Origin of the sequence: uncultured Merdimmobilis sp. (assembly GCF_902471145.1) — a bacterium.
Lineage (GTDB): Bacteria > Bacillota > Clostridia > Oscillospirales > Ruminococcaceae > Merdimmobilis > Merdimmobilis hominis.
Window position 1 is genome coordinate 1 of the sequence record NZ_CABRJC010000002.1, and the last position, 113,934, is coordinate 113,934.

Annotated in this window: 110 protein-coding genes, 1 other RNA gene, 1 pseudogene and 1 other annotated feature (1 of these 113 only partly in view); of the genes and pseudogenes, 63 read left to right on the top strand and 49 right to left on the bottom strand. The window is 57.5% G+C overall.

Features of this window, described 5'->3' with window-relative positions; translation table 11 throughout:
• Positions 1 to 282 (bottom strand): annotated as a pseudogene (locus RDQ42_RS01380) (hypothetical protein); the annotation flags it as partial.
• 96 nt (positions 283 to 378) lie between these two features.
• Complete coding sequence (locus RDQ42_RS01385) at positions 379 to 2,787, bottom strand: glycogen/starch/alpha-glucan phosphorylase (protein ID WP_308588146.1); 2,409 nt, start codon at positions 2,785 to 2,787, stop codon at positions 379 to 381.
• A 313-nt stretch (positions 2,788 to 3,100) separates the two neighbouring features.
• On the opposite strand from RDQ42_RS01385, the gene RDQ42_RS01390 reads away from it, so the two are divergent.
• The 14 genes from RDQ42_RS01390 to aspS all read left to right on the top strand — a co-directional run bounded on the left by RDQ42_RS01390 (position 3,101) and on the right by aspS (position 17,683).
• On the top strand, positions 3,101 to 3,442 hold the full coding sequence (locus RDQ42_RS01390) for a cell division protein ZapA (protein ID WP_162273112.1): 342 nt from the start codon (positions 3,101 to 3,103) through the stop codon (positions 3,440 to 3,442).
• Between the two features lie 31 nt (positions 3,443 to 3,473).
• Positions 3,474 to 5,543, top strand: a complete 2,070-nt coding sequence (locus tag RDQ42_RS01395; protein WP_231358657.1) for a U32 family peptidase — start codon at positions 3,474 to 3,476, stop codon at positions 5,541 to 5,543.
• An 11-nt stretch (positions 5,544 to 5,554) separates the two neighbouring features.
• Positions 5,555 to 5,998, top strand: a complete 444-nt coding sequence (dut, locus tag RDQ42_RS01400) for a dUTP diphosphatase (protein WP_054332442.1) — start codon at positions 5,555 to 5,557, stop codon at positions 5,996 to 5,998.
• A gap of 19 nt (positions 5,999 to 6,017) precedes the next feature.
• Positions 6,018 to 6,287, top strand: a complete 270-nt coding sequence (locus RDQ42_RS01405; protein WP_071427458.1) for a DUF4321 domain-containing protein — start codon at positions 6,018 to 6,020, stop codon at positions 6,285 to 6,287.
• A gap of 14 nt (positions 6,288 to 6,301) precedes the next feature.
• Positions 6,302 to 6,859 carry a nucleoside triphosphate pyrophosphatase gene (locus RDQ42_RS01410; protein WP_231358659.1) on the top strand — a complete coding sequence of 186 codons (558 nt, stop codon included), beginning with the start codon at positions 6,302 to 6,304 and terminating at the stop codon, positions 6,857 to 6,859.
• Positions 6,860 to 6,993: 134 nt separating this feature from the next.
• Positions 6,994 to 8,046, top strand: coding sequence for a rod shape-determining protein (locus RDQ42_RS01415; protein WP_071427457.1), 1,053 nt, complete (start codon positions 6,994 to 6,996; stop codon positions 8,044 to 8,046).
• A 99-nt stretch (positions 8,047 to 8,145) separates the two neighbouring features.
• A complete protein-coding gene (mreC, locus tag RDQ42_RS01420) occupies positions 8,146 to 8,997 on the top strand; it encodes a rod shape-determining protein MreC (protein ID WP_071427456.1) in 852 nt (283 codons plus the stop codon).
• A 73-nt stretch (positions 8,998 to 9,070) separates the two neighbouring features.
• Entirely contained in the window at positions 9,071 to 9,595 is a 525-nt protein-coding gene (locus RDQ42_RS01425) for a rod shape-determining protein MreD (RefSeq protein WP_162273111.1), read from the top strand.
• Positions 9,596 to 9,610: 15 nt separating this feature from the next.
• Positions 9,611 to 11,629 (top strand): penicillin-binding transpeptidase domain-containing protein, encoded by a 2,019-nt coding sequence (locus tag RDQ42_RS01430; RefSeq protein WP_054332447.1) that lies wholly within the window; start codon positions 9,611 to 9,613, stop codon positions 11,627 to 11,629.
• A gap of 34 nt (positions 11,630 to 11,663) precedes the next feature.
• Positions 11,664 to 12,629, top strand: a complete 966-nt coding sequence (locus RDQ42_RS01435) for a CAP domain-containing protein (RefSeq protein ID WP_308588149.1) — start codon at positions 11,664 to 11,666, stop codon at positions 12,627 to 12,629.
• A 302-nt stretch (positions 12,630 to 12,931) separates the two neighbouring features.
• Positions 12,932 to 13,666 carry a P-loop NTPase gene (locus tag RDQ42_RS01440; protein WP_071428423.1) on the top strand — a complete coding sequence of 245 codons (735 nt, stop codon included), beginning with the start codon at positions 12,932 to 12,934 and terminating at the stop codon, positions 13,664 to 13,666.
• A 76-nt stretch (positions 13,667 to 13,742) separates the two neighbouring features.
• On the top strand, positions 13,743 to 14,147 hold the full coding sequence (locus RDQ42_RS01445; RefSeq protein WP_071427453.1) for a methylglyoxal synthase: 405 nt from the start codon (positions 13,743 to 13,745) through the stop codon (positions 14,145 to 14,147).
• A 19-nt stretch (positions 14,148 to 14,166) separates the two neighbouring features.
• Positions 14,167 to 14,393, top strand: a binding site (T-box leader).
• Between the two features lie 131 nt (positions 14,394 to 14,524).
• A complete protein-coding gene (hisS, locus tag RDQ42_RS01450; RefSeq protein WP_054332450.1) occupies positions 14,525 to 15,859 on the top strand; it encodes a histidine--tRNA ligase in 1,335 nt (444 codons plus the stop codon).
• A 30-nt stretch (positions 15,860 to 15,889) separates the two neighbouring features.
• The gene (gene aspS, locus RDQ42_RS01455) at positions 15,890 to 17,683 is read left to right on the top strand and encodes an aspartate--tRNA ligase (protein ID WP_308588151.1); all 1,794 of its coding nucleotides are present in this window, start codon (positions 15,890 to 15,892) and stop codon (positions 17,681 to 17,683) included.
• A gap of 72 nt (positions 17,684 to 17,755) precedes the next feature.
• Here the strand turns inward: aspS and RDQ42_RS01460 are convergent, their stop codons facing one another.
• The 3 genes from RDQ42_RS01460 to RDQ42_RS01470 form a co-directional block, all read right to left on the bottom strand.
• Positions 17,756 to 18,406, bottom strand: coding sequence for an SdpI family protein (locus RDQ42_RS01460; RefSeq protein WP_231358662.1), 651 nt, complete (start codon positions 18,404 to 18,406; stop codon positions 17,756 to 17,758).
• On the bottom strand, positions 18,390 to 18,674 hold the full coding sequence (locus tag RDQ42_RS01465) for an autorepressor SdpR family transcription factor (protein ID WP_071427451.1): 285 nt from the start codon (positions 18,672 to 18,674) through the stop codon (positions 18,390 to 18,392). Before RDQ42_RS01465 ends, RDQ42_RS01460 begins: the two co-directional genes overlap by 17 nt.
• A gap of 139 nt (positions 18,675 to 18,813) precedes the next feature.
• On the bottom strand, positions 18,814 to 19,656 hold the full coding sequence (locus RDQ42_RS01470) for a DegV family protein (protein WP_054332542.1): 843 nt from the start codon (positions 19,654 to 19,656) through the stop codon (positions 18,814 to 18,816).
• Between the two features lie 265 nt (positions 19,657 to 19,921).
• Here RDQ42_RS01470 and RDQ42_RS01475 point away from each other — a divergent pair, with 265 nt between their 5' ends.
• The 3 genes from RDQ42_RS01475 (at position 19,922) to RDQ42_RS01485 (ending at position 21,992) form a co-directional block, all read left to right on the top strand.
• Positions 19,922 to 20,434: a DUF1836 domain-containing protein gene (locus tag RDQ42_RS01475; protein WP_054332541.1), complete on the top strand. Its 513-nt coding sequence runs from the start codon at positions 19,922 to 19,924 to the stop codon at positions 20,432 to 20,434.
• 141 nt (positions 20,435 to 20,575) lie between these two features.
• The gene (gene rbr / locus RDQ42_RS01480) at positions 20,576 to 21,115 is read left to right on the top strand and encodes a rubrerythrin (RefSeq protein WP_054332540.1); all 540 of its coding nucleotides are present in this window, start codon (positions 20,576 to 20,578) and stop codon (positions 21,113 to 21,115) included.
• Between the two features lie 151 nt (positions 21,116 to 21,266).
• Positions 21,267 to 21,992 (top strand): L-2-amino-thiazoline-4-carboxylic acid hydrolase, encoded by a 726-nt coding sequence (locus tag RDQ42_RS01485; protein ID WP_054332539.1) that lies wholly within the window; start codon positions 21,267 to 21,269, stop codon positions 21,990 to 21,992.
• A gap of 50 nt (positions 21,993 to 22,042) precedes the next feature.
• Here the strand turns inward: RDQ42_RS01485 and RDQ42_RS01490 are convergent, their stop codons facing one another.
• Positions 22,043 to 22,561: a DUF4358 domain-containing protein gene (locus tag RDQ42_RS01490; RefSeq protein ID WP_231358663.1), complete on the bottom strand. Its 519-nt coding sequence runs from the start codon at positions 22,559 to 22,561 to the stop codon at positions 22,043 to 22,045.
• A 52-nt stretch (positions 22,562 to 22,613) separates the two neighbouring features.
• Positions 22,614 to 23,168, bottom strand: coding sequence for an NUDIX domain-containing protein (locus tag RDQ42_RS01495; protein WP_054332537.1), 555 nt, complete (start codon positions 23,166 to 23,168; stop codon positions 22,614 to 22,616).
• 221 nt (positions 23,169 to 23,389) lie between these two features.
• Between RDQ42_RS01495 and RDQ42_RS01500 the strand changes: the two genes are divergently transcribed.
• Positions 23,390 to 24,265 carry a M14 family metallocarboxypeptidase gene (locus RDQ42_RS01500; protein ID WP_195254487.1) on the top strand — a complete coding sequence of 292 codons (876 nt, stop codon included), beginning with the start codon at positions 23,390 to 23,392 and terminating at the stop codon, positions 24,263 to 24,265.
• Between the two features lie 88 nt (positions 24,266 to 24,353).
• Here RDQ42_RS01500 and ruvX read toward each other — a convergent pair whose 3' ends face one another.
• The 4 genes from ruvX to RDQ42_RS01520 all read right to left on the bottom strand — a co-directional run bounded on the left by ruvX (position 24,354) and on the right by RDQ42_RS01520 (position 27,163).
• Complete coding sequence (gene ruvX / locus RDQ42_RS01505) at positions 24,354 to 24,782, bottom strand: Holliday junction resolvase RuvX (protein WP_054332534.1); 429 nt, start codon at positions 24,780 to 24,782, stop codon at positions 24,354 to 24,356.
• A gap of 10 nt (positions 24,783 to 24,792) precedes the next feature.
• A complete protein-coding gene (locus tag RDQ42_RS01510; RefSeq protein WP_231358664.1) occupies positions 24,793 to 25,416 on the bottom strand; it encodes a histidine phosphatase family protein in 624 nt (207 codons plus the stop codon).
• Positions 25,410 to 26,321, bottom strand: coding sequence for a dihydroorotate dehydrogenase (locus RDQ42_RS01515; protein ID WP_054332532.1), 912 nt, complete (start codon positions 26,319 to 26,321; stop codon positions 25,410 to 25,412). Before RDQ42_RS01515 ends, RDQ42_RS01510 begins: the two co-directional genes overlap by 7 nt.
• Before the next feature lie 65 nt (positions 26,322 to 26,386).
• Complete coding sequence (locus RDQ42_RS01520) at positions 26,387 to 27,163, bottom strand: dihydroorotate dehydrogenase electron transfer subunit (RefSeq protein ID WP_308588154.1); 777 nt, start codon at positions 27,161 to 27,163, stop codon at positions 26,387 to 26,389.
• Between the two features lie 243 nt (positions 27,164 to 27,406).
• Here RDQ42_RS01520 and RDQ42_RS01525 point away from each other — a divergent pair, with 243 nt between their 5' ends.
• Positions 27,407 to 27,931, top strand: a complete 525-nt coding sequence (locus RDQ42_RS01525) for a QueT transporter family protein (RefSeq protein ID WP_071427448.1) — start codon at positions 27,407 to 27,409, stop codon at positions 27,929 to 27,931.
• A gap of 96 nt (positions 27,932 to 28,027) precedes the next feature.
• Here RDQ42_RS01525 and RDQ42_RS01530 read toward each other — a convergent pair whose 3' ends face one another.
• The 5 genes from RDQ42_RS01530 to RDQ42_RS01550 form a co-directional block, all read right to left on the bottom strand.
• Positions 28,028 to 29,365 (bottom strand): NCS2 family permease, encoded by a 1,338-nt coding sequence (locus tag RDQ42_RS01530; RefSeq protein WP_369949184.1) that lies wholly within the window; start codon positions 29,363 to 29,365, stop codon positions 28,028 to 28,030.
• Between the two features lie 279 nt (positions 29,366 to 29,644).
• The gene (gene ymfI, locus RDQ42_RS01535) at positions 29,645 to 30,379 is read right to left on the bottom strand and encodes an elongation factor P 5-aminopentanone reductase (RefSeq protein WP_071427446.1); all 735 of its coding nucleotides are present in this window, start codon (positions 30,377 to 30,379) and stop codon (positions 29,645 to 29,647) included.
• A gap of 24 nt (positions 30,380 to 30,403) precedes the next feature.
• Positions 30,404 to 31,375, bottom strand: a complete 972-nt coding sequence (dusB, locus tag RDQ42_RS01540; protein WP_231358666.1) for a tRNA dihydrouridine synthase DusB — start codon at positions 31,373 to 31,375, stop codon at positions 30,404 to 30,406.
• Positions 31,376 to 31,718: 343 nt separating this feature from the next.
• The gene (locus RDQ42_RS01545; RefSeq protein ID WP_231358667.1) at positions 31,719 to 32,558 is read right to left on the bottom strand and encodes a YjjW family glycine radical enzyme activase; all 840 of its coding nucleotides are present in this window, start codon (positions 32,556 to 32,558) and stop codon (positions 31,719 to 31,721) included.
• Positions 32,555 to 34,069, bottom strand: a complete 1,515-nt coding sequence (locus tag RDQ42_RS01550) for a YjjI family glycine radical enzyme (RefSeq protein ID WP_231358668.1) — start codon at positions 34,067 to 34,069, stop codon at positions 32,555 to 32,557. Before RDQ42_RS01550 ends, RDQ42_RS01545 begins: the two co-directional genes overlap by 4 nt.
• A gap of 466 nt (positions 34,070 to 34,535) precedes the next feature.
• Between RDQ42_RS01550 and RDQ42_RS01555 the strand changes: the two genes are divergently transcribed.
• The 8 genes from RDQ42_RS01555 (at position 34,536) to RDQ42_RS01590 (ending at position 41,600) form a co-directional block, all read left to right on the top strand.
• Complete coding sequence (locus RDQ42_RS01555) at positions 34,536 to 35,246, top strand: Crp/Fnr family transcriptional regulator (protein WP_054332055.1); 711 nt, start codon at positions 34,536 to 34,538, stop codon at positions 35,244 to 35,246.
• 22 nt (positions 35,247 to 35,268) lie between these two features.
• Positions 35,269 to 36,096 (top strand): ABC transporter permease, encoded by an 828-nt coding sequence (locus tag RDQ42_RS01560; protein ID WP_071427444.1) that lies wholly within the window; start codon positions 35,269 to 35,271, stop codon positions 36,094 to 36,096.
• A 15-nt stretch (positions 36,097 to 36,111) separates the two neighbouring features.
• Positions 36,112 to 36,888 carry an ABC transporter permease gene (locus RDQ42_RS01565; RefSeq protein WP_071427443.1) on the top strand — a complete coding sequence of 259 codons (777 nt, stop codon included), beginning with the start codon at positions 36,112 to 36,114 and terminating at the stop codon, positions 36,886 to 36,888.
• Between the two features lie 24 nt (positions 36,889 to 36,912).
• Entirely contained in the window at positions 36,913 to 37,326 is a 414-nt protein-coding gene (locus RDQ42_RS01570; RefSeq protein WP_054332054.1) for an EamA family transporter, read from the top strand.
• Positions 37,327 to 37,403: 77 nt separating this feature from the next.
• A complete protein-coding gene (locus tag RDQ42_RS01575) occupies positions 37,404 to 38,444 on the top strand; it encodes an ABC transporter ATP-binding protein (RefSeq protein ID WP_231358669.1) in 1,041 nt (346 codons plus the stop codon).
• Positions 38,445 to 38,582: 138 nt separating this feature from the next.
• Positions 38,583 to 39,662: an ABC transporter substrate-binding protein gene (locus tag RDQ42_RS01580; RefSeq protein WP_054332053.1), complete on the top strand. Its 1,080-nt coding sequence runs from the start codon at positions 38,583 to 38,585 to the stop codon at positions 39,660 to 39,662.
• Positions 39,663 to 39,743: 81 nt separating this feature from the next.
• Positions 39,744 to 40,238 (top strand): pyridoxamine 5'-phosphate oxidase family protein, encoded by a 495-nt coding sequence (locus RDQ42_RS01585; RefSeq protein ID WP_231358670.1) that lies wholly within the window; start codon positions 39,744 to 39,746, stop codon positions 40,236 to 40,238.
• Positions 40,239 to 40,265: 27 nt separating this feature from the next.
• Positions 40,266 to 41,600, top strand: coding sequence for an amidohydrolase (locus RDQ42_RS01590; protein WP_054332051.1), 1,335 nt, complete (start codon positions 40,266 to 40,268; stop codon positions 41,598 to 41,600).
• A gap of 71 nt (positions 41,601 to 41,671) precedes the next feature.
• Here RDQ42_RS01590 and RDQ42_RS01595 read toward each other — a convergent pair whose 3' ends face one another.
• Positions 41,672 to 42,832 carry a M20 family metallopeptidase gene (locus tag RDQ42_RS01595; RefSeq protein WP_071427441.1) on the bottom strand — a complete coding sequence of 387 codons (1,161 nt, stop codon included), beginning with the start codon at positions 42,830 to 42,832 and terminating at the stop codon, positions 41,672 to 41,674.
• 534 nt (positions 42,833 to 43,366) lie between these two features.
• Here RDQ42_RS01595 and polA point away from each other — a divergent pair.
• From polA to RDQ42_RS01625, 6 genes are read left to right on the top strand one after another with little or no spacing between them, the layout of a single operon-like run.
• Positions 43,367 to 45,970, top strand: a complete 2,604-nt coding sequence (gene polA, locus RDQ42_RS01600) for a DNA polymerase I (RefSeq protein ID WP_071427440.1) — start codon at positions 43,367 to 43,369, stop codon at positions 45,968 to 45,970.
• Positions 45,971 to 46,026: 56 nt separating this feature from the next.
• Positions 46,027 to 46,446 carry a PPC domain-containing DNA-binding protein gene (locus RDQ42_RS01605; protein WP_231358672.1) on the top strand — a complete coding sequence of 140 codons (420 nt, stop codon included), beginning with the start codon at positions 46,027 to 46,029 and terminating at the stop codon, positions 46,444 to 46,446.
• Positions 46,446 to 46,895 carry a ribosomal protein S18-alanine N-acetyltransferase gene (gene rimI / locus RDQ42_RS01610; protein ID WP_231358673.1) on the top strand — a complete coding sequence of 150 codons (450 nt, stop codon included), beginning with the start codon at positions 46,446 to 46,448 and terminating at the stop codon, positions 46,893 to 46,895. Before RDQ42_RS01605 ends, rimI begins: the two co-directional genes overlap by 1 nt.
• A gap of 19 nt (positions 46,896 to 46,914) precedes the next feature.
• Entirely contained in the window at positions 46,915 to 47,931 is a 1,017-nt protein-coding gene (gene tsaD, locus RDQ42_RS01615; protein ID WP_054332046.1) for a tRNA (adenosine(37)-N6)-threonylcarbamoyltransferase complex transferase subunit TsaD, read from the top strand.
• A gap of 16 nt (positions 47,932 to 47,947) precedes the next feature.
• A complete protein-coding gene (locus RDQ42_RS01620) occupies positions 47,948 to 48,079 on the top strand; it encodes a hypothetical protein (RefSeq protein WP_267888275.1) in 132 nt (43 codons plus the stop codon).
• 31 nt (positions 48,080 to 48,110) lie between these two features.
• Positions 48,111 to 49,232 (top strand): M20/M25/M40 family metallo-hydrolase, encoded by a 1,122-nt coding sequence (locus tag RDQ42_RS01625; RefSeq protein ID WP_308588160.1) that lies wholly within the window; start codon positions 48,111 to 48,113, stop codon positions 49,230 to 49,232.
• A gap of 42 nt (positions 49,233 to 49,274) precedes the next feature.
• On the opposite strand, the gene RDQ42_RS01630 is transcribed toward RDQ42_RS01625, so the two are convergent.
• Complete coding sequence (locus tag RDQ42_RS01630) at positions 49,275 to 49,799, bottom strand: methylated-DNA--[protein]-cysteine S-methyltransferase (protein WP_054332044.1); 525 nt, start codon at positions 49,797 to 49,799, stop codon at positions 49,275 to 49,277.
• Between the two features lie 562 nt (positions 49,800 to 50,361).
• On the opposite strand from RDQ42_RS01630, the gene RDQ42_RS01635 reads away from it, so the two are divergent.
• A complete protein-coding gene (locus RDQ42_RS01635) occupies positions 50,362 to 51,525 on the top strand; it encodes a class B sortase (RefSeq protein ID WP_231358674.1) in 1,164 nt (387 codons plus the stop codon).
• A 597-nt stretch (positions 51,526 to 52,122) separates the two neighbouring features.
• Here the strand turns inward: RDQ42_RS01635 and RDQ42_RS01640 are convergent.
• The 7 genes from RDQ42_RS01640 to RDQ42_RS01670 all read right to left on the bottom strand — a co-directional run bounded on the left by RDQ42_RS01640 (position 52,123) and on the right by RDQ42_RS01670 (position 55,940).
• Positions 52,123 to 52,890 carry a M23 family metallopeptidase gene (locus RDQ42_RS01640; RefSeq protein WP_054332041.1) on the bottom strand — a complete coding sequence of 256 codons (768 nt, stop codon included), beginning with the start codon at positions 52,888 to 52,890 and terminating at the stop codon, positions 52,123 to 52,125.
• A gap of 186 nt (positions 52,891 to 53,076) precedes the next feature.
• Positions 53,077 to 53,454, bottom strand: a complete 378-nt coding sequence (locus RDQ42_RS01645; RefSeq protein WP_071427437.1) for a sulfite exporter TauE/SafE family protein — start codon at positions 53,452 to 53,454, stop codon at positions 53,077 to 53,079.
• On the bottom strand, positions 53,451 to 53,801 hold the full coding sequence (locus tag RDQ42_RS01650; RefSeq protein WP_231358675.1) for a sulfite exporter TauE/SafE family protein: 351 nt from the start codon (positions 53,799 to 53,801) through the stop codon (positions 53,451 to 53,453). The genes RDQ42_RS01645 and RDQ42_RS01650 overlap by 4 nt, the downstream gene beginning before the upstream one ends.
• 191 nt (positions 53,802 to 53,992) lie before the next feature.
• Positions 53,993 to 54,583 (bottom strand): hypothetical protein, encoded by a 591-nt coding sequence (locus RDQ42_RS01655; RefSeq protein WP_054332039.1) that lies wholly within the window; start codon positions 54,581 to 54,583, stop codon positions 53,993 to 53,995.
• Positions 54,584 to 54,677: 94 nt separating this feature from the next.
• Positions 54,678 to 55,406: a ThiF family adenylyltransferase gene (locus RDQ42_RS01660; protein ID WP_071427436.1), complete on the bottom strand. Its 729-nt coding sequence runs from the start codon at positions 55,404 to 55,406 to the stop codon at positions 54,678 to 54,680.
• Positions 55,407 to 55,440: 34 nt separating this feature from the next.
• Positions 55,441 to 55,631: non-coding RNA, 6S RNA (gene ssrS / locus RDQ42_RS01665), on the bottom strand.
• Positions 55,632 to 55,643: 12 nt separating this feature from the next.
• Entirely contained in the window at positions 55,644 to 55,940 is a 297-nt protein-coding gene (locus RDQ42_RS01670) for a DUF1292 domain-containing protein (protein WP_054332038.1), read from the bottom strand.
• Positions 55,941 to 56,750: 810 nt separating this feature from the next.
• Here RDQ42_RS01670 and RDQ42_RS01675 point away from each other — a divergent pair.
• The 5 genes from RDQ42_RS01675 to RDQ42_RS01695 all read left to right on the top strand — a co-directional run bounded on the left by RDQ42_RS01675 (position 56,751) and on the right by RDQ42_RS01695 (position 60,616).
• Entirely contained in the window at positions 56,751 to 56,936 is a 186-nt protein-coding gene (locus tag RDQ42_RS01675; protein WP_054332037.1) for a hypothetical protein, read from the top strand.
• Positions 56,933 to 57,658, top strand: coding sequence for a peptidylprolyl isomerase (locus RDQ42_RS01680; RefSeq protein WP_054332036.1), 726 nt, complete (start codon positions 56,933 to 56,935; stop codon positions 57,656 to 57,658). The genes RDQ42_RS01675 and RDQ42_RS01680 overlap by 4 nt, the downstream gene beginning before the upstream one ends.
• Before the next feature lie 76 nt (positions 57,659 to 57,734).
• Positions 57,735 to 58,322: a peptidylprolyl isomerase gene (locus RDQ42_RS01685; RefSeq protein WP_054332035.1), complete on the top strand. Its 588-nt coding sequence runs from the start codon at positions 57,735 to 57,737 to the stop codon at positions 58,320 to 58,322.
• A gap of 130 nt (positions 58,323 to 58,452) precedes the next feature.
• Entirely contained in the window at positions 58,453 to 59,331 is an 879-nt protein-coding gene (locus RDQ42_RS01690) for an LCP family protein (protein WP_054332034.1), read from the top strand.
• A gap of 196 nt (positions 59,332 to 59,527) precedes the next feature.
• Positions 59,528 to 60,616 (top strand): Xaa-Pro peptidase family protein, encoded by a 1,089-nt coding sequence (locus RDQ42_RS01695; RefSeq protein ID WP_071427432.1) that lies wholly within the window; start codon positions 59,528 to 59,530, stop codon positions 60,614 to 60,616.
• 79 nt (positions 60,617 to 60,695) lie between these two features.
• Here the strand turns inward: RDQ42_RS01695 and upp are convergent, their stop codons facing one another.
• The 5 genes from upp to RDQ42_RS01720 all read right to left on the bottom strand — a co-directional run bounded on the left by upp (position 60,696) and on the right by RDQ42_RS01720 (position 64,671).
• Positions 60,696 to 61,328: a uracil phosphoribosyltransferase gene (upp, locus tag RDQ42_RS01700; RefSeq protein WP_071427431.1), complete on the bottom strand. Its 633-nt coding sequence runs from the start codon at positions 61,326 to 61,328 to the stop codon at positions 60,696 to 60,698.
• Positions 61,329 to 61,370: 42 nt separating this feature from the next.
• Positions 61,371 to 61,811, bottom strand: a complete 441-nt coding sequence (gene rpiB, locus RDQ42_RS01705; RefSeq protein WP_054332065.1) for a ribose 5-phosphate isomerase B — start codon at positions 61,809 to 61,811, stop codon at positions 61,371 to 61,373.
• Between the two features lie 5 nt (positions 61,812 to 61,816).
• A complete protein-coding gene (tsaB, locus tag RDQ42_RS01710; protein ID WP_071427430.1) occupies positions 61,817 to 62,518 on the bottom strand; it encodes a tRNA (adenosine(37)-N6)-threonylcarbamoyltransferase complex dimerization subunit type 1 TsaB in 702 nt (233 codons plus the stop codon).
• Positions 62,499 to 62,942 (bottom strand): tRNA (adenosine(37)-N6)-threonylcarbamoyltransferase complex ATPase subunit type 1 TsaE, encoded by a 444-nt coding sequence (gene tsaE, locus RDQ42_RS01715; protein ID WP_231358677.1) that lies wholly within the window; start codon positions 62,940 to 62,942, stop codon positions 62,499 to 62,501. The genes tsaB and tsaE overlap by 20 nt, the downstream gene beginning before the upstream one ends.
• A gap of 61 nt (positions 62,943 to 63,003) precedes the next feature.
• On the bottom strand, positions 63,004 to 64,671 hold the full coding sequence (locus tag RDQ42_RS01720; protein WP_308588164.1) for a formate--tetrahydrofolate ligase: 1,668 nt from the start codon (positions 64,669 to 64,671) through the stop codon (positions 63,004 to 63,006).
• Positions 64,672 to 64,941: 270 nt separating this feature from the next.
• Between RDQ42_RS01720 and RDQ42_RS01725 the strand changes: the two genes are divergently transcribed.
• The 6 genes from RDQ42_RS01725 (at position 64,942) to RDQ42_RS01750 (ending at position 74,285) form a co-directional block, all read left to right on the top strand.
• Complete coding sequence (locus tag RDQ42_RS01725; RefSeq protein ID WP_071427429.1) at positions 64,942 to 66,072, top strand: FtsW/RodA/SpoVE family cell cycle protein; 1,131 nt, start codon at positions 64,942 to 64,944, stop codon at positions 66,070 to 66,072.
• Positions 66,073 to 66,336: 264 nt separating this feature from the next.
• On the top strand, positions 66,337 to 67,719 hold the full coding sequence (glmU, locus tag RDQ42_RS01730; protein WP_231358679.1) for a bifunctional UDP-N-acetylglucosamine diphosphorylase/glucosamine-1-phosphate N-acetyltransferase GlmU: 1,383 nt from the start codon (positions 66,337 to 66,339) through the stop codon (positions 67,717 to 67,719).
• 52 nt (positions 67,720 to 67,771) lie between these two features.
• Positions 67,772 to 68,734, top strand: coding sequence for a ribose-phosphate pyrophosphokinase (locus tag RDQ42_RS01735; protein ID WP_054332027.1), 963 nt, complete (start codon positions 67,772 to 67,774; stop codon positions 68,732 to 68,734).
• A gap of 170 nt (positions 68,735 to 68,904) precedes the next feature.
• Positions 68,905 to 69,522 (top strand): aminoacyl-tRNA hydrolase, encoded by a 618-nt coding sequence (gene pth, locus RDQ42_RS01740; RefSeq protein ID WP_231358680.1) that lies wholly within the window; start codon positions 68,905 to 68,907, stop codon positions 69,520 to 69,522.
• A gap of 33 nt (positions 69,523 to 69,555) precedes the next feature.
• Positions 69,556 to 73,044 carry a transcription-repair coupling factor gene (mfd, locus tag RDQ42_RS01745; RefSeq protein ID WP_195254490.1) on the top strand — a complete coding sequence of 1,163 codons (3,489 nt, stop codon included), beginning with the start codon at positions 69,556 to 69,558 and terminating at the stop codon, positions 73,042 to 73,044.
• Between the two features lie 212 nt (positions 73,045 to 73,256).
• Positions 73,257 to 74,285 (top strand): hypothetical protein, encoded by a 1,029-nt coding sequence (locus RDQ42_RS01750; protein WP_071427427.1) that lies wholly within the window; start codon positions 73,257 to 73,259, stop codon positions 74,283 to 74,285.
• A gap of 132 nt (positions 74,286 to 74,417) precedes the next feature.
• Here the strand turns inward: RDQ42_RS01750 and RDQ42_RS01755 are convergent, their stop codons facing one another.
• Positions 74,418 to 75,554 carry a sensor histidine kinase KdpD gene (locus tag RDQ42_RS01755; protein WP_054332025.1) on the bottom strand — a complete coding sequence of 379 codons (1,137 nt, stop codon included), beginning with the start codon at positions 75,552 to 75,554 and terminating at the stop codon, positions 74,418 to 74,420.
• A gap of 543 nt (positions 75,555 to 76,097) precedes the next feature.
• Between RDQ42_RS01755 and gap the strand changes: the two genes are divergently transcribed.
• Positions 76,098 to 77,117, top strand: a complete 1,020-nt coding sequence (gene gap, locus RDQ42_RS01760) for a type I glyceraldehyde-3-phosphate dehydrogenase (RefSeq protein ID WP_054332024.1) — start codon at positions 76,098 to 76,100, stop codon at positions 77,115 to 77,117.
• Between the two features lie 144 nt (positions 77,118 to 77,261).
• Here the strand turns inward: gap and RDQ42_RS01765 are convergent, their stop codons facing one another.
• Positions 77,262 to 78,179, bottom strand: coding sequence for a SufD family Fe-S cluster assembly protein (locus RDQ42_RS01765; RefSeq protein ID WP_308588166.1), 918 nt, complete (start codon positions 78,177 to 78,179; stop codon positions 77,262 to 77,264).
• Positions 78,173 to 78,910 carry an ATP-binding cassette domain-containing protein gene (locus RDQ42_RS01770; RefSeq protein ID WP_308588167.1) on the bottom strand — a complete coding sequence of 246 codons (738 nt, stop codon included), beginning with the start codon at positions 78,908 to 78,910 and terminating at the stop codon, positions 78,173 to 78,175. Before RDQ42_RS01770 ends, RDQ42_RS01765 begins: the two co-directional genes overlap by 7 nt.
• A gap of 724 nt (positions 78,911 to 79,634) precedes the next feature.
• Between RDQ42_RS01770 and RDQ42_RS01775 the strand changes: the two genes are divergently transcribed.
• Entirely contained in the window at positions 79,635 to 80,990 is a 1,356-nt protein-coding gene (locus RDQ42_RS01775) for an MATE family efflux transporter (RefSeq protein WP_308588169.1), read from the top strand.
• Positions 80,991 to 81,098: 108 nt separating this feature from the next.
• Here the strand turns inward: RDQ42_RS01775 and RDQ42_RS01780 are convergent, their stop codons facing one another.
• A complete protein-coding gene (locus RDQ42_RS01780) occupies positions 81,099 to 81,797 on the bottom strand; it encodes a GDSL-type esterase/lipase family protein (RefSeq protein ID WP_231358684.1) in 699 nt (232 codons plus the stop codon).
• A 66-nt stretch (positions 81,798 to 81,863) separates the two neighbouring features.
• Positions 81,864 to 83,240: a hypothetical protein gene (locus RDQ42_RS01785; protein WP_231358685.1), complete on the bottom strand. Its 1,377-nt coding sequence runs from the start codon at positions 83,238 to 83,240 to the stop codon at positions 81,864 to 81,866.
• Between the two features lie 448 nt (positions 83,241 to 83,688).
• On the opposite strand from RDQ42_RS01785, the gene RDQ42_RS01790 reads away from it, so the two are divergent.
• Positions 83,689 to 85,146: an MATE family efflux transporter gene (locus RDQ42_RS01790; RefSeq protein WP_231358686.1), complete on the top strand. Its 1,458-nt coding sequence runs from the start codon at positions 83,689 to 83,691 to the stop codon at positions 85,144 to 85,146.
• A 138-nt stretch (positions 85,147 to 85,284) separates the two neighbouring features.
• On the top strand, positions 85,285 to 85,647 hold the full coding sequence (locus tag RDQ42_RS01795) for a VOC family protein (protein ID WP_071427423.1): 363 nt from the start codon (positions 85,285 to 85,287) through the stop codon (positions 85,645 to 85,647).
• A 49-nt stretch (positions 85,648 to 85,696) separates the two neighbouring features.
• Here the strand turns inward: RDQ42_RS01795 and RDQ42_RS01800 are convergent, their stop codons facing one another.
• From RDQ42_RS01800 to RDQ42_RS01820, 5 genes are all read right to left on the bottom strand, one after another.
• Complete coding sequence (locus tag RDQ42_RS01800; protein ID WP_054332017.1) at positions 85,697 to 86,359, bottom strand: hypothetical protein; 663 nt, start codon at positions 86,357 to 86,359, stop codon at positions 85,697 to 85,699.
• A 36-nt stretch (positions 86,360 to 86,395) separates the two neighbouring features.
• Positions 86,396 to 86,899, bottom strand: coding sequence for a hypothetical protein (locus tag RDQ42_RS01805; RefSeq protein ID WP_231358687.1), 504 nt, complete (start codon positions 86,897 to 86,899; stop codon positions 86,396 to 86,398).
• Positions 86,900 to 86,920: 21 nt separating this feature from the next.
• Positions 86,921 to 87,511: a hypothetical protein gene (locus RDQ42_RS01810; RefSeq protein ID WP_054332015.1), complete on the bottom strand. Its 591-nt coding sequence runs from the start codon at positions 87,509 to 87,511 to the stop codon at positions 86,921 to 86,923.
• 155 nt (positions 87,512 to 87,666) lie between these two features.
• Positions 87,667 to 88,182, bottom strand: coding sequence for a hypothetical protein (locus RDQ42_RS01815; protein WP_231358688.1), 516 nt, complete (start codon positions 88,180 to 88,182; stop codon positions 87,667 to 87,669).
• A gap of 58 nt (positions 88,183 to 88,240) precedes the next feature.
• Positions 88,241 to 89,572: a hemolysin family protein gene (locus RDQ42_RS01820; protein WP_231358689.1), complete on the bottom strand. Its 1,332-nt coding sequence runs from the start codon at positions 89,570 to 89,572 to the stop codon at positions 88,241 to 88,243.
• Positions 89,573 to 89,858: 286 nt separating this feature from the next.
• Here RDQ42_RS01820 and nifJ point away from each other — a divergent pair, with 286 nt between their 5' ends.
• The gene (nifJ, locus tag RDQ42_RS01825; RefSeq protein WP_195254496.1) at positions 89,859 to 93,410 is read left to right on the top strand and encodes a pyruvate:ferredoxin (flavodoxin) oxidoreductase; all 3,552 of its coding nucleotides are present in this window, start codon (positions 89,859 to 89,861) and stop codon (positions 93,408 to 93,410) included.
• Positions 93,411 to 93,847: 437 nt separating this feature from the next.
• On the top strand, positions 93,848 to 95,467 hold the full coding sequence (locus tag RDQ42_RS01830; protein ID WP_308588174.1) for a CTP synthase: 1,620 nt from the start codon (positions 93,848 to 93,850) through the stop codon (positions 95,465 to 95,467).
• 136 nt (positions 95,468 to 95,603) lie between these two features.
• On the opposite strand, the gene RDQ42_RS01835 is transcribed toward RDQ42_RS01830, so the two are convergent.
• Entirely contained in the window at positions 95,604 to 96,371 is a 768-nt protein-coding gene (locus RDQ42_RS01835; protein ID WP_054332011.1) for an acyl-CoA dehydratase activase, read from the bottom strand.
• A gap of 10 nt (positions 96,372 to 96,381) precedes the next feature.
• Complete coding sequence (locus RDQ42_RS01840) at positions 96,382 to 97,542, bottom strand: double-cubane-cluster-containing anaerobic reductase (protein ID WP_071428417.1); 1,161 nt, start codon at positions 97,540 to 97,542, stop codon at positions 96,382 to 96,384.
• A gap of 377 nt (positions 97,543 to 97,919) precedes the next feature.
• On the opposite strand from RDQ42_RS01840, the gene glgB reads away from it, so the two are divergent.
• The 5 genes from glgB to RDQ42_RS01865 all read left to right on the top strand — a co-directional run bounded on the left by glgB (position 97,920) and on the right by RDQ42_RS01865 (position 103,918).
• Entirely contained in the window at positions 97,920 to 99,863 is a 1,944-nt protein-coding gene (glgB, locus tag RDQ42_RS01845) for a 1,4-alpha-glucan branching protein GlgB (RefSeq protein WP_308588176.1), read from the top strand.
• 85 nt (positions 99,864 to 99,948) lie between these two features.
• Positions 99,949 to 101,166 carry a glucose-1-phosphate adenylyltransferase gene (locus tag RDQ42_RS01850; RefSeq protein ID WP_308588178.1) on the top strand — a complete coding sequence of 406 codons (1,218 nt, stop codon included), beginning with the start codon at positions 99,949 to 99,951 and terminating at the stop codon, positions 101,164 to 101,166.
• 1 nt (position 101,167) lies between these two features.
• Positions 101,168 to 102,289 (top strand): glucose-1-phosphate adenylyltransferase subunit GlgD, encoded by a 1,122-nt coding sequence (gene glgD / locus RDQ42_RS01855; RefSeq protein WP_054332008.1) that lies wholly within the window; start codon positions 101,168 to 101,170, stop codon positions 102,287 to 102,289.
• 12 nt (positions 102,290 to 102,301) lie between these two features.
• The gene (locus tag RDQ42_RS01860) at positions 102,302 to 103,738 is read left to right on the top strand and encodes a glycogen synthase (protein ID WP_054332007.1); all 1,437 of its coding nucleotides are present in this window, start codon (positions 102,302 to 102,304) and stop codon (positions 103,736 to 103,738) included.
• 21 nt (positions 103,739 to 103,759) lie between these two features.
• Complete coding sequence (locus RDQ42_RS01865; RefSeq protein WP_204211281.1) at positions 103,760 to 103,918, top strand: (2Fe-2S)-binding protein; 159 nt, start codon at positions 103,760 to 103,762, stop codon at positions 103,916 to 103,918.
• Between the two features lie 173 nt (positions 103,919 to 104,091).
• Here RDQ42_RS01865 and RDQ42_RS01870 read toward each other — a convergent pair whose 3' ends face one another.
• From RDQ42_RS01870 to RDQ42_RS01895, 6 genes are all read right to left on the bottom strand, one after another.
• Positions 104,092 to 104,556 (bottom strand): hypothetical protein, encoded by a 465-nt coding sequence (locus RDQ42_RS01870; RefSeq protein WP_231358691.1) that lies wholly within the window; start codon positions 104,554 to 104,556, stop codon positions 104,092 to 104,094.
• 28 nt (positions 104,557 to 104,584) lie between these two features.
• The gene (locus tag RDQ42_RS01875; protein WP_195254499.1) at positions 104,585 to 105,496 is read right to left on the bottom strand and encodes a homocysteine S-methyltransferase family protein; all 912 of its coding nucleotides are present in this window, start codon (positions 105,494 to 105,496) and stop codon (positions 104,585 to 104,587) included.
• 219 nt (positions 105,497 to 105,715) lie between these two features.
• Positions 105,716 to 107,410: an arginine--tRNA ligase gene (argS, locus tag RDQ42_RS01880; protein WP_054332004.1), complete on the bottom strand. Its 1,695-nt coding sequence runs from the start codon at positions 107,408 to 107,410 to the stop codon at positions 105,716 to 105,718.
• Entirely contained in the window at positions 107,411 to 107,842 is a 432-nt protein-coding gene (locus tag RDQ42_RS01885) for a DUF1934 domain-containing protein (RefSeq protein ID WP_054332003.1), read from the bottom strand. It lies immediately after the preceding gene.
• 74 nt (positions 107,843 to 107,916) lie between these two features.
• Positions 107,917 to 108,729, bottom strand: a complete 813-nt coding sequence (gene murI / locus RDQ42_RS01890; protein WP_071427416.1) for a glutamate racemase — start codon at positions 108,727 to 108,729, stop codon at positions 107,917 to 107,919.
• 22 nt (positions 108,730 to 108,751) lie between these two features.
• Positions 108,752 to 109,810 carry a D-alanine--D-alanine ligase family protein gene (locus tag RDQ42_RS01895; RefSeq protein ID WP_308588181.1) on the bottom strand — a complete coding sequence of 353 codons (1,059 nt, stop codon included), beginning with the start codon at positions 109,808 to 109,810 and terminating at the stop codon, positions 108,752 to 108,754.
• Positions 109,811 to 110,154: 344 nt separating this feature from the next.
• Between RDQ42_RS01895 and rpmG the strand changes: the two genes are divergently transcribed.
• The 5 genes from rpmG to rplA all read left to right on the top strand — a co-directional run bounded on the left by rpmG (position 110,155) and on the right by rplA (position 112,474).
• Positions 110,155 to 110,304, top strand: a complete 150-nt coding sequence (gene rpmG, locus RDQ42_RS01900) for a 50S ribosomal protein L33 (protein WP_054332001.1) — start codon at positions 110,155 to 110,157, stop codon at positions 110,302 to 110,304.
• Between the two features lie 23 nt (positions 110,305 to 110,327).
• Positions 110,328 to 110,552 (top strand): preprotein translocase subunit SecE, encoded by a 225-nt coding sequence (secE, locus tag RDQ42_RS01905; RefSeq protein ID WP_054332000.1) that lies wholly within the window; start codon positions 110,328 to 110,330, stop codon positions 110,550 to 110,552.
• Positions 110,553 to 110,616: 64 nt separating this feature from the next.
• Complete coding sequence (gene nusG / locus RDQ42_RS01910; protein WP_054331999.1) at positions 110,617 to 111,138, top strand: transcription termination/antitermination protein NusG; 522 nt, start codon at positions 110,617 to 110,619, stop codon at positions 111,136 to 111,138.
• Positions 111,139 to 111,291: 153 nt separating this feature from the next.
• The gene (gene rplK / locus RDQ42_RS01915) at positions 111,292 to 111,717 is read left to right on the top strand and encodes a 50S ribosomal protein L11 (RefSeq protein ID WP_054331998.1); all 426 of its coding nucleotides are present in this window, start codon (positions 111,292 to 111,294) and stop codon (positions 111,715 to 111,717) included.
• 58 nt (positions 111,718 to 111,775) lie between these two features.
• The gene (gene rplA, locus RDQ42_RS01920) at positions 111,776 to 112,474 is read left to right on the top strand and encodes a 50S ribosomal protein L1 (protein ID WP_054331997.1); all 699 of its coding nucleotides are present in this window, start codon (positions 111,776 to 111,778) and stop codon (positions 112,472 to 112,474) included.
• 191 nt (positions 112,475 to 112,665) lie between these two features.
• On the opposite strand, the gene RDQ42_RS01925 is transcribed toward rplA, so the two are convergent.
• The gene (locus RDQ42_RS01925) at positions 112,666 to 112,908 is read right to left on the bottom strand and encodes an AbrB/MazE/SpoVT family DNA-binding domain-containing protein (protein ID WP_054331996.1); all 243 of its coding nucleotides are present in this window, start codon (positions 112,906 to 112,908) and stop codon (positions 112,666 to 112,668) included.
• Positions 112,909 to 113,186: 278 nt separating this feature from the next.
• On the opposite strand from RDQ42_RS01925, the gene RDQ42_RS01930 reads away from it, so the two are divergent.
• Positions 113,187 to 113,768 (top strand): nucleoside recognition domain-containing protein, encoded by a 582-nt coding sequence (locus RDQ42_RS01930; RefSeq protein WP_054331995.1) that lies wholly within the window; start codon positions 113,187 to 113,189, stop codon positions 113,766 to 113,768.
• Positions 113,765 to 113,934 carry the beginning of a spore maturation protein gene (locus RDQ42_RS01935; RefSeq protein ID WP_231358694.1) on the top strand. Its footprint extends 358 nt past the window's final position, so only the first 170 of its 528 coding nucleotides appear in the window; the start codon lies at positions 113,765 to 113,767; its stop codon lies off the right edge, out of view. Before RDQ42_RS01930 ends, RDQ42_RS01935 begins: the two co-directional genes overlap by 4 nt.

Below are 113,934 nucleotides of genomic sequence, written 5' to 3' on the forward strand. Positions count from 1 at the left end.
GCTCCTGGGGGACAAAACTGCCCTGAGCTCAAACCGGTAAAAGAGGAGGGCGGGCTCCTGGGGGACAAAACTGCCCTGCCAGGCGGGGCGCCCCTCTGAAAGGGCCGGGCTGAAAGGGATGCGCCGGGGGGAATCCCACTGGTCGGCGGGGAATACCAGCAGCTCCGCCCCCAAGGTCCCCGGCGGAGGGAAGAGGGTGAACGACACCGTCTCCCCGGCCTTGACGGCGCCAAACGGGGATTTGCAGCGAAGGTCGCGGCTGTCAAAAATGGGAATCGGCATAGGCGCCCTCCTTTTTTGGCGAGAGATGGAAAGAAAGGGCCGCTGAACAGCGGTCAGCGGCCATAATAAGGCTTTGGCGAATGGGGCTGTGAAAAATCAGCGGAGATCCCAGATGTGTTCGGCGTACTCTCCCACTGCCCGGTCGGCACAGAACACCCCGGATGCGGCGATGTTGGCAAGGCTCATTCTGTTAAAGAGGGGCCGGTTCTCATAAAGCCGTTCCGATTCCCTCCGGGCGGCCCGGTAGGCGTCGAAATCCGCCAGCACCATGTAGGGGTCGTCGTACCGCAGGGAGCGGTAGAGGTCGGGGAAAGTCTCCCCGCCGATGCCATCCCGCAGGGCGTCCAAAGCCCGGCGGACAATGGGGTTCTGCTGGTAGATTTCCTCCGGGTGATAGCCAGCGGCCTTGCGGGCCTCCACCTCCTGGGCGGTCATCCCGAAGATGAGGATGTTGTCCAGGCCCACGGCCTGGGCGATCTCCACATTGGCGCCGTCCAGGGTGCCCAAGGTGACGGCGCCGCCCAGCATCAGCTTCATATTTCCGGTGCCGGAGGCCTCTTTGCCCGCCAGGGAGATCTGCTCGGAGATTTCACAGGCCGGCATTAAAATTTCTGACAGGGTGACATTGTAGTCCTCCAGATAACAAACCCGCATTTTGTCCCGCACCTGGGGGTCGGAATCGATGACCCGGGCGAGGGTGCACAACAGCTTGATGATCTGTTTGGCCAGGTAATACCCCGGCGCGGCTTTCGCCCCGAAGAGGTAGGTGCGGGGGGTGAAGTCCTGGCCTGGGTCGTCCTTGAGGGACTGGTATTGGGCCAGAATTTCCAGGGCGTTCATCTGTTGGCGCTTGTATTCGTGCAGGCGCTTGACCTGCACGTCGAAGATGGAGTCGGGGTTCAGTTCCTCCCCGGTTTTTCGTTTCAGGTATTCGGCCAGACGCAGCTTGTTCTGCCGCTTAATTTCCGCCAGGCGTTCCAGCACCTGGGCGTCGTCCCGGAACCGGCCAAACTCCGCCAAGCGGGAAAAATCCTTTAGGAACCCGCCGCCGATGCAGTCGGTGATCAAATCGGTCAGGAGGGGATTGGCCTGGCCCAACCACCGGCGGGAGGCAATGCCGTTGGTGACGTTGCAGAATTTCTCCGGCTGGATGGCGGCAAAATCCCGGAACAAATCCCGGCGGATGATCTCCGAGTGGAGGCCGGACACCCCGTTGACGCTGTGGCAGGCGGCCACGCAGAGGTTGGCCATCCGCAGCTCATGGTCGCCCAAGATGGCCATCTGGGCCACGGCGGGGGAGTCCAGGTGGTATTGCTCGTAGAGCTCGGCGCACAGCCGGCGGTTGATCTCCAAGATGATCTGGTGGATGCGGGGCAGGAGGGACTGGAACAGGTCGCTGTTCCACCGCTCCAGCGCCTCGGCCAGCACCGTGTGGTTGGTGTAGGCAAAGGTGTTTTTCACCACGTCCCACGCCTGATCCCAGCCATAGCCGCACTCATCCAGCAGGATGCGCATCAGCTCGGGGATGGCCAGGGTGGGGTGGGTGTCGTTGATGTGGATGGCGTTTTTCTCGGCGAAGTTTTCAAGGCTGCCGTAGATGTCCATATGGCGCTTGACAATGTCCCGCACCGAGGCGGCCACCAAAAAGTATTGCTGGCGCAGCCGCAGAAGTTTGCCCTCGGTGTGGCTGTCGTTGGGGTAGAGGATTTTGCTGATGGCCTCCCCCAGGGAGCTTTGGCCAAAGGCGCCGATGTAATCCCCCCGGTTAAAGGACTCCATATCCACCCCGGGGCGCTTGGCCTGCCACAGCCGCAAAAGGCTGACCCCGCCGCTGTGGTAGCCGGAGACATACATGTCGTAGGGGATGGCGGTGACGGTGGTGTAGTCCTTGTGAATCACGTGGTGGTACCCTTCCTCCCAGAACTCTTCGATGCGGCCGCCGAAGCGCACCGCCACCGACTCATCGGGGCGGGGGGTGAGCCACACCTCGCCTCCGGGGAGCCACAGATCGGGCTGTTCGGTCTGCCAGCCGTCGATGATCTTCTGTTGAAAGATGCCGTATTCGTAGAGGATGCAGTAGCCGGTAGCGGGCAGTTCCTGGGTGGCCAGGGCATCCAGGTAACAGGCGGCCAGGCGGCCCAGCCCCCCGTTGCCTAAACCGGCGTCCGGCTCCTGCTCATAGAGGTTTTCCAGGTTGACGCCCATCCCCTCCAGGGCTTGGCGGAAGGGTTCCAGCACCCCCAAGTTGTACAGGGAATTTTTTAAGGAGCGGCCCAGAAGGAATTCCATGCTCAGGTACGAGACCTGCTTTTTCCCCTGGGACCCTGCCTGGGCGGAGAAGCGGCGGTATTTTTCTGCCAAAAGCTGTTTCGCCGCCATGGCCGTAGCTTTGTAGAACTGCTGGTCGCTGGCCCGGTCCGGCTCCACCTGCAAATCCTCTTCCAAATAACGGCGGATGAGCCGGGAAGCGCGGTCGGCGCTCATGTCATAAGCTGAGTTTGCCATATATGTCCTCATTTCTCCATCGCCAGGGCGACGGGTGGAATGGTAACTGCATAGGTATTATTCTCATTATAGTAGTTTTTTCCCTGCCGCGCAAGAAATTCCCCGGCCTGGTGGGCTTTTTTTCGGAAAAAGGGGCCTGGGGCCACCCCGCCCCCTTTTCTCAGGGGGCAAAATAGTTTATAATAGTCGCAGAACGGCGAATTTTCCCTCTCTTTTGGGGGAGAGGGCTTTACGGGACAGAAAACCAGCGGCCCCAGGCTGCGATGGATACAAAGCAAATGCCGCCATGGGCGGCGGAATGGAGGAGTTTGAAATGAACCGGGTACGCATAGAAGTGTATGGGTCAAGGTATGTGATCTCCACCCCGGAGGATGAAAGCTATGTGCGGGGGCTGGCCAAGTCGCTGGATGAGCAGCTGCGCAGCTTGTTGGAAAACAACAGCGGCCTGACCCTTAACGATGCGCTGGTGCTCTGCGCCATCAACTTTGAGGACGCCTACAAAAAGAGCGAGGCCAGCGCCGACCACATGCGGGGCCAGCTCACCGATTATCTGGAGGACGCCGCCCGCGCCCGCATCGAGTTGGAGGAATCCAAGCGGGAGATCGAGCGGCTGACCCGCCAGCTGGAACTGCTGGAAAAAGGGGAACACGAATAAAAACAGCCGAACAGGCGGAATGGAAGAAACGATGAACACAACTGGAACATTAGAGATATTGGCCCCCGCAGGCAGTTACGATTCGCTGGTAGCTGCGGTTCGCTGCGGGGCAAACGCGGTGTATCTGGGCTCAAAGGCCCTTAACGCCCGGCGCAACGCCGCCAACTTTGACGACGAGGAACTGGCCCGGGCGGTTTCCTACTGCCATGAGCGGGGGGTCAAGGTCTACCAGACTCTAAACACCGTCATGTTTGACGAGGAGACTGACGAGGTGGTGGCGGCCATTGAAACCGCTGCCCGCCTGGGGGTGGATGCCCTGTTGGTCCAAGACTTGGGCGTTGCCAAAATGGTGAAAGCCTGCGCCCCAGACCTGCCCATCCACGCCTCCACCCAGATGGCCGTCCACAACCTGGCCGGCGTGCTGGAGGCCCAGGCTTTGGGCTGCCAGCGGGTGGTGTTGGCCCGGGAGCTCTCCAAAGAGGAGATCCGGTACATCAACGAGCACACCGACGTGGAGACGGAGATCTTCGTCCATGGGGCGCTGTGCATGTGCGTCTCCGGCCAGTGCTACTTGAGCTCGATGATCGGGGAGCGCAGCGGAAACCGGGGCCTGTGCGCCCAGCCCTGCCGCCTGCCCTTCCAGGCCAAAGGCGGGGCGGAATACGGCCTCTCCCTCAAAGACCTGACCCTGGCCGACCGGATGGCGGAACTGCGGGACAGCGGGGTCCATGCCCTGAAGATCGAGGGGCGGATGAAGCGCCCCGAATATGTGGCTGCGGCGGTCACCGCGGTGAAAAACGCCGTGGAGGGCCGCCCGGTGGACTTTGATGCCCTGCGGTCGGTCTTTTCCCGCAGCGGGTTCACAACCGGCTATTTTGATGATAAAATCGACAAAACCATGTTTGGCGTCCGCCAGAAGGAGGATGTGGTCTCCGCCCAAGGGGTGCTGGGGGACCTTGCCAAGCTCTACGGCAAAGAGGCTCCCCGGGTGCGGGTGGACTTTGACTTCCAGCTGGAGGCGGGGGAGCCCGCCGCCCTGGCCGCCCGGGATGAGGATGGCAACGCCGCCTTCGCCCAGGGGGATGTGCCCCAAATTGCAGAGAATAAGCCCACCACCCAAGAAAAGGTGGCCCAGAGCCTTGCCAAAACCGGCGGCACCCCCTATTATCTGGGGGAGCTGACCGCCGACATCGGCGAGGGGCTGATCCTGCCGGTGTCCGCCCTCAATGCCATGCGCCGCCAGGTGCTGGAGGAGATCGGCGAGAAGCGCAGCGCCCTCCATCCGGTGCCCTTCCAGGATGTGGTGCCCCGCAACCACCCCAAATTGCTGAATATCAAGATCCCGGCCCTACGGGCCAGAGTGCTGACTGCGGCCCAGCTCTCACCCCTGATGCTGGAGCAGTGTGAGCAGATCGCCATGCCGGTGGACGCCCTGCTGGCCGCGCTGGAGGCAGGGGCTATCCCCTGCCCGGAGAAGATGGCGGTGGAAATCCCCCGGATTCTCTTCGGCCCAGCCGATTCTACCCAAGAAAAACTGGGCAGACTGAAGCAAAAGGGGATCACCAAGGCATGGGCCGGCAACCTGGGGGCAGTCCGACTGGCCCGGGAAGCAGGGCTGGAAATCCACGGTGGGTTCTCCTTAAACCTCAACAATTCCCACGCCCTGAAGGCCGCAGCGGAGCTGGGCCTCAAGGACGCGGAACTCTCCTTTGAAATCAATCTATTCAAGGCCAAAAAATTGGGTGACTACCTGCCCTATGGCATCTTGGCCTACGGCTATTTCCCGTTGATGGCCCTGCGCAACTGCCCCATCAAAGCCGCCATGGGCTGCAAGGCCTGCGGCCGGAAATGGAACACCCTCACCGACCGCAAAGGGGTGGAGTTTATGGTGGACTGCGGCAGCGGCATCAGCGAGCTGTTCAATTCGGTGCCGGTCTACCTGGCCGACCGGAAAGAGGAATTGGAGGGCTTTTCCTTCCTGACCCTCTACTTCACCTGCGAGGACGGCAAAACCTGCGAGAGGATCGTCAGGGAATACGCCTTTGGCGGTCGGCCAGAGGGGGATAAGACCCGGGGCCTCTACTACCGCAACGTGCTGTAAGGGGGTTTTTGATGGAACTGCTTGTGAAAAAGCTGTCCCCCGGGGCCCAGCTGCCCAGCCGGGCCACCGAAGGGAGCGCCGGCTACGACCTGTGCGCCTGCCTCCCCGAGCCCATGACCATCGGGCCGGGGAAGATCGGCCGGGTGCCCACCGGCATCGCCCTGGAGCTGCCTTCTGGGGTGGCGGGCTTTGTCTTTGGCCGCAGCGGCCTGGGGGTAAAAAAAGGAGTGGTCCCTGCCAACGGGGTGGGGGTTATCGACTGGGATTACCGGGGCGAGGTACAGGTGGGCCTTATCAACCACGGGGAGGAGCCCTTTGTGGTGGAAAACGGGGACCGCATCGCCCAGTTGGTTCTGCTGCCGGTTCTGACCCCGGAACTTCGGGAGGCCGAACAGCTCTCCGGCACCGGTCGGGGGTCGGGGGGCTTTGGCTCCACCGGCGTGAAACAACAATAACTTGGATGGTATGGACACAATGAAACTGAAAAAGAACCTGGTGTTTTTATTTTTTATCATCGCGGGCATTATCATCGGCTCGCTGATCGCCAGCTTATCGGAAGGGGTCCCCTTCCTCTCCTGGCTGGCCTATGGGAAGACGGTGGGCATCTCCGCCGCCTCCCCCATGGTGCTGGATCTCTCGGTGGTCCGGGTGGCCTTTGGGCTGGAAATGGGCATCAATGTAGCCCAAATATTCACCATCACCGCAGCGCTGTTCGCCTACAAAGGCGCTATCAAACGGCTGTAGAAAAGGGGAAAGAGATGGAAAAACAAGTGATTTTGGCATCCGGTTCCCCCAGGCGGCAGGAGCTGCTGCGGCTGATTGTGCCGGAGTATGAGGTGATCCCCGCCCTGGGAGAGGAAGTCGTTAAGGAGGGGCTCTCCCCCCAAGAGACCGTCCAGCAACTGGCCCTCCACAAGGCCAAAGAGGTGGCCGCCGCCCATCCCGCCGCCCTGGTCATCGGGGCGGATACCATTGTGGTTGTGGGGGATGAAATTTTGGGCAAGCCGAAAACCCCACAGAGAAGCCGGGCCATGCTGCAAAAATTGCAGGGGCGGGACCATATGGTTTACACCGGCGTGGCCTTGGTGGGGCCGTTGGGTGAGGAGACCTTCGCCATGGGCACCAAAGTCCGCTTCGCCCCCATGGACGAGGGGGAGATGGAGGCGTACATCGCCACCGGCGAACCCTTTGACAAAGCGGGCGCCTATGGCATCCAGGGCTTTGGAAGCGCGTATATTGAAGGGATTGAGGGAGACTATTACAATGTGATGGGCCTTCCGGTCCAGGCGATTTACCAAAAATTGAAAAATAGATGAACAAAGCCTGAAATCCGAAAAAAAACGTTGAGTTATCGGGGCTTTGCGGTTATAATGAATGAGTTAAAGGACTATTTGCCATATGGCTTTCGAATAGAGTTAGAGAGTAGAAGTGGAAAGGGGATTCGCGCCACATGTCGTTTCTAGACCGTATGAATTTGAATTTAGGGTTTTCCAAAGATATCGGTGTCGACCTAGGCACAGCCAATACCTTGATTTTTATGAAGGGAAAAGGCATCATTATGCGGGAGCCCTCGGTTGTGGCGGTGGACACCCGCACCGACACTGTTCGGTATGTGGGCCAGGAGGCCAAGGACGTCATCGGCCGTACCCCCGGCTCCATCGTGGCGGTGCGCCCCTTGAAGGATGGCGTTATCGCAGATTTTGACATCACGGCAAGCATGCTGCAAAGTTTTATCCGCAAGGCTTGCGGCGGCTCCAAATTCGCCCGGCCCCGGGTGATCATCTGCATCCCCTCTGGGGTCACCGCCGTGGAGCGCCGGGCCGTCAAGGAGGCCGCCTTCAAGGCGGGCGCCCGGCAGGTCTCCATCATTGAGGAGCCCATGGCCGCGGCCATCGGCGCCGGCCTGCCCGTGGCAGAGGCCACCGGCAGCATGGTGGTGGACATCGGCGGCGGGACCAGCGAGGTGGCGGTCATCTCCCTGGGCGGCATTGTGGCGGCCAAATCGGTCCGGGTGGGGGGAGACGAGTTCGATTCCTCCATCATCCAGTATGTGAAAAAGAAATACAACCTCCTCATCGGTGAGCGCACCGCAGAGGATATCAAGATCACCATTGGCTCCGCCTATCCCTATGAGGATGAGCAGCCCATGGAAATCAAGGGCCGCAACCTGGTGGACGGCCTTCCCAAGAATATCCAAATCCACCCCGACGAGGTCCGGGAAGCCCTGGTGGAGCCTCTTTCCAATGTGCTGGACGCCATCCGCACCACCTTGGAGCGCACCCCGCCCGAGCTTTCGGCCGACATCATCGACCACGGCATTGTGCTGACCGGCGGCGGCGCCCTCCTCAAGGGCCTGGACCGCTTGATCGCCCAGGAGACCGGCATGTCGGTGTACATCGCCGAAAGCCCCCTGGACTGCGTGGCTGACGGCACTGGCAAGGTGCTGGACGATATTGATAAGCTGCGGGAAGTCCTCACCGACGAGGATGACAAGAACTATTAACGAAAGGCAAAATTCTATTGTTCGGCCGCCCGCTCCTCCGGAGAAACCCCGGGACAGGCGGCCCCTTTTTCGAAAACGCCGCCAAAAGGGGATGACAGCATGGGCGATTTCTTCAAAAGCATCCGCTTTAAAATATTGGTTGCCGTGCTGGCGTTCCTGCTTGCGTTTATGCTCCGCGCCGCCTACACCGGCGGCCTTGCACCGATGACTTCCCAGATCCTGGGGATTCTCACCAACCCGCTGCAAAAGGCCAGCGCGTCGGTGAGCGCCAGTTTCTCCGGCCTGTTTGACCGGATGTTCCGCTCTGGGGAGATCTTAGAGGAGAACGAGCGCCTCAAGGAGGAGAACCGGCGGCTGACCCAGCGCCAGCTGGAATTTGACAAATACAAGCTGGAGAACGAACAGCTAAAGGAATACCTGGATATCAAGGAGAAAAACCCCGATTTTGACTTTGAAACCGCCTTTGTCATCGGGCGGGACCCCAACGACCGGTTCTATGCCTTCACCATCGACAAAGGTTCCCTGGACGGCATCAGCCTCCACGACCCGGTGATCACTGAGGATGGCTTGGTGGGAATGGTAGTGGAGGTGGGGCCGACCTATGCCAAGGTGGCAACCATCCTGGATGTGATGTTGGAGATCAGCTCCTATGACTCCCGCACCAAGGACATCGGCATCACAACTGGCCGCATCGACCTGGCGGAGGAAGGCCTGTGCCAGCTGACCCTCCTCCAGCGGGAGAGCGGGGCCTCGGCGGGGGACATTGTGATCACCTCCAACGTGGGTGGCCTTTACCCCAAGGATTTGGTGATCGGCACCATCCGGGAGGTGCGGACCGAGAGCCACGGCATTTCCCTGTACGCGGTGATCGAGCCGGCGGTGGATGTGCGCACCGTTAAGGATGTGCTGGTGATCACCTCCTTTGAAGGGCAGGCGTCCGCAGCGGAATAACAAAGGGGACGGGGGCGCCAATAAGCGCTCCCGTTTTGTGCTGTTTTTGGATTTTAACGAAGGGGGGATGGGCTTGAACAATAACAAAGCCAAGGTCTATGCAGTCAAGTACTGCTCCTATGTACTCATCCTTTTGGCCCTGTATGTGTTACAGACCACACCGGGTTTTTTGAGTGTGTTCGGAATTAAGCCCAACCTGGTGATTCCCGCAGTGGTGTGCATCGCCATGGTGGAAGGGGAGTTCGTCGGCGGCCTCCTGGGGGCTCTGGGCGGGATGCTCCTGGACCTGGGGGCCTTTTCGGTCTTCGGGTTTTATTCCATCCAGCTGCTGGTGATCTGCGTGGCCATCGGCCTTTTGGTGATCTACCTGATGAAGAACAACCTCCTCTCCGCCGCTATCCTCTGCGGGGGGACGGCCCTTTTTTTGGGGATCACCCAGTTTTTCTTCCTCTACGCCCTGTGGGGATACGAGGATGTCTTCCGCCTGTACTTAACCAAAATTCTGCCCACGGGGGTGTACACCACCGTGTTTACTCCCCTATTTTATTGGGGCAGCCGGAAGCTCTATGATTTTTACCAGTCCAAGCTGGAACTGTAACCAAAGGAGGCCGCCATGAAACTATCTACACAGCGTTCCCGGGTCATGCTGCTTTCTGCGGCCCTGGGGGTGGTGCTGTTCATTTATATCATCCGGCTGATGCAGCTCCAGATTGTCCAGGGAGAGGAATACTACGCCATGGTCAACCGGGGGACCGAGCGCAGCCAGGTGGTGGAAGCCGCCCGGGGCGAGATCACCGACCGGTATGGCCGGCCCTTTGCCGTCAACCGGGTGGGCTGGAATATCGTCCTGGACCGGGCGTTCCTGGAAAAGGGCAGGGAGAATGAGACCATCCTCAAGGTGATCAACATGTTGGAGGAGACTGGGGAGAGCTGGATCGACAACCTGCCCATCACTGAGGCGGCCCCTTTCCAATTCAAAGAGGGGTATGAAGCTGAAGTTGCCCGGTTGAAGAAGTTTGCCGGGGTGGGGGAGTCGGCCACGGTGGACGACGTCCTATACTGGCTGACCACCGAGCGGTTCCACCTGGAGGAGTACGCCCCCGAGGACGCCCGGAAGATCGCCGGGGTGCGGTATGAGATGGAGCAGCGGGGCTTTTCCATCTCCACCCCCTACACCTTTGCGGAGGATATCTCCATCACCACCGCTACCAAGATCAAGGAGCGGGGGTTTGAACTGCCCGGGGTGGACATTCAGGAAAGCGCCGTCCGGGAATACGTCAACGATGACCTGGCCCCCCACATCATCGGGCGGATTGGGCCCATCTATGCCGAGGAATACCAGGATCTCAAGGACAAGGGGTACGCCATGAACGGCGTCATCGGCAAAGAGGGGATTGAAAAACAGTTTGAAGACCAGCTGCGGGGTCAGAACGGCACCCGGCAGATTTACTTAAATTCCCAGGGGAATGTGGTGGAAGTCACCGAGGGAAAGACCCCAGTGCCCGGCAATACCATCATGCTGACCCTGGACCAGAAATTGCAGCAGGTGGCCAAAGACGCTTTGATCCAGGAAATCCAGCTGCTCAACGCCACAGCCCCGGTGGGCCAGGGGCGTGAGGCGGACGCCGGCGCGGTGGCGGCCATCGATGTCAAAACTGGCGAAGTGTTGGTGCTCCTCAGTTGGCCGGATTACCACCTGACCACCTACAACCAGGATTTTTCCGACCTGCTCAAGGATGAGCGGAACCCCATGTTCAACCGGGCGCTGATGGGGGAATACACCCCTGGCTCCATCTTCAAGCCCACGGTGGCCACCGCCGCCCTGGCTAGCGGAGAAATTGACGAAAGCAGCACTGTTTTCTGTGGCATGAAGTACACCTTCTTTGACGACTACCAGCCCGGATGTCTCTCTTTCCATCGGGACATCAACGTGATCACCGCCCTTCAGAAATCCTGTAACATCTTCTTCTACGACGTGGGGCGGCGGATCGGCATCGACCGGATCAACTACTACGCCTCCAGTTTTGGCATGGGCCAGCCCACCGGCATCGAACTGCCTGAGCGGGTGGGCCGCCTCTCCTCCCCTGAATTCAGCAAAAGCGTAGGGGAGACTTGGACTGGGGGAAACGTGATCCAGGCGGCCATCGGCCAGAAGGACACCAAACTGACCCCCTTGCAGATGGCCAACTATACCGCCACTTTGGCAAATGATGGAAAGCGGATGGAGGTAAGCATCATCAAGGCGGTGAAGGACTACACTCGGGAAGAAACCTACCAGGAACACACCCCTTCCATCCGCCAACAGGTGGATGCCTCCCAAGAGGTGTTTGACGTTGTGCGCCGCGGCATGATCGCAGCTTCCGGCGCAGGGGGAACTTCCAGCGCCACCTTTGGGAACTATCCAATTTCCGTTGCATCAAAAACAGGTACCCCTGAAACCCATCAGTTTCCAAACTCCACCTTTATCGCTTATGCCCCTGCGGACGACCCTCAGATCGCGGTGGCGGTGGTCATTGAAAAGGGTTGGCACGGCTACACCGGTGCGCCGGTGGCCAAGGCCATCTTTGACGAGTATTTCTCCCTGAACGCCACCCCGGCACAGGTTCCCCCCAAGGGGGAGCTGCTCCCCTAACCGGCGGACAAGAAAGGATTGGGAGGGACACAACATGGCCGGAGAGGTCAAGATTATCAAAGGGATCGCCGCGGCGGCTGCGCTGGCGGCGGCATTGGCCCTCTGCCTCCTGTTGGCGCAGGACAACGAACCGCCCCAGGTCACCACAAAAACAGTGACAGTCCGGCATTATGAGGATGGGGTGGACACGGATGGGGCCCGCACCGAGCCCTACAGCGCCGCCGATTTCATTGACACTTACACCGACAACCGCAAAGGCAAAGATTTCACCGTTCAGTATGGGGAGGGTTACCTGGATTTTCAAGAACCTGGTACCTATGTTTTTTCCCTCCTTGTGTCGGATGAGGCGGGGAACACCGCCGTTTGCCAAGCCCAGCTGGTCATCCTGGGGGTGGGGAAGCGGGAGGCGGTCCGGGAGGAGAGATACGGCATCAAAACGGTCACCAGCGACACCGTCACCTACCGGGTGGAGCAGGATGGCAGCGTAACCGAGCTCAGCCGTGAAACCGGCGACATTGTCAAGATCAATTCCGCAGGGTTTGCCGGCGCCGCCGCGCTGGAACCGGAAGCGAGGGCGCTCCAGCCGGAACTTGCAGCCACCCGGGAGGAGATCCTGGGCATTGTCAACGATTGCCGGGCCGAGGAAGGGGTTGGCCCTCTTTTGCTGGACGAAGCCCTCTGTCAGATTGCCACAGTGCGGGCAATGGAAATCGCTTACACCGGCCAATACAGCCATCAAAGGCCCGGCGGGCTATCCTGGAGCACCCTAAAAGAGGAGCTGGGCTACTCCCTCATCGCCCGCACCAAGCTGGGGGAGAACCTGGCCAAGGGATACGGTGGGGTGAATGCCGATGCCTGCGAGGGATGGATCCATTCCCCGCTCCACTACCAAAACATGGTCGACCCCGATTTTACGCGGACTGGTATTGGCAGGTACACCCTGGGCGGCGCCACCTACTGGGCCCAGTGGTTTGCAAGCGCCGACATTGCCGGGGGATAGCCATTCTTCTAAAAGAGGAAGGAAATCCTGCGAATTGGATAAAAATCCCGCCAAAATGTGTAGAACCGGGAAAAATAATCACCGAAACTATTGTTATTTTAGGGAAAAGCATGCTACAATGATTCTATAGCAGTCCCTATGGGGGAAATTCAGCTCGGCTTGAGGGGCTTTCCAAAGCGGCGCCGTGTTTTTTGACCTCCATTGGGACAAATATTTGAGCAATGTGTAACTGGTACAGCCATCCAGGTTATCTCCCCAAAAGCCAGGGAAGGGTTTGCTTGGGCCAGAAAGGAACGATGCAGTTGGCGCAGACAATTCTAGTGACCTCCGGCAAGGGCGGGGTGGGAAAATCTACCGTGTCGGTGCTGTTGGGGGCGGCCCTGGCCCAGGCGGGCAAGCGGGTCCTCCTGCTGGAGATGGACAGTGGCCTGAGAGGCATGGACATTATGCTGGGGGTGCAGGATGAGACGGTCTACGACCTCTCGGATGTGCTGACCCGCCGCTGTGAACCCATCAAGGCCATGGCGGCCTGCCCCTACATGCAGGGGCTGTATCTGCTGCCCGCCCCATATGACCACTGTTTTATCCCAGATCAAGGGGATTTGATCCGCCTGACCCGGGGCTTGGCCCATCACTTTGATTACCTATTGGTGGACACGCCCGCTGGGCTGGGCCGCAATTTCCAGGCCGCAGCCGCAGTGGCGGACCGTGCCCTTTTGGTCGTCACCCCCGACCCCATCTGTGTGCGGGACGGCCGAAAAGTCGCTGATACGCTGGAGGCCCTCGGCGTGGGGGATATCCGCCTCGTTATCAACAAAGTGACGCCCCAGCTGGCAAAGATGAAGATGCTCCCTGACCTGGATGCAGTTATCGACGGGGTGGGGGTGCAGTTAATCGGGGTCATTCCCCAGGAGAATCAGGTGATGGAGATCACCGCCAAGGGCAGGCCCCTGCCCAATTCCACCGTTTGCCATCGGGTGTTCGCCAATCTGGCTGGGCGGATCGAGGGAAAGTACATTCCCTTGGCGATCGGTTGACTTTTTTGGAAAAAAGGCTTTCAAAACAGGAAGAAATCGTTTATACTAGACTGTGTGTAACGGGAGGGAATCCATCATGAACATCGCACTGATTGCCCATGACTCAAAAAAAGAGCTGATGGTACAGTTCTGTATCGCTTACTGCGGCATTCTCAGCAGGCACAGCATCTGCGCCACCGGCACCACTGGCAAATTGGTCTCCGAGGCGACCGGCCTTCCGGTGTTCCGCTTTTTGAGCGGCGGCCAAGGCGGCGGCCAACAGATTGCTGCCCGCATCCAGTGCAATGAAATTGACCTGCTCTTGTTCCTGCGGGACCCCATCTCCACCCGGTCAACCGACCCGGAGGAGGCAAACCTGCTTCGGCTGTGTGATGTCCACAACATCCCGGCGGCGACCAACATCGCCACAGCAGAAGCGTTGATCCACGCGCTGGATCGGGGTGACCTGGACTGGAGAAATATTGTAAACCCCAAGAGATAGTTCTCTTCTTGTATAGATGGAAACGGCGCTGACGCGGGAATAGTAGCGCTGCGAACCGCCACAGAGAATGGCCCGGCTGCTGAGAGGGCCAGCGGAATTTGCAGTGGGAAGGACACCCGCCGAGCTGGCAAGGTGAGCGTTGCGCAAGCCCTGCCCGTGTCCCCTTTGCGTTAAAAAGGGCAAAAGTGAGGCGGCGCTGTCCGCCTAAGCAGGGTGGCACCGCGTGGAATTTTCCTCGTCCCTTCTGTGCATTGGGCACAGGGAGACGGGGATTTTTTATCGTTGCGGCCCCTGCGGCAAGCCCCCTATGGTTCCCATCGCCGCCTGGCGGCGTTTTGGATATATTTATAACGAAAACAGAAAGGATTTGAGAATAGATGGCATTGCTGACCAAACGACCCAAGGGCACCCAGGATTTCCTGCCGGACCGCACTGGAAAGCTGCAATACCTGGAGAGCACCCTTCTGGGCACTGCCAAACTGTATGGTTTTGGGGAGATCCGCACCCCGGTATTTGAACACACCGAGCTGTTCACCCGGTCGGTGGGGGACACCACCGATGTGGTGCAGAAGGAGATGTACACCTTCAATGACAAAAAGGGCCGCTCGGTCACCCTAAAGCCGGAGGGCACCGCTGGGGTAGTGCGGGCAGCGGTGGAAAACGGCCTCCTTAATGAGGCCCTGCCCCTCAAACTCAGCTATGTGACCCCCTGTTTCCGGTATGAGAACACCCAGGAGGGCCGGTACCGCCAATTCCATCAGTTTGGAGTGGAGGTGTTGGGGGCAAAATCCCCCAGCGCAGACGCTGAGGTGATCAGCCTTATCCACGAGTGCCTGTCGGTGCTGGAGGTGGAAAACCTGACCTTGGAGATCAACTCCATCGGTTGCCCCAACTGCCGGCCCAGCTACCACGCCGCACTGAAGGAGTATTTCTCCCAGTATACCGACCGGCTCTGCCCCACCTGTTTGGAGCGGCTGGACAAGAACCCCCTGCGCATCCTGGACTGCAAATGCCCCGAGTGCAAGGAGATCGCCAAAGGGGCTCCAGTGGTGCTGGACTTCCTCTGCGACGACTGCCGCACCCACTTTGAAGGGCTGAAGCAGCGGCTTGCTGCTATGGAAATCCCCTATACCATCGACCCCACCATCGTCCGCGGGCTGGATTACTACACCAAGACGGTGTTTGAGTTTGTCTCCAACCAGATCGGCGCCCAAGGCACTGTCTGCGGCGGCGGCCGGTATGACGGCTTGGTGGAGGAGGTGGGCGGACCCGCCACCTGCGGGCTGGGCTTTGCCATCGGCCTGGAGCGGCTTTTGGCGGTGATGGAAGCCGGGGGCTGTGAATTCCCCCAGGAACGCCCCTGCGACCTGTACATCGCCCCCATGGGGGAGGCCGCATCCATTGAGGCGCTGCGCCTGGTCACCCAGCTCCGTCAGGAGGGTTTTGTGGCTGAGACCGACACGGTGGGCCGCAGCCTGAAAGCCCAAATGAAGTACGCCGACAAAATCGGGGCGGCGTACACCTTGGTGCTGGGGGACAACGAGCTGGCGGCAGGCAAAGCCAACCTGAAACGGATGGCCGACGGCCAGCAGCAGGAAGTGGAGCTCTGCCAGCTGACCGACGCCCTGTATGCCCGGCTGTTTGAGCAGATCGGCGAGGCGGGCCCCGTTCTGGAGGGCCTGCTTGGCCAGATGAACCCGGTGGAATTGTAACGATTTAGCTGCAAAGGAGTGCAATACATTATGGCAGATACTATGCAAGGGCTCAAACGAACCCATTATTGCGGGGAGGTGCTCCCCAGCCTCATCGGTGAGACGGTTGTGGTCACCGGTTGGGTGCAAAAGACAAGGGATCTGGGCAACCTGGTGTTTATCGACCTGCGGGACCGCACCGGTATCGTCCAGCTGGCTTTTAACGACGGCACCCAGCGGGAGATTTTTGAGAAAGCCGCTGCTGCCCGGGCGGAGTTTGTGCTGATGGCCAAGGGCCTGGTCCGCCGCCGGGAGTCGGTCAACACCGAGATTCCCACTGGCGAGGTGGAAGTCTATGTGGACGACCTGCGGGTGCTGGCCAAATCCCAGACGCCGCCCTTTGAGATCGTCAACGACACCAACGTCAAAGAGGAGCTGCGGCTAAAATACCGCTACCTGGACCTGCGCCGCCCAGTGATGCAAAACGCCATCATGATGCGGCACAAGATCGTCAAGGTGGCCCGTGACTACTATGACAACAACGGGTTTTTGGAGATTGAGACCCCCATCCTCATCAAATCCACCCCCGAAGGCGCCCGGGACTACCTGGTGCCCTCCCGGGTGCACCCCGGCAAATTCTTTGCCCTGCCCCAGTCCCCCCAGCTGTACAAACAGATCCTGATGCTTTCCGGTTATGACCGGTACATGCAGATCGCCCGTTGCTTCCGGGACGAGGACCTGCGGGCCGACCGCCAGCCCGAATTCACCCAGATCGACCTGGAGATGTCCTTTGTAGACGAAGAGGACGTGATGACCGTCAACGAAGGGTTTGTCAAAGAGGTGTTCCACAAGGTTTTGAGCGTGGAGGTGAAGACCCCCTTTAAGCGCCTGTGCTACGACGAGGCCATGAGCCGCTATGGCAGCGATAAGCCGGATACCCGCTTTGGCCTGGAGCTGGTGGACCTCTCCGATCTGCTGAAAAACTGCGAGTTCAAGGTGTTCGCCGGTGCTCTGGCGGAGGGCGGAAGCGTCCGGGGCATCAATGTGAAAGGTGCGGCGGCTACCCTCACCCGCAAAGAGATCGACAAGCTGACCGACTTTGTCAAAACCTACCGGGCTAAGGGCTTGGCCTTTACCCGCCTGACCGCTGAGGCCGAGTCCTCCTCCTATGAGAAATTCCTCACCGAGGAGGAGAAAACCGCCATCCGCACCGCCTTGGGCGCAGAGACCGGCGATGTCCTCCTCTTGGTGGCCGACAGCAAAAACAAGGTGGTTTTCGACAGCCTGGGCGCCCTGCGCAGCCATTTGGCCCGCAAGTTGGACCTCATCCAGCCCGGCACCTTTGACTTCTTGTGGGTCACCGACTTCCCCATGTACGAGTGGAGCGAAGAAGAGAACCGGTTTATGGCGATGCACCATCCCTTCACCTCCCCCAAGCTGGAGGACCTGGACAAAATGGCCAGCGGCGACCTGGGCCATGTCTATGCCCGGGCCTACGACATGGTGCTCAACGGCACCGAGCTGGGCGGTGGTTCCATCCGGATCAACGACCCGGACATTCAGAGCAAGGTGTTCTCCGCCTTGGGCTTCACCGAGGAGGAGGCGCAGGAGCGGTTCGGCTTCCTGCTCAATGCCTTCCAATACGGTGTGCCCCCCCACGGCGGTATGGCCTACGGTCTGGATCGCCTGGTGATGTTGATGCTGGGCAAGGACTCTATCAAAGACGTCATCGCCTTCCCCAAAGTGCAGAATTCCAGCGAGTTGATGACCATGTGCCCCTCTGCTGTAGAGGAGAAAAACCTGCGGGAGCTGTCCATCGCCGTCACCGCCACCGAGGAAGAATAAACAATACTTCGAAAAAAGCAAACCGCCCGCGCCTTACTTTGGCGCGGGCGGTTTTTTACGAAAAATAGGGGGTTATTGCCCCCCGGTCTCCTGCTGGTACCAGCGGTAGCTCATAACGGCGGGGATGAGGGTAGCGGCAATCAGTGAGCCAAACACCAGAAAAAGGGATACCGCCTGGGGGGTGAAAGCCCCGATTAAACTGACTGCCCCCGCGGCGAACATCAGCCGGCCAGCCAGCCGGTGGGTGCGGTTCCATACGGTTTCGCTGGATAAAGTCCAGGGGGTTTTGACGCCGCAGAAATAGTTCTGCCGGAACTTGGGCATCTGGTTGCCGATGAAGAGGAAGAGCGCCGCCATCAGGAAGATGACTACCCGGCGCACCTCCACCGTGCCGGGCCGCAGCCCTTCGGTGAGGACAATGCCAACCATTACCGTCAGAAAAACCATCATCATGCACTGGAATCCCTGGTAAGCTTCGCCGAATTTGGCGTAGTTGCGGCGGCGGGGGTCAATTTTGGGGAGCACCGAGAACATGGCGCAGAAGAGGGGGGCCATTCCGGCGATGATCCAGATATGCCATTTGGGTTCATACCTTACCTGACCGCCAAAATCCCACTGCATGGGCAGTTGATCCGGGAGGCGGGAATACAGGGCGGCCACTGCCACTGCGGGGAGAAAGGCCAAGATCCAAGCCAGGATTTGATAGTTACGATTCTGTTTCATCGGTTTGTTCTCCTTTCAAGCTGGAAATCCATTCCAAAATTTCATCGAGGACGGATAGGTTGAGTTCATAATAAATGTATTTCCCCCGTTTTTCGTCCAGGATGAGCCCTGCGTCCCGCAGGATGGACAGATGATGGGAGATGGTCGCCCCAGTGCTGGAAAAATGGGAAGAGAGATCCCCGGCGGACATCTCGCCGTCCCGCAGCAGGCGCAGGATCTCCCGCCTAGTGGGGTCGGAGAGTGCTTTGAAAGTTTGCTGGAACCCCATAGTCTCACCTCATTTCGATAATCGTCAAATCGATTTCTGTCTAAATAATATCCCCTTGGAAGAAGAAAGTCAATATCAATTTGACAATTGTCTAAATATACCAGCAAAAAAAGAGGAGGGCAAGCCTCCTCTTTCGGTCTTATTTCAAAATATACTGGATGGCCACACACTGGGGGCCACCTTGGGTGATAAATGCCGGGCTCAGGTTAAGGACATCGATCTGACTGTCTGGGAAAACGGCGCGCAGCTTTTCCAGGGCTTGACGAGCCAGGGCAGGCGCCCCTGCATGGCTGACGGTGATATAATGTTCCGGCCCCACTTTATTTTCCAGGAAATTTTTGCAGATGGTCTCCATAGCCGAGGCAAAGGAACGGCACAGGGCGAATTTCTCCAGCCGTTTGCCGTCCTTGGTGGTGGTCATCACCGGTACCAATTTCAAAAGGCCGCCGACCTTAGCCGCCAAAGGGGTCAACCGCCCGCCCCGGCGCAGGAAATCAAAATCGTTGGGGATGAGGAAGGAGCGGTGATTGCCCAGGCTGGGCGCTAAGGCATTGAGGATTTCCTCGGTGGAGAGGCCCTCTTTGGCCAGGGACAACGCCTTTTGCACTAGATACCGGTGGGGACCGCAAAGGGTGCCTGAGTTGATGACGGTGATGTTCTTCCGTTTCTCCTCCGGCATGTTTTGTGCGGCTGCACTGGCGGTCTGATAGGTGCCGGAAAGGCCATCGGCCACGGTGATATTTAAAAGAGGGGCGTCGCCATACTGCTCATAGAGGGACAGCGTCTCCCCCACAGAGGGCTGGGAAGAGGAAGGAGTGTTGCCTTCTATCACCAATTTTAAAAAGGTGTCGCTGTCAATCTCCTCAAATTCTCGATAGGTTTTGTCGGCGACCGATACGCTTAAAGGGTTGACCACAAGGCCAACTTCCTTTCCTTGGGCAATGGAGTAGAGTGCGGATGAGTCGGACATGATTTGAACCATGGCGATACCTCGATTTCGTAAGTAGTAATTAAAATTAGGTTACCATACTTCACATATGCTGTCAAGTGAGAGGCGACCTTTATTGACGGGATTCGCCAATCATGTTACAATGGTCGCAGAAGCGACCATTGGGGAAGAAATCCTTTGGGGGCGCAGCCCCTCCCGCCGCAAAGCGGCACCAGGATTTTTCCAGGTTTGTACAGGCTTATGGGGCAACAGCCGCAGAAGCGACTATTGGCACTACAATACAAAGGGGGACTCAAGGATGGAGAAGCAGGAGGTGGAAGAACTTTTGGCGTTCCGCCTACCCCGGTACAGCCAGCTGCCAGAATTGGGGCTCTATCTGGATCAAACCCTTTCTTATGTTGCAGGGGTGATCCACCCGCTGTATGGGCAGCCTTATGCCATCACCGGCGCTATGGTGAGCAACTACATCAAGACCGGCGCCTTAGAACCCTCTATCCGTAAGAAATACGGCCGGGAGCACCTTGCCCGCCTAGTGGTGATCAGCCTGCTGAAAGAGGTCTTCACCGTGCCGGAGATCTGCGCCCTCTTCCAAGTGCAGAAGGAGACCTATCCGTTGGAGATCTCCTACGACTATTTCTGCACCGAGTTTGAAAACGCCCTGCGGGAGACCTTTTCCCCCACGGGCAACCCCCTCCCCATGGTGGCCACAGCTGAGACCGATCAAACGGTATTGGTGCGGGCCATGGTATTGGCCACCGTCAACCGGCTGTTTGTCAAAAAGACCACCCTTTCTTTAAATGGACCGGCATAGGGCATAAAATAAGCGATTTACCTGGCAGGGGGCCCCAATAGGGTCCTCTGTTTTTATTTGGCAAAAATATTCCCCTTTTGCGGCATAACCCGGGAAAAATGGCTCCAAACTAGGGTTGAACCCACTAAAGGAGGAAGTACTATGGAATTGAAAGAATCGCGCACCTATGCAAACTTGATGTCCGCCTTCGCCGGGGAAAGCCAGGCCCGGGTCAAATATGGCATCTACGGGGAAAAGGCCCGGGAGGAGGGCTACCAGCAGATTGGCGACATTTTCGACGAGACCTCCCACAACGAGAAGGCCCACGCCGAATTGTGGCTCAAGTACATCCATGGCGGCTCCATCCCCTCGACCCTGCCAAACCTGCAAAACGGCGTCGACGGGGAGCATTTTGAGTGGAGCCAGATGTATAAAGAATTTGCCGAGGTAGCCAAACAGGAGGGCTTCCCTCAGATCGCCCTCTCCTTTGAACAGGTGGCCAAGGTGGAAGCGGCCCACGAAAAGCGCTACCAGGCCCTGGTGAACGACGTCAACGGGAACCAGGTGTTTAAAAAGGTCACCAGCCAGACCTGGATCTGCCGCAACTGCGGCTTTGTGCTGGAAGGGGTGGAGGCCCCGCCCCAGTGCCCCCTGTGCAAATATCCCCAGGCATTTTTCGAGGTGGACAAGCCCCAGCTGTAAACGGGCTGCCACTTCAAAGGTTGCTGCGGAAATTTTTCCGCAGTACATAAAAATTTGCATGATTTGGCAATGAATCTATGCAGATTGCTTGACATCCATCGGCTGAGGTTTTACACTAGAACTAACAATTCAGTCGAGGGAGGCAACCATCATGGATCGAAAAGAAATCGCAGAACAGTTTTACATGGAAGAGCACGCGGTGCTCTACGCCCTGCTGGTCAAAGCGGCTCGGGAGCTGTACGGGGACAAAGGGGAGCTGGCCAATGTGGAGGGCACCATCCAATATGGCCGGGAGCGGGGACGCCGCATGGCCCTGCGCGCACTCAAGGACGGGGAAGACCTCTCCCCCAAAAACTACCTGCTGTACAGCGAATGGGTGGACGACCGGAAGTGGAGCAAAAAGGATGTCTATGCCATCTCCCCTGCATTCACCACCCACTGCACCCACTGCGGCTGGTGTGAGAGCTGGAAAAAACATGGCCTGCTGGAGTATGGCAACCTGTATTGTTCCCACATCGACGTCAATCTAGTCAAGGGGTTTAACCCGGACAACGTGCTCAACATTCGAAGCGTGCTTTCCCAGAACGGCCCCTGCTGCGATTTTGAGTTTGAAAAAGTCTCCTTCGCCAACCAGGAAGAACTGGACGCCTTCAACGCCAAAAAGCGTTCTTTGAAGGATCACACCGTCAAAGATTTCCTCTACCACACCGCCAGCGAGCTCTCCGCCATGGACCGGGTATACCAGTCCATCCTGGGCAAAGAGGCAGCGGAAAAGGTAGTCTCTACCGCCATCGCCGGTTTCCGGGAGAAATTCGGCGAGGAAAAGACCGCCGCCCTGTTGGAAGAGGCAAAACAGGATTTCACCGTCATCGACTAAAAAACACAAGAAAAGCCCCTGCCTTTTTGGCAGGGGCTTTTTTAACAGGGTTACTTCAGTTTTTCATCCAGGGTGGCGGTGATGGAATCGTACACCGTCTGGGCATCTTCACACATCACCAGCACGATGATCCCGTCCTCCCGGGTGGTGAGGATAGCGCTGTTGGCGATTTCCCCCTGATCAGGCAGGTAGTTGGCAAAGCTCTGCTGCTGGGCTTTTACAAAGTTGTCCAACCCGGTCTGCACCGCTTCGGTTTTGCCCTCTGCCGGGGCGATGATGGCCACGCCGTAAGCTTTTATGTTCATAGGGGAGATGGAAATGCCTGCGGCCTTGATGTCTTCATCGGTCAAGCCGACCATGTCGAAGATCAAAGCGCCGCCTTCATCCTCGCTGCTGGAGAGGATAGGAAGGACCTGGTTGATCTCCTCATCCCGGGCGGCGGTGATGGCCTCTTGGAAGATGGGCTTCAGTTCCTCGGCGGTGAACTCCTTGGGGGCCGGCTCTTTCTGGCAGGCGGTAAAGGAAAAGAGGGTCAGTGCGGCGATGGCCGCGCAAAAAATACGTTTCATAGTTGTCTCCTTTATTGTTTTGGTATCTCTATAGTGTCCAATTCCCTGGAATTTATTGCAGGTGGAGTTCCCCTGCTTGAAAAAGTGCATCTGCCCGCAGAAGGAGGGCCTGGGTCTTGCCGTCGGGAATCTCCCCGGCCAACACCTGTTTCACCGCTTGGGCCAAGGGGAGTTTTACCACCTTTAGGAATTCGTCCGGGTCCAGGCGCTGTTCCTTCTGGGTGAGGCCGGTGGCCACAAACAGGTGGATCACCTCGGTCAAATACCCCACAGAGGGGAAGAATGTCCCCAGGTACCGAAGCTCCCCGGCAGTGCAGCCGGTCTCCTCCTCCAGCTCCCGCACAGCGGCGGCGTGGAAGTCCTCGCCGGGGTCAATTTTCCCGGCGGGCAGTTCCAACAACTCTTGGGAGAGGGCGTACCGGTACTGGCGCACCAGGATGACGTTGCCCTCTTTGTCGATGGGGGCAATGCAGACCGCCCCGTTGTGGACCACCACTTCTCGGGTGCCGGTGCCGCCGTTGGGCAGGCGGACTTGGTCTTTTTTCAGCGTTAGAATCTTCCCTTTGTAAACAACCTGGGAAGAGAGGGTGGTTTCCAGCAGATTCATCGGGATCCTCCGTTCCGCCGGACTGAGCCGGCATATCTTTTGTCAGAAATTCATGGTTCCGCATAAAACCCCAGACGGGGATGAGGCCGGGCCATAAAGAGGTGCCACCTTTTTTGAGCGGCGCACCCCCCACATTTTTCACCGGCTGTGGAAAAAGAAGGGATAGAGGGAATGTCCCGCCGCATACAGTGTCGTAGAACGCCATTTTGGAGGGACCGCATATGTTTGATGGGTTTTACACCACGCCGCCGGTTTATGAAAACATATACCGGGCGGTGTATGATTTAAAGGGAAGGTTCGACGGCCTGCGGGCCTTCCCCATTGGGGAGAGCGCCCGGGGAAGGGGGATCTTTGCCTTGGCCCTGGGGGATTTGCGGGGGGCGACCCTCTTGGTGGGGGGAACCCATGGGTCGGAATGGTTGACCACCCTGCTGCTTTTCCGGTTCTGCGAGGACCTCCTGCTGGCCCAGGAGCAAGGGGGCGTGTTGGGGGAGATCGACATCACCAAAGCCTTGGAAAACCATTCCCTGGTGATTGTGCCCTGCCTCAACCCCGACGGGGTGCAGATTGCACTGGGCAAAGACCAGCCGCCGCCCAAATCCGCCCCCGGCTCCCCTTGGCAGGCCAACGGCAACGGGGTGGATTTAAACCACAACTTTGACGCCGGATGGGAGCTCCTCCACAAGATGGAGGAGCAGGAGGGCTATATTGGCCCTGGGCCCACCCGCTACGGCGGAAAACGTCCACACAGCGAGCCGGAGACCCGGGCCATTGCGGGCTTCTGCCTGGCCTGCGATTTTAGGCGGGTATACGCCTTCCACTCCCAGGGGGAGGAGATCTACTACGAGTATGGGGCGGATACCCCCAACCGTTCCCGTTTGATGGCTGAGGTGCTGGCAGCCTCCTGCGGGTACAAGGTCTGCCGGCCGGAGAAGATCGCTTCCCACGGCGGGTTCAAAGATTGGTTTATCCACACCATGCACCGCCCCGGCTTCACCATTGAAATTGGCCGGGGGAAAAACCCATTGCCCATTGAGGAACTGGAGCCCATCTATGCCCGGCTGCTGGAAATGCTGCTGCTGACCATGCTGTTGTAGCGGGTTTTCCACCAAAAGGGGAATGGCTGTGGAAAAATAAATCCTCTTTGGAAGGATGAGAAAACCGCCCAAAACCGGGCGGTTTTTGTCAATCTTGGTCGGGGTTGTTTTTGCGGTAGGCGAGGTAGCTTTCCAAGATAATGGTTGCAGCCACCGCGTCCACCACATTTTTCCGCTTTTTGCCCCGGGTGTCGGTGACGTTGAGGATGTTGTGGGCCGAAACGGTGGTACTGCGCTCATCCCACAGCTTCACCGGGATTTCTGCCAGCTCCCCCAGGCGCTGGGCGAAGAGAGCGCACTTCTCCGCCCGTTCCCCCACAGTCCCGTTCATGTTTTTGGGGTAGCCCACCACAATGCGCTGGGCACGATGCTCCTTGGCGGCTTGGGCCACCTTTTTAAGGATGACCTCAAAGTCGGTCTCGTGGATCACCCCGGCGGGAGAGGCGAGGAATTCGGTGGGGTCGCAGACAGCCAGGCCGGTGCGGGCATCCCCCAGGTCGACGGCTAGAATCTTCATAAGCCGCCCCCTAACCCAGATGGGAGGAATCGGACATGTATTCCACCCGGTAGCCGTCCTGAGAGTTGTAGAGCACCTTGGTGACGGCAGTGTTTTTCCCTTTGGGGAGTTCCTTAAAGCGGTCGATTTGCCAGCCTTTGCAGTGGAGGATCAGGCTGCGGATGGCACATCCGTGGCTGACAATGACCACCGCCTGGCCGGGATGGCAGGCGGCGATCTCATCGATGGCAGGGGAGACCCGGGCCACTACCTCAGGAAAGCTTTCCCCACCGGCAGGGGGGAGATACTTCTCCGGCTCATTCTCAAAAAACGCCATGTTTTCCGGGTATGTTTCATGGAGCCAGTCGATCTCCTTGTCCTCCATCTCCCCCAGTCGGATCTCCATCAGCCTGGCATCGGTCCGCACCGGCAGGCCGTGGCAGGCGGCGATGATCTGTGCGGTCCGGTGTGCCCGCTTAAGAGGGCTGGCGTACACTGCGGAAAGGGGTTCCCCCGCAAGGCGCTGGGCCGCCAAGGCAGCCTGTTCCTCCCCCAAAGGGCTCAGGGGGAAATCGGTCTGCCCCTGGAGGCGGCGGGCCAGATTCCCCATGCTCTCCCCATGGCGGACGATATAGAGAACGGTGTCCTTTACCATGGCTTCACCTGCCCGACGATTTCGTTGACGTCTTTGATGCCGTGGTCATCCAGCCACTGGTTGACCCCTTCGATGATCTTGAGGGGGGCGTAGGGGTCGTAGAACATGGCGGTACCCACCTGGATGGCGTTTGCACCGGCCAGCATCATCTCAATGGCGTCCTGCCATTTTTCGATGCCGCCCAGGCCTACCACCGGGATTTTGACCCGGTTTGCCACCTGCCAGACCATCCGCACCGCCACCGGGAAGACACAGGGGCCGGAAAGGCCGCCGGCGTTCATGGCCAGAACGGGGCGCCGGGACTCGATGTCAATCCGCATGCCGAACAGGGTGTTGATGAGGCTGATGGCATCGGCGCCCTCTGCTTCCACCGCTTGGGCGATGGAGGCGATGTCGGTGACGTTGGGGGAGAGCTTGACCATCAGCGGCTTTTTGCAGACCTTGCGCACCTCTTTGACCACATGGGCGGCGCTGTCACAGGCCACGCCGAAAGCTGCGCCCCCCTGCTTCACGTTGGGGCAGGAGATGTTCAGCTCCACCATGTCGATGTCCGAATCGGAGAGCCGCTCCACCAATGCGCAGTAATCCTCCACGCTGCTGCCCGCCGCGTTGGCGATGAGGACGGTGCCTTTGTCTTTGAGGTAGGGAAGCTCGTTTGCCAGAAAGGCGTCTACGCCGGGGTTTTGCAGCCCCACGCTGTTGAGCATGCCCGCCGGGGTCTCGGCGATGCGGGGCACCGGGTTGCCCGCCCGCTCGGCGTAGGTCATCCCCTTGAGGGAAATTCCTCCCAGCCGGGAGAGGGGGTAGAGTTTTTCATATTCTTTGCCGAAGCCAAAACAGCCCGACGCGGTGATCACCGGGTTTTTAAATTCTACCCCGGCGATGTTGACCGATAAATTTGCCATAGCAATGCTCCTTCCGCCGCTCGAAAAGGCGGCCTGTATTCCAAAACCGGCTTAGCCGGAAGAGATTATTTGTCGAAGATGACCGTCTCGGCCTCAAAGACCGGGCCGTCCTTGCAGACGTGCTTCATGGCTTCGCCTTTTTCCGCGGCGATCTTACAGGCGCAGACCAGGCAGGCGCCGATGCCGCAGCCCATCCGCTCCTCCAAAGATACCTGGCAGCGGACGCCGTATTCCTTGGCCACCTCAGCCACCGACTTGAGCATGGGGGTGGGGCCGCAGGCGTAGATAATGTCCGCTGCGCCCTCAGAGAGGCGCTGCCGCACCATGTCGGTGACAAAGCCCTTGTGCCCCCGGGTGCCGTCGTCGGTGCAGAGGCGCACATCGCAGCCCATGGCGGCGAAATCCTCCTCCAAAATCACCGCCGAAGCGCTGCGGAAGCCGATGACTGCGGTGGCGTTCTCCCCATAGTGCTTGGCTACCTCCACCATGGGGGGCACGCCGATGCCGCCGCCCACCACAAGGGCCTTTTTATCTGAGCCCAGCAGGGTGAACCCGTTGCCCAAGGGGCCCAGGATATCCACCTGATCCCCTACGTTAAATTTGGCCATCTCGTCGGTGCCGGAGCCCCGCACCTCAAATACGATGCGGATGTTCCCTTTGGCGGCGTCGATACCGCAGATGGAGATGGGCCGGCGCAGGGTATGGCCGGGCACCCGGATGTGGACAAACTGCCCCGCCCGGGATTGGATGGCAATCTCCGGGCAATGGATGGTGAAATCGTAGGTCTGTTTGGCGATCGCCCGCTTGGCGATGAGGGGGTAGCTGCTTTGTAGGTAACTCATCATGAACCTCCGTCCTGCCCGCAAAAAGCGGGCAAACCAAGAATTGTATTACACAGTTACCAGTTTATATGATACCGGGGATTTTTACAAGATGTTATGTTTTTACGGAATAAATAAGAAGGCTGCAAAAGAAAATTTTTGTTGCAAATAGGAGGGACAGGCTTTATAATAGATAGGCCCTGTGGGCAGTCAGTCGCAAGTTCCTGACTTTAAACCACACTACGAAAGGAAAAGTGAATACCCATGAAACAAACGAGCGTGAACCGTATGGTGAAGGGCGCGATGATCGCCGCCCTGTATGTGGCGCTGGGTGTAGTTTTTGCGCCCATCAGCTTCCGGGCGGTGCAGATGCGGGTGGCGGAGGCCCTGACCCTGCTGCCGGTGTTCTCCCCCATGGCCATTGGAGGGCTGACCCTAGGCTGTGCCCTGACAAATTTCTACGGCATGGTCACCGGAACCAGCATCCTGGGGTTGCTGGACATTTTTTTCGGCAGCCTGGCCACCCTGGTCGCCGCCTGGATGACCTGGAAGCTGCGGAAGATTACCTGGAAGGGCCTGCCCATCCTCTCCCCCTTGCCCCCTATCCTGGTCAATGGGGTGGTCATCGGGTGGGAGCTGATGACCGCTATGGCCGGAGGCTGGAACTTTCCCATCTTTCTCACCAACGCCCTGTCGGTGGCGGCGGGCCAGCTGGTGCCCTGCTATGTGCTGGGCCTTGTGCTGGTGTATTGGATGCAAAAAACCGGCCTGGATCAAAAATTATTTTAGTGGGTCAAAGAACGGCAGGGAATGAGCTTGCCAACCTTCTTTTGACCCTGCCTAAATAAAAAGCGCCCTTCCTGATCGGGAAGGGCGCTTTTTTATTTACATGACAATGATGAACCGCAGGACAAACAAGACGCACAAAACATACAAAATGGGGTGAACTTCCTTGGCTTTACCCCGGAACAGTTTGATCAAGGTGTAGAACAGGAAGCCTGCGGCGATGCCATCGGCGATACTGTAGGCAAAAGGCATACAGGCGATGGTCAGAAAAGCGGGCATGGCAGTTTCAAAATCCAGCCAGTCAATTTCCCGGACATTGGCCATCATCAGCACGCCGACTACGATCAGCACCGGGGCGGTGGCGGCAGTGGGGATCAGCCCCAGGAAGGGTGCGGCTACCACTGCGGCCAGGAACAGGACACCGGTGGTCAGTGCGGTGAGGCCGGTGCGCCCGCCTTCAGAAACACCAGAAGCGGATTCTACAAAGGTGGTGACGGTAGAGGTGCCCATGACAGCGCCGCAGACAGTGGCGATGGCGTCAGCCATCAAAGCGCCGTTGGCACGGGGCAGGTTACCCTCCTCATCCAGCATGCCGGCGCGGGCGGCGGTGCCAATCAATGTGCCGATGGTGTCGAACATATCCACCAGCACCAGAGCGATGAGAACTGAGATTACCGAGGTGAGACCCACGGCGAATCCTTCCTGGAAGTTGAAAAGCTCACCGAAGCCTTTGACAAACTGGCCGAAGGTGGGGGCCAAAGAGGGGATGGAGGAGAGGCCGGTTGGGGCAGAGACCCCTACATCAATCCCCAAACCGAACTGGAGCAGACAGCCAACTGCAGAGGTGGCCAAGATACCCACAAAAAGGGAGCCTTTGACTTGACGGACATAGAGGATTGCCAGCACAACGAGGCCGAAGATGGCCAGCTGGGTAGAGGCCCCGGTAAAGTTGAAAGCGGGGATGGGGGTGGCGTTGGCAAGAACAGTGCCGGAATCCAGCAGGGTGTAGTTGCCGGGGTCAATGGTAAACTTCAAAAGGCCGGCATTTTTCAGGCCGATAAAGGCGATGAAGAAGCCGATTCCCACCGAAATAGCATTTTTCAGCGATTTGGGGATGGCGCGGACAATGGCTTCCCGGACACCGGTGACGGTGATCAGCACAAAAATACAGCCGGAGGTAAATACCGCAGCCAGTGCGGCCTGCCAGGAATAACCCATAGAGCCGCAGATTGTATAGGCAAAAAAGGCGTTGAGGCCCATGCCGGGGGCAAGGGCAAAGGGGTAGTTGGCAAGGAATGCCATAAGGAAGGTGCCAATGGCGGCGGATACGCAGGTGGCCAGCATGACAGCGCCGGCATCCATGCCCGAGGCGGAGAGAATTTGGGGGTTTACAAAGATGATGTAGGCCATAGTGAAAAATGAAGTCAGGCCGGCCATCACCTCTGTTTTAACATTGGTGTGGTTCTCTTTGAGATGAAACAGTTTTTCCAGCACGATAGAACTCCTCTCATCAAACACATATTTTGGGGACAGGCCCCAGGAACAAACTGAATGTATATTATACATCAAAAGAGAATAAAAAGATATAGGGGGACGCATTTTGAAGAACTTCCTTTTGAAAAATCCCCAAAAAGAAATGGAAAAAGGCTGTTTTGAGGGATGTTTTTAAAAAGAAAAAAGCGCGGCAAAAGGAATGTTTCCTTTTGCCGCGCGCTGTTATATGACAAACCCGCCATTGGGGCTTAAAACCTGGCCGGTGATGAATCGGGCTTCTTCCCCGGCGAGGAAGAGGACCGCTTTGGCCACATCCTCCGGCTCCCCCAGAATGCCCAAAGGGGTTTCTTCCGCCAGGGCTGCCAAGGTCTCCTCCCCCAAAAGGCCGTTCATCTCGGTGTTGATCACCCCGGGGGCCACACAGTTGACCCGGATGTGGGAGGGGCCAAGCTCCTGGGCCAAGGCCTTGGTCAGGCCGATGACCGCCGCTTTGGCCGCCGAGTAGTGGACCTCGCAGGAGGCGCCGCTGATCCCCCAGATGGAGGATAGGTTGACGATTGAGCCGCTGTGGCTGTGGAGCATGGTGCGAAGGGCACGCTGGCAGCAGAGGAACATGCCCTTGACGTCCACCTGGAACATCCGATCCCAATCCTCTTCGGTCAGGTCGGTAAACAGCTTCTGCTGGGCGATGCCCGCGTTGTTGACCAGGATGTCCACCGGGCCGAACGCCGCTTCCACCTGCTGGAACATGGCTTCCACCTGGTCCTTCCGGGAGACATCAGCCCCCACAGCCAGGGCTGGATGCCCTTGGGCGGACAGCTCTTGAGCCAGCGCCTCCGCCTTCTCTTTGGAATGGATGTAGTTGATGGCCACCTGATAGCCCTGCCTGGCAAAGGCGATGGCACAAGCCTGGCCAATGCCCCGGCTTCCGCCGGTGATGAGAACGGTTTTTGCCATGGAATTCCCCTCCTTCTTGGGCGGTTACAGCTCGGGGTTTTGATCCTTCACCTCTTGGATGAGGCGGCGGACGTCGTCCAATGTGCACAGCTCCCCTGCCGCTTTGCGGAATTTGGGGGCGCCCCGCAGCCCTTTCATGTAGCAGGCCACATGTTTCCGGGCCTCCCGCATGGCGTGGGATTCCCCTTTGTATTGACACATGAGGGTCAGGTGGCGCAGCATGACGGCCATCCGCTCCTCCAAACAGGGGTCGGGAGTGCGTTCGCCTGTGAAGAAGTAATCCCGGATCTGGCCAAACACCCAGGGGGAACCCAATGCCCCCCGGCCGATCATGACCAGGTCGCAGCCGGTCTCCTCGTACATGCGGATGGCGCTGTCCACCGAATCCACATCCCCGTTGCCGATCACCGGGATGGAGACGGCCTCCTTCACCTGGCGGATGATAGCCCAATCGGCGGTGGGGGCGTACATCTGGGCCCGGGTGCGGCCGTGGATGGCTATGGCATCCGCCCCGCAGGCTTCGGCCATCTTGGCAAACTCCACTGCGTTGACCGAATTGGAATCCCAGCCCTTGCGGAACTTCACCGTCAAGGGGAGGTCCACCGCTACCCGCACCGCCCGAATGATCTGGGCGGCCAGTTCTGGGGTTTTCATCAGGGCGCTGCCACTGCCGCCGCCGGTTATTTTGGGGGCGGGGCAGCCCATGTTGATGTCGATGGCGTCCGGCTGGTAGGCTAGGGCCATCTGGGCGGCTTTTGCCATGGTGTCCGGCTCATCCCCGAAGAGCTGTACCGCCATAGGCCGTTCCTCGGGGGAGACTTCCAACAGTTCGGGCGTTTTTTTGTCGCCATAGGTCAAGCCCTTGGCGCTGGCCATTTCGCCGACGACATAGCAAGCCCCGTGTTCCCGGCAGATCTGCCGGAAGGCCCGGTCGGCCACGCCGGCCATAGGGGCCAGGCAGGCGGTTTGGGGTAAAATAATGTTGCCTAATTTCAAATAGATCGCTCCTAATTATAGCAAAGCTGTACGGTTGGGTATTCCTTTGGCCCGCAGGCGGGCCGCCTTGACAGTATAACAGAAAAATGCCGAAGGGCAAAGGCTTTGGGGAAAGGATTTTGCTGGGCGGGGGAAAGGCCCAGAAAGTAGACGCTCTCTGGGATGGAGATTACCGCGCCCTGGTAAGGCCCGTCTGGCCGCTGGCGGCAAAAGAGATTTTCCCCGTGCTGTCACCCGCTTTCTCCATGTTGGGGAACCAACCCCTTTTCTTTCAGTATAACAGAAAAACCGCCGGGGCCTGTCCCCGGCGGCATATTTTGTAAAAAAACAGGGAATCCCCTTTTTATACGATTGCCACGTCCGCCATGCCCTGTTCCCTGGCGAGGGCAGCCAGGGATTCCATCTCCGCCCGGCTGGGCACCGGGAAGGAGCGGAATTCCTCCCGCACCCCCATGGGCCGGAAGGCGATCAGCTTGTAGCGGATGGGCCCGTTTGCTTGGTAAGGGGCAAGAAGTCGGCTCACCAGGGCGACGGTCTCCTCGTTGGGCAGCACCCCGGGGATAATCACGGTGCGCACCTCCGGCAGCAGGCCCCGCTGGGCCAGGTAGGCGGCGTTTTGCAGCACCAGGTCATTGTCTTTGCCGGTGAGGCGGATGTGGCCAGCCCGGTCAAAACACTTAATGTCCAACATGACCCCGTCTGCGTGTTCCAGAAGGGCGTCTGCCTGGGAAAAATCCAGGATGCCGTTGCTGTCGATCAGATTGGTAAGGCCCATGGCCTTGGTTTTGGCGAACAGCTCCGCCATAAAACCAGCATAGAGGGTGCACTCCCCGCCAGAGCAGGTGATCCCCCGGATAAAGGGGCGGTTTTGCTGGATGCGCAAGAGGATCTCCTCCACCGTCATCTCCTTCACCTTGGGGGAACTGAGGTGGGGGCAGGCCCGCAGGCAGCTGTCACACCCCACACAGAGGGCTTCCTCCCAATGGACTTTTCCCTCCCGCAGGGAGAGCGCCCCCGCCGGGCAGGCGGAGACGCAGGCCCCGCAGTGGGTGCACAGGGCCATGGTCTCCGGGTTGTGGCAGTATTGGCAGCGGAAGGGGCACCCTTGGAAGAAGACGGCAGTCCGGTTGCCTGGCCCGTCCACTACGCTGTGGTCGATGATTTTGTTTACCGGGGCGATCATAGGCTGCGCACCTTCCGGTCTAGGATATGGCCGTTGTGTTTGGCCCCCATGCCCAAGAAGACGGTGTCGTTGACCACCTGCTGGTTCTGTTCCAGCTTTTCGATATCCGACTTTTTCACCAGGTATCCGGTGATGCGGATGACATCGCTATCGGAGGAATAGGTGGAAAAATACCGGATGCCCACCTGGAAGGCGCCTTTGATGACATCCAGGACCGCTGCGGGATTGCGGGCGGAGGTAGCGTCAAAGGGGAAGATGTCCCCGGTGCCGGAGGGGAAGTATTTGTGGAAGAGGCCCGCCTGGCGCAGGTGGTCGTAGAGGGGGATCTCCTCCCCGATGGCGATGCGGGTGCCGGGGCTGATCCCTTGATCCTGGGCAATGCCCACCTGGGCGTGGAGGATAAAGCTGCCATTCCAGAATTCACAGTAGGGGTTTTTGTGGGCCTTCACCAGGGCGTCGATGGCCTCCATAATTTCCACCCCTAAGGCGTCAGCGGCTTCGCTGTGGCCAAACCGGTCGGGTTTCCCCTCCAGGGCCATGAGGGTGTTGACGCATTCGTTCATCCCCACCATGCCGAAGAGGCCGTTGAACCGCTCCCGGCGGATCAGCCCCTCTTTGACCAGGAAATTGGCGGAAAAGAAGGGGGTCTCCTCCACCAGGAATTTGATTTTGGCGTCCATAAAGCGGCACATCACATCCACCGCGTGGGGAAGGGCCCGCTGGAAGAAATCCTCCCGGGAAGCGGCGGTCTCTGCCAATTTGCCCAGAACCAGCCGGGTGAGGGTATAGGCTCCGCCTCCCACTGGCAGCCCGTTGTAGCAGCTGGCGATGCCGTAGTCCTCCCCAAATTCCGAGAGGAACATCCGGTGGTTGGCAAAGCTGGGCTTGGCGCAGTCCAAAGCGGCCTCCACACACTGGAGGGCAAAGTCGTCGGGGGTGATCTTTGGGTCGTACAGCAGGGTGATGTTGGGGGTGGAATCCTGTAGTTCCCGTTCGCATTCCAGGATGATCCGCCCGGCCCGGGTGGCCTCCGGCCCGATGTCACCATGGCAGAAGGAGTCGGTGACCGTCCGGTCAATCTGCATCAAAAAGTGCTTGATCAGCGGCTTGGCGCTGGCTTCATCCTCAATAAACGGTTCCAAAAGCCGGTCGATGCGGCCGATGTACACTGGGAAATGGGTCACCGACGGCACATGGTGGTAGAGGATGAGCAGGTTTGTGATAGCCTCCAGCAGGGTAGTGGGAGGGGCGAGGCGCAGGAACTGGCTGCCCTCCCGGAAGAATTTTTCATAATCCGGCAGGATATAGCGGGGGCTGTAAGGGGCGTTGCCCTCAAACAGGTCGCAGATGATGCCGGCTTCCTTTAGTTTGTAATATTCCTCTGGCGCGCCGGGGGTGGCAAGCAGGTTTTCCGCCGCCTTGGCCAAGGTCATCACCGTCTGTTCGTGGGTTAGGGTGGGGTCCCGGAGAATCCCCAGGATTTCCTCTTGTTTTTGCTGCAACTGATCCATACTGTAACCTCCTGATTATAGCCGGGTGTATCCGCATTGGTGAAAAGGGCTGGCGGCGCCCTATATGTGGGGCTGCTGGCCGGGGACAACTGGAGAAAGGGGGAGGGCGCACCGTCCCAAAAGGGTTCCCTCCCCAATTATCGCCTTTGCGGCGGGTAATTTCCGGGTCCTCGCGGACTGGAAAAAATCTCGATGCCGCTTTGCGGCAGGAAGGGCTTCGCCCTAACAGAGATTTCTTCCACAATCATCGCCTTTGCGATGATTGTATCATAAAAAATGCCCACTTTTAAATGACAGATGTCAGTTAATTTTACAAAATCCCCAATTTTGCGGGAGAATTGGCGTTTTATTTGTAAAGTTGCTTGCAAAGATAAGAATTTTCAGTAAAATTAGAATCAACATTCTGTGTACACAAGGGATATCCCTGGGGATTTGCCTGCTTTTTTGCTGGGAGGGGGGAACTATTTTGCCGACATCGTCCCACCAATCCATCTTTCAACTGCTGCAAACCGCCTTTGCCCGCCCATACTCCTGTGGGGAGGCGGCAGAGGTCTTTGCGCCGCTCCTCCCGCCCGGGGTGCGGCTTGTCCACCTGAAACAGGGGATGCAGTGCATAGGCGGCGGCCTGCCAGTGGATAAAATCTACCTGCTGGCAGCGGGCAAATGCTACATTGTAAAGTATTCCATCGACGGCAAGCGGATCATCGCTGACACCATGTACCCGGTGCAGCTGTTCGGGCTGTATGAGATGCTCCGCCAGGCGCCGGTCTACGACGCTACCGTCACAGCGGCAACCGAATGCGTGCTGCTGGAATTCTCCGCCCAGGAGTTTTCCCGCTGGATTTATGGGGACAACGCCATCGCCTTGATCACCTTGGAATACTTGGCGGGCCTTGTGCAGAACAACTACCGCCGCAACGACCGCAGCCTATTGAATAGCGGGATGGAAAACTTGCTCATTTACATCCACCAGTACTGCACCGGCCGTCGCCTTCCCGCCATCCTCCCGGTGGAGCGCAAAACCATGGCGGAGGAACTGGGCATCAACCTGCGCACCCTGTACCGGTATATCAGCCGGTTGAAGGAGGAGGGGCTGATCGCCATTGAGCGGGGGAAGATCTCCGTTTCAGAGGAACAGTTCCAGCAGCTGGACAAGTTGGTGTCCCAAATTCTATAACAACATTATGGAGGTGCCTCTTTTGAAAAAGAAAAGCCATTGGCTCCTGCTCCTACCAGGGCTCTTGCTGATCCTGCTGTTTTTGGTGCTGCCCATCCTTCGGATCGTGGTTCCCACCTTCTTTGGGGATGGCGGGCTTACCCTAAAAGGATATACCGACTTTTTGGGGGACAGTTTTTATCAAAAAATCTTCCTGCGGACCATCCGGGTGGCGCTGGTCACCTCGCTGATCTGTGTGGTGCTGGCCCTTCCGGTGGCTTTTTACATCTCCCGGATGAAATCCTCCCGCAAGGGGATTATGATCGCCCTGGCCACCTTCCCCCTTCTGACTAACACGGTGGTCCGCGCCTTTGCCTGGATCGCCATTCTGGGCCGGGAGGGAATCCTCAACAACCTGCTGATGAAGTTGGGCCTGGTGGAAGAGCCGCTCAAACTCCTCTACACCGAAGGGGCTATTGTAGTGGGTTCGGTCTATCTGTTCCTGCCCATCATGCTCACCAGCTTGGTGGGGGTGATGGAGAATATCAGCGATGAGACGCTGGAGGCCGCCCAGAGCCTGGGAGCCAACCGGTTTGTCTCCTTTTTGAAAGTGGTGGTGCCTTTGAGCATGCCGGGGGTCATCGTGGGCAGCGTGCTGGTCTTTGCCGGCACTGCCTCCGCCTACAGCACCCCGCTGATGTTGGGCGGCAACAAAAATATGATGATGTCCACCTTGATCTACCAGCAGGCCATGCTGCTGGACAACTGGACCCGGGCCTCGGTCATCGCCACAGTGATGATCGTCACCTCCTATCTGGTGGTGGGCGCCCTCAACACCATCGCCGATAAACTGGGCGAAAAAAGCGCTTAGGAGGGGAAAAGAAAGATGAAACGAAAAAATTATTTCCTCCTGTTTATGGTGGTGCTGGTCTACTTCTTCATCTTTGCACCCCTGATCCTCATTGCGCTGACCTCCTTTACCACCGAAAGCTACATCAGCTTTCCGCCGGTGGGGTTCAGCTTGAAGTGGTATGAGAACGTCTTCTCCAACCAGACCTTCATCGACGCTTTCCAGCTCAGCTTCTTGATCTCCACAGCGGCGACAGTCATTGCTCTCTTGGTGGGCATCCCCGGGGCCTACGCCCTTTCCCGGTACAATTTTAAGGGGAAGAAGCTTATCAAGGACCTGTTTTTCTCCCCCAACATGGTGCCCCAGGTGGTCTGCGGCTTTGCCCTGTTTACCTTCATCATCGTTCGCCTGCGGCTGAGCGTCCGGGTGGCGCTGCTGGTGGGCCTTGCCATCTCGGTGGTGACCTACGCCTTCCGGATCGTAGGGGCCAGCATTGAGAGCCTGGATTACGCCATCGAGGAAGCCGGCATGAGCCTGGGGGCCAGCCGTCTGACCGTCTTCTTTAAAATTGTGCTGCCCAATATCTCCTCCGGCATTGTGTCGGCCTTCCTCTTGGCCTTCATCAACGCCTTTAACAATGTTCCCTTGACCATCTTCCTCTCCGGCCCTGGGGTCACCACCTTGCCGGTGGCGATGATGAGCTACATTGAATACAACTACGACCCAACCGTTTCTGCACTTTCGGTCCTGCTGATGATCATGTCCTTCGCCATCATGCTGGTCACCGAAAAGCTTGTCAAGGTGGGGAAATAGCCGGAATGATAGGGGGAAATCGCTGTGTGGTTTGTGTTCGCTCTTTTGTCTGCGGTCTTTGCTGCGCTGACCTCCATATTGGCGAAAATCGGAATTGAAGGGGTCAATTCCAACCTGGCCACGGCAATCCGGACGATGGTAGTCTTGGCCATGGCGTGGGGGATGGTGTTCCTGACTGGCACACAGTCCGGGATCACCGAAATCAGCAGGAAGAGCTGGCTCTTCTTGATTTTATCCGGATTGGCAACTGGGGCTTCCTGGCTCTTTTACTACAGGGCCTTGCAGATGGGCGAAGCCTCCAAAGTGGTTCCCGTCGATAAATTGAGTGTTGTCATCACGCTAGTACTGGCGTTTGTGTTCCTCCATGAGCAGCCCACCATGAAAGCGTGGATTGGCGGGGCTCTGATCACCGCGGGGACATTGATAATGGTCTTATAACTGGTATTTTCGTTCCGGCGGCAGTCGGAAAACCGTTCTGAACTGAGGAAAGCTACCCAACGATAGGAGGAACTGCTGTGTCGTTTATCCAGCTGAAGAATATCGACGTCGCCTACGACGGAAAAAAGAAGATTCTCAACAACCTGTGCCTGGACATTGAGGAGGGCAAACTCATCTCCCTTTTGGGGCCCTCCGGCTGCGGAAAAACAACCACCCTGCGGGTGATCGCCGGTTTTATTGAACCCAATGGGGGTTCCTTCCTCCTCAATGGCAAGGACTTCACCAAGGTTCCCATCCACAAGCGGAATTTCGGCATCGTGTTCCAAAGCTATGCCCTGTTCCCCCATCTGACGGTAGAGGAAAACGTGGCGTTCGGCCTGAAGATGCGAAAAATGCCCCAGCAGGAGATCGCCCCTAAGGTGCAGGAGATCCTCGCCACCGTGGACCTGGCGGACTTGGGCAAGCGGTATCCCCGGGAACTTTCCGGCGGCCAGCGCCAGCGGGTGGCCTTGGCCCGTGCCCTGGTGGTTCAGCCGGAGCTGCTGCTCCTGGACGAGCCCCTCTCCAATTTGGACGCCAAGCTCCGCCTGAAAATGCGGGTGGAGATTCGGGAGCTTCAGCAGAAGCTGAAGATCACCACTGTCTTTGTCACCCACGACCAGGAGGAGTGTTTCTCCATCTCCGATAAAGTGGCGGTGATGAACGGCGGCATCATTGAACAGTACGACACCCCGGAAAATATCTACGCCCACCCGGCCACCGAGTTCGTGGCACGGTTTGTGGGGTTTGAGAATTTCTTCCCCTTGGAAAAGCGGGAGGACGGCTACTACTGCGGGGACACCCGGTTTGAGATTGGCCATCTGCCGGAGCGGGAGATGGATGCCCCCAAGGGGACCATCCGGCCCGACGACATTGTCCTCTTGGAGGACGGCTCCCAAGAGGAGAACAATGTGATCGAGGGCACAGTGACAGTCCGCACCTATCTGGGCAAGAGTTACCAGTACAAGGTTGCCACCCCCTTTGGCGACCTGGTGGCCAACGGCTCCAACACCCGCACCCATGAGGCGGGGGAGAGGGTCCGCCTCTATCTGCCTCCCCAAAAGCTGGTAGTGGTGTAACCAACGATGATTCGCCTGATTTTGCGCTCTGGTTCTGCTACCATGGGGGACAAGCCCCCGCCCCAAACAGCTCGCTGCACAGGTTGCTGTGTTCGATAGAAACAAAAATACCAAAAGACAATGTAGGAGGAAACAAGTATGAAGAAGTTTAAGGCTATGGTAGCCCTTCTGCTCTGCGCCAGCATGCTGGCTGCTTGCAGCAATGGCGGAAATTCCAGCAGTTCTTCGTCCCAGGGGGCGGATGACGCTTCCGGGGAGAAGCCCGTCCTGGTGGTCTCCAACTTCGCCCTGGCCGATGACCGGATCAAGGACACCGTCATCAAGCCCTTTGAGGAGAAGTACAACTGCACCGTGGTTTATGAGGGCGGCACCAACGGTGAGCGCCTGACCAAGCTGAAAAACGACCCCAACACCGATGTGGACGTCATCTACCTGGCTCAGCAGTACGCCCAGCAGGGTGTGGACGCCGGCCTGTTTGAAGAGATCGACTACTCCCGCATCCCCAACGCGGAATACCTGCTGGAAAAAGCGGACTTCCTGAAGGAATCCAAACAGGGCCCCGCAGTCACCATGAACCGCCTGGGCATTATCTACAACCCGGAGAAGGCCGGTGAGATCACCTCCTTTGCCGACATCTGGAAAGAAGAGTACCGCGACCAGGTGGCCATCCCCGACATCTCCACCACCTTTGGCCCCGCTATGGTCACCGTGGCTTCCAACTACGCCGGCGTGGACTATGCCACCGATGGCGGCGAAGCCGCTTTCAAAGCTTTGGAGGAGCTGAAGCCCAACATCGTCAAGACCTATTCCAAATCCTCCGACCTGAAGAACATGTTCTCCTCTGGTGAGATCTCGGTGGCTTTGGCCGCTGAGTTCGCCTACAACACCATGGGCGATTCCAACACCAACCTGGTGTTCATCGATCCCACCGAGGGCGCTTACCTGAACTTCAACACCGTGAACATCGTCAAGAACTCCGACCAGAAAGACCTGGCTTATGAGTTCATCAACTATGTCCTCTCGGAGGAGAACCAGCTGGATGCCGCACTGAACGTCCCCGAATCCGCGGTCAACACCCAGGTGGAGATCCCCGAGGAAGCCGCTAAAAAGCTGACCACTGTGGAAACTGCCAACCAGTCCAACATCGTGGATTTCAGCGTGGTCAACCCCCTGCTTGAGAACTGGGTCGACATGTGGAACAAGACCCTGAACCAGTAATCGATATCCCCCTAAAAGGGCTTGCCGCCATCGGCAGGCCCTTTTTTAAAAGACAGACATTGTGGAAAAGGAGAGGACACCATGTTTCGCAAGATGCGCAGAATCCGCCAGGAGCTCCCTTTGGACAGGGTGGAAGAAGTCCTTCGCCGGGGCACCAACGGGGTGCTGGCAGTGCAGGGGGACGACGGCTATCCCTACGCCGTGCCCTTGAGCTATGTGTACCACAACAGCAAACTCTATTTCCATTCGGCCAAGGCGGGCCACAAGGTGGACGCCATCCGGCGGCAACCCAAGGTCTCCTTTGCCGTGGTGGATGAGGACACGGTGGTCAGCGCCGAATACACCACCTATTTCCGCAGTGTCATCGCCTTTGGCCGGGCTTTTGTGGTGGAGGATGCCGCAGAGAGGCGGGATGCCTTTCTGGCCCTCACCGCCAAATACTCTGCCGACCAGCCTCGGGAGAAGCAGGAGGCGGAGGTGGGGGGATGTACCCAAGCCATCCTCATCGGCGTTGAGATCGACCACATGACCGGCAAAGAGGCCATCGAATACGTCAAGGCCAGCCAAACCAAATAAAACCCATTGGCGGAAAGGAAAGACACCATGGCACAGTACTTGCTCAAAAATGCGGCGATCCTCACCATGGACGCCGATTTTACCCTCTATGAGGACGGTTACCTGGCGGTGGAGGGCAACTCCATCCAGGAGATCGGCCCCACCGCTCAGCTGGAGGAATCCCGATTTGCCGGGTACACCGTCCTGGACTGCCGGGGCAAGATCATCACCCCCGGCATGATCAACACCCACAGCCACCTGTCGATGATGGTGTTCCGCAGCTTGGCGGACGATGTGCCCGACCGGCTGAAACGGTACCTCTTCCCCTTGGAACGCACCGCCATGACCCGGGAAATGGCGGTAGCCGGGGCCAATTACGCCTTTGCCGAACTGCTGCTGGGTGGGGTGACCACCGTTTACGACGCCTATTATTTTGAAGATGACATCGCCCGGGAGGCAGAGAAGGCGGGCATCCGGGGGGTGCTGTCCGAGACGGTGCTTTGCAACCCCTCTCCCAGCGCCAAGGAGCCCTATGGCGGCATCCCCTATACCCGGGAGTTCGTCAAGAAGTGGAAAGGCCATCCCCGCATCACCCCGGCGGTGAACTGCCACGCCATCTACACCAACGACACCGCCCATCTCCAGGAATGCCACCGCATCGCCCGGGAAAACAGCATCATCTTCTGCATGCATGTGGCTGAAATGGGCTATGAGCAGGCGGACTGCCTGCGGGATCATGGCATGACCCCTGTCGCGTATTTGGACAGCATCGGGGTGCTGGACAACCGGTTTTTGGCCGCCCACTCCATCAATTTAGAGGAAAACGACCTGGATATCTATGAGAAGCGGGGGGTCAAAGTGTCCTACAACGCCGGCTCCAACGCCAAAGGGGCCAAAGGGGTGGCCCCCATCAAAAAGATGCGGGAGCGGGGGATCACCGTCAGCCTGGGCACCGACGGCCCTATGAGCGGCAACACCATCGACATCCTCACCCAGCTGCCCTTGGTGGGCAAGGTGCAGAAGCTGTTCAACCACGACCGCAGCCTCTTTCCAGCCAAGGAGATCTTTGAGATGGCCACCATCGGCGGGGCCAAGGCCCTGGGACTTGACGGAATCACCGGCTCCTTGGAGGTGGGCAAGCGGGCGGATCTTGTCATCTTTGAGACCGACAGCGTCAACATGAACCCTATCTACGACTACTACTCGGTCATCGTTTACAGCGCCAACCCCTCCAATGTGGAGTCGGTATTTGTGGACGGGGAATTGGTGGTGGAGAATAGGAGGCTCCTCACCATCGATCTGAAGGAGGCCCGCAGCCGGATGCTGGCCTATCGGGATGAGATCGCCGCCATCGCCCGGGAGTTGGACAAAGCCGTCCTCTGATCCAACTGGGTTGATAAGAAAAACAGCCTTGTCTTTGGAAAAGACAAGGCTGTTTTTTTGAGGGGGCGCCGTTAGCCCAACAGCTCCTCCAAAATGTCGTAGAAGAAGGCGACATTGTTGTGGAACGCCTCCAAGGTGACATACTCGTCGTAGACATGGGCCTGGCTGGACTCGCCGGGGCCGTAGATGAGCATGGGGGTGTCGCAGACGGTGTTGAGGATGGAGCCATCGGTGCAGGCCACTTTACCTTCGATGGTGGTGGAAAGGCCCATCTTCCGGTTCAGCTCCACCGCTTTCTGGATCAGGGGGTGGTCGTCGGGGGTGGAGATGAGCAGCCGGTTGTTGAGGATCTCCACCCACAGATTGGCATCCGAGTGTTCCGCCTTGACCTTTGCGATGGAGTCGTCGATCAATTGGAGTACGTCGTTGTGGTCATAGCCGGGCACACAGCGGAAATCGATGGAGGCATAGGCGCTGTCCGGCACGATATTGGGCTCCATGCCGCCGTGGAACACCCCGATGTTCATGGTGGTCTTGCCTAAAGTGGGGTGGATGCTCTGGGGGTTGAACCCGGCTTTGATGTGGAACAAGGCCTCCATCAGATATTGGATGGCATTGACCCCGGTTTCCGGCACCGACCCGTGGGCGGTGACCCCTGCCGAGTGGATTTTTACCCAAAGCAGGCCCTTCTCCGCCGAGACGACCGCCGAGCCGGTGGGCTCGGCGATGATGGAGGCGTCAAAGGCGCTCATGTCGTGGTCCTTGACAAAAGCGCGGGCGCCGCAGCCGTCTACTTCCTCGCCGCAGGTGGCCAAAAAGACCACATCCCCTTTGAGGGGCTTTCCGCTTTGGGCGTGGAGTTTTAGGGCGGCGGCCAAAGCCAGCAGGCCGGCTTTCATGTCGCCGGTGCCCCGGCCATACATGGTGCCGTCCACAATCTGTGCCCCGAAGGGATCATACTTCCAGTTGGCCCGTTCCCCCACAGGGACTACATCCAGGTGGCCGTTGAGGAGGATGGCCTTCTTCTCCCCAGTGCCTTTGAGGGTGGCGATCAAGTTCTTACGGTTCTCGCCGATCTCCTGGAAAGAGAGTTCCAGGTTGGGGCAATCCCCCAGGTATTGGGCCAGCAGGTCGGCGCAGGGGGCCTCATCTCCTGGAGGGGCAATGCTGGGGATTTGGATCAGCTGCTGCAAGAGGAGAACCAATTGGTCGCGGTCATAGGATGGACACATGGTAAAGGCTCCTTTCTATTTTTAGGTGCGGCATTGCCGCTTGGGTGCAGGAAAGGAATGGGGGAGGCTGATCATATAGGCCCGCCCAGGCAGAGGGGAAAACTGCCCATCCCAGGCGGTCAACTGTCTTTATTATAGCATTTCCTGGTGGAAAAAACAGCAAAAGCCATTCTTTTTGCGAGGATTTGTGGTACAATAGCCACAGGCGAAGCCTGTGGCATTCGAAGAATTGCTTGCAGGGCAAAGCTCTTTGCGGCAGAGCCGCACCGCAATTCTTAAAGCTTGTGAAGATTTTATGCTACAAGAGCCGCAAAGCGATCATTGGGGAAGAAATCCCTCTCGGGCCCGTATAGGAGCAATGCCTTTTTGAGGGGCCGCCCTTCCTGTGGCAACGCCGCAACACAATTTTGGGGCGCATTGCTTGGAGAATTTTCCAAGTGGCCCGCGTCCTGCGGGCTATCTGCAATCCCTCGCGTTTTATCCGCCCTGGGCGGAACAAAGAATACATTCGGGCATGTCCCCGTGGAGGAAACAATGAAACTATTGGTGATTGATTCCAACAGCGTACTCAACCGGGCCTTTTACGGCATCAAGCTTTTGACGACCAAAGATGGCCAGTACACCAACGGCATCTATGGCTTTTTGAATATACTTTTAAAGATTATCGACGAGGTGCAGCCAGATGCCATCGCCTGTGCTTTTGATGTCAAGCACCCCACCTTCCGCCATGAGATGTACGACGGCTACAAAGCCCAGCGCAAGGGGATGCCGGAGGAGCTGGCCCAACAGCTGCCAGTGCTCAAAGAACTGCTTACCGATTTGGGCTACCCCATTGTGGAGCTGCCCGGCTTTGAGGCGGACGACATCCTGGGCACCCTCTCCCGGGTGTGTGTAGAGCAGGGGCAGGAATGTGTCCTCGCCACTGGGGACCGGGACAGCCTCCAGCTGGTCAGCGACCAGGTGGCGGTGCGCCTAGCTGCCACCAAGATGGGCCGCCCCGAATCCACCCTCTACGACCCCGCCGCCATCCGGGAAAAATATGGAGTGGAGCCCTTACAGCTCATCGAGGTCAAAGCTTTGATGGGGGACAGCAGCGACAACATCCCCGGCGTGGCCGGCATCGGGGAGAAGACGGCCTTGGATCTCATCTCCCGGTTTGGCAGCGTAGATGCCATCTATGAGAATTTGGACACCATTGACGTCAAACCCGGCGTCCGCAAAAAGCTCCAAGAGGGCAAAGAGATGGCCTACCTGAGCCGCAAGCTGGCAGAAATCGACCGCCACGCCCCCATTGACTGCAATTTGGAGGATTACCGCCTCAAAGAGCGGGATGTCCAAGCGGCCTACACCCTCCTCTCCAAATTGGAGATGCACACGATGATTGAGAAATTGGGCCTCCACGGAACGGTAGAATCGGCGGCCCCCGCAGTGAACAAGCCGGATGAAAAGCCCCAGATCACCCCTCATATCTCCCCCAAAGAGGGCCAGCTGACCCGCCTTTTGGGGGAGGAGCGGCTCTTTGCCCTCTTCGCCTTTGAGGGGGATGAAATCACCGCCCTGTGCCTGGCCGGCCAGGAGGAGATGGCCCTTCTCTCCCGGGAAGACAAGCCCTTTGCCTCGGTTTTGGGCCGGGTTTTGGCCTTCCCTGGAAAACTGGTGACCACCGAATCCAAAAAGCTTCATCGCTATGGGTATTATCACGATATCAATATACAAAACGTAGATTTTGATGTGGAGTTGGCGGGGTATTTGTTAAGCCCTACCTCCACCGAATACACCATCCGCCGGCTGGCGGACGAATACCAGGTGGCCCCCTTCTCCTGCACCGAACTGCCGGAGGAATGGCAGGCTTTGGGGGGCGACGGCCTCCGGCTCATCCCCCTGTGGGAACGGCTCTCCGCCCAGATTGTGGAGCATGGGCAGGATTCCCTGCTGCGGGATATTGAAATCCCCCTGGCCCAGGTGCTGGCGGACATGGAGTGCATCGGGGTGGAGCTGGATGTCCCCGGCCTCATCGCCTTTGGCCAGGGCCTTGATGTGGACATCGCCCGGCTGCAGGCCAGCATCTACGCCCATGCAGGGGAGGAGTTCAACATCAACTCCACCAAGCAGCTGGGGGCTATCCTCTTTGACAAGCTGGGGCTGCCCACCCGCAAAAAGACCAAAAGCGGCTATTCCACCAATGCCGACGTGCTGGAGTCCCTGCGGGGCAAACACCCCATCATTGAAGATATTCTGGAATACCGCAAGCTGACCAAACTGAAATCCACCTATGTGGACGGCCTTTTGAAGGTGGTGGGGGAGGACGGCCGGATTCACACCAGTTTCCAGCAGACCGAGACCCGGACCGGCCGCATCAGCTCCATTGAGCCCAATATGCAGAATATCCCGGTCCGCACCGAAATCGGCAGCAACCTGCGCAAGTTCTTCCGGGCGGGTGACGGCGAGATGCTGGTGGACGCCGACTATTCCCAGATCGAGCTGCGGGTGCTGGCCCACATCGCCCAAGATAAAAACATGATCGACGCCTTCCTACACGGGGCGGACATCCACACCGCCACCGCCAGCCAGGTGTTCAACCTGCCCCCCCTCTACGTCACCCCGCTGATGCGTTCCCGGGCCAAAGCGGTCAACTTCGGCATTGTCTACGGCATTGGGGCTTTCTCCCTCTCCCAGGACATCGGGGTTTCGGTGGCTGAGGCCGACAAATACATCAAAGACTACCTGCGCACCTATTCCGGTGTGAAGCAGTATATGGAGGACACCATTGCCTTTGGCAAAGAACACGGCTATGTCCAGACCCTCTTTGGCCGCCGCCGCTACCTGCCGGAACTCACCGCCAGCAACCACAACCTCAAAGCCTTTGGGGAGCGGGTGGCGATGAACACCCCCATCCAAGGGACTGCCGCCGACATCATCAAAATTGCCATGGTGCGGGTCCACCGCCGCCTGGCCGCTGAGGGGATGAAATCCCGGTTGGTGCTACAGATCCACGACGAACTGATTGTGGAATCGCCGGTGGAGGAGAATGAAAAGGCCGCTGCCATCCTCCGGGAGGAGATGGAGGGCGCCGTCCAGCTGTCAGTACCCATGTCGGTGGAGGCCAAGGTGGGCAAAACCTGGTTTGAAGCCAAATAGCGGGGAGGCCCTGCGGGGCCTCCCATCACCGATCCACACAAGAAAGGGGAATCTGCATGGTATACAAAACCTGTGGCGACACCATCGCCGTCCGTCTGGAAAAGGGGGAGGAGATCGTCTCCTCCATCCGCGCCATCTGTGAGAATGAAGGGGTCAAAGCCGGCACCATCCAGGGCCTTGGCGCCGCTGATCACAGTGTGGTGGGGATCTTCGATTTCACCAAAAACGCTTATGTTTCCAACACCTTTGACCAGGATATGGAGATCACCGCCCTCATCGGCAACGTCTCCACCAAAGACGGGGAGCTCTATTTACATATCCACGCCACCTTGGGGGATGACAAGGGCCTGGCCCATGGCGGCCACCTCAACGAGGCGGTGGTCAGCGCCACCTGCGAGCTGTTCATCCGCAAGCTGGACATGGTGATCGAGCGCAAAGCCGATCCCAAAACCGGCATCAATCTGATGGTGTTCTAATGGAGGGGCTGAACATCCTGCCCATGGGGGAGGAGCACATCAAGGCCATCGCCGCCCTGGAGCGGGAGTGCTTCTCCACCCCTTGGAGCGAAGGGACCCTTCGGGCCCAGCTGGGGCGGCCATCGTCGGTGTTTTTCGCCGCCTGCCTGGATGGGGAGGTGGTTGGTTACCTGGGGATGGAGCGGGTGCTGGACGAGGGCTACATCGACAATGTGGCCGTCTTCCCCGCCCACCGGCGCAAAGGGGTGGCATCCGCTCTGCTGGGCACCTTAATCGCCTATGGGGAGAAAGAGGGCATGGCCTTCCTCACCCTGGAGGTCCGGCCCTCCAACCAGGGGGCCAGGGCTCTCTATGAGGCCCACGGGTTCCAGCAGGTGGGGGAGCGGAAAAACTTCTATCAAAACCCTGTGGAGAACGCCCTGCTGCTGACCCGGTATTTGGACGAATAAAAAGGAGGCAGATGAACCGTTGAAGATATTAGCCATTGAAAGCTCCTGCGACGAAACCGCCGCCGCCGTGGTGGAGGATGGCCGGAAGGTCCTCTCTTCCGCGGTCAATTCCCAGGTGGAGGAGCACCGCAAATACGGCGGGGTCGTGCCGGAGATCGCCAGCCGGCGCCACACCGAAAACATCGTCGGCATTGTGGATGAGGCCCTCCGGGAGGCGGGCTGCAATCTGGAAGATGTGGACGCGGTGGCGGTCACCGCCGCACCCGGCCTCATCGGGGCGCTGCTGGTGGGTGTCAACTACGCCAAGGGCCTTGCCCTGGCGGCGGGGAAGCCCCTCATCCCGGTGCACCACATCCGGGGACACATCGCCGCCAACTATCTGGCCCACCCGGACTTGAAACCGCCCTTCCTCTGCCTGGTGGCCTCCGGCGGGCACAGCCACATCATTGAGGTGAAATCCTACACCGAATTTTCGGTCATCGGCAAGACGAGGGATGACGCCGCCGGCGAAGCTTTCGACAAGGCCGCCCGGGCCATGGGGTACCCCTATCCCGGCGGGGTGTTCGTGGACAAGGCCGCCCAGAAAGGGGACCCAGCCAAATATCCCCTGCCCCATCCCAAGGTGGAGGGCAGCCCCTATGACTTCAGCTTTTCCGGCCTAAAAACTGCGGTGATCAACCTGATTCACAACGCCGCCCAAAAGGGGCAGGAGGTGGACACCGACTCCCTCTGCGCCTCCTTCCAAAAGACGGTGGCGGAGATATTGACCGGCCGCCTGATGCTGGCTGCTGATACCTACGGCTACCGCACCATCGTGGTGGCCGGGGGCGTCTCGGCCAACAGCGGCCTTCGCTCCATGCTGGAAAACGCCTGTCAGGAACAGGGATATCAACTGTATATGCCGCCCCTGAATTTGTGTGGCGACAACGCCGCCATGATCGGCTCCCAAGCCTACTATGAATACCTGGACGGGCAGATTGCCGGACTGTCCCTCAACGGGACGGCCAGCATGCCCATTGACCAACCCCTGGTGTAGAAAGGAGGAAGGAACTGTGCGAATCGAACGGATTGAAAAGCCCAACATCTGGGCACCTATCGTGGGTATGGTGATGGTGGCCGCTGGCTGCGCCGCTTTTGTCCTAAGTGTGATTTCCGCCATGATTATCGTCAACCGCGGCCGCTAAAGCGGCCCGAAGATAGAAGGAGATGTTTTGGATGGGCCTGACCCCTGCTGTAAAAAAGTACCTGACCGACAACCGCCCCCGGATGATTGATGAAATCGTCACCCTGGGCAAAATCCCTGCCCCCTCCAACCACGAGGAAAAACGCGCCCAGTGGTGCAAAGAATATCTGGAATCCTTTGGCGCAGAAGGGGTGTATATCGACAGCGCCCTCAATGTGGTGTACCCGTACCACGCCGAAGGCTGCGATGAGCTGGTGGCCTTTTTAGGCCACACCGATGTGGTGTTCCCCGACACCGACGAACTGCCGGTCCGCATCGAAGGGGATACCATCTACGGCCCTGGCATCGGCGACGACACCGCCAATGCCGTCGCGGTGATGGAGATGGCCCGGATGGTCACCGAGATGAACCTCACCCCCAAGACGGGCATCCTCTTTGTCCTCAACACCGGGGAGGAGGGCTTGGGCAACCTGAAAGGGGTGCGTCAGGTCATGGAGGATTACAAGGGCCGGGTTTCCCGGCTGTTCGCCATCGACGGCAACTACCGCAAGGTGGTGAACGACGCGGTGGGTTCCAAACGGTACCGCATTGAACTCAAAACGGAGGGCGGCCACTCCTACGGGGATTTTGGCAACCGCAACGCCATCTATTACATGAGCCAGATGATCTCCACCTTCTACGCCATGAAGGTGCCCGACCTGGGCAAGACCACCTACAACGTGGGGCTGATCCAGGGGGGCACCTCGGTGAATACCATCGCCCAGAGCTGCGAGATGTATTATGAGTACCGCTCCGACAAGCGGGAGGCCCTGGAAATTATGGATCGCCTGTTTGAAAACTGTATCGCCACCTACCGCAGCATGGGGGTGGAGGTGGATGTGGAACTGGTGGGCAACCGGCCCTGCAAAGGGGATGTGGACAATTCCCACCTGGTGGAGCTGGTCCGCAGCGCCGCCAAGGAGCATGGGCTGGAAATGACCACCTGCTCCGGCTCCACCGACTGCAACATCCCCTTGTCCCAAGGGGTGCCGGCGGTCTGCTTCGGGGTGTATCTGGGCGAAGGCGCCCACACTCGCGGGGAGCACATCTCCATCTCCTCCCTGGATGTGGGCATGGAAATTTTTGCCCAGGTGGTTCTTTCCCACTTTGAATAATCGGGCTAACAAAAAAGCGCCGGCATTGCCGGCGCTTTTTTGTTAGGTGACCTGCTCCCGAAAGGCGGCACCCTCCAGCTGGAGAAGGAGACGCTTGGTGCTGGGCCCCTCCCCGGCGCTGTACTGCCCCAGAGCCCCATCTGCTCGGATTACCCGGTGGCAGGGCAGGATCAGCGGCAGGGGGTTGTTTCCCACAGCGGTACCCACTGCCTGGACGCCTTCGGTGCCACAGCGTTTGGCCAGCTCTCCATAGGAGACTGTCTCCCCATAGGGGATGCGGCCCAGCTCCTCCCAAACCCGGCGGGCAAAGGGGGAGCCATACAGCTGGTAAGGCAGATCAAATCCCTTCTGTTTGCCCTTGAGGTAAGCGGCCAGCTGGATGACAAACCGGTCCATCAGGTCGGTGCGCCGCTCTTCCAACTCCTCCCCGAGAAAATGCCGGGCGAGATATGGGTCTTTGACAAGGTCCGCGTCCTGGGGGGAGAGGATGAGCCGAATCAGGGCTTCCCCGGCTTGGACTAAGGTGATAGTGCCCAAACGGGATTGCAGAGAATAGTAATAAAGCATAGGCGGTCAGCCTCCTTACACTGGAAAGTATTGGGTTTTATAGTCCTATTCTACAGGCAGGTGCTGCGGGTTTGCCCGGATGGGGCTTTTGGATGATGCCCCAGGGCTTGAAATGGAGAGTTTCCCCAGCAGATCCCTCTCCCCCTAAAAACTGCCTCGGACCCATTGTAGCACAGGCAGGGGAGGAAAGGCCAGGAAATTATAGCAATTCGATGAAAATTTGGCGACAATTTTTGAAATATTTTATTCCACAAATCACCACCGATATGTTATAATGAATGCGAGACAATGACTGCTTGGCCGGGGGATTGACAAAACCGGGGATAGAGCCATTTTCTCAATCCTTTTTTTGGAGGGAAATTCCCTTTTGGGGATGTTCTTCCGCGCCGCGGGGAAAACTAGTTCCAGCGGCTAAAATGGAAAAAGCAAGACAACATACCAGTGCGCTGTCCTCAAAAAGAGCGCTGCGCCTTCTCCCCGCCGGTTCCTGCGGCGGGTTGGCGGTGGGAGGAAAAATCCCTCCGCCCAAAATCCAATTTTTTGTAAAACAAGGGGTGCAACCATGGAACGGAAACAACAAAATCAAAGCGCGGCAACTCCCCGCCGGCGCAAAAAGAAAATGAAGCTCCGCTACGGCAGAATCGCTGTGATGGCCATTGCCTCCGCCCTTGCTATGGGCAGTGTGGGGTATGCCCTCAGCAATACATTTGTAAGCCGTCCTATCGACGCGATGGCTTCCAGCACCGTATCGGTGGTCAGCGGCCGCGATTTGGCCTCGGTGCTCTCCACCCGGGCCAATCATCTCCTGGCTGAACGGAACCAGCAGCTGGCAGAGCAGCAGCTCCCCCAAGAGGAGGAGTCCCACAGCCAGCAGGCGTCTTCCAGCTCTTCCAGCCAGTCTTCCGGCTCCTCCAGCCAGGCTTCCAGCACCCCCGCTTCCAATGGGACAGCTTCCAGCTCGGCACCGGTGAACAATGGCAATTCCTCTGCGGCAAGCTCTTCTGGAGCGGCTTCCAGCCAGGCCCCAGCCACCTTTGATCCCAATTCTCTGGGAGCTTCCGGCGCGGCGAACATTCCCCAGTGGAAGGCCATCAACGCCGATGTCCGGGGTTGGATCAAGGTCCCCAACACCAACATCAGCTACCCAGTGGTCATCGGCCCAGACAACAACTACTATTCCAACTTGGGGTATTACAAAGAGCAGAGCCGGGACGGCGTCATCTGGGCGGATTCCGGCACCAAGTTCGGCAAAAAGGCGGATATCAGCCGCAACACCGTGCTGTACGGCCACAACTGGACCAATATTTCGGCCAACCCCCGCATCGGAAATGTCAATGACCGGATGTTTGCCCAGCTGACCGCTTTCCATCATCTGAATTTTGCCCAAAAGACCCCCTATATCCAGTATTCCACCGAAGATGAGAGCATGATTTTTAAAGTGTTCGCCGTCTTCTATACCGAGGTGGACTTCAACTACATCGCCAGCGATCCCGAGGACCCCAACTTCCTGTACATCATTCAGGAGGCCCAGCGCCGCAGCCGCTTCACCTACGATGTGGACGTCAACACCACCGATAAAATCCTGACCCTGTCCACCTGCACCCGGGCCTATGGCCCCAGTGACCGGCAGCGGTTTGTGGTCATGGCCCGCCTGATGCGGGACGGGGAGGAGATCACCCCCGTCACCATCACCGACAATCCGAACCACAAGAAACCCACCCTGTAATCCGATGCTGCAAAACAGCGAAGGCAATTGCCTTCGCTGTTTTTTCTTTGTGGGGAAAAGGACCCGGCGGTGGCCCCAGATGGAAATTTGGGGTGGTGGCAAATCTCCTGTCCCCATGGGGAGGGAGAGGATTTTGAAAAGCCATCCATATTCCCCATGTGGACCTTCCGTTGGGAGCCACCAAACCAAGGCGCAGCACATTGCCACAAGCGGGCTCCCCCAAATCAGGCGATGATATTCTGCGGTGTCAGCCGGAAGCCCTTGAGCAGAAGGTGAGCCCTCTATCTTACGGGATGAGGCTGAGGGGCGCAATAGAAAAGCAAAAAGCAAAACCCCCGCGGCGGGAAGAACGCCGCGGGGGTTTTGCCGCTTGGGTCGGCTCGAGCACATTCCTTTTGCAGACTGTCTGTGAGAGAGGCAAACAGGAGGATTTGTTGATTGGTAAGAGTGCATAACACGTATGGGGCACACCCCGCCAAAGCCTTAGAGATGGTGGTTTCGCTGGCGGGGCAGGATGGGACTCCCTCGCCTCTCTATTTTATCAGTGGCAGGGGGCTCCCGTTTTGTTGCACCCTCAATTGTGAATCTTTTATGACCTTACCGGCCGATGATGGCCAAGGGGTCCAGGTTGCCGTCAGAGCCTATCAGTTCAAAGTGGATGTGGGTGGGCAGGGAGATTTCGGTGGGGATGGAATCCACCTGGCCGATGGTCTGGCCAGCGTTGACCAGGTCCCCTTCCTTCACCGCCAAATCCTTGGCCAGGCCGCAGTACCGGCTGATGGAACCGTCGCCGTGGGTGATTTCCACCACCTGGCCCCACAGGGTATCCTGGGCCACTTTGGTGACGCTGCCCGCAGCAGCGGCAAAGACTTCAGCGCCTTTATCCGCTTTGATGTCCACCCCGTCGTGGGTGCGCCATTCACCCAGGGTCACATCCTTGACCAGCTCCCCTTGGCTAAAAGAGGTGAGAATTTCGCCCTGCACTGGCAGCACGAAGTCCAAAACGGGCGATTGTACCGGCTGCTCCGAGGGTTCGGAGCTGCTGGAAGATTCGGAAGAAGCCTCGGACGAGGATGAAGAGGTATCCGCCGAAGAGGAGGAAGCCGACGGCTTGGAAACGCCGCTTTGAGGCTTGTCCGCTTCCTCCAGCGAAGGGAAACCCCAGTTTGACTCCGAAGAAGAGAGGGGCAGGCTGGAAGAAGCCCGGTCCAGGATGGCCTTGTTGTTCTGATCGATGCTGTCGATGGTGCGGTCCACTGCGGCCCAGGCGGCTGCTCCTGCGCCGATCAGGCAGAAGGTGAGGGCCACATAAAAACCTTTGCCAGCCATGAATTTACTAAAATTGCCTTTGGTTTGTTTGCTCATAGTGATGATCTCCATTTCCGCCCTGCCGGACGCGGTGGCAGGAGCAAATTTTGCTTTTGAAAACTTCGATAGTAGTTTGAGCGGAAATGAAAAGCTTTATACCGCAAAGAAATCGATTTTGAAGGGAGATTTGCAATATGAAAAAATCCCCTTGGAAGGATTCTTCCAAGGGGGATGGATAGCAGGTCATTTTTGCGGGGGATCTTCCTGCTGCTTTTTGGAAAAGAGCTCCCGGCAGCCGATGTAGATGAGGAAGAGAGCAAACGCCTTGGAAAGGAGCTGGGACCCCAGCTTCCCGGCAATCCAAGAGCCCACCGGGACGCCAATGAGGCCGCACAGCACCGAAGGGAGGACCACCTTCCACTCCACCAGTTTGTTTTTGGCGTGAAAGAGGAGGGACAGGGCGGCGATGGGCAGAAAAAACAGCAGGTTCATCCCCTGGGCATCCAGCTGGGCCATGTTTTGGAATACCGTCAGATAAATCAGCAGCACCCCGCCCCCGCCCATGCCCAGGGAGCCGAGGACAGCGGCAAAAAAGGCGGCGATTATAGTGGCAATATTCATCGCAGCAACAACCTCACAGCAGAGAATAGAACCAGCGCCCCAAAGATCCGCCGGAGCCACAGGGTGCTCATCCGGGGTAGGAGGTAGGAACCGGCCAAGCAGCCGGCGATCCCGCCGGGCAGGTAGGGGAGGGCTTCCCGCCAGGCCAGGTGCCCGCCCCGCAGGTAGAGATAGGCGCTCACCGCAGAAAGGGGCAGGATAATGGCGATGGAGGTGGCGTGGGATTTCCGGGTCTCCACCCCCATAGCAGACAACATGGGCACCGCCGCCATGCCGCCGCCTGCACCGAACAACCCGTTGAGGAGGCCCGCCGCAAAGCCCAATAGGCCGCTTTTGATCCGGTTCACAGTATCTTCCTCCTTTTTGGGAACTTCTTTGGATTAGCATTCCATTTGGTTTTAAAAATATGCAGCTCCAGCGCCGGGCGGGAAATCCCATTCATGGAAAAGAATTTTCTGCTTTGTGGGTATATCTCTCACGCACAAAAGGGCCTGCAGGGAAGATCTCCCCACAGGCCCTTTGTTTTATGTACTTGGTATTACAGCTCCATACCGCCGGCCAGTGCGTTCAGGACATCATCGGGCAGATCGGTGACGATCCACTTGTTCTCCTCCACAGCGGTGGGGACGGTGACTTCGCTGCTCAAAGTTTTGGCGTCTTCCGCAGAGATGGCGGCGTCCAACATCTCCATAGTTTTGGCCATGATTTCATCTTCGGTAGGCTGCTCGGCGGCGGGCTTGGCAGCTTCCTCGATCGCCCACGCCATCAGATTTTCCTGGGCGACGGTCATTGCTTCATTCATATCCACGTTGGTGATCTTCAAGGTGACTTCGGCAGTTTTGCCATCGGAAGCCTTGTCGGTGCTGACCACTTCAAAAGTGGCCCGCTTCAAAACCATTTTGACAATGTCCAAGTCCTCAGAAGAAAACTCGTCTTTGAGGGTCTGGATCTCCTCGGTTTTGGAGACATAGTTGGCCATGGCGTCAAAATCCATAGCTTTGAAGGACTCCATGCAGCCCAGGACAGCGTCACCAGGCTCGCCTTGTACTTTGCTTCCGCAGCCGGCCAGAGCCAAGCCAAACACCAGGACTACAGCCAAAAGGCCGGAAAGCATTTTTGTCTTTTTCATTGGGATAAACCTCCTCATTTGTTTCAGTGATACGCAACTCACTTTATCACAATATACCAAAAAAATAAATAAAACACAAGCAGAAAATTTGCTATTATTTGGATCCCCCATCCATTTGGCAACAATCCCGGACAACCACCGACGCGAGAAGGCAGCCTGCCGCTGGTGGGACAAAGGGGCTGCTCCCCGGGCTGTGCCGCCCGGCAGGGGAATCCGCCGCCACCTGTGCAGGCAGGGGCTGTTCGGTGGAAAAGACCACCCGCAGCCGGGGGACTCCCTGCTTTTTCAGCTCCCGGCGCAGGACCCGGGCCAGGGGACAGCCACACCCGGAGGTGTCTGCGATGTCCCCCACCGTCAGTTTGGAGGGGTCTAGGCGGTTGCCGGTGCCCAGGCAGGCGATGAGGGGGATTCCCCTCTCCCAGCAGGCTTTGGCCAGGTGGAGCTTGGCAGTGACCGTGTCGATGGCGTCCACCACATAATCGGGCTTAAAATCAAAGAGGAAATTGCAGTTGTCCGGCAGGTAAAACTGGTCAGCGGCGAGGATCTCCGCCTCTGGGTGGATGGTGGAAAGCCGCTGCTTAGCAACTAGGCATTTTTTCTTCCCCAGCACGTCCCGGGTGGCGAAAAGCTGCCGGTTCAGGTTGGTTTCATCCACTGTGTCGTGGTCCACAAGGAGCAGGTGGCCGACGCCAGCCCGGCAGAGGGCCTCCGCTGCGCTGCCCCCCACGCCGCCTAAGCCCAGCACCGCAACCCTGGCGTCAGCCAGCCGGGAGAGGGCGCTTTCCCCTAAAATCAGCGCGGTGCGCGCTTGCCAATGGGACATACGATGATCCTCCTTTTCCTCAAAAAAACAAAAAAAATACCCCGCCGTACCGTTCCATCGCCTTTTAAAACCCGTCCGAAGACAGGTGGGTGAGCTCCCTCTGAGGTCATGCTCCCTTCGTCCGGCTGGGCCGGGAGGTCTGCAATCGGTCAGAGGAGAATGGCTCTCCCGAAAAGTAAGTGTTGGATTATAAAGTGGCGACAGTATCGTATACAGCAGGGATTTTTTTCACAGGTATTAGTCTTCGAATTCGAAGGTGTCTTTTAAGCGGTCCATAAAGATTTCAGCGACTTTGTTGAACTCATCCTCGTCCTCAATGGGCTCCAGATAGCTGTCTTCTTCTTCCCCAGCGGCTTTGAGGATTACCAGCTCGCCCATGTCGTCCAGAAGTTCTTCGGATTCCTCAAATACCGGGACCATGGCCAGGTAGTGGCCATCTTCGAAATCCATAGCGTCCAGCACCTCGAAGGAATGCTCCACGCCTTCTTCATCCACCAAAGTCAAAATGTCATTGCCAAACTCGTTCTGTTCCATAAATCCTCCCCATTCCACGCTGGGCGGGAATGATGCTTGTTAATTCAGCGCCCCGGGTTGAGGGGCTGCTCTTTTCATATCTCAGTTTAATGCATCCGGGGAAGGTTGTCAAGAACTTGTTGCGGCAGGAATTTTTGAATAAAATTTATAATAAAATGTGGAAAATAACTATTGACAAAAGCTAATGGATGGGGTATTATATAGATGAAATAAGGGATAGATGGAAATCTAGAACGCAGAGAGAGGAGTGGTTCCGATGTACGAAGATACCCCAAAGCAGTCCCATATGGTCGGGGCCGCGCGGAACGCATAGATCGGTTGATTGTTGGGCCTGGAATATCCGCCCATGATGCAGTGGAATTTTTCTACAAGTACCGCTATACATGCTTCCCCAAAGCTTTTGCCGTATGCGTTGGAAACAGTTGAATCATCCAAAGTAAATATTTCAGGTGAGTCCAATGGAAGAATCAATTTCTGGTTCGAGTAAAATTTGATGCAAAGGTTGAGTCCAATGAAATAGCATCTGCCCTATTTATGTTCCTGCATTCTTAAGAAAAGGAATGAAGCAAACCGGTTGGTCGCCCCTCGAAAGTAGTAAAGAGGTAGGCCCGGGAAGCGTGCAATCTGAAAAAGGTGTGTTTCCCCGTGAATGGGAAAGAGACTTCAAATGATTTGGATTGTAGAAAGGCCTTTTTGTAGGATTGCCAAGGTGAAACATGAACAATATAAAGTAAAGGCTGCAATCAAGTTGGGTTGCAGCCTTTTTGATTTGCGCAAAATCCCTTTTCTTCCCCAAGGGATTGTGTTACAATGATTGCATGGCAGCTGGCCAATCTGGTTGTGCTGGGCGTGCTTCCAGCCTTGGGTTGGGCGGACAAGCTGGAAACGCCTCCAAAGGCGGCCAGGTTCCCGCACGAGGAATTTTGCCCTTTTTCTGGGGAAACATGGAAACTGCCGTCCCCGCAGGATATGAAACACCAAGAGGTGATCGATTGAAGACATTGAAAATCTTTCTCCCGCTCCTGATAGCTGGCGTGCTTCTGCTGGGGTGCAGCCAAGAGAAGGGGAACGACCCGGCATTTATACCCCCATCGGTGGAGAACAACCAGACGGTGGATGTGGATAAAATCCATCTGTTTCAGCTGGAGGAACCCAAATCCGGCGATACCATCGCCACCATTGAAACCACCCAAGGGGCCTTTGAAGTGGTCTTATACCCTCAGCGGGCCCCCAAGGCGGTGGAGAACTTCACTACCCATGTGACCGAGGGCTACTACAACGGCCTGAAAATTTTCCAGGTGGTGAGGAACAACCGCATCCAGACCGGCGACCCCAACAACGACGGCACCGGGGGGGACAGCATTTGGGGCGGCCCTTTTGAGGATGAATTCGGCTATGATCTGTGGCACTTTACTGGGGCGGTCTGTATGGTGTCCACCGGGGCGGACAGCAACCGGAGCCAGTTCTATGTGGTCTGTTCCGGCGAGTTGCCCCAGAAGACCATCCGCCAGATGGAAGAGGCAAAATACCCGCAAAAGGTGATTGACGCCTATAAGGAAAAAGGCGGAGCCCCTTGGCATGACAGCAAGACCACCGTCTTCGGCCAGGTGGTCAGCGGGATGGATGTGGTGCAGAAAATCTGCAACCTCCCTCAGACGGAGAACGTCCCCCAAGAGGATGTCATTGTCACCAACATCACACTGCGCACCGTGGAATAGCCCGACCGGCCGCCGGAGCGGAAGCTCCCGGCCTTGTGGATAGAAGACTTTATTTGATGTGAGAGGAAGATTACCATTGATCCAGTTTGAATCGCCCAAAAAGGGCACTCCGATTGTCACCCTGAAGACCTCCCTGGGGGAGATTGAGCTGATGTTTTTCCCCCAGCAGGCCCCTAAAACCTGTGAAAACTTTTTGACCCATGTGAAAGAGGGCTACTACAATGGTCTGAAATTCCACCGTGTCATCCCGGATTTTATGATCCAGGGCGGTGACCCCACCGGCACTGGCCGCGGCGGACAGAGCATCTGGGGCCGCCCCTTTCCCGACGAGTTCTCCATGGATCTGTGGAATTTCCGCGGGGCCCTTTCCATGGCCAACAGCGGGCCCAACACCAACGGCAGCCAATTTTTTATCGTCCAGGTGCCGGTGGTCAGCGAGGACCTGCTGGGCCAGATGAAGCGGGCTGGTTTCCCGGAGGAGGTCATCGCCCAATATGAGCAGGTGGGCGGCACCCCGTGGCTGGACCGCAAGCACTCGGTGTTCGGTCAGGTGATCCGGGGCATGGATGTGGTGGATGCCATCGCCAATGTGGATACCGACGGCGGCAACATGCCCTTGGAGGATGTCAAAATCCTGGAAGCAGTCTATTCAGAAGCGGAATAGTTTTTTGGCGGGAGGGCGGCAGCTCTCCCGCCTTTGCTTGCTGAATTTTTAGAGGGGGAAACTCCCGCCGCGCATGAATCCCGCCCTCCCGGTCAAAGCTAAGGAAAAAGTGTAGAGAGGCGGTGAGGGTGTGGCACCTTCCAAAAAGCCCAGCCGGTGGGCCTACTTTGTTTCGTCGTTTACCTTGACCTTTCTGGTGCTGGGAGCTTTTACCGGCGTTATGGTGATCTATCTATTCACTGGAAACCCCGGTGAGGAGACTGCCCCAGAACAGGTGGGGGCTTCGGTTTATATTCCCCGGGAATCAGATGATCTGACGGTGTTTTCGGTGGTGGAGGCCGACCAGGACATTTTCCTGTTGGTGCATTACAATCCCACCCGGGGCAAAATTCCCATCCTCTCCCTGCCGCCCCAGCTTCTGGTGGAGGAACCCCCCTCTCCCAAGACGCTGCAGGAGGTGTATGAGGCCGGTGGGGTCGCAGCCACCCGCACGGCATTGGAGCGGCTGTTTGGGGTATCCATCGACCGCCATATGGTCATGGACCAGCAGGGCTTCCTGGCGATTGCCGGGGCGTTCGGCCCGGTGGAGTACACCTTGGGGGAGGAGCTGTCCCTCTCCCCGGATGCGGGCGGCGTGGTGCTGCGTGCGGGCCGGCAGCGGCTGGATGGCTCCGCCCTCCTGCGGTTGATGGAGTACCAGGGGTATGACGGCGGGGAGCCCAGCCGGATAAAGGCCATCGCTGAATTGGCCGCAGCTGCGGTCAATCAGAAATTGGGACTGGTCAGCGGGGCCCAGGGGGAGGACTTGTTCCGCAAGGCGGTCAACCAGATGAAGACCGACCTCTCCTTTGTGGATTTTGATGCCCGCCTCTCTTCCGCCCGGATGATGGCGGAGCTAAAGGCATCCCCCGCCCAGGTGATTCCCACCGAGGGCCGGTACAACCAATCCCAGGATATGTTCGCCTTGAGCGAAGTGACCAAGAACATGGTAAAGGACCAGTTCCGGTAAGGGGCCTTGTTTGACCCTGTTTTCACCCTTTCAATCCCGATACCGCAAAAAACAGCGGTATCGGGATTGCTTTTTTTGAGGATTTTCAAAAGCGGCTGCATCCTCAAGACGGATATTTGACTTTCGGGGAAATTCCCGGTATCATGGTCACAATGGAATGCTTGAATAAAATTCGCAGAATGAAAGGAGATATTTTATGGAACTCTATCAAAAACGGTGGCAGAAAGCCCGGGAACTGATGGCCCAAAAAGGGATTGACGCCCTGCTGGTTACCCCTTCCACCGACCTTGCCTACATGACCGGCCACACTGGCCAGTCGATGGAGCGGATTGTCTGCTTTGCCTTGACTCAGGAGCGGGTATTCTTCCTGATGCCCTCTTTTGAGATGGACAACCTGAGCGAGGGGCTGCGCCAGTCGGTGGAGTGTATCGGCTGGAAAGACGGGGAGGACCCCCTTGCCATGCTGGCGGCTCTGCCGGGTATTAAAGGCCGGATCGCCGTGGGCCAGCGGATGTACGGCATCTGGCTGCTGGGCCTTCAGGAGCGCATCCCAGGGGCTCAATGGGTCAACGGGGATGTGATCCTCTCCACCCTGCGCCGGGTCAAGGATGCCCAGGAGCTGGAATACATGTTCCGGGCCCAGCACATGGCAGAAGCCGCGCTGGAGAAACTCTATGCCATCGGCCTGGAGGGCAAGACCGAACGGGAGGTGGCAAGCCTCCTCAGTGAACTGCGGCTGGCCGAAGGGTTGGAGTCAGTTCGGTCGGGCATTGTGGCATGCAGCGAGAACGCCGCCGCACCCCACCATGTCAACGGGGACCGGGTCATCTGCAAAGGGGATTCGGTGATGATGGACTTCGGGGGGCTGTACAAAGGCTACAGCGCCGACATGACCCGCACCTGTGTGGTGGGGAAAGCCCCCGAAGGGTTTGAGGAGATTTACGCCATCGTGCTCAAGGCCCATCTTGCGGTGGCTAAGGCCATCCGGCCCGGCGTGCCCGCCGAAGAGATTGACCGCACCGCCCGCAGGATCATCACCGACGCCGGTTATGGCGCGTATTTCACCCACCGGGTGGGCCATGGCATCGGGCTGGACGTCCACGAGGACCCCTACATGGTGGAGGGGAACAAAGAGCTGTTGGTGCCGGGCAACGTCTTCTCCGACGAGCCGGGCATCTACCTGCCCGGGCGGTTCGGCATCCGCATCGAAAACCTGATGGTGGTCACCGAGACCGGCTCCAAGGCCCTCAACGAGATGGGGCTGGAGCTGCGGGTGGTGGGTTAACCAAATTTCCCCCGTTGCATATACACAAAAAACGATCCCCCTTCTTTGCAAAGAAGGGGGATCGTTTTTATCAGACAGATTATTTGGTGCCGAAGATCCGGTCGCCGGCATCGCCCAGCCCGGGAAGGATGTATTTGTTCTCATCCAGTTTTTCATCCAGGGCGGCGCAATAGACCTGTACATCGGGGTGGGCGGTAGTCAAGGCGTCCAGCCCTTCAGGGGCGGCGATGATGCACATGAACTTGATGTTCTGCACCCCTTCTTTTTTCAGCAGGTTGATGGCTTCTACTGCGGAACCGCCGGTGGCCAGCATGGGGTCCAGCACGATGACGTGGCGGCTGGCGATGTCCTTGGGCAGTTTGCAGTAGTAGTCCACCGGTTTGTGGGATTCAGGATCCCGGTAGATGCCGATGTGGCCCACCTTGGCAGCGGGGATCATCTCCAGCACGCCGTCCACCATGCCAAGGCCCGCCCGCAGGATGGGCACAAAGGCCAGTTTGCGGCCAGAGATCACGTTGGACTTGGTCATGGTCATGGGGGTCTCAATCTCCACCTCTTTCAAAGGCAGGTCGCGGGTGGCCTCATAGCACATCAGCATGGAGACTTCGGCGATCATCTCCCGGAACTCCTTGGAGCCGGTGCGCTTGTCCCGCAGCAGGGTCAGCTTGTGCTGGATCAGGGGGTGATCCATAATCAACGGTTTGTTTGCCATAGCAAAAACTCCTCTCAAAATCAATGGAATAGGGGATGCCGCTTATTGGGCCGCTTCGATGGCGGTAATTTTGTCGATCCGGCGCTGATGGCGTCCGCCTTCAAATTCCGTATGGAGGAACACCTCCACCAGTTCGGTGGCCAGGCCGGGGCCCACCACCCGTCCGCCCATGCACAGCACATTGGCGTCGTTGTGAAGGCGGGTGTATTTGGCGCTGAAGTAATCGGAGCAGCAGGCAGCCCGGATGCCCTTGACCTTGTTGGCGGCCATGGAGATGCCGATGCCGGTGCCGCAGATGAGGATGCCCCGGTCGCACCGGCCGGAGACGATGGCCTGGCAGGCCGCGTTTGCAATATCGGGATAATCGCAGGATTCCCCGGTCAGGGTGCCAAAATCCTCATAGGCGATCTGTTTGGAGTCCAGGTACTTTTTGATTTCTTCCTTGAGGGCGTAGCCGCCGTGGTCGCTGCCGATGGCCAGCATATACATCAACCTTTCTGATTTTGTTTGCGCAGGAGCTCCCGCTCCGCCTGGGGCAGGCGCAGATAAGCTGGGGCCAACTCCGCCGCCGGGACAGCTGCTTCCAGGTCCTCTAGGGCCGCTTGGGCCACGCTGGACGCTTTTTGGAACAGAAGGGAGGGCGGAGCCAGGACGATATTCGGGCAGGAGCCGATACATTCATTATAGCACAGCTTGGCCCCGTCGCCAACTAAAAATACCCGTTTGGAAAGGCGGGAAAGACGGTTTTCCAACTGGGTGAGGGGAATGGCGGAGTCCTCTTCCACCTGGACGGGGCGGCCGCCCACCATCTCAAAGAGGGCGGTGTACACCTGCTGGCAGCGGGCATCCATGACAGGGCAGACATAGCCGTCAAACCCCAGAAGGTTGTAGGCCATCCCCTTGAGGGTGGAAACCGGGATGCAGGGCTTCCCAAGGGCGTGGGCCATGCCCTTGACTGCGGCGATGCCGATGCGAAGGCCGGTGAAGGAGCCAGGCCCGGTGGAGACGGCAAACAAATCCACCTGGGAAAGGGAGGTCTGGGTGGCCTTCAGCAGGTCCTCCACCATGGGCATGGCCGTCTGGCTGTGGGTGAGTTTGGCGTTGATGAAGAATTCCCCCAGCAGCCGCTCGTCCTCCCAAAGGGCGGCGGAGGCGGCCAGGGAGGAGGTGTCAAGCGAGAGCAGCTTCAAGGCGCTCATCCCCCTTTATGGTGATTTTTCGGGTGGTGTCGTCCACCCGTTCCAAGGATACTTGGATGCAGCCTTCGGGCAGGGCCCCGGCGATGTTTTCGCTCCACTCGATGGCCAGGATGCCGCCGTAATCCAGGTAATCAAAGAACCCGGTGGAGTACAAGTCGGAGAAGCTCTCCACCCGGAACATGTCGAAGTGATAGAGGGTGGCATTCTCCCCCCGGTATTCGTTGACTAGGGAGAAAGTGGGGCTGGAGACGTCGGCGGCGATGCCAAGGCCCCTGCAAAGGCCCCGGGTAAAGGCAGTTTTGCCCATCCCCATGCCGCCTTCATAGGCGATGATATCCCCAGGGGAAAGAAGCGCCGCCAGCTTCCCGGCCAGTTCTTCGGTCTCCTGGGGGCTGTGGGTGATAAAGGTTTTCATAGCGGAAGCGCTCCTTTCAGGCCGCCAGGGCTCTGCCCAGCGGCAGTTGCAATTGGTTCGGTTAAAACAGTCCGCGGATGCTGCCCTGTTCGTCTACATCAATTTTACAGGCGGCAGGCTGTTTTGGCAAGCCCGGCATGGTCATAATATCACCGGTGAGCAGCACCACAAACCCGGCCCCGGCAGAGAGGCGGGCCTCCTTCACCGTAATGGTGAAGCCGGTGGGCCGGCCCAGCAGGGAGGGGTCGTCGGACAGGGAGTACTGGGTCTTGGCTACGCAGATGGGCAGATCCCCTTTTCCAAGGGCGGTGATATCCTTGATGGCTTTTTCCGCAGCGGGGGTGTAGCTGACCCCGTCGGCGCCGTAGATCTCCCGGGCGATGATGGCCATCTTTTCCTTGATGGGCAGCTTCTCATCGTAGAGGAAGCGGAAGGAACTTTCCTCTTCGCAGGCGGCAACTACCTTGTTGGCCAGGTCGATGGCCCCTTCGCCGCCTTTGGCGAAATGTTCGCAGAGGGAGAAGGGGACCCCTTTCTGGGTCAGGAAATCGGTGAGGAAGGAGATCTCCGCCTCGGTGTCGGTGTAAAAGCGGTTGATGGCCACCACCACCGGCACGCCGAATTTATGCAGGTTGTCGATGTGGGCTTCCAGGTTGGAGACGCCTTTTTTCAGGGCGTCCACATTCTCCTGGGAGACCTCCTTTTTGGGCACGCCGCCGTTGTACTTCAGCGCCCGCATGGTGGCCACCAGCACGATGGCAGAGGGGGCCAGTCCGGCGTACCGGCATTTGATGTCCAGGAATTTCTCCGCGCCCAGGTCGGAGCCGAAGCCGGCCTCGGTGATGCAGTAATCCCCCAGCTTGAGGGCCAGCTTGGTGGCCCGCACCGAGTTGCACCCGTGGGCGATGTTGGCGAAGGGGCCGCCGTGCATCAGGGCGGGGGTGTTCTCCAGGGTTTGGACCAGGTTGGGCTTCAAGGCGTCTTTGAGCAGGGCTGCCATGGCACCGTGGGCCTCCAGATCGCGGCAGTAGACCGGCTCGCCGGAGAGGTTGTAGGCGATGAGGATGTCACCCAGCCGTTTTTTCAGGTCGGCAAGGTCGGCAGCCAGGCAGAGGATGGCCATGACCTCGCTGGCCACGGTGATCTGGAACCCATCCTCCCGGGGCATGCCGTTGGGCTTGCCGCCCAGGCCCACCACCACCTGGCGCAGTGCCCGGTCATTCATGTCCATGCAGCGTTTAAAGAGGATGCGCCGGGGGTCGATGGAAAGGGTGTTGCCCTGCTGCAGGTGGTTGTCGATCATGGCGCAGAGCAGGTTGTTGGCTGCGGTGATGGCGTGCATATCCCCGGTGAAATGGAGGTTGATGTCCTCCATGGGAACCACCTGGGAGTAGCCGCCTCCGGCTGCGCCCCCCTTGACCCCGAACACCGGGCCCAGGGAGGGCTCCCGCAGGGCGATGACGGCGTTTTTGCCAATGCGGTGCATGGCCTGTCCCAGGCCGACGGTGGTGGTGGTTTTGCCTTCCCCGGCGGGGGTGGGGTTGATGGCGGTGACCAGCACCAGTTTGCCGTCTTTGCGGCCCTCCAAGCGGGAGAAAATCCCCTCGGAGAGTTTTGCTTTGTATCGGCCGTAGGGCTCCAGCTCCTCGGGGAGCACGCCCAGGCGTTCTGCGATGTCGGCGATTGGCAGCATGGTGCACTGCTGCGCGATTTCGATGTCAGTGAGCATATGGTTTCTCCTTTGTTCTCTCCCTGGATAGGGAGGCGTTCTTATGTTTGAGTATAGCAGGAAACCCCAAAAAGTGCTATGGGGGAATTCCCATTTTTCACCGGGCGGGAAGATTTTCGGAAAAACTTGCAGGGAATGGGTTTACCCACTATAATAAAAATAGCGAAACCGCCGGATCGGGCTGCCGTTTTCCTTGGAGTGGGGAAGCGGCCCGCGACACCCCAATTTGTGAAAACCGAAGGCGCTGCCTTTGGGGGAGGACCCAATACGATGAAACGAGTTTTTTCCGCAGTCTATGGGTATCTGCGGGATACCGATAAACTGTACTATGCCCTCTGCCTCTCCTGCACTGCACTCTCCGTTGTGCTCCTGCTGGGGATGTATGAAGCGGGCTTTTTTACCCGGATGCGCCTGGTCTACACCCAGCTGTTGGCGGCGGGCATCGGCCTTCTGGGGGCGGTGATCCTCTCCAAAATGGATTACCACACCATCGCCAAACTGTGGAAGCTCCATGTCCCTTTGGCCTATACCTTGGTGCTGATGACCTTCCTCTTCGGCACTGGGCGGGATGGGGTGGATGACCAGGCCTGGCTGCCTATCCCCTTTATCGGAGGGACTATCCAGCCCTCAGAGTTTTTGAAGATCAGCTTTATTGTGGCCTTTGCCCTCCATTTGTCAGAGGTGCAGAACGAAATCAACAACCCCAAGGTGCTGGCCACTTTGGTGGCCCATGGGGCGGCTCCCATTCTGCTGGTGATGCTCCAGGGGGACCACGGCACGGCCTTGGTCTTTCTGGTGATCTTCGCCGCCATGCTGTTTGTGGCGGGCATCCACTGGAAGTATATCTTTATGGCGGCGGGCAGTGCCGTCGCCCTTCTGCCCATTGTCTGGTTCTTTATTATGGATGAAGACAAGCGAATGCGGGTGCGGGTGATGCTCAACCCGGCTCTTGACCCCCAGAACACCGGGTGGCAGCAGCTCACCGGGCGGATCGCCATCGGCTCTGGCCGGATGTGGGGGGTGGGCATCTTTGCCGATAAGCACCAGTATGTGCCGGAGATTTACAACGACTTCATCTTCTCCTTTATAGGGGAGGCGCTGGGGTTTGTCGGTACGCTGGTGGTAATTTTCCTGCTGTGCGGCATCTGTGGCAAGGCACTGCTCACCGGCGGTCTGGCCGGGGATTACCTGGGCCGGTATATCTGCGTGGGCGTCTTTGCCATGATGGCCTTCCAAGTGGTTGTCAACATCGGCATGAACATCGGCCTGATGCCGGTGGTGGGCATCACCCTGCCTTTTTTCTCCTCCGGCGGCAGTTCCCTGCTGTCCAACTACCTGGCTATGGGGCTGGTGCTCAGCGTGTATATGGGCAGCAAGCCCAATTTGTTCAGCAAGCGGTGATATGCAGTCCAGCGGGGGCTTTAAGCCTCCGCTGTTTTTCCATGGCAGAGAAAAGCCCACCATTTTTCCCGTTTGCACCGGGCGGATTTGTTATTTTTCACGAGACTGTTCATATAATTGACTGAAACGGGAAAATTCCCTTGAAAAAAATGCCGAAACTTGCAATAATAGTGGATGTAGAGGTATCCACCTACAACCAAAACCGCATGGGAAGGCATTGCCATGCGGCAATTTTATCCCAATCACCAAAAGGGGCGTGTTAGTTTGCAGGATGTTTGCGCCATCATTCTGGCGGCCGGAGACGGCAAGCGGATGAAATCCAAATCCTCCAAGGTGCTGTGCGAGGTACTGTTTAAACCCATGCTAAAATGGGTGTTGGACAGCTGTTTTGCCTCGGGGATTGAAACGGTGTGCACCGTGGTGTCAGACCATGCAAAGGACGTGCTGGCCATTGTGCCGGAAAACTGTGCCATCGCGGTGCAGAAGGAGCGCAGGGGTACAGGCCACGCTGTGATGATGGCCCGTGAGTTTCTGGAATCCAATGTGGATGGGGACGTCCTCCTCCTGTATGGGGACACCCCGTTTGTGGACGAGGAGACCATCCGTGCAGCCTATGAGGTCCACCGGGCTGGGGGGAATGCCGTCACCGTTGTGACAGCGGACCTGGAGCAGCCCCGCGGCTATGGCCGGATCCTGCGGCAGGATGGGAAATTCTCCGCCATTGTGGAGGAGAAAGACGCCACCGAGGAGCAGCGGGCTATCCGGGAGATCAATTCTGGGATCTACTGGTTCCGAACCGCCTTCCTGTTGGAGGCGCTGAACCGGATCACCTGCGACAACGCCGCCGGTGAATACTATATCACCGATACAGTTGCCATTGCCAAGGGGATGGGCCAGCCAGTGGGGGTGTACCGGTCCCCCCGGGCGGATGTGGTGCTGGGCGCCAACGACCGCAAGGGCCTTCACCAGCTCAACGAGACTGCCCGGATGCGGGTGCTGGAAAAGCTGATGGATCTTGGGGTTGACATCCCCTTCACCGATGGGGTGGTGATCTCACCGGACGCGGTGATCGGCGCCGATACCCGCATCCTGCCGGGGACGGTTATCAAAGGCAAGACCCGCATCGGCGAGGGCTGCGAGATCGGCCCCAACACCGAGTTGAACAACTGCCGCATCGGTGAAGGGGTGCGGGTCCACTCCTCCCTTTTGGAGGACAGCACGGTGGGAGATGGGGCGCGCATCGGACCATTTGCCCATCTGCGGCCCGGCACCACCCTACAGGCCGGCGTTAAAGTGGGAAATTTTGTGGAAGTGAAAAACTCGGTGGTGGGGGAGAAAACCTCCATCGCCCACCTGACTTACATCGGAGACAGCGATGTGGGCGCAGGGGTCAACTTTGGCTGCGGGGTAGTTACCGCCAACTACGACGGTGCGAAAAAACACCGCACTGTGGTGGGGGATGGCGCTTTTATCTGCTGCAACACCAATTTGATTGCCCCTGTCACTTTGGGGGAGGGCTGCATCACTGGCGCCGGTACCACCGTCACCGATGACGTACCCCCCTATGCCTTGGCCATTGGCCGCCAGAGGCAGGAGAATAAGGAAAATTGGGCCAAGGAAAAAGGAAAATACCGGAAAAAACAGTAGGCTGCCAACCTGGAGTCCCAAGGTGGTCAATATAAAAAAGGAGTTTAGTAAAATGAATCTGCATGGCAAGGACATTAAGATTTTTACAGCGAATTCCAACCCTGATGTAGCGGCTGAAATTGCAAAACAGCTGAACCTCCCCTTGGGAGCTGCCGAGGTCAAAACCTTCTCCGACGGGGAAATCTCCGTCTCCATCAACGAATCGGTCCGCGGCTCTGACGTATTTGTGGTGCAGTCCACCTGCTCCCCCGTCAACGACCATTTGATGGAACTCTTGATTATGATTGACGCCTTTAAGCGGGCTTCTGCCGGCCGGATCACCGCGGTGATGCCCTATTTTGGCTATGCCCGGCAGGACCGCAAGGCCAAGGCCCGCGACCCGATCTCCGCCAAGCTGTGCGCCGATCTGATCACCGCCGCCGGTGCCGACCGGGTGCTGACCATGGACCTTCACGCCGCCCAGATCCAGGGCTTTTTTGACATCCCAGTGGACCATCTGCTGGGTGTTCCCCTGCTGGTCCCCTACTTCAAAGAGTATTTCAAAGACCTTCCCAAGGATGAGTTGGTGGTGGTTTCCCCCGACCTGGGTTCGGTGACCCGCGCCCGGAAGTTCGCCGAAAAATTTGACGCGCCCATCGCCATCATCGACAAGCGCCGTCCCAAAGCCAACGTCTCTGAGGTGATGAACATCATCGGCGAGGTCGCCGGCAAGACCTGCGTCATCGTGGATGACTTGATTGACACCGCCGGCACCCTGTGCAACGCCGCTGCCGCCCTGGTGGAAAAAGGCAGGGCCAAAAAGGTCATCGCCTGCGCCACCCACGGCGTCCTCTCCGGTCCAGCCATCGAGCGCCTGGAAAAGAGTGTCATCGACGAACTGGTCATCCTGGACACCATCCCTCTCAACGACCGGACCCGCCATCCCATGATCAAGACCATTTCGGTGGCGCCTGTGTTTGCAGAGGCGATCGAGCGGATTTATGAGGACAAACCGGTTTCCCCGCTGTTTGTGTAATCACATCCATTCCCTTGTACATACTATTAAAACAATCGCGTATAAGCGGGGCAGGTCTCTGTCCCGCTCATATGCTGTTTGGGGCAAAGGAGGTCACCATTCCTTTTCCGCCAGGAAAGGCCGTGGGAACCATCCCTTGCAAGTGCAGCAACGAAAGGAGGGAAACCCTGTTGTTTCCCAAAATCAAAGACTATTTCGGGGGATATACCCCCTCCGGCCCGGTGGAGTACATCGTCGCCGGCCTGGGCAACCCGGGCAAGGAGTATGAGAACACCCGCCACAACGCCGGCTACCTGGCGGTGGATTACATCAGCGCCAAACGGGGATTTCGGGTGGACAAACTCAAATTCAAATCCCTGTGCGGCGACACTATGATCGCCGGCAAGCGGGTCCTCTTCTTAAAGCCCACTACCTTTATGAATCTTTCCGGCGAAGCGGTGCGGGACGCCATGCAGTTCTACAAAATTCCCATCGAACGGGTGATTATACTATACGATGACATCTCGTTGGAGCCAGGGCACCTGCGCATTCGCCGCAAGGGGAGCGACGGGGGCCACAACGGGATTAAAAACATCATCTATCTCACGGGAAAGGACACCTTCCCCCGGATCAAGATGGGGGTGGGCGCCAAGCCCCATCCCCAGTACGACCTGGCGGACTGGGTGCTGAGTAAGTTTTCCGCCGAGGAGCGAAAAGCCCTGGAATCCACCTTCGGCCATGCCAACGACGCCGTGGAGCTGATTGTGGACGGAAAGATTGACCAGGCGATGAACCAGTTTAATTCTTGACCAATTGTTTGCAACAGGAAAGGGGGCAAGGGGATGAAGAATTTTTCTCGCATGCTGCTCAACCTCAAGGACTTTGCGGAGATCTGCGACAGCTTCGGAAGCGGCAGGACCCCGATGCTGGCAAGCGGCCTTTCCGGCATCCACAAAGCCCATTTTATCTATGCCATCACCCAAATTATCGAGCGCCAGGGATTGGTGATCACCCCGGACGAACCCTCCGCCCTGCGTATCTGTGAGGATATCAACGCCTTTTTCGGCCCGGATCACCAGCAGATGGCCTTTTATTACCCCGCCCGGGAGCTGACTTACCGGGATGTGGAGGGGGTAAGCCGGGAATATGAACACGCCCGGCTCAAGGTGCTGGGCCTTTTAAGCGGTGGGGACTGCCCCATTGTGGTGGCCTCCGCCGAGGCGGCCCTCCTGCACACCATGCCGCCTCAGGAGTTAAAAGCCCGGACGGTGGCCATCCACCCAGGGGAGAGTTTTTCCATGGAGGAGCTGGTGGCTCTCCTTCTCAAGGCCGGCTATGAGGGGCGGGAGCAGGTGGAAGGGGTGTGCCAATTCTCCCACCGGGGCGGCATCCTGGACTTTTACCCTCCCCAGAGCGCCGACCCCTACCGAGTGGAGTTTTGGGGGGATGAGGTGGACACCATCTGCCAGTTCAAGACCGATACCCAGCGCCGCAGCGAGGTGGTGGAGGAAGCGGTGATCACCCCCGCCCGAGAGGTGCTCTATGATTCCCCAGAGGGGTTCCGAAAAACCCTCTGCGCCATCCGGGACCGGCAGAAGGGCAAGGCCGGGGTGGCGGCCAAGGAGCACCTCCAGAAGGATATTGACCGGCTGGAAGGCGGCCTCACCCTCAATAGCATTGACAAGTACCTGCCGGTGGTCTATGAAAAACCGGCAACCCTCTTCGATTATTTCTCCGATGCAGCGCTGTTTGTCAGCGACCCCATCGGGGCCAAGGACGCCTTGAAAAACCTCCATTGGCAGCTCCAGGAGGATATCAAGATCATGCTGGAAGAGGGGATACTTTTCCCCGGCTGTACTGGTTACATCGGGGACTATGTGGATCTTCTCACCCAAATGGAGCGGTGGGACACCCTTATTCTGGATACTTTCACCCGCAACCTGGGGGAGATCCCCCTCAAGGGCCTGTACAACATCGAGGCAGTGCAGCTTTCGGTGTGGAGCGGGGAGTTTGACCTGCTCAAGGAGGATTTGACCGATTACTTGGGCCAGGAGTACTGCGCCATTGTCATGGCGGGCACCAAGCGGGCCGCCGCAGCCCTTACCGACGACCTGCAAAAGGCGGGCATCTCCGCCGATTATGTGGAGAATTTAAGCGAACTGCGCCGGGGCAAGGTGCTGGTCACCGACGGGGCCCTCTCCGCCGGGTTTGAATACCCCCGGCTCAAGCTGGCGGTGATCACCCATGGCAGGGCGGCTGCCTCCGCCCCCCGCAAACACAAGGCGGCTAAAAAAGGAGATGCCATCAAGAGCCTGGCCGACCTGACTCCCGGCGATTACGTGGTCCATGTGGCCCACGGCATCGGGGTGTTTGAAGGCATCATCAAGCGGGACATCCACGGGGTGGTGAAGGACTACATCAAGATCCGCTACGCCGGCACCGATACCCTCTTTGTGCCGGTCACCCAGCTGGATCTGGTGAGTAAATACATCGGCGCCCGGGAGGACAGCGGGGTTAAGCTGAACAAGCTCAATTCGGTGGAGTGGAGCAAGACCCGCCAGCGGGTGAAAAAGGCGGTGGCCGATATGGCCCAGGAGCTGATCCGCCTCTACTCCCAGAGGATGCAGCTGAAAGGGTACGCCTTTGGGCCGGACACCGACTGGCAGCGGGACTTTGAGGACCGCTTCCCCTATGAGGAGACCGACGACCAGCTGCGCTGCATTGACGAGATCAAGGCGGATATGGAGCGCCCGGTGCCCATGGACCGGCTTCTGTGCGGCGATGTGGGTTTCGGCAAGACCGAGGTGGCCATCCGGGCGGCATTTAAGGCGGTGATGGACGGCAAACAGGTGGCGGTGCTGGTGCCCACCACCATTTTGGCCTGGCAGCATTATCAGACCTTCCGCAACCGGATGAACGGTTTCCCCATCAAGGTGGAGGTCCTCTCCCGGTACCGCACCGCCAAGCAGCAGGAGGAGATCCTCCGGGAGCTGCGGCGGGGAGAGGTGGACATCATCATCGGCACTCACCGGGTGATCCAAAAGGATGTAACGTTTAAAGATTTGGGCTTGTGCATCATCGACGAGGAACAGCGGTTCGGGGTGGCCCACAAGGAGAAATTCAAGGAGATGCGGGGAGAAGTGGATGTGCTGACCTTGTCCGCCACCCCCATCCCCCGGACGTTAAACATGGCCATGAGCGGCATCCGGGATATGTCGGTTATCGAGGAGGCCCCCCAGGACCGCCACCCGGTCCAGACCTATGTATTGGAACACGACTGGGGCGTTTTGGGCGAGGCCATGCGCCGGGAGCTGCGCCGGGGCGGCCAGGTGTTCTATCTCCACAATCATGTGGAGTCCATCGACAGCTGCGCCTTTAAGATCCAGCAGATGCTCCCCGACGCCCGGGTGGTCTCCGCCCACGGCAAAATGGGGGAGGAACAGCTCTCCCGGGTGTGGAAGCAGCTCAACGACCACGAGATTGATATTCTGGTCTGCACCACTATTATTGAGACGGGGGTGGACGTCTCCAACTGCAACACCCTCATCATTGAAAACGCCGACCGGATGGGCCTCTCCCAGCTGTATCAGCTGCGGGGGCGGGTGGGCCGCTCCAACCGGCGGGCTTTTGCCTACCTGACCTTTACCCGGGGCAAAGCCCTCTCGGATGTGGCCACCAAGCGTCTGGCCGCTATCCGGGAATTCACCAGCTTTGGCTCCGGCTTCCGCATCGCTATGCGGGATCTGGAGATCCGGGGTGCAGGCAACGTTCTGGGCGCCCAGCAGCATGGGCACATGGAGGCGGTGGGCTATGACATGTACCTGCGGCTCCTCTCCGAAGCGGTGGGGGAGCAGCGGGGGGAAGCCCCGCCCAAAACCAGCGCCGAGTGCATGGTGGATATCCGCATTGGCGCCCACATCCCCGAGGAGTATATCTCCAACCTCTCCCAGAGGATCGACATTTACAAGAAGATTGCCGCTATCCAGAACAAAGAGGACTCCATGGATGTGCTGGATGAGCTGATCGACCGGTTTGGCGACCCGCCCCAGGCGGTCAAGGGTTTGGTGGATGTGGCTTTGGTCCGCAACACTGCCGCGGGCCTGGGCATCAAGGAGATCAGCGAGCGGGGGGATGCGGTATGGCTCATCCCCGAGCAGCTGGACATGGAGCGGGTCTCGACCCTAGCGGCCAAACTCCCCGGCCGGGTGATGGTCAACGCGGGTGCGAAGCCATATATTACCGTCAAAATCCCCAAGGGCAAAAAGGCCCTGGACACCATCCGGGAAGCCCTTTCTGCCATGCAGCCGGAGGGTGCGGGAGTAGAGAAATAAGGTTGGTTTCTTTTGTCCCCTTTTCTTTTTCCAAAGAAAAGGAGGGGGTGTTTACAGAATTCCTATAGATTTCCCTTTTGGGGGATGGTATAATAAGCGGTAAGTGGCGCCTAGGTGTCAAACTGTTATACAAGAGGGGCGCCATAGATGTACATTACAATGGGGGAAGGATGGATTCCCCTCATTTGGGAGGAAACAAAAGGATGAATTGGATGAAACGACTGACTGCGATCGCCTTGTGTGGGGTCTTGGTGGCTTCCTTTGCAGGGTGCAGCGGCGCCGATACCACTTGGATTGCCAAATACGGCGACACCAAACTGCCCGCAGGGGTGTATATCGCCACGATGATGGATGTGTACTCGGAGGCCAAATACCGGGTGCCGGATCAGAAAGGGGATTTGCTCAGCCAGCAGATCGATGAGGTAAATGCCGACGAATGGATCCGCAATGAAACCATGAACCGGGTGAAAGAACACATTGCCATCGACCAGCTGTTTGATGAGATGGGCCTCTCCTTTACCGAAGAACAGCAGAAGCAGATTGACGATTCCTTCACCTACCAGTGGGGGATGCTCCAAAAGATTTATGAGCTCAATGGGGTGGGTGAGACCTCCCTCAAACTGAATTTGGAGAACAACGCCAAGGTCAATGTCCTGTTCCAGGCCATCTATGGCAAGGACGGCACCAAGGCGGTTTCGGATGAGGAACTGCTGGATAAGATCGAACAGGATTACGCCAAGACCCAGTACATCCTCCTCTCCAAGGTGGACAACACCGGCACCGCCCTGCCGGAGGACAAGCTCGCCACAGTGAAAGAACTGGCAGAGAGCTATCTGGCCCGGGCCCAGGCTGGGGAAAAGATCCTCGACCTGATCCTGGAGGAGGAAAAACGGACTGCGGAAAACCCGGACGATGTCCATTCCCATGAGGATGAGACCATCCACGACGCATTGGTCAGCAAAGAGAACAGCAACTTCCCCAAAGAATTTGTGGAGGCCATTTTCCAAAAGGAATTGAATGAGCCCTTCCTGGTGGAAACCGAGGAATACCTCTTTGTGGCCACCCGCCTCAGTGTCCGGGATGAAAAAATGCTGGAAAGCCTGCGGAATACCGCCCTGCTCAGCTTGAAGAGCGAGGAATTCCAGAAGGATCTGGAGGATCGGGCAAATAGCTTGGAGAACGTCACCATCAACGAAGGGGCTGTCAATCGCTACACCCCTAAGAAGATCCGCCTCGGTTAATTTGCAATAGAAAAAGGGAACCCGGAAGGGTTCCCTTTTTTGCCGTCTGGGTGACAATTTACGAGAGAAAGAAAACGTTTTTCGACAATATCTGCCCATAGTCTGGACTGAATCAAACGGGAGGAAGGGGGGTTACGGAGTGGGGCAGCGGCAGCTGTCGGAGAGCTGGACATACACCGGTGAAAATTTATTGAAAAGATAATCCACGGCGTCTTGCTTATCAGAGAAGGTGTAGCTGTCGTCGTCCCGCAGTGGGATGGTAAACACTACAGTAGTCCCCTCCATCTCCTTGGATTGGAGCGCAACCGTCCCGCCGTGAATCGAGGCGATAATCTTCACCAGGGTGAGGCCCAGGCCCAATCCAGAGAAGGGCCGCCCGCCGGGATCGTGGGAGAAATAAGGGGTGAAAAGATCCCTCTGGATATCATCGGGGATTCCACAGCCCCGGTCAGCTACGGTGATTGCCATATTGTCCCCTCGAATCCGCACCGAGATGTGGATTTTGTTCCCCTCCCTGGTGTAGAGAAGGCTGTTTGACACCAACTGCAGCAGCGCGTTGGCCAGCAGGTCGGCATCGCAAAGGGCGATGGCTGGATCGTTGGGAATCTCATAGGTAATGGGAATTCCAGTTTGGTTTCCCACAATGGAGAGGGCAGTGCAGAGGTTTTCCAGCGTCCGGCAGACTGTGACCCGGGAAAGCTGAGGGGTCATCTCCCCATAGAGATAGCGGAGATAGTCTGTGAAGTTGGAGGAAGCCCGCAGCATTTTATAGCAGCTCTGGCTTGTGGACTGGATGAGGATTTGGTTTTCCTCTGGGATCTCGGTGTCTGCCAAATTGTTACTGAGAACCGACAGGGCCGAAAAGGCAGAGGTGAGGGGTGCCCGGAAAAAGTGGGCAAAGGCGGAGATCACCTTTTTCCCCCCCTCCAAGGGGAAGGCGTATTCGGTGCGTTTGGGGAGGGCAAACTGCAGGAGGTACAGCCCCCCTTCCAAGGGGGTAAAGATCAAGCGGGTGCTGCCAGCCATCGTGGGCGCCTGCAATTCCTGACAGGGCGCCTCCTCCGCCTGTTGGCGCAGGGCTATCAAAAGGTTGGCCGGGAGCAGGGTTTCCAGGCCGTCAGCCATGGCGAGGGTGGGATAGGTGGAAAGGGCAAAGGCGTTAGCCCAGCACAATTGCAACTGTTGGTCACATACCATGACAGGGAAACTGGACATCTGATATAATTGTTCAACCGCTGATAAAGCAAAGAAACCAGCTTTTTGTTCCATCGAGAGACACTTCCAATACCATGTATTTGTTCCACGGCCCAGCGGCCTGGAAGTTTTCATCTTTATTATATCTGAAAATTGTAGAAATTGGTACCGGGTGGGGAAATAAATTTGACCGTATAAATATTAAAAATAATTTCATAAAGATTTATTTTGATCAAAAATTATCCATATAATACTGGGAAATGTTGGAGTTTTATAAATTCCTATTGAATAAAAAGATGTATAACAAAATTAAAGACAAAACTGGTAAATTAACCCAATTATGTGAACTTTTTCGCATTTTCAGATGTTTTTAGAGTTTTGTCGACAAAACAAAAGATAAAAGGGGATTCCATGAAAATTCCAGCTGCTTCCCGCGATACTCCTTGTATCTGACGGGGTTTTGGTATATAGTATAGGTAAAGCAGATTGTCCATTTTGGGCTCTGCAAGTTGTTCTTTCCATCATTGGCAACGTTTTCCGCTGGAAATAACAGGGGTTGGAAAAAAGAAATCCATACCCTTGGCGTGGGCCAGTCAAAAAGAAAAAGGAGTGTTCCCAATGGCAATTAAAATTGGCATCAACGGCTTCGGCAGAATTGGCAGACTCGTGTTCCGGGCAGCAGTTGCGCAGCCCGACCGGTTCGAAATCGTCGGCATCAACGATCCTTTTGTCACCCCGGATTATATGGAGTATATGGCAAAATACGACACCGTCCACGGCAGATTCCAGGGCGAACTGGGCCACACCGAGGATAAGCTGCTGGTCAACGGCAAAGAGATCGCCGTCTATGGCTGCATGAACCCCGAAGAAATTCCGTGGAAGGACTGCGGCGCAGAATATATTGTGGAGTCCACTGGTGTGTTTACCTCTACCGAGAAAGCCATGGCCCACCTCAAAGGCGGCGCCAAGAAGGTTGTCATCTCCGCCCCCGCCAAGGACAAAGAGACCCCTACCTTTGTCATGGGTGTCAACCAGGATAAGTATACCAAGGATATGGTGGTCGTATCCAATGCATCCTGCACCACCAATTGCCTGGCTCCTTTGGCTAAGGTGATCCATGACAACTTCGGCATCGTAGAGGGCTTGATGACCACCGTCCATGCCACCACCGCCACCCAGAAAACGGTGGACGGCCCTTCCAAAAAGGATTGGAGAGGCGGTCGGGCGGCTGCGGCCAACATCATCCCCTCCTCCACCGGTGCGGCGAAAGCCTGTGCCCTGGTCATCCCCGAGCTGAAAGGCAAGTTGACTGGTATGTCCTTCCGCATCCCCACTGTGGATGTCTCGGTTGTGGACCTGACGGTGCGGCTGGAGAAATCCACCTCCTATGAGGAAATCTGCGCCAAGGTGAAAGAGGCTTCGGAGGGTTCGATGAAGGGTATCCTGGGCTACACTGAGGATGCCGTCGTCTCCAGCGACTTCCTCACCGACCCCAGAACCTCCATCTTCGATGCCAAAGCGGGCATCATGCTCAATGAGAATTTTGTGAAACTGGTCTCCTGGTACGACAACGAGTGGGGCTATTCCAACAAGATTCTGGATTTGATCCACCACATGAGCAAAGTAGACGCTCAGTAATCAACCGACTGCAAAAGAAAACCCCCGTCTCTCTCAAAGGAAAGACGGGGGTTTGTTCTGTTTTTTAATATACTGTGAGGATAAATTTAAAGAATATTTCCAATTGGTATTTATAGGAATAAATTTTTCCAGCACAAAAACATCTTAGTCCAGGAAGGCGTTCACAATGACCGTCTCAGCCCCTTCTTCGGTGAGGCCCAGGGTTTGCAGCTTCAGCAGCTGCTCGTTGTTGATCCGGCCGATGGCCGCCTCGTGGACGATCTGGGCCAGGGCGTGGTTGGCGGTGATCTCGGGGATGGAGCTGACCCGGGCATCGTCCATGATGATGGAATCGCACTGGACATGGGCCCGGCTTTTGGTGTTGCCCACCGCGATGGGGTGGAACACCTGCACCGAGGTATCCTTGGCCACCGACCGGGAGATGATCTGCAAAGCCGCGTCCTCCCCGTCCAGGTTGACGGTCATATCCGAGTGGGCGGTCTGCTTGCCGTGGGTCATCAATTTTTCGGTGACCACCAATTTGGCGTCCTTTCCCAGGTGGGCGTCGGTTTTGCGGACGGTGGAGGTCACCCCCTCGATCTGGACCATCTCCATCTCGCAGTAGGAGCCTTCCTCCATCTGGACGATGGTGGTGGGGTTGAGGATGCGGTCGCCGGTGCCCTCCCCTTCGCCGTAGTGCTTCTCTACGTATTTGAGCCGGGCCCCAGGGCAGAGGTGGAACCGGTGGATGCCGTCGTGCTGGCTGGCATCGCAGCCGTCGTTGTGGATGCCGCAGCCGGCGATGATGGTGACGTCGGCATTTTCCCCGATTTCAAAGTCGTTGTAGACCATGTCGTTGACTCCGCTTTCGGTGACCACCACCGGGATGTAAGCGACCTCCCCTTTGGCGCCGGGTTTGACTTTGATGTCAATACCGGGAATGCCGATTTTAGAGGTGATGGAGATGTTGTCGGTGGAGTGCTGCTGCACCCCTTTGCCATTGGCCCGCAGGTTGTAGGCCCCATAGTTGAGCTCCGGCAGGTCGGCGATGGTTTTCAGCAGGTTTTGCATCATAGTTAGCATTGGCCGTTCCCCCCCTGTCTTTGGATGCAGGCGCAGTTTTGGACTTCCCCCTGCAGAAGCGGGAGAATTTCCTCCTGGGTGCCTTGTGCAGAGATTCTTCCCCCGGCAATGACGATGATCTCATCGGCCAGGCGGATGATCCGCTCCTGGTGGGAGATGATGATGCTGCTCTGCTGGGGATTGGTGCGGAAGCTTTCAAAGCTGTCCACCAACATGGAGAAGCTCCACAGGTCGATGCCGGCTTCCGGCTCGTCGTAGATGGCCAGGCGCACATCCCGGGCCATGAGGGTGGCAATTTCAATCCGCTTGAGCTCGCCGCCGGAAAGGGAGGCATCTACTTCCCGTTTCAGATATTCCTGGGAACAGAGCCCCACCCGGGAGAGAAGGCTGCAGCATTCGGGCTCCGAAAGAGGGCTGCCGTGGGCCATCTCCAACAGCCGCCGGACGGTGACCCCTTTAAAGCGGGGGGGCTGCTGAAAGGCGTAACCGATGCCCAGACGGGCCCTCTCGGTGATGGAAAGGCCGGTGATATCCTGGCCGTCCAGCAATATTTGGCCGGAGGTGGGCCGCTCAATGCCCATGATCAATTTGGCCAAGGTGGATTTTCCGCCGCCGTTGGGGCCGGTGATCACTGTGATCTGGCCGCTGGGCACGGTGAAGCTGAGGTTATCCAGGATGGTGGCTTCCCCGCCATCGGTGACGTGGAAGGTGAGATTTTTTACTTCAAGCATAAAAAACTCCTTGTGTTTCAGGGGCTTGTCCAGGTGGGGGACAGGCCCCGATTCTTGGAAAAAGCCGGAGATCAGCCGGCAATTTAAAACATGGAAAAATCCCCCGGCGGGCCTGCCGCCATGGGATGGTGAATGGTTGTTCCGCTTTTCCCCGCTCCAGCGGGCGGAGTAGGGGACTTGCAGATTCTTTGACACGGTTTTACAGTGATTATTATACCCTATTTTGGTAGGGTTTGTCTAGGCCCCCGATGGAGAATGTTGCCGGTCCCTGGCCTTTGTCCTAACGGGGCAGCACAGAGGGAAAAAGATTGCCAGAACCTTGGCCAGAAATGGGGATACATTTTATCCAAAAGGCCAAAATACTGGTAGTGCCTTGTATTTTCTCATTTTTTTATGTAAAATATACCAATGGAATGGCCATTTTTGTGGTAGTCTGTCCATGGCGAATTGGAAGGGGAGGGAAGGACCTCTTCGCCCAGCCCGCCGTTCTATGGAATCCCATCCACGCGGGAGTGCGGGGGTCTTTCGCTGCCGGGGGCTTGCGCCGGGGCCCAAGACGAGTTCCGCCCCGCCATGCACCGCATGGATGTTTCTGGCCCAGCCGCGGCCGGTTTTGGATTACGATCCCCAATTGCGCCGCCAGTCGAGGGGGCGGGCGATTCACTGGGCGGGAGCTTGCGCCGCCCGGTCAAGGGGAACATCACCCCGCAGGAGGAACAACCCTATGGAAAATGCAAAACAAAACAAAATGGGCACCGCCCCAATCTTCCCGCTGATCGTTTCAATGTCGCTGCCCGCCATGTTCTCCATGCTCATCCAGGCGATGTACAACATCGTGGATAGTATCTTCGTAGCCCGGGTGGGGGACAACGCACTCACCGCCGTGTCTTTGGCTTTCCCTATCCAGACACTGATTATCGCGGTGGCAGTGGGCACCGGTGTGGGACTCAATTCCCTGATCTCCCGCCGCCTGGGGGAGCAGAACTACGAAGCTGCCAACAGCGCGGCCAGCCATGGCCCGTTCCTTGGCATCTGCAGCTGGCTGGTATTCGCCGTGTTCGGCCTCTTTTTCAGCCGCACCTTCTTTGAAGCGTTCACCGAGACCGCCCAGGTCATCGAGATGGGAACCCAGTACATTTCAATTGTCACCATCTTCTCCTTTGGCAGCTTTGTGCAGATCAATTTTGAGAAGATTCTGCAGGCCACTGGCAACATGTTTTACCCCATGTTGTTCCAGCTGGTGGGTGCGGTGACCAATATTATCCTGGACCCCATCTTTATCTTTGGCTACTTTGGGTTCCCCAAGATGGGGGTGGCCGGTGCGGCCGTCGCCACCGTCGCTGGCCAGATTTTGGCTATGGTATTCAGTGTATATGTGGCCTTCCGCAAAAACCATGCGGTGACCATCCAGATTAAGGGCTTCCGGCCACAGAAAGCCGTCATCCAGGAAATATATGCGGTGGGTCTGCCCTCCATCGTCATGCAGTCCATCGGCTCGGTGCTGGTCATGGGGCTCAACGCCATCCTGATCACCTTCTCTGAGATCGCTGTCTCGGTGTTGGGGGTGTACTACAAGCTCCAGTCCTTTGTCTTTATGCCGGTGTTCGGCCTCAACCAGGGCTTGATGCCGATTATGGGCTTTAACTACGGCGCGGGCAACAAGAAACGGTTGCTCGATGCCTTGAAAATTGGCGTCCTCATCGCCGCCACCATCCTTTTGGTGGGGATGCTTCTGTTCCTGTTCTTCCCCGCCCAGCTGCTGGGGATCTTCAACGACTCTGCGGAGATGCTGCGGATTGGAGTCCCCGCCCTGCGGATCATCAGCACTAGCTTCGTCTTCGCCGCAGTGAGCATTATCTTCTCCACCCTGTTCCAAGCCATTGGCCGCGGGGTGAACAGCTTGCTCATCTCGGTGCTGCGGCAGCTGTTTGTCATCCTGCCGGTGGCCTATTTGATGGCCAACCTGTTCGGGCTGGAGATGGTGTGGTATGCCTTCCCCATCGCTGAAGTGGTGTCGGTGGCAGTGAGCATCCTGTTGTTTATTCGGGTTTATAAAGCCCGGCTGGCCAACCTGGCCTAGGCAGCCGAATGTAAGATACAAAAAGCAAAAGGGAATCGGAAGCTGCATCGGCAGTTTCCGATTCCCTTTTTTGGAAAAAAGTGCATCCTCAGTTGCAAGGTGGGGAGCTCATTCCCCTTCTGGAGGCACCGAGCCGGTGAGGCAGGGCAGCACCGGGATTGCCCACAGGTGCAGCTGGGCCAGTTGGAGTTGTCCCCATGGGGTGGGGTGTGGGTTGCGGAAAAGGGCCCCCATCCGCGGGTAGAGGCAGCACAGCTTCTCGATAGGTCCTAGGGAGAACCGCTGGGCCGCATCTACCAGGATGACATCTTCCTGGGCCCGGATACACCGGTTGATCCGGCCCAAATATTTCTGGGCCAACCGGAATAAGGCGGGTTCCCGCCGGCAGGAATAGGGGTTGTATACCGTCATGGAGAGCAGGCGGCAGTGGGGGTTCAGCCGCCGCAGCTCCCGGATGATCTGGGGATAGACCCATTCAAACCGGCGGGTGCCAGCCTCCAAACCAGGGAGATAGGCCCGGGTAAACCCGGGGATTTGGACAGCGGCCATCACATTGTTGCCGCCGATGCACAAAGTGATCAAATCGGCGTTCTGCACCCAATGGCGCAGAGATATATTGGTTTTTAACCGCAGAAGCAGATCCTCCGCCCGGTCGCCATTGCGGGCGAAATTTCGGAAGGCAATCCGCCCATACCGCCGCCGCAGTTCCGGAAGCATCCGGACAGGGTATCCGGCCGTTCCGCTCCAATAGGTGATGGTCCCCAGGGCGATGGAATCCCCTAGGGCAATATAACAAAAATCCTTCATAGCAATCCTCCCAAGGCCGCCGCCCCGGTGTCATACTATGAAGGATTTGAGGGTTTGGTGCCTGGGTTAGGCGGCCGCAGTCCCCTGGGCAGCTAAAGCGTCCACCCGGCTTTGCAGGGCCGAAAGGGATTGGCCGCTGACCGCCTGGTACACGCACATAAAGTCCATGCCAGTGGCGGCGATGACCAGTTCCCCATTCTCATGGAAGGTAATGGTATAGCGGGTACCGGTGTCAAAATCCAGATCAATCCGCCGCAGCTCCGCAGAGATGCCGGAGAAATCGCCATCCGAGGGATTCTTCAAGGTTCCAGTGTGGCAGGAGAGCTGCTTCAACAGGGCAGCCACGTCGGCGATAATATCCCTGGAATCGGTGGAGTACACCTTGCCGCCCGCGGTAATCTGCATGTTGGTGGCCCGGGAGGCGTTCATCACCACCAGCCACTGGGGGATGCCAGTAGTCCGGTTTATCAGCGAATCCCGCAGGGAGTAGAGGGCATTGAGACGGCCGGTGTCCACCAGGAAGAACTTGCCGCCATCTACAGCGATGCCGGTGCTGTGGCACTCATAGTCGTAAATATCTTCGGTGGCATTCTGCCGGGCGATGCGGATGGTGCTGGACCAGCCTTCCGGTCCAGGGTCCACCTCACTGACCGTTACCGTGCCAAAGTTGCGCATGGCCGCCAGGATCTGGCTGGTCTCCCCCTGGGTCAGGGGGAAGTAGAGCATGTTCTGATTGTCCAAAATCCAGCCTTTGGCCGGCCCGTTATAGTTGAAGTAAGAGGAGTTGGTGGGGTATTTTTTCAGCATCTTCTCCGGGATTTCGTTGACCAGCATCCCGGCCGGGCTGTTGGTGGTGTACTGGGAGGACTGGCCGCCGGTGGAGAAGTAAAAGCTGCTTTGGGCGGGGCTGCAGTGATAACCATAAGAAGCCACCGAGCCGTCGCTGTAATAGAAGTCCACTTTGCTTATCAGGCCGCCGGTGGGGGGATTGATGCGTTCCTTCTGGACGCTGTCGGCAAAGCCGTTGAACAGCTGCACCAGGGCAGTAATGTCCTCCTGCCCGGTGACGGTGATCACGTCGTCATAGGTCTCGTGGCCGCCATTTGAGACTACTACCTTGGTCACCGATCCAGCGGGGATGGCGAAGGGCTTGACAGTGGAAGCCGCCGGGGCAGGGGTGGAGCTGGATGCGGGGGAAGAAGACGAGGATGAGGTGACCGGAGGGACAGAGGAAGGCTCCGCTTTCGAGGAGCTGCTGCTTTCCTCCTGGGAGCTGCTTTCCTCCAGCTCCTCGCTGCTGGAGGACGGCTCCTCACTGGAGCTCTGGGAAGAAGACGAGGGTTCCGACGGGTCATCCCGCCCTTGGCAGCCGGAGAGCGGAGCCAGCAAGAGCATGGCGGACAGCACGAGGGCGAGCGCTTTCTGCGCGATGGATCGTTTCATAGAAACCTCCTTAAAAAAACAAGTTTCTCAATTGTTATGGATATAGTGGCATAGAATAGCCGTTTTGTTGCATCTTTGGCCGGATGAACGGGGAAAGAGAAAAAATTTATGTATGTGTGGGTGGGTGAGGGCACTCCCTGGATGGAATGGGCCCCTGGACAGGACTGCCGCAGATTGCACCTTGATTATAGTGTATATTCCCTAAAATAGCAATTGAATTTTCTACAACTATGCCCAGTATTTTTTTAACAATCTTTACAGCGGGAAAATTCACCCAATTAACTGTTTCGGCTATTTGTAAATAATGTCTATATATTTTGTTACTTAATTGTGTTAAGATAAAAAAGAAAAGTGAGAGCAGTTTTATGGCCGGCTTCTAGGGGAATTGCCGGTTTCTTTTCAATCTAGGGAAAAGGAGTGATCATGGGCGGGAGTCCGCCCAGTGTGCATGGAAGAAAATAAACAAGTCAGCACGCCTACCGAGGCGGAGCTGGAACGGGAGAGGGCGCTTGCCGATCCGGATCATCCCATTCACCACGAACGGGTGACCAAGGCAATCCCTGAGGGATACACCTCCCGCCAGCTGTACAACGATGTCATTCAAATCGCATGGCCCTCCTGCGTCGAGCTGCTTTTGACACAGCTCGCTTCGATGGTCGACCTGATGATGGTGGGCCAGTTGGGCGCCTGGGCATTGACCAGTGTCGGCCTTTCCACCCAGCCTAAATTCCTTGTCATGACCATGTTCATGGCTCTGAACGTGGGAGCCACCGCTATGGTTGCCCGGTTTAAGGGCGCCGGCGATCAGGAGAATGCCAACGTGATCCTGCGCCAGGCTCTGGTGCTCTCCCTCATACTTTCCACCATTGCAGCGGTGGTAGGCTACATCTTTGCGCCTCAATTGATCCAGTTTATGGGCTCCACCGAGGAGGCCACCCTCATCGGCGGCACCCAGTACCTGCGCATTCAGATGATCGGCATCCCCGCCGTGGCACTGACCAGCGTTGTCACCGCCACCATGCGTGGCATCGGCAACAGCCGTATTGCCATGATTTACAACATCATCGCCAATGTGGTCAACGTCATCTTCAACTACCTGCTCATTGGCGGCAACCTGGGCTTCCCCCGCCTGGAGGTTGTCGGCGCTTCGCTGGCCACCATCCTGGGCCAGTTTGTGGCCTTCGGCATCGCTGTGTATATGATTCTGCGGCCTAAATCTTACCTGCGGATCAAGCGGGGTGACAGCTTCAAGTTCGACCTGCCGATGATCAAACGCATTGTCAACGTTGGTATCCCCGCCATGATTGAACAGCTTTTGATGCGGGCCGGTATGATCATCTTCTCCAAGACCGTGGCTGGTTTGGGAACTGTGGCTTTCGCCACCCATCAGGTGTGCATGAATATCCAAGCGCTGTCGTTTATGAATGGCCAGGCCTTTGCCACCTCTGCCACCAGCCTGATGGGCCAAAGCTTGGGGAAAAAGCGCCCCGACCTGGCGCAGGCATATTGCCACCGGGCAAGGCGCCTCGGCATGATGGTCTCCCTGTTCCTGGGTGTGGTCTTCTTCTTCTTTGGCGGTCCCATCGTGGCGTTGTACAACGACGACCCGATGATCGTGGCGGAAGGCGCCAAGATGCTGATGATCGTGGCCATTACCCAGCCGCTCCAGTCCAGCCAGTTCATCCTGGCAGGTGCGCTGCGCGGCGCCGGCGATACCCGTGCCACCGCTTACATCACCTTCCTCACCGTTTTGGTCGTCCGCCCTTTGCTGGCCATCTTCCTCATCAACTCGATGAATATGGGCCTACTGGGTGCCTGGGTGGCCATCGCTGTGGACCAGCTGATCCGTTCTACCTTGGTTCTGTTCCGTTTCAACTCCGGCAAGTGGAAAAAAATCATTGTTTAATAGAAATGGAAAAGGAGAGGCTTTTGCCTCTCCTTTTTTTGTTGTGTAGAAACCGGGCTGGACATGGGCGGAATCTTTCTCCCCAGTGTGGATTTGTGGTATAATGAGATCAATTCCAAACTGGAGAGGAGTTTTCATATGGCGATTGAATCCAGCATCATCTTTTTGCCCTGCATCAATTTGGAGGAGACCACCAAGTTCTACACCGAGGTCATCGGCCTCACAGTAGCCAAAGACCTGGGCAGCACCCGGCTGATCGATACCGGCTACGGCTACTGGGGGTTCTGCCAATACGACGATGGCCGCCCGCTGGCCAGCAGCATCTGCCTGTCCCACAACTGTGCGGACAATGCCGATGTGGATGCCTATTACCAGCGGATCACCAGCCATGGGGTGGAGACCATGGGCGCTCCCCAGCTTCACCCGGTATTCCCGGTGTATTCCTTCTTCATCCACGATCCCAATGGATATTTGGTGGAGTTCCAGAAAATCCAAAAATAAGGCATAAAAAGGGCCGGGGACTCGAGTCCCCGGCCCTTTTTATGTGCAGTTATTCCTTGACAAAGGTGATGGATTCCTGGGTGATTCCCACTTGGGCCACAAAATCGCCGCAGGGGTAGAACAGAGAGCCGTCTTCCTGGAGGGTGACTTCCAGGCTGCCCACATTTTCCGCCGAGTAGCCGGGCAGATTCACCGCCTCCGCCGCCAAAGAGACCTGGCTGCCGTTGACGGCGTAGCTGCCGCTCACTGTGCCGGACAGCAGGAAGGCGGAGAGCTTCAGCGTGTATTGATCCCCCTCTTGGAGGGTCAGGGTGAGACGGATGGCACCCAGGTCCTCCTGGGGCAGGTAGGTTCCAATCAGGGAACTCCCCTCTTCCGGTGCGGAGGATGGAGAAGAACCCTCCTGGGGCTTGCCGGCAGAAGAATTGCTGCTGGGTTGTTGTTCCGCATCCTGGGAACTGCTCTCCTGGGGTACAGCGGGAGGGGTGGATTCTGGGGCCGGTTGGGCGGCATAGCTGCCGCCCGTTTGAGACGGAGTAGAGGATAAGAAGTCCTCCATTGGGCTGGAGGCCCCCTCCGGCTGGGATGACAGGGATTGGGAGGAGCCTTGGCTGGAAGGAAGGTTCTCCTCCGCAGGGGGAGTGGAGCGGCATCCGCCTAAAAATGCAGATAAGGCCGCCGCCGCAAGGAGGCTAATCAGTAATTTTTTCACAGGGATCTCCTTTGTTTTGAAGTGATGTTGCCCGCCCTAATAGAAGTAAGGGAACTGGGTAAAGAGCCACTTGCCGTCGACCTTCTCCTGGACGAAAAGGTATTCCTGGGCACCCTTGACAAAATAGGCAGTGGCCATGATCTCCCGGCGGGAATCGGTTTCGGAAACCAGGGCGTAATCGGCGCCGCCAATGAAGCGGTTTTTCTCCCGGATATTGCCCCGGGTATACAGTTTGCCATCCAGTTCCCGGTAGTTGCCCCCGGCCAGAAGGGTGCCGTCCACCATCTCCTGGGGGAAGATGCCGGTGAGATAGCGGTAGAAGGATTGGTAGTCGGGGAAGCGGGAGTCGTCTACCTGGTGCCAGGGGGAGCTATCTCCCTCGACCCAGACTTCCTCCGCCTGGTAATGGAGGCCGCCGGTGACAAACCATCCATAAGCCTCCATGGCAGGGGCGACCAGCTCCTCCGGCGTCTTTGGGGTTGGGTTACAGCCTGGCAACAGAAACAGGAGGGCGAAAAGAAAGGGGAGAAGGCGTTTCACAGCGGGTACCCTCCTACGGGGTTAATAAAAGTAAGGGAACTGGGTGAAGAGCCATTTCCCATCGATTTTTTCCTGGACAAAGGTGTATTCCTCGACCTTTTCCACCTCAGGTGTCTCGGCGGCAGGGTCCACCAGGTACTCCACCGAAGCGATGATCTCCCGGCGGGTGTCGGTTTCCTCACCCATGGCATAGGTCACCCCGCCGACAAAGATGTTGGAGCCCCGCGCTCCGTCATGGCTGTAGAGGGCGCCGTCCACATTCACATAATTCCCCCCGGAGAGGAGGGTGTTGTCCACCATCTCCTGGGAGAAAATTCCGGTCAGATAACGATATAGGGAATCGTAGTCGGGGAAGCGGGGGTCGGTGACCCGGTAGGCGGGCCATCCATCCAGGGAAACGGCGTCGTTGGGGTCGCAGGGGAGGCTGTAGACCATGCACCAGGTATAGGCTTCCATAGCGGGTTCGATCAGCTCCTCGGCGGTGACAGGAGCGGCTTCAGGGGAGGACTGGCTGGACTGCTGGGAAGAACCTTCACTGGAGGGGTTCCCACTGCCTGCGCAGGCGGTGAGCAGCAACGCGGCTGCGGTCAACAAAATCAGCGCCTTTTTCATACAAACACTCCTTTCAAGGTGTATACTTGGTTCTATCTGCGAAAAAAGAGGGGAGGGCGTACCCTCCCCCCTTTGTTTTTCAGTGCCTGAAAAGCGGGGAAAACTTGCACCCCACCAGATTTTTCCCCCATGGGCCGGGAAAAAATGGAAAACGGTTAATCCATCACGCTCTTGTGACGGACTAAATACGCCCGGAACACCCCTTGCCCATCGGCTTCTACTTCGCCCCGAACCACAGGGCGGTAGTTGAGGCCATCCTCTTCGCTGAAGAAGAGGGCGAAGGTCTCATACTGCTCCCCCAGCCGTTCGAACAGCTTCAGCGCCAGATCCCGGCACTGGTCCCGGTTGAGGTTTTCATAACCGGCAGTTTCAAACACCAGGCCCACCTGATCGATCATCACATTTTTCTCCTGGATCAGGATGTGGTCCGGCGGGCGCTTGGGGAGTTTGGATGCGATGTATTCCACCAAAGGGGTCTCCTTGGCCCGGGCATCTGTCCGGCGGCGGAGGATATAAAACGGGGTGGCAAACAACACTGCCCACAGGATGATGCTGGCGAAAAAGCCCACATACCCGGGGAGCAGCTTCCCCAGGAAGATGGCCGCACCGAAGCAGACAATCAACCAGGCGACGGTGAAGACAATGGAAAACAGGCGGGTCAAAGGGTTCATAGTCGGTGAGATTCCTTTCCGGCAGTTTGACCACAGGGCAAACTGCGTTTTCGCTCTTTTATACCGGTTCATCCTGCCCGTCGTCGGGCAGGGTTTCAGCGCGGATTTTCGAGATCCGGCGGCCATCCATTTCCACCACGGTGAAAAGGGTGTTTTGAATGGTAACCTGGGGGTGTTCCCCCGCTTTGGGGATGCGCCCCAGCTTGTCAGTGAGGACGCCGCTCAGAGTCTCCGAGTCCACGTCGTCTTCAAATTCGATGCCCAGCTGCCGCTCCACCTCGTCCAGGGACACTGAACCATCAAAAGTCACGGCGCCGTCCGGTTGGACGGAGATCTCCTCCGCTTCGTTGTCGTATTCATCCTGGATATTGCCCACGATGGATTCCAGCAAGTCCTCCATGGTGACAATACCGTAAGTGCCGCCGTATTCATCTACAATCACTGCCATTTGCAGCTTGCGGCTTTTCAGCTCTTTAAACAGCTCGGTGCAGCGGGTGGATTCAGGGATGAAAAGGGGCGGGCGCATGCAGTTGTGGATGTTAAACTCCCGTTCGCTGCCGATAAACTGCAAAAGGTCCTTGGCATAGATGATGCCGATGATGTTGTCCAGGTCGTCCTCATACACCGGTATGCGGGAATAACCGGTTTCCATGGCCACCTGGACGATCTCCTCCAGGGAGGCGGTGGCTTCCACAGCGGTGGTCTCGGTCCGGTGGGTCATCACGGCTGCCACCGAGCGGTCGTCAAACTCGAAGATGTTGTTGATCATGTCCTTCTCGCTTTGTTCGATGACGCCTTTTTCCTCGCCCACATCCACCATCATGCGGATTTCTTCCTCGGTGACCTCCTCTGGTTCCTCATCGGGGCTGTGGCCCAACATCCGCAGCAGCAGGCCGGCGAAGCCTTCTGCCGCAGCCACAAAGGGCAGTAGCAGGGCGGCAAAGAAGCCGTAAGGGCCAATAAGGGAGAAGGAGATCTTCTCCGGCCGGGAAGCGGCCAGCCGCTTGGGCAGCAGTTTGCCGAACACCAACAGCACAAAGGCGAGAACCAATGTGATTAAAAAGACAGCGAGGGGGTGGAGCCAGGGGCTGGCTATGCCGTGGCCAGCCAAAGCATTGACCGCCACACCGGCGAACCGGTCGCACACCAGGCCGGCAGCAAAGAGGCCGCACAGGGTGACGCCGGCCTGTACGGTGGCCAAAAACCGGGAGGGGTGGTCCAGCTTATCCAGGAGTTTGCGCGCCCGGTTGTCGCCGTCCTCCACCAGGCGTTTGAGCCGGCTGTCGCTGAGGGTGACCATGGCGGATTCGCACATGGAAAAAAAGGCGCTGGCCGCCACTAAGATGAAAAGGGTCAATAGAAGCGGGGCAATAGTACCGTCGGGGTCCATAAAGCATCTCCTTAACCTATTAAGACTGATATTTGCGGAAAACCGCTTTCCTACCAAATTATACATGGTTTACCCGGCACTGTCAATTTGCCGCATAGGGGCAGCGGGGCTGGCGGGGAAGGGTGATAAATATTTTTCAAAATTGGCTTTCAATCGACCAAAAGACCCTCTGTTCTCTTTACATTAGAGGGGAGAAATGATAGAATCTATATGGGTAAGTATCCAAAGAATGGCATGTCCCGAATTTGCGGGAACGCCCAAAAATCCAAAGGGAGGAACAAAAAACATGGCAAGAAAAATGAAGACCATGGATGGCAACAACGCCGCTGCACATGTAGCGTATGCGTTTACAGACCTTGCTGCCATCTACCCCATTACGCCGTCTTCCGTCATGGCGGAAGTATCCGACAAATGGTCTGCAGACGGCCGTAAAAACGTCTTTGGCCAGAAGGTCAAAATCGTGGAGATGCAGTCTGAGGCCGGCGCAGCCGGAACCGTGCACGGTTCTTTGGCAGGCGGCGCCCTGACCACCACCTTCACCGCTTCCCAGGGCCTTCTCCTCATGATCCCCAATATGTATAAAATTGCTGGCGAGCAGCTGCCCGCAGTAATCCACGTGTCCGCCCGCGCCATCGCTTCCCACGCGCTGTCCATCTTCGGCGACCACTCCGACATCTACGCCTGCCGTCAGACCGGCTTTGCAATGCTCGCTTCCGGCGGCGTGCAGGAGGTCATGGACCTGGGCGCTGTCGCTCACTTGGCCGCCATCAAAGGCAGAGTGCCCTTCCTGCACTTCTTCGACGGCTTCCGCACCTCCCACGAGATCCAGAAGATCGAGATGTGGGACTACGAAGACCTCAAAGAGATGCTGGACATGGATGCGGTCAACGCTTACCGCAAGAGCTGCCTGAATCCTGAGCGTCCCACCCTGCGCGGCACCGCTCAGAACCCGGACATCTTCTTCCAGGCCAGAGAAGCCTGCAACTCCGCTTACGATGCGGTTCCCGCCATTGTTGAGGAGTACATGGGCAAGATCAACGCCAAACTGGGCACCAACTACGGCCTGTTCAACTACCACGGCGCCCCCGATGCCGAGCATGTCATCGTCGCCATGGGCTCGGTGTGCGACACCATCGAGGAGACCGTCGACCATATGAACGCCGCTGGCGCCAAAGTTGGCCTGGTGAAGGTACGCCTGTACCGTCCCTTCAGCGCTGAGCACCTGATCGCCGCCATCCCCGAGACTGCCAAGACCATCTCCGTTCTGGATCGGACCAAAGAGCCTGGCTCCCTGGGCGAACCCCTGTACCTGGATGTCGTCCTGGCCCTGCGGGATTCCAAGTTCCACAACACCCCTGTGTACTCCGGCCGCTACGGTCTGGGCTCCAAGGACACTACCCCCGGCCAGATCGCCGCTGTGTATGAGAACGCCAAAAAGGCCGATGCCAAGAAGCGCTTCACCATCGGCATTGTGGACGATGTGACCCACCTGTCCCTGGATGAGGTAAAAATGCCTGACACTACCCCCGAAGGCACCACCAGCTGCAAATTCTGGGGCCTGGGCTCCGATGGTACCGTCGGCGCCAACAAGAACTCCATCAAGATCATTGGCGACCACACCGATATGTATGCGCAGGCTTACTTCTCCTATGACTCCAAAAAATCCGGCGGTGTAACCGTCTCCCACCTGCGCTTCGGCAAACAGCCCATCAAGTCCACCTATTTGGTGAGCAAGGCTGATTTTGTCGCTTGCCACAACCCCTCCTACATCGACAAGTACGACATGGTTTCCGACCTGAAAAAGGGCGGCACCTTCCTCTTGAACTGCGGCTGGGATATGGATGAGATCGAGAAGAGACTGCCCGGCGATGTGAAACGCTTTATGGCGGAGAACGACATCAAGTTCTACACCATCGACGGTATTTCCATCGGTAAGGAGATCGGCCTGGGCAGCCGCATCAACACCATTCTGCAATCCGCTTTCTTCAAATTGGCCAACATCATCCCCATTGAGGATGCTGTCAAGTATATGAAGGATGCAGCCACCGCTTCCTACGGCAAGAAGGGCGAAAAAGTTGTCGCTATGAACCATGCCGCCATCGACCGCGGTGTCACCGACGTGAAGGAGATCAAGATCCCCGAGTCCTGGAAACAGGCTTCCGGCGCCATCGTGCATCCCGTTGCCACCGGTTCCCGCAAAGACCTGGTGGACTACGTCAACAACATCCAGACCCCTGTCAACGCACAGCAGGGCGACAAGCTGCCTGTTTCCACCTTCATGGGCATGGTGGACGGCACCTTCCCTGTGGGGTCCTCCGCTTACGAGAAACGCGGCATCGCTGTGGATGTCCCTGTCTGGAACCCCGAAAACTGCATCCAGTGCAACTTCTGCTCCTATGTCTGCCCCCACGCCGTCATCCGTCCCTTTGCTATGACCGAGGAGGAGGCCGCTAATGCCCCTGCCGGCACCAAGACTGCGGACATGACCGGTATGCCCGGCTACAAGTTCGCCATGACTGTTTCGGTTCTGGACTGCACTGGCTGCGGCTCCTGCGCCAACGTCTGCCCCGGCAAGAAGGGCGCCAAGGCCCTCACCATGCAGAGCCTCGACTCTCAGCTGGACCAGCAGGAAGTTTCCGCTTACGGCCAGTCCCTGGATGTGAAGCCCGAAGTTCTTGCCAAGTTCAAAGAGACCACCGTCAAAGGCAGCCAGTTCAAGCAGCCTCTGCTTGAGTTCTCCGGTGCCTGCGCAGGCTGCGGCGAGACTCCTTACGCCAAACTGGTCACCCAGCTGTACGGCGATCGGATGTACATTGCCAACGCCACCGGTTGTTCTTCCATCTGGGGCGGTTCTGCTCCCTCTACTCCCTACACCGTCAACAAAGACGGCCACGGTCCCGCTTGGGGCAACAGCCTGTTTGAGGACAATGCGGAGTACGGCTACGGCATTTACCTGGCTCAGAAGAACATGCGCGACAGCCTGATCGAGAGAGTCAAGGTCATCGCCGGCAAGACCCAGACCCCTGGCAAGAAAGAGGCTTGCGAAGAGTTCCTGGCCACTTTGGAAGACGGCGTTGCCAACAAAGCCGCTGTCGCCAAACTGCTGCCCCTGCTGAAACACGAGCCCATCTGTGAGGATTGCCAGTATGTCCTGGACAACGCGGAGTTCCTCTCCAAGAAATCCGTCTGGATCTTCGGCGGCGACGGCTGGGCATATGACATCGGCTTCGGCGGCCTGGACCATGTCCTGGCTTCTGGCGAGGATGTCAACGTCTTTGTCTTCGACACCGAGGTGTACTCCAACACCGGCGGCCAGTCTTCCAAGGCCACCCCTGTGGGTGCTGTTGCCCAGTTCGCTGCCAATGGTAAAGAGGTCAAGAACAAAGACCTGGCTGCCATTGCCATGAGCTACGGCTACGTCTATGTTGCCCAGGTGGCTATGGGCGCTGATTACAACCAGTGCATCAAGGCTATCACCGAGGCGGAGAGCTACCATGGTCCTTCCCTGATCATTGGTTACGCTCCCTGCATCAACCACGGCATCAAGGGCGGCATGACCATCGCCCAGACTGAGATCAAACGGGCTGTTGAGGCTGGTTACTGGAATATGTTCCGCTTCGATCCCCGCCTGAAACTGGAGGGCAAGAACCCCTTCCAGCTGGATTCCAAGGCTCCTACCGCCAGCTACAAAGACTTCATCTCCAATGAGGTCCGGTACAGCTCGCTGGTTCGCGCTTATCCCGATCGTGCAGACGTTCTGTTCGACAAGGCGGAAACCGTTGCCGAGGATCGTTATAAACACCTGCTGCGGCTTGCCAAACTCTACGATGTAGAATAATAAGCCGTTTCAAAGCTGACTGCATGAAAAGCAGCCGCCCCATTGGGGCGGCTGCTTTTTTGTGTGCAGATACAATGGGGAAAGGGTGCCCCGAGAGAAGAACGGCGCCCCCCAGTGCCCCTTTTCTACAGGGAAATGGTATTGTCCTTGGTTTTTCTCATGCCGAACCGCCATCTGTTGCAAAAACCGAGGGGTATTTACTGATAATTTGGGAAATATAAAGAAAAATTGCAGGTTTTGCTTGACCCAGAGTGCAAAAAAATGTAAAATAAAACCTTGTAAAAAACCATTTCCCCAAGGGGAATGTAAACTGAAGGCTGAAACGCTTGCACTTTGAAAACACCGCCCTGCGTTTCCCATCCGCAAATTTGGATGGGGACGGGGCGGTTTCCCATTTTTTCAGGGTGTGGGTGAAAGAAGAAAAGGGGGATTCGCGTATGTCAGTAAAATACATCTTTGTCACCGGCGGTGTGGTATCCGGCCTGGGGAAGGGCATCACGGCAGCGTCCTTGGGGCGGCTGCTCAAGGAGCGGGGCTACCGGGTGACCATCCAAAAATTTGACCCGTACATCAACGTGGACCCCGGCACCATGAGCCCCTACCAGCACGGGGAGGTATTTGTCACCGAGGATGGCGCTGAAACCGACCTGGATTTGGGCCACTACGAGCGGTTCATCGACGAGAACCTCTCGGTGGATTCCAACGTGACCACTGGTAAAATCTATTGGACGGTGATCCAGAAGGAGCGCCGGGGGGACTACCTGGGCGGAACAGTCCAGGTGATCCCCCACATCACCAACGAGATCAAGGACCGGATCTACCGGGTGGGCAACAGCGGCGAAGCCGACATCGTCATCACAGAAATTGGCGGCACAGTGGGGGATATTGAAAGCCTCCCCTTCCTGGAGGCCATCCGCCAGGTGGGCAACGAGGTGGGCCGTGGGAACGCCTTGTTCATCCATGTGACCCTCATCCCCTTTATCGCCGGCTCCAATGAATTAAAATCCAAGCCTACCCAGCACTCGGTGAAGGAGCTCCTATCCCTGGGCATTCAGCCGGGAGTGATTGTCTGCCGCACCGAGTATGAGATTCCCCGGGAAATGCGGGAGAAGCTGGCTTTATTCTGTTCCACCCGGCCAGAAGACATCATTCAAAACCTGACCTTGTCCACCTTATATGAAGCCCCGCTGATGCTGGAACGGGAGGGGCTGGCCGCGGCAGTCTGCCACCATCTGGGCCTACCGGATCAACAGCCGGGTCTCCGGGAATGGAAGGCTATGGTGGAGCGGATGAAGCACCCTTCCCACAAGGCGGTCATCGGGGTGGTGGGCAAATATGTGGCCCTGCCCGATGCCTACCTCTCCATTCTTGAAGCGCTGAAACACGCCGGGGCCGCTCAGGATGGGGCGGTGGATATCCGGCTGATCAACGCAGAGGAGGTCACCCGGGAAAACGCCGCGGCCGTTCTTGGGGAGTGCGACGGCATCCTGGTGCCCGGCGGATTCGGGAACCGGGGCATCCAGGGCAAATTGGAGGCCGCCCGCTACGCCCGTGAGAAGGACATCCCCTATTTGGGCATCTGCCTGGGGATGCAGATGGCGGTGGTGGAATTTGCCCGCAACGTATTGGGCTACGCCGACGCCGATTCCTATGAATTTGACGAGAAGACCACCCACCCGGTCATCCACCTGATGGACGAGCAGCGGGAGATCACCGAAAAGGGCGGTACGATGCGGCTGGGAAGGTACCCATGTGTACTCCGGGAGGGGAGCTTGGCCCGCCGCCTCTACGGCCAGCCCTCTATCAGTGAGCGGCACCGCCACCGGTATGAGTTCAATAACCAGTTCCGGGAGGAGATCACCGCCGCAGGGATGGCGCTGACAGGACTTTCCCCCGATGGCAAATTGGTGGAAATTGTGGAAATCCCCACCCACCGGTGGTATGTAGGGGTCCAGTTCCACCCGGAGTTTAAATCCCGTCCCAACCGGCCCCACCCGCTGTTCTGTGGGTTTGTGGGCGCGGCGCTGGATCTTCACCAAGACAGATGCAGCCAATAGAAGAACCCGGCAGAAAATGAAATTCGGCCGCCGCCAGGGGGATAAAGGCGGCGCCTGCAAAAGCAAAAGAAAAATCCCCTTGGAGTGCCTGGATTAGCGCCCCCAAGGGGATTTTTGGAGTTGTAAGTGGTATACCTTACACCCGTTGCAGCCGTTTTGCTTTGTTGTAGGCGACAACACTGGCCCCGATGGCCCCTGCATATTGGGACAAGGGGTGGGTGTTTACCTTCAGGCCCAAGAAGGATTGGAGGGTGGAGCGGAAGCTCTCAAAATTGGCCAGCCCCCCGCTGAAAAAGACCTCCTCCTGGAGGGAGAGCTTCTGGGCGAAGACGGCGGTCCGGCGGCAGATGGATTGGATGACCCCCAAGGCCACATCTCCCCGGTCAGCTCCGGTGGCCAGCAGGCTGACAATCTCGCTCTCGGCGAAGACGGTGCACATGCTGGAGATGTTGACCGGGTGTTTGCCCACCACAAACTCGTCGATGGAAGCAAGGTCTTCCTCCAAGATCCGCATCATCACCTCAATAAACCGGCCAGTGCCGGCGGCGCATTTGTCATTCATCAAAAAGTCCACCACGTTGAGGCCGTTGTCCAGGAGGATCACCTTGCTGTCCTGGCCGCCGATGTCCACCACCACCCGGGTGGCGGGGTTGAGATAGGCGGCCCCCCGGGCGTGGCAGGTGATCTCGGTGACCTTTTGGTCAGCCTCCTCCAACAGATCCCGGCCATAGCCGGTGGAGACGGTGAAAGTCACCTCTGGGGAGTGGAGCTGGTGATACAGGGCGAGGATACTCTCCCGCGGGTTGGCGGAGGTGGGCAGGATGGCGGTCCTCACAACCTGAGTTCCGTCAAAGAGGGCTCCTTTGGTGGTGGTGGAGCCGGAATCAATTCCCAATGTCAGCATGGCGCACCCCTTACAGCATTTCGATGAAGGCGGCAAGACGGGTGTTCAGCTGGCCAGCATCAGAGGTGGAAAAGTCAGTCTCTACGCTCATGTAGGGGATGCCCTTTTCCTGGTTGACAAACCGTTTGATGGACAGAGTCTCCACATTGTAGGTGTGGCAGGCCTGGAGGATGACCTCCACCACCGCATCCACCTTATATTCGTCGATGAGCCGGTCCATCAGCAGGATGCGATTGGGGTTTGGGCTCATGCAGGAACAGCCGATGTTCAGGTATTTGCGGGCCAGGGCGTCGTAGACATCGGGGTTCTCCTCGTCCACCAGGTCTTCCACCGCTTTGGCGCCGCCGCAGTTCTCATAGCAGACCACATAGGCCCCGTTCTGCTCAATGGCGCCGACAATCTTTTCCATGACGCCGCCCAAGGGGCAGCCGGTGACCAGGATACGGGGCTTCTTGGGCAGCTTGTTGGTCTCGTACTCTGTCATGATCTTAGCGATGATGTCATCGATATCGCTGGCCAGCTTGTTTTCCTTGATCCGCTGGTCCATCCGGAAGGTGGAACCGTACAGGACCTTGTACTGGTCCACGCCGGTCATGGGCACTGGGTCCAGCTTGGACAGGGAGTAAAACCGCTTCATGGCGCGGCGCACATCGTTGCGGGAGCGGATGGCGGCGCGGATGTCGTCCTCGGTGATGGTGACGCCGAACTGGGCCTCCAGTGCCTCCTTGAGGCGGATGATCTCCTTTTTCCACAGAACCAGGGAATCCTCGCTCTGGGTGTTGGGCAGGTTCATCACATGGACGTTTTTAAACTGGCCCAGGTATTCGTACATCTTCTTTTTGCCGTCGCAGGTGGTTTCGCCCACGATCAGGTCGGAGAAGTAGAAGTAGGGGCATTTGTCGGTCTTGGCAAACCCGTAGCTGGATTTGATCAGCGGACAGAGGTTGCGGGGCAGGTCTTTCTCCGCGTCGGGAATGGTCTCATCGCTGGTGGAGCAGAGGCTGACGGTAATGGCTCCCATGGCGATGGCCAGCTCCTGAGGGAAATAGGTACAGAAGGTGCCGATCATCGGTATGTTGTTGTCCTTGACTTTCTTGGCGCTAATGAAGGAGTTGCGCCGTGCCTCGGCGAATTCTTCAAAGATTTCGGGCAGCTCTTTTTTTAGTTCCATCTTGTATCCCATCCATTCTATCGTAATTCCATGAAAAACCGCCCCCAAAAGGCGGTTTTCGGCATAAGCCAACAAGATTAGTTTACGGTTGGGGAGTGGGAAAAAGCAAATAAAAAATATCTATTCTGCGGGCCGAGCCATCGCCTTTTTCAATAAGAAAAAAGAGCGGCGGGATACTAGGCAGGGTGTGGGTGGTTTCGACATGGGAAGGCAGGTATAATAATCGCTGATGAATGAAGGGAACGGTCAAGAATTTGTAAATATTACTAAATTTTATGGAATTTTTCTCTATATTTTCTGTATGTTTGCATGGGTGTTTCTTGAAAAAATAGGAAAAAGCTGGTATGATTAAAAAAAGAGGAAAAGGAGGTGCCGCGATGGCTCCAAGGAGCAAAAAAGAACGGCAGGCTCTTTCAGATTTTCACGGGGGAAGCAACTGCCGCGCCTGGGAGTATCTGGGCGCCCACCCCGCCCGCCGGGGAAGGGGAAAGGGGGCGATGTTCCGGGTGTGGGCCCCCCATGCTCAACAGGTTTCGGTGGTGGGGGATTTCAACAGCTGGGATTCCCACAAGCACCCCTTGTCCCCAGTGGGGGAAGGGGGCGTTTGGGAAGGGTATGTCTCCGGCGTAGAGCCCTTTGCCTTATATAAATACGCCATCACTGCCGCTGACGGGCGGGAGTTTTTGAAGGCGGACCCCTACGCCTTCCACAGCGAGACCGCGCCTGGCACCGCTTCCCGGTTCTACGACCTGGAGGGGTATGCCTGGAAGGATGAGAAGTGGCTGGCCGCACGGCGGGAAAAGGATCATCTCCACAGCCCCCTCAACATCTATGAGGTGCATTTGGGCTCCTGGCGGCGCTACCCCGACGGGGAGCCCTTTGATTACGAAAAGCTGGCCCAGGAGCTGATCCCCTACGCCAAGGGGATGGGGTACACCCACTTGGAACTGATGCCGGTGACCGAGTACCCCTATGACGGCTCCTGGGGGTACCAGGTGACTGGATATTTTGCCCCCACCTCCCGCTATGGCACCCCGGCGCAGTTTAAAGCCTTTGTGGATAAATGCCATCAGGCTGGGCTGGGGGTGATTCTGGATTGGGTTCCCGCCCACTTCCCCAAAGACGGCTGCGGCCTCTATGAATTCGACGGGGAGTGCTGCTATGAATACAGGCACCCCAAAAAGCAGGAGCACGCTGGCTGGGGGACCCGGGTGTTTGACTACGGCCGCAGGGAGGTGGTAAGCTTCCTCATCTCCTCGGCGATGTTCTGGGTGGAGGAGTACCACGTGGACGGCCTGCGGGTGGATGCGGTGGCGTCGATGCTCTATCTGGACTATGGCCGGCAGGAGTGGACCCCCAACATCCACGGAGGCAGGGAAAACCTGGAGGCGGTGGCCCTTCTGCGGGGGATGAACACCGCGGTGCTCTCCGCCCATCCGGATGTCCTCACCATCGCCGAGGAATCCACCACCTGGCCGCTGGTCACCAAGCCGCCCTACGACGGGGGCCTTGGCTTCACCCTCAAGTGGAATATGGGGTGGATGAACGACATCCTCTCCTACCTTTCCACCGATCCCTTGTTCCGGGCGGGGTGCCACGACAAGCTAACCTTCAGCCTGATGTACGCCTTCAGTGAAAACTACATATTGCCTATCTCCCATGACGAGGTGGTCCATGGAAAGGGCTCCCTCATCGGCCGGATGCCGGGGGCATACGATCAAAAATTCGCCGGGGTGCGGGCTTTTCTTGGGTATATGATGGCTCACCCAGGCAAAAAGCTCCTATTTATGGGCAGCGAGTTCGGCCAGTTCATCGAGTGGGATTATAAAAAGGAATTGGATTGGCTCCTGCTCTCCTACCCGCGCCACCAGGAATTGCAGCGGTATGTGCGGGACCTGAACCGGTTCTATCAAAAGAATGCCGCCCTCTGGCAGGTGGATGACAGCTGGGAGGGGTTCCAGTGGATCGCCAATGACGATAACGCCCAGAACATCATCGTCTTCCGGCGCATCGACCGAAAGGGGAAGGAACTGATCTGCCTGTGCAACTTTGCCCCGGTTCTGCGGGAGAAGTACCGGATCGGTGTCCCAGATGCCAAGGGCTACCGGGTGGTGTTCCACTCCGACGAGTTCTTCTATGGAGGGACCGGCGTTGTCCATCCGCCCCTTTACCCTTGTGAGAAGGTCCCCATGCACGGGTTTGATCAATCAGTGGAGCTGACGATCCCGCCGATGTCCACCCTGTATCTGGCGGCGGAGAGCCCCCGCAAACCCCGCGCCGCCCGGCGGGCCCGCAAGCCGGACCGGGAGGAGAACCTGTAAGTTCGCCACAATCCGGCAAAGGAGAACAACCGGCTGCCTGGATTTGTTTTATGTATATCCCAATATCGCTCGGGGAGGTTTCAACATGTTTCGCAAAAAAGAATGGATCGCCATGCTGCTGGCCGGAGGGCAAGGAAGCCGCCTCTACGCCCTGACCCGGAACCTGGCCAAGCCGGCGGTTCCTTTTGGCGGCAAATACCGCATCATTGATTTTCCCCTGTCCAACTGCGTCAACTCTGGCATCGATACGGTGGGGGTGCTGACCCAGTACCAGCCCCTGGTGCTCAATGATTATCTGGGCAACGGGGAGCCCTGGGACCTGGACCGGAGCAACGGGGGGGTACATGTGCTGCCCCCTTATCAAAAGAGCTCTGGGTCGGATTGGTACCGGGGTACAGCCAACGCCATTTACCAGAATATCAACTTCATCGACCGGTACCAGCCGGAATATGTGGCCATCCTCTCGGGCGACCACATCTATAAGATGGATTACTCCAAAATGCTGCGGGTCCACAAGGAGAAAGGGGCTGACTGCACCATAGCAGTGCTGGACGTCCCCTTGGAGGAGGCCAGCCGCTTCGGCATTATGAGCGCTGACGAGGAGGGCACCATCTACGATTTTGAAGAGAAGCCCAAAGAGCCCAAGAGCACCCTGGCCTCCATGGGGGTCTACATCTTCTCCTGGGAGTGCCTGCGCCGTTACCTGACCGAGGACGAGGCCGACCCCAAATCCAGCAATGACTTTGGGAAGAACATCATCCCCAAGATGCTGGCCGCTGGCCAGAAGATGGTGGCCTACCCCTTTGATGGGTACTGGAAGGACGTCGGCACCATCGACAGCCTGTGGGAGGCCAATATGGACCTACTGAACCCCAACGTGCCCCTGGTGCTGGGCGATGCCGATTGGAAAATCTACTCCCGCAACCCGGTGATGACCCCCCACTTTGTCCATCCGGGGGCCACCGTGCAGAATTCGATGATCACCGAGGGCTGCGAAGTGGCGGGCGTCATCGACTTCTCGGTGCTGTTTGCTGGGGTCACGGTGCAGCAAGGGGCGATCGTCCGGGATTCCATCGTCATGCCCGGCGCAGTGATTGAAGAAGGCGCAGTGGTGGAATACGCCATCATCGGGGAGAACGCCGTCATCGGCAAGGGGGCCCGGGTGGGCGTCCGGCCAGAAAACATCATCGACAAAGACCAGTGGGGCATTGCGGTCATCGCGGAAGGGGTCCATGTGGGTGCCGGCGCAGTGGTCGCCGCCAAAGCAATGGTCGACCAGGACGTCGCAGGGGAGGAATGCTAAGATGAGAGAGAATGCAACCCTGGGAATCATCTTCTCCAATGTGCACGATGAACAGCTGGGCGTGCTGACCGAAAAGCGCACCACCGGCTCGGTCCCCTTTGGCGGGCGGTACCGGCTCATCGACTTCACCTTATCCAACATGGTAAACTCCGGGGTGGAGGATGTTGGCATCATCGCCAAGAGCAACTACCAGTCCCTGATGGACCATGTGGGCAACGGCAAGGACTGGGATTTGGCCCGCAAACGGGGCGGCCTGCGGATTCTCCCCCCCTTTGGCCACGCCAACTCCGGCATCTACCGGGGACGGCTGGAGGCGTTGTTCGGCGCCATGAGCTTTATCCGCCACTCCCTGTCGGAATATGTGATCATCGCGGACGGCAGCCTCATCGCCAACATGGATTATGAAAAGATACTGGCCTATCATGAGGAGACCGGGGCGGACATCACTGTGGTTTATCAAAAGGAGACTTTGAATGGGGAAATTGTCCCCGACACCGCCCTCCTCGATCTGGATGAAAGCGGGCGGGTCACTGGAGTGCGGCTGGGCAACCAGTTCCATGGGGAGCAGAATTCCTACCTGGATGTCTGCGTCATGAAGAAAAACCTGTTGGAGCGGCTGGTCAGCGATCTTTCCAGCCGGAACCTGTACTCCTTCTCCCGGGACCTGCTCCAGGGCAGCGTAGGCACCCTGCATATCCAGGGGTATGAGTTCACCGGGTTTGCCCGCAAGGTGTGCAGCCTGAAAAGTTTCTATGCCTCCAATATGGAGCTGCTGAGCCAGGATGTCCGCAAGGCCCTCTTTTTAAAGGAGCGCCCTATCTACACCAAAGTGCGGGACGAACCCCCTGCCCGGTATGGGCTTTCCGCCTCTGCCAGCAACAGCTTTGTGGCTGACGGTGCGGTTATAGAAGGAAGGGTGGAAAACTCCATCATCTTCCGGGGGGTGAAGATCGGCAAGGATGCGGTGGTGAAAAACTCCATCATCATGCAGGGCAGCACCATCGGCGAAGGGGCCAATCTGGATTATGTCATCACTGACAAAAATGTGCTGATTAAAGACAGCCGGATTTTGATGGGCTTTGCCACCTATCCGGTGTTCATCGCCAAGGGAAGCATTGTGTAAGGGGGCCTTGTTATGAAGATTTTGTATATTGCCAGCGAGGCCCGGCCTTTTGTGGCAACCGGCGGCCTGGCGGATGTAGCGGGCTCCCTGCCCCCCGCCCTCTGCCGCGCCGGGGTAGACTGCCGGGTGGTACTCCCCCTGTACCAGCAGGTGGGGGAAGGCTTTCGCAGAAAGATGCGGCGCATCGCCGAATTTCAGGTACCCCTGGCCTGGCGCAGCCAGTACTGTGGGGTATACGAGTGCCAGCTGGATGGGGTGACCTACTACCTGCTGGACAACGAGTATTATTTTAAGCGGGATTCTGTCTATGGGGATTTCGACGATGGGGAGCGGTTCGCCTTTTTCTCCAAAGCGGCGCTGGAAATGCTTTGCCACATCGACTTTACCCCGGACATCCTTCACTGCAACGATTGGCAGTCCGCCATGGTTATCCTGAACCGGAAGCTCTTTTACCAAGGGGTGGAAAAGCTGCGGGAGGTCAAGACGGTGTTCACCATCCACAATATCCAGTACCAAGGGCAGTATGGCATGGGGTTTGCCGGCGATGTGCTGGGCGTCCCCCGGGAATGCCAGGTCCTTTTGGAATACGATGGCTGCGTCAACCTGATGAAATCCGCCATTGAGCAGTGCGATGCTCTCACCACCGTCAGCCCCACCTATGCCCATGAGATCCAGGACCCTTGGTATGCCCATGGCTTGGACCCCCTCATCCGGGAGAATAACTACAAGCTAACTGGCATCTTAAACGGCATTGACAACCGGGCCTATGATCCAAGCGCCGACCCGGATATCCCGGTCCACTATGGGGCCGAAGACGCCATAGCTGGCAAGCGGGCCTGCAAAGAGGCGCTCCAGCGGGAGATGGGCCTCACCGTGGACCCGGACCGGATGCTGGTGGGCATGGTGACCCGCTTGGTGGCCCACAAGGGCCTTGACCTGGTGAAGCGGGTTTTGGGAGACTTGGTCAACCAAGGGGTATCGGTGGCCATCTTGGGTTCCGGGGATGAGGAATACCAGCGTTTCTTCGGGAAGATGCAGCAGCGCTACCCTGGCCGGGTGGCCTTTTACTGTGGGTTTGTCCCCGCCCTCTCCCGCCGGATTTACGCGGGGGCGGACGTGTTCCTGATGCCCTCCCAAAGCGAGCCATGCGGCCTGGCCCAGATGCAGTGCCTGCGGTACGGCACCCTGCCCATCGTCCGGGAGACCGGCGGCCTCAAGGACTCTATCACCGATCTAGGGGGCGGCTGGGGCAATGGGTACACCTTCCAGTCTTACAATGCCCACCACATGATGGACGCGGTGCTCCGCGCCCAGCGGGATTACCGGGATAAGAAAAAGTGGGAGGAACTGGTGCAGCGCGCCATGAAGGAGGATTTCAGCTGGGACCGCTCCGCAAAGGAGTACCTGCGGTTGTATGAACGGCTGCTGGAAAGGAATTTGAAAGGCTGAAAAATAAGGGAGGATAAATCTGTGGATGCACCCAACTATATCTGTTATTGTGACAAGGTCACCGAAGAGGACATCCGGGAGGCAATCCGCGGCGGCGCATCGACTGTCGCCGAGGTGATCCGGGTAACCGGGGCTATGCGTCACTGCGACTGCAAGGTGAAAAATCCCAAGGGGACGTGATGTTCCGCAGACATCAAAGCGGCTTTTGACCGGTATTACCGGGCAGAGAAATAGTCTAGCTTTGACTGGGTGGCCGGGCGCCGCCCATCTGTTTGCAGTCTGGATAAAAAACTGTTGCCCATAGAGGACAGTAAAAGGGCCGCCCCGAAGGGGCGGCCCTTTTGTATGTTGTTTTACTGCTGAATGGGGGAGAAACCTACGGCGCTGACACCCCACACCCCATCATCTTGAGGCGATTGGGCGTAGCAGTCCAGGTAGAAATACATGTTGTGCTGCTGCAAAGGGAGGATGGCAGTTGCACCGAACATCTCATTCCCTTCCTCCAAGAAAAAATCTTCCACCGAATCCACAATGGGATACGCCTCCCCCTCGGGGAAGGGCTCGAACCGGAGTTCCAGCGGATCGTTGACCACCTGGCCGGCCTGATACTGGGCGATTTTCTCCTGGATGGCGGCCAGGATTTTCTCTTTCTTCGCCTGGGCGCGCTGCAAGGCAGGCGAAGCCTCCTGGGATGAGGACTCCACCGGCGCGAAAGATAAGACGTCATCCGCTGGCGGAGCGCTGGAAGAAGGGGGATTCTGGCTGCACCCGGCCACAATCAGGCAAAGGGGCAGCAACAGCGCGAAGAAAGCTTTCATGGGGGAATGTTCCTTTCCCGGAATGGGATTATAGAACCAGGGCGTTGTAGCCCTTGGCCAGGGTGGAGATAGTCTCCTCATCCAAGTCGCACAGGCTGTCGATAATGGCCCGGCCGTTGTAGTAGATGAGGGCGGTTTCCAGCGCCTCCACATTATCGGCCACCAAAGAAACCGGCAGCCGCATCATGTCTGCGTTGAGGCCGAATTGGTAGGCGTCGTCCAGGCTTCCAATGTGGATCTGCAGGATTTCGCACCCGGAGTCCTCGGCGGAGATCACCTGGTCGGCCATGTCCACCGAGCACTCCAGCAGGTCGGAATAAGCCATGTCTTCCCGCAGGAAAAAGGTTTGATCGGCACAGGCGGCCAAGGTTTCTTCTTCTGCTGGGGGGAGGGAAAAGGCTTGGGCGAAGAGGCTGGTGAGCAGAAGAAGGGCCTCTTTCCCCATTCCGGCGGCAGTGTAGAACCGGGACACCCCCCGGGACAACAATTCCCGGGTCAGCCGTGCCAACTCTTCGGGCGCGAGAAGGGGGAGGCATACGGCCAGGGGAATCCTGGCATGAGGGATGAGATGCTCCACCAAATCCAACAGGTCTTCTTCCCCGCCGGTGAAGGCAAGGCCAAAAGACTGAATTCCCAACCCCTGGAGGGTGACTAGGGAAGCCAATACATCGGCGTTCTGGGGGCTTTCCCCGTCCGCGTCCACCGCCATGGTCAGGTGGATGGGCAGACCGGTCTGCCGGGCGCCTAACACCGCTGCCCGCGCTTCCCCAAGGGAGAGGGCGCCCTCCACCCAAAGGGCGGAAACCCCGGCCTCCAATAGTTCAAAGGCCCGGTGGGCATAGATGTTGACCAGCTCCAGGAAGGGCAGTTCCCCATATGGCTCCCAGTCCAGGCCGGTGGGGGAAAGTACCCCCATCACCGGGGCCTTTCCCTGTTGCACACAGAAGCGCACCAAGGAGAGATCGCTGCCTGAGGCAGCCCATTGGTCAGGGGCGGCGGCATAAGCCGCACCGGCCGCAAGGGAGGGTTCCAGTTCCTGCCAAAATGTTTCCGGGGCCCTTTTGGGGGACGGATTGCTGGAAAACAAACACGGTCGGGGGGTGCTGTCCATAGAATTGGCTCCTTTTCCGGGCAAAACGGCCCTTATCATCCGAATAGATTACATGGATTCCGGCGCGCTGATCTTCAGAAGCGCCAGCACGTTTTTCAAGGTGGTGCGCACTGCCAGGCAGAGGCTCAGACGGGCCTGCATCAGCGCTTCATCCTCCCCTTTGACCCGGCAGGCGTTGTAAAACTTGTGGAACAGGGTCGCCACATCAATGACAAAGTGGGTCAGCCGGGCGGGATCGTAGTTTTTGGCTGCGGAGATGATCTCGTTGGGGAGCTGAGCTACCCGACGGATCAAAGCGGTCTCCTCAGGGGTGGTGAGGAGGGCCAGTTCCTCTTTGGTGACAGAGCGGGGACTGATCCCCTCGGCAGCCAGGTTTTTCAAAATGGAACAGATGCGGGCGTGGGCGTACTGGACATAGTACACCGGGTTCTGGGAGGTCTCCTGTACCGCCAGGTCCAGATCAAAATCCAGGGTGGAGTTGGGTTCCCGCATATTGAAGAAGAAGCGGGCGGCCTCCACCGGCACATCCTCCAGCAGATCGGTCAGGGTGATGGCCTTGCCGGTGCGCTTGCTCATCTTGACCACTTCGCCGTTTTTGGTCAGCCGGACCAGCTGCATCAGCACGATGTCCAGCTTGGAGCCATCCAGGCCGATGGCGTCCATAGCCCCCTTGAGGCGGGCCACATGGCCGTGGTGGTCAGCTCCCCAGATGTTGATGACCCGGTCAAACCCGCGGACGGCAAACTTGTTGTAATGATAGGCGATATCCGCTGCAAAATAGGTGGGGAAACCGTTGGCCCGGACTAGGACCTCATCCTTCTCCCCGCCGAATTCGGTGGCTTTGTACCAGATGGCCCCGTCCTTTTCATAGGTCAGGCCCTTGGAGGCCAGCAGGTCCACCGCCGCCTGGACTGCGCCAGACGCGTGAAGGGTGGATTCTTTAAACCACACATCATAATAGATGTGGTATTTTTCCAGGTCGGATTTCAACTTGTCCACATTGCGGGGCAGGGCGTAATCGATGAGGGCCTGCTGCCGCTCCTCGCTGGAGACTTCCAGCAGGTTGTCGCCGTGGAGGTCGGCATACTCCTTAGCACGCTCCTTGATATCGTCGCCGTGGTAGCCGTCCTCGGGGAACTCCACCGCGTCCTCCCCTTTGTAAAGCTGGAGGTACCGGGCTTCCAGGGATTTGCCAAACTTGGCGATCTGGTTGCCTGCGTCGTTGACATAGAATTCCCGGCAGACCTCATAGCCTGCAAAATCCAAAGCGGAGGCCAGGCAGTCGCCGATGGCGCCGCCCCGGGCGTTGCCCATGTGCATGGGGCCGGTAGGGTTGGCGGAGACAAACTCCACCATCACCTTTTCCCCTTTGCCGAAGTCGGAACGGCCGTAGCTGTCCCCATCGGCCAAGACGCCTGCGACAGCGTCTGCAAACCAGCCTTTGCCCAGGAAGAAGTTGATGAAACCGGGGCCGGCGATCTCGCACCGCTCAAAATAGGTGCCTTCGAAGGAGATGTTCCCAGCCACTGCTTCCGCAATTTTGCGGGGCGGCAGGCGGAAGGCCCGGGCGGAGACCATGGCCGCGTTGACAGCGAAGTCCCCGTGGTTTGGATCGGCGGGGATCTCCACGGCGTAGGCGGGAAGCTCCCCCTGGGGAAGGGCCCCTTTTTCCATAGCGGCGGCAAAGGCGCCTTCCACCATGGTTTTAATCTGTGTTTCTGCGCTTTGTACCAAGTTGGTCATCTATTTTGCACACTCCTTGACGTTAATGGATACTTCATGTTCGGAAGCGACGGCGGTTTCTATGTCCATGCTGTAGCGGAACTTCAGGTCGCCGCCCCCATCGGTGAGGGTGGAGGCCACTCCTTCGCCGGAAATGCCGATCATCATGGGGCCGAGGCCCACGTCGTAGCAGCACTGGTGGCGGACACCGTCCTCCACGATCAGCTGGGAGCGGTTGGGGCCGGAGCGGAGCATGGTGACCCGGGAGCCGTCCCCATCCACCTTGACGGTGGTGTAGGCGCCTTTGTACCCGGTGGCCTCCGACTCCTCATAGCGGATAAAATAATCGCCGTTCCGGCGGTAATAGCTGCCGGTGGTGGTCAGCTCCACCGAGTCTTCCTCCCCAGCGACAAACTGCCGGCCAATAATTTTAATCATCACATCTTTTTTCAACGTGTTTTCCCCCTTGCACCCGCCTAGGGGAGGGCGCAGTTTTGATGGTAAGCGCCCGAAACCGGGCGTCGGGGTTATTTTCCCAGCACCTGCACCCGCAGGTCGGCGGATATGCTGCGGCCCAGGAATTTCTGGGCGGTTTCACAGAAGGCCTCCGGCTCGCTGGAGACAAAGAACCGGGTCTTTCCCTTGCGGGAGGAATCGCCCAGCATGTCCCTCTCCGTCAGGAAGCTCTGCACATATTGGGCGGCGGCACCGGCGGCATCCACCAGAGTGACCTTGGATTCCATTACCCGGTCCACCTGGTTGTACAGGAGGGAGAAGTGGGTGCAGCCCAGGATGAGGGTGTCCACATTCTCCTTTTTGATGGAGGAGAGGTACATCTCCAGGGTGAGGCGGACAATCTCGTTGTCCTCTTCCAAAAGGCCCTCCTCTACCATGGGGACCAAGAGGGGGCAGGCTTTGCCGAACAGCTTGGTCTCCGGCCGGATGGAGCGGATGGCCTTGCCAAAAAGTCCGCTGCGCACTGTGGCAGTGGTGCCGATGAGTCCGATGCGGCCGTTGGAGGTGGTTGCCGCTGCCACCTGGGCGGCGGGGAGCATCACTCCGGTATAGGGGACTGGAAGGGCTTTGACCACCGAATCGGGCAGGTTGGAACTGATGGTGCCACAGGCGGCCACCAGCATTTTGACGTCTTTCTCCAGAAGGAAGGCGATGATCTCCTTGGAATAACCGATGATGGTCTCCCGGCTGCGGGTGCCATAGGGCATCCGGCCGGTGTCGCCGAAGTAGACGATATCCTCCCCGGGGAGCAGTTTTTCCAGGCGGCGGACCGCCGAAAGGCCGCCCACACCGGAGTCAAACACGCCAATGGGTCGATTGTCCATGGGGTTCTCCTTTCCGCGGCTGTTACTGCCCGATGGCAAGCCGGATCAAAGTTTCGATCAATTGGTCATAGGGCAGTCCGGCGGCGATCCACAGCTTGGGATACATGCTGATGGAGGTAAAGCCGGGGATGGTGTTGGGTTCGTTTAGGACGATGGTGCCATCCTTTTGGATGAAGAAATCCACCCGCGTCATTCCCATGCACCCCAAAACTTTGTATGCCTTGAGGGCGATGGCCTTGATTCGGCCGGCGGTCTCATCGCTGATGCGGGCAGGGATATACAGGTCGGTGGAATCGTCTTTGTATTTGGCGTCGTAGTCGTAAAACTCCACTTTCGGGACAATCTCCCCTACCAGGGCGGCTTTGGGGTCCTGGTTGCCCAGGACGGCGGTCTCCACCTCCTGGCCTATAATGCACTCCTCCACGATGGCTTTGCTGTCCACCTGAAGAGCGGTTTCCAGCCCCTTGCGGAGGCTCTCTTTATTGGTGGCTTTGCTCACCCCTACCGAGGAACCGGCGTTGGCGGGCTTGATGAACATGGGGTAGTGGAGCTTCTCCCGGAGCATGGCCTCGGTGGCGTCGAAGTCGGTGAGCTCCCACTGTTTTATAGCGTGCCATTTGGCGGTGCGGATGCCGTTGTAATCCAAAATGGTATGGGTCATCTCTTTGTCCATGCAGACAGCACTGGCACAGACATTGCAGCCCACATAGGGGATGCCGGCCAGTTCCAACAGGCCCTGGATGGTGCCGTCCTCCCCGTTTTTGCCATGGAGGACCGGGAACACCACGTCCACCGGGACAACGGTGGCATTCCCATCCCGGATTTCCACAATGCCGTGGACAGAACGGTCGGGGGAGAGGAAGGCCTGGGTGACGTATTGGGGCTGCTGCCACTCATTTTTGGCGATCCGATCCACAGGGCCGGTATAGCGGAGCCAGCGGCCTTCTTTGGTGATGCCCAGCATAATGACGTCAAACGTTTCATGGGAAATGTTGCGCAGCACCGAGGTTGCGGACTCCAGGGAGACCTCATATTCTGTGCTGGCGCCGCCGAACACGACGGCAACGGTAATCTTTTTCATGGTGAATTCCTCACTCCTATGTATTCCGGCAGGGCCGGGCAGATAACATGTCAATTCTGGTAAGATTTGGGGGATGGCGCCATGCTACAAAAATACAATTCTATTCTATCACACCAAGGAAAAGGCCGCAATTGGAACATCCTTCGGTTTTGCCTGGGGATATCCTTATTAATATATACATTTTTTTGAAAATTAGAAGTTTGTCCAAAATTCATCTTGACTCTTTGACGTATCCGTGATATACTTGGTACACCTCTAAAAGGGTTATTTTTTTATGTCCAAAATACGCAGCGTTCCTTTACGAGGGAGGCAAAACAAATCCGTCAACCAGGAGGTGCCGAAACATGAGGGTTAAAATTACATTAGCTTGTACCGAGTGCAAACAGCGTAATTACAACACAATGAAAAACAAGAAGAACGATCCCGACAGGCTGGAGATGAACAAATACTGCAGATTCTGCCGGAAACACACTCTTCACAGAGAGACCAAGTAAAGGTGAAAGGCGGGGACAGGACAATGTCAGAAGAGAACAAAGGCAAATCCAGTCCTAAGCAGGGTATCACCGCAAGAATCAGCCGCTACTTCCGCGATATGAAGGGCGAGCTGAAAAAGGTTGTCTGGCCGGCGAAAAAACAGGTGATCAACAACACCATTGTTGTCATCGTCACTGTGGTCATCGCTTCCTTTTTTATTGGCGGGTTCGATATGATCCTGTCAGCCATCGTCAATCTGCTCTTTTAAGGTCGCTTTTTGCGTTTGAAATTGTATCACACAAGGAAAAATGACAAAGCGCGGAGGGGTAAAGATGTCTGATACTGCTAGATGGTACGTTGTCCACACCTATTCCGGCTATGAGAATAAAGTGGCGACAAGCATAGAGAATGCAGTGGAAAACCGGAAGCTGCATGATCTGATCTGTGAGGTCAAGGTTCCCACGGAAACTGTCACGGAAATTAAGGACAACAAAAAACGTGAAGTGGAACGCAAGATTTTCCCCGGTTATGTCCTTGTCAAGATGATTATGACCGATGATTCATGGTATGTTGTCCGCAACATCCGCGGCGTAACCGGCTTTGTCGGCCCCGGCTCCAAACCCGTCCCCCTTTCGGAGGAAGAGGTCCAGCGGCTGGGCGTGGAAGTCCGTCAGATTGAGATTGACTTCCAGGTAGGTGACTCGGTCAAGGTGATCGATGGTTATCTTGATGGCTTTATCGGCGCGGTGGATGCCATTGATGCAGAGAAAGGCACAGTGCGCGTGACCGTTTCGATGATGGGCAAAGAAGTTCCCGTTGAGCTTGAGCTGGACCAGGTTCAGGCTCTGGATTAGTCTTTTATGAGGTGATTGGCTTCTCGGCCAATCTTTGCCGCGGCCCAAACCCGGCTTCGGCAAACCAAAATGGGTCGCCAGTGCGACCTGTGGGAGGGATGGGCATACGGCCCGTTCCGACTTTAACCACTAACTATGGAGGTGCAAAACACAATGGCTCAAAAAGTAGTAGGTTTCATCAAACTACAGATTCCGGCCGGAAAGGCTACTCCCGCACCGCCCGTTGGTCCCGCTCTGGGCCAGCATGGCGTTAACATCATGGCGTTCACCAAAGAGTTCAATGAGCGCACCAAGAACGATGCGGGCTTGATCATCCCTGTTGTCATTACCGTTTATGCCGACCGTTCCTTTACCTTTGTCACCAAGACACCCCCTGCGGCGGTTCTCATCAAAAAAGCCATCGGCATTGAGACTGCTTCCGGCGTGCCCAACAAGACCAAGGTCGGTAAAATCACCAAGGAGCAGGTCCGCAAAATTGCTGAACAGAAAATGCCTGACCTCAATGCTGCTAGCGTAGAGACCGCTATGAGCATGATCTGCGGCACCGCACGCAGCATGGGCATTGAAGTAGTAGACTAGTGCTACCCGGGTGGGAGGAAAACTATCCGCTATACACCACTCATAAGGAGGATAATCAATGAAACACGGTAAAAAATATCAGGATAGCGCCAAGCTGTTTGACAGCTTGAAGCTTTACGATACCGCAGAGGCCATTGAACTCTGCACCAAAACTGCAAAAGCCAAATTTGATGAGACCGTTGAAGTCCACGTCCGCCTGGGCGTTGACTCTCGCCATGCTGACCAGCAGGTCCGCGGCGCTGTCGTGCTGCCCAACGGCACCGGCAAAAAGGTCCGTGTATTGGTGTTTGCCAAAGGCGACAACATTGCTGCCGCTCAGAACGCCGGCGCTGAGTACGTTGGCGGTGAGGATCTGATGCACAAGATCCAGAGCGAAGGCTGGATGGATTTCGATGTGGTCATCGCAACCCCTGACATGATGGGCGTTGTCGGCCGCCTCGGTAAAGTGCTCGGCCCCCGCGGCTTGATGCCCAACCCCAAGGCTGGTACCGTTACCCCCGATGTTGCCCGCGCTGTCACCGAGGCAAAAGCCGGTAAGATCGAGTACCGCCTGGACAAGACCAACATCATCCACTGCCCCATCGGCAAAGCTTCCTTCGGCTGTGAAAAGCTGCAGGAGAACTTTGACACTCTGATGAGCGCAATCGTCAAGGCAAAACCCGCTGCTGCAAAAGGCCAGTATGTGAAATCCTGCGTTGTTGCCACCACCATGGGCCCCGGCGTAAAGATTAATCCTGCGAGATTTGCAAACGCGTAAATCCATCTCTTTGTAACCATAAAAAAGCCGCTTTCAATACGAAAGCGGCTTTTTTGCGTTATCCCGAAATTGGGGCCGAGTTTGCCCACAAAAAAGAAAAGGCTGCCATGGACTGGCAGCCTGTAAGTGTGTACTATGTCCGTTTCATTGCGCATGAAATGAGGGCTTCCTTCATACCGTTAAAGGAAAGGCTATTCCTCGGTCAATTCCTTCAGACATTGGCGGCAGATGTTTTTGCCTTTAAAATTGACAATATCGTTTGCGCTGTTGCAGAAGATGCAAGCAGGCTCGTATTTGTTGAGAACAATCTGATTTCCATCTACAAAAATTTCCAGGGCGTCTTTTACATCAATTCCCAAGGTACGGCGCAGCTCAATGGGCAGGACAATGCGGCCCAATTCATCTACTCTTCTTACAATACCTGTTGATTTCATGAGATTTTACCAACCTTTCTATATTTTTTGTCCAAGAATAGGGGGGTTCTACGTTCCTCGACATCAAATCCTGTCGAATCATCCAACATAGGATACTATAACGTATTCTTACAAAATTGTCAAATACTTCTAGGTAAAAACTTCCTATATTTCCATGAAAAGGAGAAAAAGTCTATATTTTAACGAAAATTAAGACAAAAATATAGATAAATTATACATGTCGGTTTGATGACTATGGTAACAAATTTTAATTTTTTTGATAAAATAAGGGGAATTTTATGATGACAGTATTATTCACTGGAATGGTTGTTTTATCTGTCCTTTTTGGCTTGCTCACCGGCCGGATGGATGCGGTTTCCACCGCGGCTATCACCAGCTGTGGAAAAGGGGTGGAGCTGGTCCTCTCCCTGCTAGGGGCGATGTGCCTTTGGTCTGGGGTGATGGAGGTGGCCCGAAAAGCCGGCCTGACCGAACTCCTCTCCCGCCTGTTCTCCCCGGTGACCCGGCGGCTCTTTCGGGGAATCCGGCCCAAAGGCAAGGCGATGGAAGCCATCACAATGAACCTGGCTGCCAACCTGCTTGGGTTGGGCAACGCCGCAACCCCTTTAGGCATCACGGCCATGCAGGAAATGGCTAAGGAAGAGCGGTCCGGCAAGGTGGCCACCAACAATATGATTTTATTTGTGGTGCTCAACACCGCATCGCTGCAGGTGATCCCCACCAACCTGATCCTCCTTCGCACCCAAGCTGGATCCCAAAATCCAGCGGAGCTGATCCCAGCTGTTTGGCTGGCCTCCTTAGCCTCTATTTTAGTGGGGGTGACAGCGGCAAAACTCTTGGAAAGGATGGGCCGCCGATGATCCGCTTTACCGATTGCCTGATTCCCTTGGTTATTGGGGGAATCCTTTTGTTCGGTGCTTGCCGGGGAACCGATGTGTTTGCCAGCTTTTTGGATGGGGCGCGGTCCGGCTTGGCCACGGGTTTTTCCATCCTGCCCGCTCTAGTGGCCTTAACCACCTGTGTGGG

Coding starts and splice junctions, on each gene's coding strand:
- RDQ42_RS01870 (WP_231358691.1), bottom strand. CDS start 104,556: ATGAAAGCTTTCTTCGCGCTGTTGCTGCCCCTTTGCCTGATTGTGGCC.
- tsaE (WP_231358677.1), bottom strand. CDS start 62,942: ATGAAAACCTTTATCACCCACAGCCCCCAGGAGACCGAAGAACTGGCC.
- rimI (WP_231358673.1), top strand. CDS start 46,446: ATGGAGGGGCTGAACATCCTGCCCATGGGGGAGGAGCACATCAAGGCC.
- rplA (WP_054331997.1), top strand. CDS start 111,776: ATGAAACACGGTAAAAAATATCAGGATAGCGCCAAGCTGTTTGACAGC.
- RDQ42_RS01625 (WP_308588160.1), top strand. CDS start 48,111: ATGGGCCTGACCCCTGCTGTAAAAAAGTACCTGACCGACAACCGCCCC.
- RDQ42_RS01395 (WP_231358657.1), top strand. CDS start 3,474: ATGAACACAACTGGAACATTAGAGATATTGGCCCCCGCAGGCAGTTAC.
- mfd (WP_195254490.1), top strand. CDS start 69,556: ATGAAGAATTTTTCTCGCATGCTGCTCAACCTCAAGGACTTTGCGGAG.
- RDQ42_RS01465 (WP_071427451.1), bottom strand. CDS start 18,674: ATGGGGTTCCAGCAAACTTTCAAAGCACTCTCCGACCCCACTAGGCGG.
- secE (WP_054332000.1), top strand. CDS start 110,328: ATGTCAGAAGAGAACAAAGGCAAATCCAGTCCTAAGCAGGGTATCACC.
- RDQ42_RS01495 (WP_054332537.1), bottom strand. CDS start 23,168: ATGAATCTGCTGGAAACCACCCTCTCTTCCCAGGTTGTTTACAAAGGG.
- RDQ42_RS01755 (WP_054332025.1), bottom strand. CDS start 75,554: ATGGAACAAAAAGCTGGTTTCTTTGCTTTATCAGCGGTTGAACAATTA.
- argS (WP_054332004.1), bottom strand. CDS start 107,410: ATGACCAACTTGGTACAAAGCGCAGAAACACAGATTAAAACCATGGTG.
- ruvX (WP_054332534.1), bottom strand. CDS start 24,782: ATGAAGATTCTAGCCGTCGACCTGGGGGATGCCCGCACCGGCCTGGCT.
- rpiB (WP_054332065.1), bottom strand. CDS start 61,811: ATGCTGGCCATCGGCAGCGACCACGGCGGCTACGCCCTCAAGGAAGAA.
- RDQ42_RS01525 (WP_071427448.1), top strand. CDS start 27,407: ATGAAACAAACGAGCGTGAACCGTATGGTGAAGGGCGCGATGATCGCC.
- RDQ42_RS01830 (WP_308588174.1), top strand. CDS start 93,848: ATGTCAGTAAAATACATCTTTGTCACCGGCGGTGTGGTATCCGGCCTG.
- RDQ42_RS01490 (WP_231358663.1), bottom strand. CDS start 22,561: ATGAAACGTATTTTTTGCGCGGCCATCGCCGCACTGACCCTCTTTTCC.
- RDQ42_RS01390 (WP_162273112.1), top strand. CDS start 3,101: ATGAACCGGGTACGCATAGAAGTGTATGGGTCAAGGTATGTGATCTCC.
- RDQ42_RS01770 (WP_308588167.1), bottom strand. CDS start 78,910: ATGCTTGAAGTAAAAAATCTCACCTTCCACGTCACCGATGGCGGGGAA.
- RDQ42_RS01735 (WP_054332027.1), top strand. CDS start 67,772: ATGAATCTGCATGGCAAGGACATTAAGATTTTTACAGCGAATTCCAAC.
- RDQ42_RS01630 (WP_054332044.1), bottom strand. CDS start 49,799: ATGCTTTATTACTATTCTCTGCAATCCCGTTTGGGCACTATCACCTTA.
- RDQ42_RS01640 (WP_054332041.1), bottom strand. CDS start 52,890: ATGAGCAAACAAACCAAAGGCAATTTTAGTAAATTCATGGCTGGCAAA.
- RDQ42_RS01835 (WP_054332011.1), bottom strand. CDS start 96,371: ATGCTGACATTGGGAATTGATTCCGGCTCCACCACCACCAAAGGAGCC.
- ymfI (WP_071427446.1), bottom strand. CDS start 30,379: ATGGCAAAAACCGTTCTCATCACCGGCGGAAGCCGGGGCATTGGCCAG.
- RDQ42_RS01415 (WP_071427457.1), top strand. CDS start 6,994: ATGTCGTTTCTAGACCGTATGAATTTGAATTTAGGGTTTTCCAAAGAT.
- RDQ42_RS01675 (WP_054332037.1), top strand. CDS start 56,751: ATGATTGCATGGCAGCTGGCCAATCTGGTTGTGCTGGGCGTGCTTCCA.
- RDQ42_RS01580 (WP_054332053.1), top strand. CDS start 38,583: ATGAAGAAGTTTAAGGCTATGGTAGCCCTTCTGCTCTGCGCCAGCATG.
- RDQ42_RS01645 (WP_071427437.1), bottom strand. CDS start 53,454: ATGAATATTGCCACTATAATCGCCGCCTTTTTTGCCGCTGTCCTCGGC.
- RDQ42_RS01530 (WP_369949184.1), bottom strand. CDS start 29,365: ATGGCCGGCCTGACTTCATTTTTCACTATGGCCTACATCATCTTTGTA.
- RDQ42_RS01470 (WP_054332542.1), bottom strand. CDS start 19,656: ATGGTTCAAATCATGTCCGACTCATCCGCACTCTACTCCATTGCCCAA.
- RDQ42_RS01445 (WP_071427453.1), top strand. CDS start 13,743: ATGAACATCGCACTGATTGCCCATGACTCAAAAAAAGAGCTGATGGTA.
- murI (WP_071427416.1), bottom strand. CDS start 108,729: ATGGACAATCGACCCATTGGCGTGTTTGACTCCGGTGTGGGCGGCCTT.
- RDQ42_RS01405 (WP_071427458.1), top strand. CDS start 6,018: ATGAAACTGAAAAAGAACCTGGTGTTTTTATTTTTTATCATCGCGGGC.
- RDQ42_RS01515 (WP_054332532.1), bottom strand. CDS start 26,321: ATGGCAAATTTATCGGTCAACATCGCCGGGGTAGAATTTAAAAACCCG.
- RDQ42_RS01410 (WP_231358659.1), top strand. CDS start 6,302: ATGGAAAAACAAGTGATTTTGGCATCCGGTTCCCCCAGGCGGCAGGAG.
- RDQ42_RS01605 (WP_231358672.1), top strand. CDS start 46,027: ATGGTATACAAAACCTGTGGCGACACCATCGCCGTCCGTCTGGAAAAG.
- aspS (WP_308588151.1), top strand. CDS start 15,890: ATGGCAGATACTATGCAAGGGCTCAAACGAACCCATTATTGCGGGGAG.
- RDQ42_RS01565 (WP_071427443.1), top strand. CDS start 36,112: ATGAAACGAAAAAATTATTTCCTCCTGTTTATGGTGGTGCTGGTCTAC.
- RDQ42_RS01545 (WP_231358667.1), bottom strand. CDS start 32,558: ATGATCGCCCCGGTAAACAAAATCATCGACCACAGCGTAGTGGACGGG.
- RDQ42_RS01595 (WP_071427441.1), bottom strand. CDS start 42,832: ATGTGTCCATCCTATGACCGCGACCAATTGGTTCTCCTCTTGCAGCAG.
- RDQ42_RS01750 (WP_071427427.1), top strand. CDS start 73,257: ATGAAACGACTGACTGCGATCGCCTTGTGTGGGGTCTTGGTGGCTTCC.
- nusG (WP_054331999.1), top strand. CDS start 110,617: ATGTCTGATACTGCTAGATGGTACGTTGTCCACACCTATTCCGGCTAT.
- RDQ42_RS01430 (WP_054332447.1), top strand. CDS start 9,611: ATGAAACTATCTACACAGCGTTCCCGGGTCATGCTGCTTTCTGCGGCC.
- RDQ42_RS01585 (WP_231358670.1), top strand. CDS start 39,744: ATGTTTCGCAAGATGCGCAGAATCCGCCAGGAGCTCCCTTTGGACAGG.
- RDQ42_RS01695 (WP_071427432.1), top strand. CDS start 59,528: ATGGAACTCTATCAAAAACGGTGGCAGAAAGCCCGGGAACTGATGGCC.
- RDQ42_RS01780 (WP_231358684.1), bottom strand. CDS start 81,797: ATGAAGGATTTTTGTTATATTGCCCTAGGGGATTCCATCGCCCTGGGG.
- rbr (WP_054332540.1), top strand. CDS start 20,576: ATGGAATTGAAAGAATCGCGCACCTATGCAAACTTGATGTCCGCCTTC.
- RDQ42_RS01850 (WP_308588178.1), top strand. CDS start 99,949: ATGTTTCGCAAAAAAGAATGGATCGCCATGCTGCTGGCCGGAGGGCAA.
- rplK (WP_054331998.1), top strand. CDS start 111,292: ATGGCTCAAAAAGTAGTAGGTTTCATCAAACTACAGATTCCGGCCGGA.
- RDQ42_RS01385 (WP_308588146.1), bottom strand. CDS start 2,787: ATGGCAAACTCAGCTTATGACATGAGCGCCGACCGCGCTTCCCGGCTC.
- gap (WP_054332024.1), top strand. CDS start 76,098: ATGGCAATTAAAATTGGCATCAACGGCTTCGGCAGAATTGGCAGACTC.
- RDQ42_RS01795 (WP_071427423.1), top strand. CDS start 85,285: ATGGCGATTGAATCCAGCATCATCTTTTTGCCCTGCATCAATTTGGAG.
- dut (WP_054332442.1), top strand. CDS start 5,555: ATGGAACTGCTTGTGAAAAAGCTGTCCCCCGGGGCCCAGCTGCCCAGC.
- RDQ42_RS01550 (WP_231358668.1), bottom strand. CDS start 34,069: ATGGATCAGTTGCAGCAAAAACAAGAGGAAATCCTGGGGATTCTCCGG.
- polA (WP_071427440.1), top strand. CDS start 43,367: ATGAAACTATTGGTGATTGATTCCAACAGCGTACTCAACCGGGCCTTT.
- RDQ42_RS01670 (WP_054332038.1), bottom strand. CDS start 55,940: ATGGAACAGAACGAGTTTGGCAATGACATTTTGACTTTGGTGGATGAA.
- RDQ42_RS01435 (WP_308588149.1), top strand. CDS start 11,664: ATGGCCGGAGAGGTCAAGATTATCAAAGGGATCGCCGCGGCGGCTGCG.
- RDQ42_RS01925 (WP_054331996.1), bottom strand. CDS start 112,908: ATGAAATCAACAGGTATTGTAAGAAGAGTAGATGAATTGGGCCGCATT.
- nifJ (WP_195254496.1), top strand. CDS start 89,859: ATGGCAAGAAAAATGAAGACCATGGATGGCAACAACGCCGCTGCACAT.
- RDQ42_RS01860 (WP_054332007.1), top strand. CDS start 102,302: ATGAAGATTTTGTATATTGCCAGCGAGGCCCGGCCTTTTGTGGCAACC.
- RDQ42_RS01820 (WP_231358689.1), bottom strand. CDS start 89,572: ATGGACCCCGACGGTACTATTGCCCCGCTTCTATTGACCCTTTTCATC.
- upp (WP_071427431.1), bottom strand. CDS start 61,328: ATGGCAAACAAACCGTTGATTATGGATCACCCCCTGATCCAGCACAAG.
- hisS (WP_054332450.1), top strand. CDS start 14,525: ATGGCATTGCTGACCAAACGACCCAAGGGCACCCAGGATTTCCTGCCG.
- RDQ42_RS01590 (WP_054332051.1), top strand. CDS start 40,266: ATGGCACAGTACTTGCTCAAAAATGCGGCGATCCTCACCATGGACGCC.
- RDQ42_RS01840 (WP_071428417.1), bottom strand. CDS start 97,542: ATGGAACTAAAAAAAGAGCTGCCCGAAATCTTTGAAGAATTCGCCGAG.
- RDQ42_RS01485 (WP_054332539.1), top strand. CDS start 21,267: ATGGATCGAAAAGAAATCGCAGAACAGTTTTACATGGAAGAGCACGCG.
- RDQ42_RS01655 (WP_054332039.1), bottom strand. CDS start 54,583: ATGAAAAAGACAAAAATGCTTTCCGGCCTTTTGGCTGTAGTCCTGGTG.
- RDQ42_RS01660 (WP_071427436.1), bottom strand. CDS start 55,406: ATGTCCCATTGGCAAGCGCGCACCGCGCTGATTTTAGGGGAAAGCGCC.
- RDQ42_RS01930 (WP_054331995.1), top strand. CDS start 113,187: ATGATGACAGTATTATTCACTGGAATGGTTGTTTTATCTGTCCTTTTT.
- RDQ42_RS01475 (WP_054332541.1), top strand. CDS start 19,922: ATGGAGAAGCAGGAGGTGGAAGAACTTTTGGCGTTCCGCCTACCCCGG.
- glgD (WP_054332008.1), top strand. CDS start 101,168: ATGAGAGAGAATGCAACCCTGGGAATCATCTTCTCCAATGTGCACGAT.
- RDQ42_RS01810 (WP_054332015.1), bottom strand. CDS start 87,511: ATGAAAAAGGCGCTGATTTTGTTGACCGCAGCCGCGTTGCTGCTCACC.
- RDQ42_RS01765 (WP_308588166.1), bottom strand. CDS start 78,179: ATGCTAACTATGATGCAAAACCTGCTGAAAACCATCGCCGACCTGCCG.
- RDQ42_RS01775 (WP_308588169.1), top strand. CDS start 79,635: ATGGAAAATGCAAAACAAAACAAAATGGGCACCGCCCCAATCTTCCCG.
- rpmG (WP_054332001.1), top strand. CDS start 110,155: ATGAGGGTTAAAATTACATTAGCTTGTACCGAGTGCAAACAGCGTAAT.
- RDQ42_RS01460 (WP_231358662.1), bottom strand. CDS start 18,406: ATGAAACAGAATCGTAACTATCAAATCCTGGCTTGGATCTTGGCCTTT.
- RDQ42_RS01720 (WP_308588164.1), bottom strand. CDS start 64,671: ATGCTCACTGACATCGAAATCGCGCAGCAGTGCACCATGCTGCCAATC.
- RDQ42_RS01725 (WP_071427429.1), top strand. CDS start 64,942: ATGAAACGAGTTTTTTCCGCAGTCTATGGGTATCTGCGGGATACCGAT.
- RDQ42_RS01635 (WP_231358674.1), top strand. CDS start 50,362: ATGGAACGGAAACAACAAAATCAAAGCGCGGCAACTCCCCGCCGGCGC.
- RDQ42_RS01785 (WP_231358685.1), bottom strand. CDS start 83,240: ATGAAACGATCCATCGCGCAGAAAGCGCTCGCCCTCGTGCTGTCCGCC.
- RDQ42_RS01500 (WP_195254487.1), top strand. CDS start 23,390: ATGTTTGATGGGTTTTACACCACGCCGCCGGTTTATGAAAACATATAC.
- RDQ42_RS01895 (WP_308588181.1), bottom strand. CDS start 109,810: ATGAAAAAGATTACCGTTGCCGTCGTGTTCGGCGGCGCCAGCACAGAA.
- RDQ42_RS01520 (WP_308588154.1), bottom strand. CDS start 27,163: ATGAGTTACCTACAAAGCAGCTACCCCCTCATCGCCAAGCGGGCGATC.
- glgB (WP_308588176.1), top strand. CDS start 97,920: ATGGCTCCAAGGAGCAAAAAAGAACGGCAGGCTCTTTCAGATTTTCAC.
- mreC (WP_071427456.1), top strand. CDS start 8,146: ATGGGCGATTTCTTCAAAAGCATCCGCTTTAAAATATTGGTTGCCGTG.
- RDQ42_RS01790 (WP_231358686.1), top strand. CDS start 83,689: ATGGAAGAAAATAAACAAGTCAGCACGCCTACCGAGGCGGAGCTGGAA.
- RDQ42_RS01815 (WP_231358688.1), bottom strand. CDS start 88,182: ATGAACCCTTTGACCCGCCTGTTTTCCATTGTCTTCACCGTCGCCTGG.
- RDQ42_RS01510 (WP_231358664.1), bottom strand. CDS start 25,416: ATGGTAAAGGACACCGTTCTCTATATCGTCCGCCATGGGGAGAGCATG.